The sequence below is a fragment of the Rhodobacter aestuarii genome, from assembly GCF_900156655.1.
GTDB classification, from domain to species: Bacteria; Pseudomonadota; Alphaproteobacteria; order Rhodobacterales; family Rhodobacteraceae; genus Rhodobacter; species Rhodobacter aestuarii.
On record NZ_FTOG01000010.1, the window covers coordinates 1 to 111,012 of the forward strand.

Below are 111,012 nucleotides of genomic sequence, written 5' to 3' on the forward strand. Positions count from 1 at the left end.
GGGCGTCAGCAACGCTCCATCAGCGCGCATAGGCTGACCCAGGAGCGGCACAGGCAGACAGGCCAAGCTGCTCTAGCGGGGCTGATCAGTGGTCCATAGCTCGCAGCTAGGGCTACCTGTGGCGATGCTATGGCGGCGAAGGGCTGGCCGATGACATGAATGAGGCCTAGGCAGCAGAGGCCACCAGCGCGACCAAACCACGTCATTGACGTGATCTATAGCTGATGTGATTGCGGGGTCTCAGAACCCGACGTCGTCGGCTTGGTGTTCATCTGCCGTTGTGACAGAGCCGCCGAGGGCGTCCATCACCTTTTCCATCTCGTCAGCATCTTCGCTGAACTCGTCGACTTCACCATACAGGTATTCCATCATCGAGCGCAGCTTATGGCTTCCAATGGCGCGTTGCAGGGCCTGAGCGGCCAACGCCTCATCCTTCCAAGGCATCCGTTCGAGCGCCTCCGATATCGCCTTGGACAGCCGTTCGATCTCGGCCAGGCGCTCGGCATCGGTCAACTCGGGGCGGTCGTCGATGTCGGGCGCATTATCTCGGCGGTCTTTCCACCAAACGCCGCTTGGGGTCTTGCCCTCGATCTGCATGACCCGCCACCGCTTGCGCATCCGGTCAACGCTGGCTGTGCCGACGCCCGCCGCCTTCGACACTTTCGGCACCGACAGCCGCTTGCCAGGGAGCCGCACCAACTGCCAGGCCGCGTTCATCCGCTCGTCTTTGGTCAGCGGCAGGTTCTCCCGACTGTTGGCCGCTATCGCCGCCAGGAGGGCATCGCTACGGTCCCCATTCAGGATTTTGGCTGGTATCAGCGCGCGGCGGCCCTTCACGCTGGCGTAGGCGTCCAGCCGATGGTGCCCGTCGAGGAGGACCAAGCGGCCCGTGGCCTTGCCCCCGGCGTCAATCTCTTGCCACAGCAATATCGGGTCAAGATCGCCAAGGGTGCGCAGCAACTGGACCAGGGAGCGCAGATGGGTCTGATTGCTGCGGAGGTCGCGCAGGCAAAAAGTCTCGTCGACCGTGATATCCTGCGGCAGGACAAAACGCTCCGGGAGTTCTGCGCCTTCGAGGGCGGCGGCGACAGCGGGCATAAATGCTTGGGAAGTCATGGGTTATTTCCTTGATGGCAACGCCTAGAAACCAGACCCACGTCGAAAAGGCGAGAGGCGAAGGTCATCTTCGATCTGGCAAAGTCGGCCCGATGCCGCCCGACAAGGTGGACTGTAGGCCTGTTGTCGGCGGGCCGCCGCCTGCGAGGTCAGCAGACCCAGTGGCGCTACGGTGCGCTGTGCTGGTCCTAGGGCAAAGTCTTTGGCTGATTGTCTTCGAGGGGACGGGCAATCTGTTAAAGCCACCAGGCACCGCTACGGGAACCGAAAGCGGCCCCGTCTGTCCAGCCTGACGTGTCTTATTTGGACACCCTGCGTCAGTGCTAGGCCGCGTCAGTCGTTTAGATCGTAGTGCGGCAGCGCCCATATCGCCTGCCACATGGCCTTGATCGTGACCTCGCCATAGTCGCTCGCAGCGCGCCCGTCGGAGTGCCCCTGGATGGCGTCACGGACTTCGAGGTCCATTCCCGTGTCACGGCCAACGGTCTTGAAGCGGTGCCGCCAGGCATGGTTCGGCTGGACTTCTGGGTCTGTGATGCCGACAACTTCGCGCACCCATTGGCCCACCTTAGCGCCTGCGCTCTGCGCTCGCTCCACAGGGTCGGCGGCTTTGCCACGAATGGGGGCGGTGGAGTAGAAGATCGGCCCCGCCGGAAGACCTTGCATCATTTTGTGCAGCCCTTGTTCGAGGAGCTGCGGGTGGATGGGTGCAAGCCTATACTTACGCGCCTTGACAGAACCTGCATCGGGCGTGATGCGCAGGCAGAGGACGCCATGCTCTTCGATCAGGTCATTCGTGCGTAGCTGGGCAATCTCGGTGACCCGCGCCCCCGTGAAGGCGCAAATCCAGGGTATCCAGCGGATGGCGCGCTTGTTCTCGGTGGTACGCTGCCCAAGGCTTTCAGGGTCACGCAACGCTGCCCGGAGGATGGCCTTTGCCTCTTCATCGGTGAACCCTTTAGGGCGCGATTTCGTGGGCTTGGAGAAGCGCACCTTGATTGCCTGCGCGGGGTTTTCTTTCAGCTTCCGCTTTTCAACCGCGACCGCGAAGACCAGCTTCGCCACAGCGAGATACTTCTGGCTGACCGTACGGGCACCAATGTTTTCCTTGTGGCGCAGGTGATCACACCAATCAGCGATGTTCTCGGGGGTGATTTCAGCGGCGTTGTCGTGGCCGAGATAAGAAACCAATTTCTCGATCTTCTTGCGGAAGTCGAGGACGGTGCGGGGGCTTTTCCCGTCCGCCAAATGGTCTCTCGCCCATGCTTCAAACAAATCGCTCAATCGGGGGCCTTTGGCGGTCCCTTTGGGAGGTGTCGTCTCGGGCAGGTTCAAGGGAGGAAAGCGGTTCGCCTCCGGGTCGGGGCTGTAATCGCCAGCGGCGCGCTTACGCTGCTGCTCGGCCCATTGCATCCCGGAGCGGTGCAACTCCGCTATCAGGCGGGAGCGGCTGTAGTCGTCAGTGACCAAGCCGTGCGCTTCGAGCAACTTGTCCGCTTCGAGGCCGTACCATTGTTCAAGGCCTTCTGGGGTCGCGGCCTTCTTGTTCTGCAACTCGATAACGCGTTCCCAAATCGTGACTTCACCTGGTTCCTTTTCGAGTGCCGCCATGCTGTCCCTATAGGCTTCACCGCTCAGGGCCACGATTTGGCGATGGGGCAGCGGCTCAGGGCGCTTGCGGAGCCTGTTCCAAGCCTTCGATTGCTCCTGGGCTGCCAGGGCGTGGCGGACTTTCGCCTCCTCCGGGTCTTTCGTTCCGAGGGATTTGCTGACTTCCGTTTTGCCGAAAACCGCCACCAAGTCGGAGGGCGTACGTTGCCGGAAGTAGTAGACACCAGTCTTGGGGTTCTTGTGCGGACGACTCATCGGAAGGACCATTGTGTAGAACCTCGGTGTAGAACCGAATTCAACTTAAGCCCTTGATAGCAGCCAACTTCTTGACATGTAAGAAGAAAATATGGTGCTGCAAGAGAGGATTGAATTTTCGTCGTCTGCTCTCAAAATTTCGCATAACATACCGATATAAAATAGAAAAAGTGCATACGGAGAATTCGCGTTGGTACAGTCCCGTGGTGCAGGCATTGGTACAAAATACCAACGAATCGATACCTGCGTCAGCAGGCGATCACGGTGATTGAAAATGGCACATGGTTATCTAGGAGTTAGCTAGGATGACGTCCGAAGAACTCACCTATGGCACGCCCAAAGAAGTCCGACACCTTGACTGTCCGCACTGTTTTGCTCTCGATTGACCTGTATAGTATTAGTATAAATGAGCGGCTGTGCCCGGTGATCGATAAGGCTTAGGCCGTGGGTGAGACCGAGTTCTTTGTCACGCGTCAGATTATCCGAGCACCTTCACCGGCAGGCTTTCCACGGTCAACTCCGCATTGATACTCTGTCTCTCGACGAGCATTGGCAGGACTGATGCTCTGGCGATCCTGTCCCGCCGAGACGGGCTGGGATCGCCGAGACCTCGTCGAACGAAAAGACCGGCGATCCATTTTCTCGTTTAAACGCCTTAATTCGGCCCAAACTGATTTCTATGTCCGCTTCATCTAAGAGGAGAATTTCACATGAGACTTTCGTCGCTTGCTGTTTTGGCCTTGGTCGGTGTTTCGGCGGCTTGTGGGGTTGTAAACCCCAACACCTACGGTGCGCTTCTGCCCACAAATGAACCGGGGGTCATGCGGCTCAGCTTTGCCGTGTATGGGAACGCTTGGAAATGCGCGGGTATGGTCAATGCCAAGGATGCTCGACATGTGACTAGGCAAACGGTTCCGCTTCAATGCGTCGGCATGGCTCGGTCGGGGACGGCAACGGTGGAAACTGATCCTCGAACACAGTTCTCGAACATTACGTACAAGCTCGACAACGGGATCAGCGGGACGATGCTGTTCGACTAGCTCGGATGACATCCGAAGAAGTCAGCCGCCGCAGAAAAAATCTGGGCTGAATGGCGCGGATGCTCACCTAGGAAAACTCGCTGACGGCAGCAACGACGGCGCCGTCGGCGATGTTCAGCTCTGCGAAGCAAGTTCCCTGTGAGTGATCCTATGGCAGTTAGCGCAAAGACACTGCAGCTCTTCCAAGTTGGTTTGGTGGCCTTCACGCATGTCCTTCACTTGGACGTGCGCGTGATGCACCTCGATACAGGCGTCCCCATTTATTCCGTATACCGCGACCGGGTCCATGTTGCAGCGCTCGCAATAGAGACGGCCGTGTTCCCGGATGAATGCAGCCTTCTTCCTTTCTGACAACCCACGTGCTCGCTCTCGGCGAAAATGCATCACAAGTCTGACGTCGCCTTCCTGCGCCGATCGGTCCGCTTCGTCTAGTGGAATATCGGAAAGCTCTTCGTGCAATTCGTCAGGATTAGGCCCAACAAAGCCTTTTTCGACGATCTCAAATCCTGCTGCTTGGATTATCTGAAAGCAAGGCTGTTTCCATCCCGCTTTGAAATGCTCCGGGAATGTCTCGATGCCGAGCGCTTCCTCCAGCGCGAGCCCGAAAACCTTTTTGGGAGCGAGGAGCGTCCCGTCTTTTGCGACTACATCGTAGTCCTTAGAACCCGAAAAATTCGGGGCGTCTTCGCCGGTCAACAGGCGGGCTACCGCGTTTTCGACATTGTGGATGCTTACCTTTCTCTGTTCTTCCGCCGCCAGCGGCCTCAGACCACGTCTGCGCGTGCGCGCGGTCTCCCATTTCATGAGCACCAAAGCGGACCGCAAGCCCGACTGATCAAGGTTCCGCACACGAATACGCAACGCCTTCGTAGAATTGCCACCTCGCGTACCGGGCGCTTGCCCCCATCGACTTGCTCTCCGTCGGACTAGTGCCACTACAGCTTCGTCCGACATGCCGTTAAGTTCCGCAGCATTCGCTAGCAGACGTTTTTCTTCGGGCTTTTTCCGAGCAACCCTGCTGTCGAGAAATACGGCATCAATCGTGTGCTCGTCCGCGTACAGTCGTTCTATTATAGTCTGGAGGGCTTTCTCATAGTCTGTATTTCGCGCGGCTCGTCCGCCGGTCGCTCCACCCCGGCTTTGCAGGAGGACGTCGGATCCATCGAGTTCGATCTTTGCATCCAAATGCCCCTCCGAGCCAAACTCTGAGATGCAATAGATCATGATGCGCGCTCCCCTAGCGTCCGTGTCGCTTGAAGCCCAGCATGACAGAAATGGCGAACGCTCGGAAGCGGCCCAGTGCGGGCGATCAGCCCTCCCGGGGTCTGCAGACTAAGCGGTCATTCGATCGTGGTGTCTTGATGGGGCAAGGCGCATCGCTGCCCCTTTACCCTGCACAGCGTCGCGCCAAGAAACCGCGACACGGACGGAAGGACCAAGTTACACGTTAATGGGCTAGATCATCCAATCGCTAGACTGCTATGGACCTTGGCCTTTTCAATCGCTACTCATTTAGCAAGACCCGTGAATAAGGTGAGGTAGTCAAGTATGGATACCATATCGATCGAAGTGAAGCGTCTGAAGAATGTTGAGAACGCGTTTTTAGAATTTCCGCTCGTTAAAGGAACGAGTGTGATCGTTGGCGGCAATGGTTCAGGTAAAAGCACTTTACTATTAGCGCTTTCTCAAGCATTCATGCGGGGTTCCCTACGACAGTTGGACGACGATGATTTTGACCAGTCCTCCGAGGTAACGATATCGATCTCTGGTGATAAACGTGTATGGTCGCCTGACCCCCAAAAAGGCTGGTGGGCAAATGATGGCCGAAGGCTTAGAATTAACGGTATGTATGAAGGAAGCCTGTTCTACGGATCAAGGTTTCACGATTCACGCCTCGTGGACAACCTTCTAAAATCCGGCGACTTGAGTAAGGGCGATATTGTTGATGCGGATGACTATGTCAAAGACAAGTTGAGCTACATCCTGCACGGCGCTCTCGGGAAATACGCAAACCTAAAGCGCCTCAAGAACAGGGATATTGCAAAGGGCTTGGGGCTAATAAATACGCCGTATTTCAACGAAATTAATGGGAAGATCGTAAGCCAATATAGAATGAGTTCAGGCGAATGCCTGCTCATTACACTTCTACATTTTGTTTATAACGCCATTGTTCGCCGATCCCTGCCCAAAAATGAGCTAATTCTTGCTTTGATTGACGAAATTGAGGTCGCACTGCACCCAATTGCGGTTTATAGATTTCTCGAGACAATAAATGAACTCGCTGATTTAAGTGAAAACTTGATGGTCATTCTTACCTCTCACTCCCCGGAGGTTATTCGCAGGATTGAGCCAAAACGCATTTACAAAATTGAAAACGACAACGGAAAGGTCTCTGCGGTTAACCCTGCATATCCCAGCTACGTTATCCGTGATGTTTATAAGCATGATGGATTCGATACTTTAATTTTAGTCGAGGATATCCTTGCTAAAATTATAGTTCAGCAGGCAATAGAAAAAAACAACCTCTCAAAAAGCAGATTAATTCATATTGTTCCTGCTGGCGGCTGGGAGAACGTGTTGCGACTGCACAGGGATCTACTCGCAGGAAATGTTCTTGGTCTTGATCGGCAAATATTTAGTGTGATTGATGGCGATGTAAAAGATTTAATTCCTGAGACTTACAAGACGCTGCGCAAGATGTTCCTTCCGGTAGATAGTGTTGAGAAGTTTTTACTTGATGTTTGCGTGAGGGGCGCGAACAAGTCAGCGAAGACAATGATCGGAGACAAGTATTTCACGATCAAATCGATTTCAGAGTTATCTGCGGAGCACGTTAAAGATTACCCAAATGGAACGACATCTGAAAGCAAGAAATTCTACGCCAGATTGCTCAAAGACCTAAAATCAAGAGGAATCTCGGAAGAAGTATTTATCGAAAAACTTGCCACCGATCTACCTTCGGTAATCGACTTCTCAAAGTTCAGGGCCAGTCTGACTTCCGCGTTAGAGAAGGCCAAGCCCTGAGAAAATCTGAACAATAGTGAAACTGTTAGTGGATTAATTGTTTCATATGTTGTCAGATTTTGGTTCGACTACGTTACAGGCAAGGTTCCATGTGCCTCGTGAGCCTAGTGGACCGCTATCAGCTCGTACGATAAGGGCTTGCGAACGGATAGCAAATTCCGCAACCGGCGCGTCGCGAACAGCGGCTGTCGCCGGTTTCCGCAGTTGCAATACTGCAAGGTCACGGGCCGCTTCCCCGCCATAACCGACACTATGCAACGCATTAAATTGCATGTCGCAAATGTAACATTGTGAATGGAGCGCGTTCTGCAACTCGCTAACGGCTACTGCACCGCTTCTCGGCCCCACCCCATAGCCCCCCTTTGGGTCCCTGAGCATGGAAGAACGTGTCCATGTGATGTTTAGCTGGAGAAGCTCGCTGACGCGGACTATCAGACCGTCAGCCTGCGCCGCACATTCGCCACGCTAGATGCGTGCCACATCCCGCCCCGAGCCGTCTTGATGCCGCGCCGATTCAGTTCCGCCGCGATAGCTGCAAGGGTAGCGTGACCCTGAGCTTCCACGTCTTGCAGCACGTCCGCGAGATCGTGGGCGCGCGTCAGCGCGGCTGCCTTCTGTGCCTCACAGGAAGCCCCATTACCCTTGCCTGCACGGCGCAGGGCTTCTGCCCCGTTCGGGTTGCCCAAGACCTGCCCACGGGCCTTAGCGGCTTTCAGCGCGGCTTTGGTGCGTTCGCTGATAGCGCGGGCTTCATCCTGCGCCACAAGGGCGAGAATGCCAATGGTCAGGGGGGTGGCGGTGGGGCTGTCGCAGGCCACGAAGTCCACGCCCGACTCCTGTAAATTTAGAAGGAAAGCGGCATTCCGGCTCAGTCGGTCCAACTTCGCAATCACCAGCTTAGCGCCGGTCACGCGGGCCAACTTGAGGGCGGCTCGCAGTTGCGGGCGGGCGTTGTTCCGGCCCGACTCCACTTCGGTGAACGCGCCGACGATCTGGGCCGCGTTAGCGGCTGCATAGGCGGCAATCGCGGCTTCCTGAGCTTCCAGCCCAAGCCCGCTGCGCCCCTGCCGGTCGGTGGAAACGCGAGTATAGGTGACGATTTTCACAGCGAATCCCTCCAATACAAACTGGCGAAACGCCCGTTAGGTCAGTTTGTATATCGGCTTCACTGCTGCGTCTATCTTGTTCGGCAACTGGAATCATGAACAACCAATTTCCATTGTTGGCGAAGTTTGGTGGCTCGCCTTTAGGCCAAGTGTAGCAATTGCCCGGGGGAAAGTTGCTCTCGCGCGGCTGCGCGGCGACTTAAGGGCACTTGGGAGAGCGAGCTGTGCCTGCCGATCTGGTGCGTACGAGATTACGATAGGTGCGGGGGCGCGGGAAAATAGATCGCGCGCCCGCGCCCGCTGACGCGGGGCGGAGCTAACGACAGGGGTGGGGAAAAACGGAACCGGGCTAAGAAAAGCGGAAGCCTTTACGACAGGCAGGGGAAAGGGGCGAAGCCTTCACGACAGGCACCGGATGAGGTGCAAGTAGAGAATAAGGGGTCTACATTCATGTAAGCCTATGATTTGCAAGGATTTTACGACGGCATCTCAAGGGGTGTTCGAAGGGGAAAATGACGTCAATTTCCTACATCGTCGTAAGTGGTTGTTTTTAGGGGGAAAATGTAGGTAATGTAGATAATGTAGATAAAGTCCATCCTTATACAGGAGAAAAAGAAATATTTTTTACGCTCCCCCGCTAAGGGGCCACTCGAAAAAGCGACCCCCTACTTTTCGCGCTCCGTGCGTGCGTGTGAAAAATATTTTCTTTTTATATATAAGGCCCAGACCCCCCATTCCTCTACATTTGCTACACTGATCCAGAATTTTTAAGCGATTTCAACGCCTTGTGCGGGTGTAGGAAAAAAGCGCCCCAGCACGCCACCCCGATTCGTTTCACTAATCGTTTAAAAACAACAGGTTAACAGGCCAAACGCGCCTCCAAAATGTACTTGAGAAAAATTTCCAACACACACGCCCCTTCCAGCTTTTTATCGTTTAAAACCAGCTATTTGCGCGCATGTAGGCGGTAAATCTGTGCTTACGGTAACGTCGGCGTGAGGTTTCGTGAGCGTTTTTCGTGAGGGAATGTTCGCTGACGCGTTCGCTCATCGCGGCGTTCGAGGCAAGTGCTTTTGAACTGATTGATCCGATAGGTAAGCTTGAATTCGCCTCATGCTTCTACGAATTTTGCAACTTGCTTCAGCGCTTCCAGCTTTTCGGTCAAAAGGTCGCTGCTCCCATATCTGGCTTCCGTAGCGTCTTCCCCGTCGAGCCGCCCCGCGATCAGCCGCCTGATTTCAGGGTCGATCTTCGCGCGCCGCGCCGCATCGGTCCAGCTATGCCTCAGAGCATGAAACCCTTGGCCTTTGGTCTTGATCCCAAGTGGCGCGAGGACTTTGCGAGAGAAGCGCCCACCGTAAATCTCTGTCAGCCGCCCGCGTGAGTCCGGGGTCATTTCGCGCAAGGTCTTTTGGTGGCGCTTGTCGGTGTACTCTTCAAGGAAAAGCATAGCCCCGCCCGCCTGACGGCGGCGCGCGACAAAGTCCAAGAAGCCCCTTTCGATACAGACCGGCGGAACAGGTATAACGCGCAAGGAATGCTCGTTCTTAACTTTCTGCACTTCATCTTCATCGGTGATCCGAAGGGCCGGGATATCGCCGCCGGTTAGAACATCTTCCACGAGCAGTTGCCCAAGTTCTTCCCGGCGCGCGCCTGAATAAGCTGACAGCATAGGAAGCCAGTGGTCGGCGGTGTCCGCGTGAGTGGTCGCGGCAACGTAGGCCAGAATAGCCTTCACTTGTTCGGGAGGGAAGCCCTTGCGCTTTTGCGTGCTTGCCTCTGCGATTTTTCCCTTCGGCTTGTCGATTTTGTATCCAACCCAAGGGTCCACAGTCAGCGCCCCCTTATTCAATGCAAAAGCGGACAGGGCCTTTAGGTGATTGATCAGTCGTTCACGGACCTTGTAGCTTACCCGGTCAAGGTTCCCCTTTTGGGCAGCAGCAACGGCTGTGCGCATGGGCTTCTTGAGCCATTCGCGGGCGACTGGAAGGTCGCGGGCGGCGTCGTCAAACTCTGCTAGATGCGCCCTGCTCAGTTTGGCTAGCGGTTGGTCCCCATGAAATTCGATCCATCGGCGGACGGTGTATCGTACGCTTTCGGCGTTCTGGATGGTGTACTCCTTGGCGCGAATAAAGGCCTCAGCCAGTTCAGCAACCCCCGAAAGGTCGCCGCCCGGCACCTCTACTTTCTCTCCCAACGAGCGCAGCGTCTTGGCCTCGCGCCGTGCAATCCCCTCAAGGGCGGCTGACGCCGCCCGGTGCTCTGCGGCTGCCAGTTCAATTTCCAGCGGGTCGGGCGGAAATTCCTCGGTATCCGTCATGGTGGACAGGTCACCCGCCGCAAGAAAGGCGCGCGCGGTCTGTGTGCTCTGAAAGGCCTCGAGAAGGCCTTCTAGCCCACCAGCGCGGTCATAGAGCGCCCGTTGATCCGGCGGCAGTTCCGCAAGGCGCGCGTTCACGTCCGCACTGCGTGCCGTTTCTTCCACTTGCTCGAGTAGTTGGGCACGGGCACGAATGACTTCATTCGCCGCGACCTTCGGGTCCGCCGTCTTGAGCGTGCCAGTCAGTAGCGCCCGGCCTTTATGCAAGTGGCGGATTTCCGGCGGAATCGAGATATTCAGGTGATAGGTGCCACCGCGTATCTTGGTGCCTGCAACCTTTGCCAATGCCATGCTAGCCCCCGTTGTACCAATGCAGTCTTGGTACAAGAGTTGGTACAGTGCAATGGGCATAAACGCCCGAAAAGGCTAAGTTTTTGATTCCAAGGAAAACAAAATGGTGCTGCAAGAGAGGATTGAACTCTCGACCTCTCCCTTACCAAGGGAGTGCTCTACCACTGAGCTACTGCAGCACCCTTCGGCCTTCATCGACCGTGGCGGCGATGTAGACGACATCGCGAAGGCTTGCAAGCGCAAATTCGCACGCTCTCTCGACACATTTCATTCGGGCGGCTAGAGAAAGGCCATGACAGAGGACACGACCCCAACCCCGCAAGGCAAAAATGCCCGCACAGCCGCCCCGCAAAGCCGTGAAGAAAGGCTTGCGGCGCAATTGCGTGCAAACCTGATGCGGCGCAAAGCACAGGCGCGGCAACGCGACGCGGCGGCGGGTGGTGTGGAAAATGAAGCCGAAAGCGGCTCGGAAGGAAACCAGTAGTGGATAGCATCTTGGTGCGCGGCAACGGGCCGCTGAATGGGCAAATTCCGATTGCCGGGGCAAAGAACGCCTGCCTTGCGCTGATGCCGGCAACGCTTTTGAGCGAAGAGCCGCTGACGCTGACCAATGCGCCACGGCTGTCTGACATTCGCACGATGACGCAGCTTTTGGCCTCGCTCGGGGCCGAGGTGACAGCGCTGCAAGATGGCAAGGTGCTCGCCACCTCCTGCCATGGCGAGATTAACCCGGTCGCCGATTATGACATCGTGCGCAAAATGCGCGCCTCAAACCTTGTGCTCGGGCCGCTTTTGGCGCGACTGGGCCATGCGGTTGTATCCTTGCCCGGGGGCTGTGCGATTGGCGCGCGCCCAATGGATATTCACATTGATGCGCTGACCGCGCTTGGGGCCGAGATTGAACTCAAAGACGGCTACCTGCACGCGCAAGCGAAAGGTGGGCTGAAAGGCGCGGTGCATGAGATGCGCTTTGCCTCTGTCGGCGCGACCGAAAACTTCTTGATGGCGGCGGTTTTGGCCAAGGGTACATCGGTGCTCAAAAACGCCGCGCGCGAGCCTGAAATTGTTGATCTGGCGCAATGCCTACGGGCGATGGGCGCACAGATCGAGGGCGAAGGCACCTCGGACATTGTGATTGAGGGCGTGGACCGGCTGCATGGCGCGACCCATCCGGTGGTGACCGATCGGATCGAACTGGGCACCTATATGCTGGCGCCCGCGATTTGCGGCGGCGAGGTGGAATGTTTGGGCGGGCGAATCGCGCTTGTCGAAAGCTTTTGCGAAAAACTGGATGCCGCCGGGATTTCGGTGGAGGAAACCGCGCGCGGGCTGAAGGTGAAGCGCAAAAACGGGCGGATCAGGGCCGTTGACGTGGTGACCGAACCCTTCCCCGGCTTCCCGACCGATTTGCAAGCGCAGATGATGGCGCTGTTGTGCACTGCCGAGGGGACATCGGTGCTGGAAGAGCGAATCTTTGAGAATCGCTTCATGCATGCCCCCGAATTGATGCGGATGGGCGCGAAGATCGAGGTTCATGGCGGTCATGCCACGGTGCATGGGGTCGAAAAACTTAAAGGCGCACCGGTGATGGCCACCGATCTGCGCGCTTCGGTCTCGCTGATTCTGGCGGGTTTGGCCGCAGAGGGGGAAACCGTGGTGAGCCGCGTCTACCACCTTGATCGCGGCTATGAACGGGTCGAAGACAAGCTTCGCGCCGTGGGGGCGCATATTGAACGGGTGAAAGAGTCATGAGCCGGGATGCACGTTTTGCCGATGGCGGTGAGGCGCCGCTGAACCTGCGCGCCGAAAGTGCCGAGGATTTGGCCGTGATGGCGGCTTTGGTGCAAGATGCGGTGCTGCCTGTGTCTGAAATCCGCTATGAGCCCAAAGCGCGGCGGCTTTCGATGCTGCTCAACCGCTTCCGTTGGGAAGATAAGGCGCGGGCCGAGGCGGAAGGGCGCGCTTATGAGCGGGTTCAGGCGCTGTTTGTGATTTCCGATGTGCTCAAAGTCGCCTCGCAAGGCTTTGACCGGCGCGATTCTGATTTGGTGCTGTCGGTGCTCGATATCGCGTTTGAGCCCGGGGAAGAGGGCGCGGGGCGCGTGGTTTTGGTGCTGGCGGGCGATGGCGCCTTGGCGGCTGAGGTGGAATGTTTGGCGCTTGATCTGCGCGATGTGACCCGGCCTTACGGGGCCGTTTCGGGGCAAGCGCCGCAGCACCCGGAATGATCCGCCCCGCAACAGCGGAAGATTTGCCTGCGATGGCCGCGCTGATTGCGGCAGCGATCCGTGATCTGTGCCACGCCGATCACCACGGCCAGCCAAACCGGATGCGGCCGTGGATTGCCGCGAATGACAGCGCAGCCCTTGCCGCGCGGATCAAAGACCCGGCACAGCGCCTTTTCGTTACGCAAGCGGCGGGGCTGGCGGCGGTTGGTGGGCTCGATTGGCGCGATCAGCCCGAGGGGCGCGGGCGGATTAGCCTATTGTTTGTCGACCCCGCACAGCAGGGCAAGGGCCACGCGCGCACACTTTTGGCGGCTTTGGAGGCGGAGTTGCGGGCGCTTGGCCGCACGGAGGGGCGGCTCACCGCCACCAATACCGCGCGCGGATTTTACCTCTCTCAGGGCTGGACAGCTGACCCGGCGGCCAGTGGTGGCGCGCTTTTGGGGCACGCTTTGCAAAAGGCGCTGGCCTGAGGCGTTTCGCGCGCGTTGAAATCCGGGGGCAAGGATGGGCCAACCCTTGCTCCGCGCCTTGCAACGCTCTATCCCGGAACGGAACAAGGAGCCCGAGATGCCGCATTTTCTTGCCACGACCGACGCCGATTTCGAGACCCGTTTCACCGCCCTTTTGGGGATGAAGCGCGAAGACAGCCCCGATGTCGATGCCACCGTGGCGGCGATTATTGCCGATGTGCGCGACCGTGGTGATGCGGCGGTGATCGACTATACCGCGAAATTTGATCGGCTGGCGCTCAGCCCGCAAACGATGGCTTTTTCCCGCGAAGAAATCACGGCAGAGGTGGCGAAGGTCAGTGCCGAGGAACGCGCGGCGCTTGAACTCGCAGCTGAGCGGATTCGCGCCTATCACCTGCGGCAAATGCCGGTGATGGAAGAGCGCTGGACGGAAGAAAACGGCGCCGAGCTTGGCTGGCGTTGGTCGCCTGTTTCGGCAGCGGGGCTTTACGTGCCGGGCGGTTTGGCCTCCTACCCGTCTTCCGTTTTGATGAATGCGATCCCGGCGAAAGTCGCGGGGGTGGAACGCCTGGTGGTTGTCTGTCCGACGCCCGATGGCGCCGTGAACCCGCTGGTGCTGCTCGCAGCAGAGCTTTCTGGCGTGGATGCGGTTTATCGCATTGGCGGCGCGCAGGCGGTGGCCGCGCTTGCCTATGGCACCGATACGATTGCCCCGGTTGATAAAATCACCGGGCCGGGCAACGCTTTTGTGGCGGCGGCGAAGCGGCGCGTTTTTGGCCGCGTGGGCATTGATATGATCGCGGGTCCGTCGGAAATTTTGGTGATTGCCGATAGCACGGCCAACCCCGATTGGGTGGCGATTGATCTTTTGAGCCAAGCCGAACATGACCAATCCGCCCAAGCGCTGATCCTGACGCCCGATGCGGATTTTGCCCAGGCCGTGACCAAAGCGGTGGAAAAGCGCCTTGAAACGCTGGAGCGGCGCGAGATTGCGGGCCCGTCGTGGCGCGATTTTGGCACCGTTATCGTCACCCGCGATCTGGCCGAGGCGGCAATGCTGTCAAACCGCGTTGCGCCTGAACACCTCGAACTCTGCGTAGAAGACCCCGAGGCGCTTTCGGCGCAAATCACCCATGCCGGCGCGATTTTCTTGGGCACTTGGACGCCCGAAGCGATTGGCGATTACGTTGGCGGGCCGAACCACGTTTTGCCCACCGCCCGCTCGGCGCGGTTCTCCTCGGGCCTGTCGGTGCTGGATTTCCTTAAGCGCACCACTTTGGCGAAAATGACGCCCGAGGCCTTGCGGGCCATCGGCCCGGCGGCGGAGACGCTGGCGATTTCGGAAAGTCTTGAGGCGCACGGGCTATCGGTCCGCGCGCGGCTTGATGCGCTCAATGATGGGGGGGCCTGATGAACCGTATCTCTCGCATCGATCTGGATGATTCCGGCCTGCCTGCGCCGACGCCGCAAATTGAACAAGAACGCCGCGTGGCGATTTTTGACCTGCTCGAAGACAATAGCTGGACGCTGCCGGGGCGCGACGGGCAAACCGCCCCGCCCGGCCCCTACGCACTGACTTTGGCGGTGCGCGATGGGCGGCTTGTCTTTGATACATGCCTTGAAAACGGCGAGAAGGTGACTGAGTTCCACCTCAGCTTTGGTCCGTTCAAGCAGGTGGTGAAGGACTACTTCCAGATTTGTGAAAGCTATTTTGAGGCGGTCAAGAAACTGCCGCCGAGCCAGATCGAAGCGATTGATATGGCGCGCCGGGGCATTCACAACGAAGGGGCGCGGGTGCTGCAAGAGCGCCTTGAGGGCAAAGCCGAGATCGACATCGATACCGCGCGGCGGCTCTTCACCCTTGTCTGCGTTCTGACCCCGGTAAGCTGATGGCCAGCCTTCCCCATTCGGTCCTGTTTTGCTGCGATCACAATGCCACGCGCTCGCCGATGGCCGAAGGGATGATGAAAAAATTCTATGGCCGCGAGGTTTATGTTCAATCGGTGGGGGTGAAGGCGGACCTTGATACAGATGGGTTCGCGATTGCGGTTTGTGCGGAAATTGGCGTGGACTTAGAGCGGCATCAGGCGCGCAGCTTCCATGAATTGCGCGAGATGGGCGATGATCTGAGCGGGTTTGACCTGATCGTCGCGCTCTCGCCCGCCTCCTATCACCAAGCGCTCGATCTAACGCGGTTCTACCACATTGAGGTTGAACACTGGATGATCATGGACCCGACCGGCCTGGGCGAGGGGCGCGACGTGCGGTTGGGCTATTACCGCCAGACTCGCGACCAAATCCGCGATCACATCATTGAACGGTTTGGGGCGCCGCATCCGGCGTAAGCGCCAGCAGCTCGGGCAGATTTTTCTCAATCCAATCGCTCAGCGCAAAGACGCGGGCAGAGATTTCGCGCCCTGCCGGGGTGAGAGTGTAATCCACGCGTGGCGGCACCTCGCCATAATCTTTGCGCAAAATCAGACCGTCGCCTTCAAGCACCTGCAGGGTCTGCGCCAGCATCCGCTCGGAAATGCCATCAATCCGGCGGCGCAATTGCGCAAAGCGCAGTGTTTCCTCGCGCAAAGCAATCAGCACCAGCCCGCCCCAACGCGAGGTTACATGCTGCAAAATCTGCCGCGAGGGGCAGGCGGCGGCGAAAACATCGCCCCGTGAAAAGTTCCGCATCGTCTCTGCACCTTTCCTGTGCATGGGTAAGGCATACTTACATATATGTGGGTACTTACCTTTTGTTAGCTTGCGTGACTATCTGTGGCAAGCAAATGATAAAGGAGATCGTCATGACCATTGCTGTGACCGCCGCCACCGGCCAATTGGGCCAACTTGTTCTTGTTGCACTCAAAGCGCGCGGCGCCGCCCCCGTGGCCCTTGCGCGGAGCCCGGAAAAGGTAACCGGATATGAGGCGCGCACGTTTGATTACAACGCCCCCGATGCCGCCGCCCTTGCCGGGGTTGAGGTACTGGTGCTGATTTCGTCGAATGATTTCAATGACCGTGCCGGCCAACACAAACGCGCCATTGCCGCCGCAAAAGAGGCGGGCGTAACGCGCGTGGTCTATACCTCTGTGCTGAAGGGCGATGCCTCGCCGCTCACGCTTTTGGCGGCAGACCACATCGCGACCGAAGCCGCGCTAAAAGAAAGCGGGCTGCAATACACGCTTCTGCGCAATGGCTGGTATAGCGAAAACCTGACCGGCGCATTGGGGGCGGCCATTGAACATGGAGCAGTGATTGGGGCGGCCGGGGATGGCAAACTCGCCACGGCGGCACGCGCGGATTATGCCGAAGCGGCCGCGGTCGCGGCGCTTGATGCGGCGCATGCGGGCAAAACCTATGAGCTTGCGGGCGATACCGCCTTCACGATGGCGGAATTTGCCGCCGAGGTTGCGGCCCAATCCGGCAAACCGGTCAAATTCGTCAACCTGCCCGAAGCGGAATACGCCAAAGCGCTTGAAGGGTTTGGTGTGCCGACGTCCTTTGCGGAAACGCTCGCGCAATCGGATGAACGGGCGGGCAGTGCTGCGGGCCTCTTTGATGACAGCCACACGCTTTCCAGCCTGATTGGTCGCCCAACGACGCCGATCGCGGAAACGATCCGCGCGGCGCTGGCCTGAAGAGCGACGGCAAGACGGTTTTGAGCACCGTCTTGCCGGTTCTGCGGTTTGACGACACCGGGGCGGCATGCCAATTTGCCCCAAAGTCAGAGAGGTTTCCCAATGCCCCGTGCCGTCGCCCTTGCCACCATTTCCAGCTATTTCGACGCTTTCAATCGCGGCGATACCACCGCGATGGAAGCGCTTGTGACCGAAGATTTTGAGCATCACGTCAACGAGGGTAAAATCCGCCGTGGGGTCGAGAAATTCCGCGAATTTAACGCGCATATGACCCATTGCTACCGGGAAACCCTCACCGATGTGGTGGTGATGGCGAATGATGCAGGCACCCGCGCGGCCGCCGAGTTCGTTGTGAACGGGGCCTATTTGGCAACTGACGAAGGCCTGCCCGAGGCAAAGGGGCAAACCTATGTGCTGCCCGCAGGCACCTTTTTTACCTTGCGCGACGGGCGCATTTCCCGCGTGACCACCTATTACAACTTGGCGGACTGGATCCGTCAGGTCAGCTGATGGAGGTTCGGGTTCTCACTGGCCCCGCTTTGGATGCCGCGCTCGACGATGTCGCGGCGCTGCGCATCGCGGTGTTTCGCGATTGGCCCTATATCTATGATGGCTCGCTCGACTATGAGCGGCGCTATCTGGAAAGCTATCGAAACTCTGAAAACGCGGTGGTTGTGGGGGCCTTTGATGGCGCGCGGCTGGTCGGCGCGGCCACTGGCACGCCGCTCGAAGACCATGCCGATGATTTCGCCGCGCCCTTTGCGGAGACGGGGCTGACGCTTGAAGAAGTGTTTTACTGCGCCGAATCGGTGCTGCTGCCAGACTATCGCGGGCGCGGGTTGGGCCACGCTTTCTTTGACGCGCGCGAGGCGCATGGCCGCGCGCTTGGGCGCAGCTATTCCGCCTTTTGCTCGGTGATCCGGCCCGACGATCATCCGCTCAAACCCGCCACCTACCGCCCGCTCGATGCGTTTTGGCGCAAGCGCGGTTATGCCCCCATGCCGGGCGTTGTGGCGCATTTTCGCTGGACCGATCTGGGCGACAGCACCCAAACTGAAAAGGCGCTGCAATTTTGGGGGAAGCCGCTGTGAGACGCATCACCATTGCTTCTGCGGCTTATCCTCTGGATTGGCTCGCGGATTGGGCCGCTTATGAGGCGAAAATTCGCGCTTGGGTGCAAAGTGCCGCGCTCAAACAGGCCGATTTGCTGGTTTTTCCCGAATATGGCGCGATGGAGCTTGCCTCGCTTGGCGGGGCCGAGGTTGCGGCAGATTTGGAACGCGCGGTCGCCGAAGTCGCGCGCCATCACGATGCGATGGAACGGCTTTTTGAAGGGCTCGCGATCGAATTTGGCCTTTATATCTTGGCTCCCTCTGGCCCGGTGGTCGAGGGGATGGTGCGGCGCAATCGGGCGGCGCTTTTTGGCCCCTCAGGCCGGATTGGGCATCAAGACAAGGCAATCATGACGCGGTTTGAGCGTGAAGATTGGTTCATTGATGCCGGAGTTGAGGGGCTGCGCCTGTTTGACACGGGGCTTGGGCGGATCGCAGTGCTTATCTGTTATGACAGCGAATTTCCGCTGCTCGCGCGCGCGGTTTGCGAGGCGGGGGCAGAGCTTCTTCTGGTGCCAAGCTGCACCGATACGCGCGCGGGCTACCACCGCGTTCGCACCGGCGCACAGGCCCGCGCGCTTGAAAACCAATGCGTCTCGGTCCAGTCGGTGATTGTGGGGCAGGCTGCTTGGTGCCCTGCTGTCGATGAAAATCACGGTGCTGCAGCGCTTTATGCCCCCGCTGACGTGAATTGGTGCGACACGGGCGTGATCGCCGAAGGGGGCTATGACGAACCCGGTTGGGTCACCGCCACGGTTGATCTGGAAGCGGTTGTCAAAGCCCGCACCGACGGCGAGGTGCTGACCTTCCGCCATTGGTCCGAACAGCCTATGCAAGCTGCGCATGTCCACCTTGTCATGGAAAACCCCCGCAAGGCTTGACATTGCGCTTGAATTTTTCCTGATCCGGGCGCATGTATCGCGCGCCCGCGATCGGCGGGTATCCCTAATGGAGTGACCATGGCCAAGGAAGAAATGCTCGAATTCCCCGGCGTCGTGAAGGAACTCCTGCCGAACGCGACGTTCAAGGTCGAGCTGGAAAACGGCCATGAGATCATCGCGCATATGGCAGGCAAGATGCGGAAAAACCGCATCCGTGTTCTGGCTGGCGACCGGGTTCAGGTGGAAATGAACACCTATGACCTGACGAAGGGTCGCATCAACTACCGGTTCAAGTGAAGCTGATCTTAGGATCGGCCAGCCCCCGTCGGCGTGAGCTTCTGGCCCAATTGGGGCTAGAGCCCGCTGCGGTACGTGCCCCCGACATTGATGAAACGCCCGCCAAGGGCGAGCGCCCGCGCGATTATGTAGCGCGGATGGCGCGGGAAAAGGCGGCCATTCTGCCCTGCGCCGCCGATGAGGTGGTGATCTGCGCCGATACCACGGTGACCTGTGGCCGCCGGATCTTGGGCAAACCCGAAAATGAAAAAGAGGCGGCCGAGTTTTTGTGGCTGCTGTCTGGCCGACGCCACCATGTGCTAACGGCTGTTGCCGTGCGTTCCGCGACGGGACTGCGCGAGCGGCTGGTGGATACGGTGGTGAAATTCCGCCCGCTCTCGAATGCCGATGTGAACGGCTATCTTGCCAGCGGCGAATGGCGCGGTAAGGCGGGCGGCTATGCGATCCAAGGGTTGGGCGGCGCCTTTGTGCCGTGGATCCAAGGCTCGTTCAGCGCGGTTGTGGGGCTGCCCTTGGCCGAAACCGCTCTTTTGCTACAATCGGCGGGCATCGCGATGGGAGAAAGCGCATGAAAGGCCGGGTCGTTGTTCTTGGCGAGGTAAAGGGGCTTGAGGCGGCCGCTTTGATGGTCGACGGGCGGCTTGAAGACCTGATCGTCGATGCCTCGGATGCGGTGGCTTTGGCGCCCGGAGCGATCTGTCGCGCCAAGGTTGAGCGGCAGATGAAGGGCCAAGGCGGCGTTTTCGTGCAGCTTCCGGGCAACGAAAAGGGCTTTCTGCGCGATGCCAAGGGGCTTTCGCCGGGGCAAAGCGTTTTGTGCCAAGTCTCGGGCGGGACAGAACCCGGCAAAGCACTGCCGGTCACCTTGCGGCTTTTGTTCAAGGGCCGCTACGGCATTGTCACCCCCGGTGCGCCGGGGCTCAATGTCTCGCGCCGGATCCGCGATGAAGAGACCCGCGACGGGCTTCAAGCGCTGGCAGGCGTGGTGATGGAAGGCTCCGATATGGGGCTGATCTTGCGCTCGGCTTGCGAAGGCACCGAAGAGGGCGAGATCGTCGAAGACCTTGCAGGCTTGCGGGATTTGGCCGAAGCCGTTTTGGGTGATAGCGAAGGCGCGCCGGAGCTTCTGGTGGATGCCCCCGGCCCCCACGAAGAAGCATGGCGCGACTGGGCCGACCCGGTGCCGGATGAAGTGGTCGAAGGGTTTGAGGCCCACGGCGTGCTAGAGGCGATCGACGCGGTTCTCTCGCCGCGCGTAGCGCTGCCGGGTGGCGGGCACATGATGATCGAGCCGACCCGCGCGCTGATTGCCGTGGATATCAATACCGGCAATGACACCTCGCCCGCCGCGAGCCTAAAAGCCAATATCGCCGCCGCGCGGGATTTGCCGCGCCAGTTGCGGCTGCGCGGCCTTGGTGGGCAGGTGGTGGTGGATTTTGCGCCGATGCCGAAAAAAGGCCGTGCCACGCTGGAGCAACAACTCCGCGCCGCCTTCAAGGGCGAAGCGGCGGAAACCAGCTTGGCCGGGTGGACACCGCTCGGCATGTATGAGCTTGTGCGCAAACGCGACCGGGTGGCGCTGGCGACGCTGATCGGTGGCGCGGCATGAGCTGCCCGATCTGCGGCAAAGACGCCGATCCGAAATATCGTCCCTTCTGTTCGAAGCGCTGTGCCGACATTGATTTGGCGCGCTGGCTCAATGGGTCTTATGTGATTCCGGGCCAAGCGCTTGAGGAAGATGACCCCGCGCGGGAGCGTGATCCCGACGACACGGGCGGGCTGCGACACTGATCTGATCGCGCGACGCAAAAATTCGCAAATACCCTCTGGACAGCCCCCGCGCCCTCGTCTAGTAACCCCCCACCAACGCCGGAACGGCCCGGTGCCCAGATAGCTCAGTTGGTAGAGCAGCGGATTGAAAATCCGCGTGTCGCTGGTTCGATTCCGGCTCTGGGCACCACTTAAACCCCCGAAAACAAATAAACTTTTGAAGAAGCCGCTGCAGGTCTATTGCGTAGCCCTCGTTCTGGGCTACATCTGGGCTACATTTCGTGTGCGCTTGATGTGATGCTTCGAGGCGGAGATTCTATGCGTGGGGTTGGCAAGGTGAAGGCCGCAACCCTTCCCTGAAATCCGAGATGAAGCCCGCTCGCGACCGAATGCAGCACCGGAGAAGATCATTGAACGCACAGTCGCTAGCAAACGAAGTCTATCTGAAGGTCGAGGAAGTTGCCGCGCGCTACGGCGTCTCCATTGACACGATTTATCGGTGGAAAAGAAACGGCGACTTCCCGAAAGCGCGAAAAATCGGTCCCGGCGTCACGCGCTGGCGACTGTCTGATCTGATCGAGCACGAAGCGAATATGCAAGCGTGCTTCGCAACGCACCTGAACATTCCTCATAACGAATGATCACTCTGTGAGCGAGGGGCTCGCGCCCCTCCCCAGGGAATGGCTGAGGTCCAGCGTTCCGGCGCCCCATCCCTCATTTAGCGCTCGGTGCGCGCTTTATCCTTTCGCTCCAATCGCGGAAATGCTGGTCCCGTTGTCCCATGCTGTGAGGCAGGTTGTGCCTAGCGGCAGAAGACCCTCACCCTAGGATTGACCTCGCGCCCGCGTCAGGCCGTGCTTGCCATTTGACATAGGATTTCGAACATCACCGAAGTCCCCAGCCACGCGGTCCCGCCCGTTGGGTCGAAAGGCGGTGACACCTCGACAAGATCGGCCCCGATGATGTTGACCCCATCAAGCAATCGGACCACCTGCAGGGCTTGGTAGGAATTCGGCCCACCAATCTCGGGCGTGCCCGTGCCAGGCGCGAAGGCCGGGTCAATGAAGTCGATGTCATAAGACAGGTAGGTGGGCGCCGTGCCGACGATCTCGCGCGCCTCGGCCATGACGTCTTCCACACCGCGCTGGTGAAATTCTTCGATTGGGATCACCCGCACGCCAACGCTGGCGGCAAAGTCGCGGTCCTCGCTGTCATAGGTCGTGCCGCGAATGCCGATTTGCACAACCCGCTTGGGATCGAGCAGATTTTCCTCGATCGCGCGGCGGAAGGGCGTGCCGTGGGTATACATATTGCCGCCGAAATAGCTGTGAAACAGATCGGTGTGGCTGTCGAAATGGATCATGCCAAGCGGTGCCGCTTTGCCGAGTGCGCGCAGGATCGGCAGCGAATTGAGGTGATCACCCCCGGCGGTAAGCGGGCGGATGCCGTGGGCCATGATCCCCTCCATGAACCGGGTGATCCGTGCCATCGCATCATGGATATCGGCCGGGTTGGGGGCAATGTCGCCCAGATCGGCGCAATTTATCGCCTCAAAGGGGCGCACCCCGGTCGCGCCATTTTGCGCGCGGATCATGGTGGAGCAATCGCGCAATTGCCGTGGCCCGTGACGCGGGCCGGGGCGGTTAGTGGTGCCAGAATCCCACGGGCTCCCGATCAGACCGATCTGCACCTCTTTCAGCCGAGGATCATCAAGCGCCACATAGGGCAGCCGCATAAAGGTGGGCACGCCCGCATATCGCGGCAGATCAAAGCCAGAAACCGGATGAAAGAAGGGATGGCTGGGCATGTTCGGCTCCTGTTGCATTATCGGGCTGCCACCGGCGCGTGTGGGGGCGGTGACAGCATTTGTTTGAGACGCTATGCGGGCGAGGAGAATTCCTCCACTGATGAAAGCACCGATAGGATCAAGCCGAGCGGGCAAGTGGCGCGTTTGCCGCCAATGTGCGCCGGGACTGCCCTGAAAGAGCGCAGATGAATGACGCGAACCCTGGGACCAGGTGGGACTGGTTTCGCGTCAGTCTGGTCAGAGATACCCCTCCGACGCCTCATCCCGCGTCCAGAAGTTCACGCAGCTTGCGCACGCGTTCTGGTGTGATCTTCGGATCGCGCCCCGCACTGATCACCCGGATGAACTCGATCCACGCCTTTTCGTTTTCAGAAAGCTGGTCCCACTGTCCCAGTGGTCCCATCGGTGTGATGAAGAGATCGGTCATTTGCCAAAGATGCCCCGCAGGGTGGTCCGCCCTCGCGCGGTCATGCGCGGATCGCCCTTCAACCACCTGATCGACCCCGACCCGGACCAGCTACTCCGTGTATCAATTGCTTACGGTTTCGGTCGTGGGCGTCTCAAGAGCGTTTATCAGATTCTCAGAGGCAAGGATGGTGAGACCGGCGAGTTCACCGTTTCGAAGCGCGACGCACAGTTCGAGGTGCTGAAGTCCGCGCAGGCCGAGGTGCTAGACCTGACAAACTGGCATCAGTTTCTCAGCGCGATCGTCGGTGCGGGTTTCCGTAGCGCCGAGATGATTTCATCAAACAATGCGCTCCTTTATGCCTATGCGTTCTATCTGCTCGGTCGAAAACGCTATGCTGTGCCTGAGCATGTGCTTCAGAAGCTTATCGGGCGATGGTTCTTTGCCACCTCGCTTACCGGGCGATACACGGGGTCTCCGGAAACTGTCATGGATGCCGACTTGGCCCGGCTATGAGACGTGTAAAATCGCCTATTCGCTGCGAACAAGATCAGCCAAAATTGCCGCCGCTCGTGCCAGACGCGCCGCCGATCAGCTGGATGAATACTGGTATCACTTACGCTCGCAGGATGCGGCCTTGCCGGGGATGCATCGGCTCCGTCTTGGCAATGTCGGGGCGTCCACTCAGCCGAGCGCGGCACCTGAGCCCGTGAGCGGCACGGCAAAACTCTCTGAGGCAGTCGGGATCTATCTCCGTCTTAAGGGCAAAGATCGCCCTGTGACCTTCCACAGAGGGGCTGAACGGTCCTGCGGCTACGTCATCGACGTTTGCGGCGACAAGGACCTCATGGCCTACACCAAGGCCGACGCGAACCGTTTCCGCGATTCTTTGATGGAACGTGGTCTGACGGGCAGCAGTATCAGCCGGATCTTCGGGACGGTACGCTCCATTATCAACTTCGTGGCGAGTGAATTGGGTGTCATAATGACCAACCCGTTCGGGAAGGTCTATTTTGACCGCTCGGCGGGCGTGAAGGACCGCAACCCCTTGCCTGATGACGCTTTGCGTAAGGTACAAAGCGAATGCCAACACCTCGACGATGACCTACGCTGGCTGGTTAAGACCGACGCGTCAAAACGAGAACCTCCGTCCGCTCCGTTCCTCTGTGCGCCGATGCCTTGGAGGCTGCGAAGGAAGCGGTCATGCGCCTTGGCTGGATGTATCCTCTAGCGACGAACCTCCCCGCTGATCCCACCGCTGAGCGGCACGGCAAAGCTCGCGGAACTCGCCAAGCGTGCTTGTCACATGCGCGCCCCAGGCGCCGCTTTGTCGCTCCCTCAATTGTCATTCCTGTTTGACATTTGGCGGAGTGGGGGAAATCCTGCCGCCAAATTGGCGCAGGAGGCAGGCATGAAGATCGACGGAACCCATTATCGCACGATCTGGCAAGATGACGCGGGCGTGGTGCAGGTGATTGATCAGCGTTGGCTGCCGCATGAATTGCGCATTGTGCCGCTGAAAACCCGCGCCGATTTTGTTGTGGCGATCCGCGATATGTGGGTGCGGGGCGCGCCGCTGATTGGGGCGGCGGCCGCTTGGGGCGTGGCCGTCGCGATGCAAGAAGACCCGTCCGATGCGGGTCTGACGGAAACTTGGGACGTGCTGCACGAAACTCGCCCGACGGCGATCAACCTGCGTTGGGCTTTGGATGAAATGGAGCGTGTGCTGCGTCCGCTCGCCCCGGCCGAACGTGCCGAAGCCGCCGCCAAGCGCGCCGCAGAGATTTGTGATGAAGATGTGGAGATCAACCGCAATATCGGCCTGCATGGGCTTGAGATCATCAAAGCGATTGCCGCCAAGAAGCCCGGTCAAACCGTCAATATTCTGACCCATTGTAACGCGGGTTGGCTTGCCACGGTCGATTGGGGCACAGCAACCTCGCCCATCTATCACGCGCATGAGGCGGGCATTCCGGTGCATGTGTTTGTGGATGAAACGCGCCCCCGCAACCAAGGCGCGCAACTCACCGCTTGGGAGCTCAATCACCACGGCATTCCGCATTCCTTGGTGGTGGATAACGCCGGTGGCCATTTCATGCAGCATGGCGAGGTGGATATGGTGATTGTGGGCACCGACCGTACCACCGCGCGCGGCGATGTTTGCAACAAGATCGGCACCTATCTGAAGGCGCTTGCGGCCAAGGCGAACGGTGTGCCGTTCTATGTAGCGCTTCCCTCGCCGACGATTGATTGGCGCGTGGATGATGGGGTGAAGGAAATCCCGATCGAAGAGCGCAATCAAGAAGAGGTCACTTTGGTGCAGGGCCGTGGGGCGGATGGTCAGATTGCCTTGGTGCAAATCTCGCCCGATGGCACGCCCGCGCGCAACCCAGCCTTTGATGTGACGCCCGCCGAACTGGTGACAGGGCTCTTGACCGAGCGTGGTCTGTGCCCCGCCGACACCGCCGAGATGGAGAAGATGTTCTCTGATCTGAAATCGGCCATGTTGGCTGGCTGAGCAAGCGATGGCCCGGCAGGCAGCCGGGCCTGATATCCATTTTACGCGGCCAACAGCGCCTCGGCCACGCGGGTCGAGGTGGCGATGTGGCTCACATAGCCGCCCTTGATCGCGGCAAGGCTTGGGGCGACTTTGTCGAGCCCCGGCACCACCAATAGCCCCATCTCCAAGCCCACAAGGCGGGGCAGGGCGATGCCGATCATCCGCGCCTCAACAGGGCCCGCCATCGGTTGCCCCTCGGCATCAATGAAACGCCCGCAAATCACCCCCACCGCGCCGCGTGCGACTTGGGCGTCCAGTTCCTCGGGGCTGGCGAGCCCGCTTTCCACCACGTGGCTTTGCGCGGTGACCGTGCCTGCGGAAAACAGGAGCTTGTTTACGCCTTCCAGCGCATCCAGCTGCCGTTTCAAAATCGGCTCGGCGCGCAATTCGGCCGCCAGTTCTGCGCGGCTCAGGATCGCGGGGGCATGAAGGTTCAGGCACCGCGCCCCAAGTCGTTGCGCGAGCCGGGTCGAGCAGGCTTCTGCCGTGAAGCCATAGGGCGTGGCCATTGACCCCACCAGTTGCAGCACCGTCAAATCTGCAATCGCGCGGGCTTCGACCTGTTCGGCCAGTTCAAAAACGGTCCGCCCCCAAGCCACGCCCAATCTGTCACCGGGGGCCAGCAAATCCGGCAGCCATTGCGCCGCGCCGCGCACCACACGCGCAAAGCTCTCTTCGGCCACGAGCCCGTCATCGGGCACGACCCATGCGCCCGCGAGCCCAAATTTCTCACGCAACTCTAAAGCCAGCCGATGCGTGGTAAAGGCAGGTGCCGCCAAGGTGATACGGATGAGCCCGGTTTCCCGCGCCTCTTGCAGGTAGTTCACCACCGTCGCGCGCGAGATCCCCAGCGCTTCTGCAATCTCCTGCTGGTTGCGGCCATCGTGGTAATACATCCACGCCACCTCAATCACCGCATTCTCGCCGCTGACCCGCCCGAGACTGCGTCGTTTCGCGCCTGCTGCCATGGTCGCCCTCCGGTTTCGCCGTTTGACAAGAATAGGTGACAAAAGTAAAGAAATCCAGCCGATATGCAGGTAAGCGAGGAGGTCCCGATGATCCGCAATCTCTGGAGCGACGAGGCCGCGCGCGCGGCGGGCGAAGGTGATCTGGCGCAGCGGGTTTATAGCTCGCGGCTGATCGGGGCGGACCCGGATTTGGTGCTGCATGGCGGGGGCAATACCTCGGTCAAAACCACGGCGTTGGATTTGTTCGGTGAGCCTGTCGAGGTGCTGCATATCAAAGGCTCGGGCCACGATTTGGCGACGATTGGGGCCGATGGCCTGCCCGCCGTGCGGCTGGCACCGATGCTGGACCTCAAAGCGCGCGACGCGGTGGCCGATGACGCTCTGGTCAAACTGCAACGGTTGAATTTGCTGGACCCGAGCGCGCCGAACCCTTCGGTTGAAATGCTACTGCACGCGTGGATGCCGCATAAATTCGTCGATCACACCCATGCGACGCCCTTCCTAGTGCTGGCGAACCTGCCCGAGGTGGAGGCGGTGCTGCGCGAGCTTTTCGGGGATCGCATCGCGCTGGTGCCCTTTGTGAAGCCCGGGTTTGGGCTCGCCAAAGCGGCGGCGGCGGCTTTTGATGCGAACCCGGAGTGTGAGGGGCTTTTGCTGCACAACCACGGCCATTTCACCTGGGGGCCAGATGCAAAGGCGAGCTATACCCGCGTGATTGAGCATGCCAATATGGTTGAAGCTTGGCTGCAAGATCGTCGTCCCGCGCCGCTCAAACCCGCCGCGGCATTGCCGGTGGCGGAGGTCGCGCCGATGCTGGCCGCCTTGCGCGGGGCGCTGGCTACGTCTTTGCCCGGCGATGCGGCGCTTCCGGTGCTTGATTTGCGCGATGATGAGGATACCCGCGCCTTTTGCGCGCGCCCTGATCTGGAAGAACTGGCCGATCTGGGCGTGGCGACGCCCGACCATGTTATTCGCACCAAGGCAGAGGTTTTGGTGCTGCGCCGCGATGCGCAAACGCCCGAGGCGATGCGCGATGCTGTGGCCGCTTGGGGCGCCCGCTACGGCGCCTATTTCGAGGAAAACAAAGCCCGCTTCGGCGGCCCGGTCGAGATGCTCACGCCGCTGCCGGGGCTGTGCTGGCTTGAAGGCATTGGCGCTGTGGGCGTGGGGATGGATGCCAAAGCCGCGCGGATCGCGGCGGATATTGGCGACCAGTCGCGCCGGGTGAAGGCCGATGGCGCGGCGGCGGGCGGCTTTGCGTCAATCACCCCCGGTGATTTGTTCGACATGGAATATTGGCCGCTGGAACTTGCCAAGCTTGGTACCGCCAAACCCAAACCGCTTGCAGGCCGCGTGGTTTTGGTGACCGGGGGCGCGGGGGCAATTGGCATGGCCACGGCAGAGGCTTTTGCCGCCGAGGGCGCTTCGATCTTCATCGTCGATCGTCCCGGCGAGGTGCTCAATCAAGCGGTGGCGAAACTCGGCCGTGACGCGGGCGGCTATGGTTGTGACATCACTCAGCAAGGGGCCGCTGCCGAGGCCGTTGCCGCCTGTGCCAAGCGCTTTGGCGGGTTGGATATTCTGGTTTCAAACGCCGGAGCGGCGATCAATGGTGATATCGCCACGCTGGATGGTGCCGTGCTGCGCGGAAGTTTTGAACTCAACTTCTTCTCCCATCTGGCATTCGCGCAAGCCGCCATCGCGCTTTATCGCGCGCAAGTTGGCACGCGCGGCTGCCGGGGGGCGGAGCCGGGGCAGATCTTGTTCAACGTCTCGAAGCAGGCGGTGAACCCGGGCAAGGGTTTTGCGGCTTACGGCCTGCCCAAAGCCACGCTGTTCTTCCTGCTCAAGCAACTCACGCTCGAACACGGCGGCGAGGGCATTCGCGTCAATGGTATCAATGCCGACCGCATCCGCTCGGGCCTGCTTACGCCCGATATGATCGCGGCGCGGTCTGCCGCGCGGGGGCTCGACGAGGGCAGCTATATGGCGGGCAACTTGCTCAAGGCCGAGGTTGAGGCGCGCCATGTGGCCGAAGCCTTCGTGATGCTGGCCAAAGCCGAGCGTACGACGGGCCATGTGATGACGGTGGATGGCGGCAATATCGAGGCGTCGCTGCGCTAAGCGCGGCGGCCCTCAGGTTGCGATCAGAAGCTCAATCCCGCGGGCTTCGAATTCTTTGGCGTCTTTGTCGGAAATCCCGTCATCGGTGATGAAGGAATGCACCACCTCAAGCGCGCCCAGACGCGTAAAAGAGCTTTTGTTGATCTTGGTGCTGTCGGCCACAAGATAGACATGAGAGGCTGCGCGGATCATCGCCTCTTTCAATTGCAAATCGGCAAAGCTGGGGTAGGTCAGCCCGGCGTCCAGCGCGACACCTGCGGTTGCCAAGAACAGCTTGCCTGCAAAGATGTTGCGGAAATATTCGACCGATTTATCCCCCGAAAGCGAAAGCGTCGGCGCCTTGAACTGCCCGCCCGGCATATGCACTGCCGTGCCCGGCACAGAACCCAAGATGATCGCGATGTTGAGCGCGTTGGTGATCACCGTCAGGTTGCGCCGCGCCACAAGGCGGGTTGCGACCTCGGTCGTGGTCGTGCCCGCATCCAAAATGATGGTTTCGCCATCGCTTACAAGCCCAGCAGCCAGCGCCCCGATGCGGCGCTTCTTGTCCATATTTTCTTGATGATGCAGCACCAGCCCCTCGGCGGGTGAGGTGGGCGCATTCAAAAAAGCGCCGCCATGTTCGCGGGTGATGAACCCATCCGCTTCGAGCTTTTCCAAATCCTGCCGGATCGTGGCTTCGGAAACCTTGAACGCGGTTGCAAGGTCGCGCACGCGCGCCGATCCCTCTTCCTCGATCCATTCCAGAATACGGCGACGGCGCGGTTCGGACAAAAGGCCCGCCTTGCTTTCATCGCGGATCTGGCTGGGTTTTAGGGGCACGGGATCGCCTGTCGGTTGTGGTCTTTCGGGATATTGGGTCGGTCCATTCCCTTACGCGGGAAGGGCCGACCCGGTCAACGGGGCGCATCAGCGCCCCGTGGCGGCCTCTTGTTGCAGGGCGACGCGCGCTTGCAGCTTGCTTTGCGCTTGGTCGATGACCACAGCAGCGACGATCACCAGCCCTTTGATCACGGTTTGCCAGAAGGAAGAGACCCCCATCATCACCAGACCATCCGCCAAGATCGAGATCACAAAGGCGCCGACAATCGTGCCCGAGATTTTACCGCGCCCACCCGAGAGCGAGGTGCCGCCCAGAACGGCTGCGGCGATGGCGTTAAGTTCGAAGGTTTCACCCGTGGCGGGGTGCGCCGCTTGCAGTTGCGAGGCGATGATCAGCCCCACAAGCGCCGCGCAAAAGCCCGAGAACATATAGACAAAGAGCTTCACCCGGTCGACCTTCACGCCCGAAAGCGCTGCGCCCCGCTCGTTGCCGCCCACCGCGTAGATGTGGCGGCCCAAAGGGGTGCGTTTCGCGATATAGGCCGCGATCAGCCCGACGACGATCAGCATCCAAATCAGGACCGGCAGCCCCAAAAACGTGCCCGCGCCAATCAGCGGGAAGGTGTCAGAGCCATATTCGGCATTGCCCGCCAAGTTCGGGAAGGTGCGCCCGCCCGAGGACAGCAGTGCCGCACCGCGCGCGATATAAAGCGTGCCAAGGGTGGCGATGAAGGGTGCAACGTTGAGCTTTGTGATCAATATCCCATTGATCCAGCCCACAAATATCCCGACACACATCACCAAAAGGGCGATTTCAACGGTGTTGAACTGGATCGACCAGCCAAGGCCGGGGTCGATGCCGTGTAGGATCAACCAGCCAGAGACCATAGCCGTCAGGCCCACGGTGGAGCCGACCGAGAGGTCGATCCCCCCAGTGATGATGACGAAGGTCATGCCAATGGCCAAAAAGGCCGTCAGCGCAGCGTGTTTCGCGACGATCACGGTATTGGCGAGCGACAGGAAGTTCGGCGCCATGATTGCGAAATAGCCAAACACCAGAAGCAACGCCACATAGGTGCGGGCTTGCAAGAACGTCAGCAGGATCGACGAGCCTTGCGCGTCTTTGGTTGCGGGAACGGCAGTCATTCGGCGGCTTCCTTCGAAACTTGCGCATTGGGGGTTGTGGCAGAAATCACCTGTGCGGCATCGGTGCCGGAGGGGAATTCGCCTGTCACACGGCCTTGCGCCATGACAATGATACGGTCGGACAGGGCGAGCACCTCATCAAGGTCAGAGGTGACGAACAAAATGCCCAGACCTTCGGCGGCGAGGCGGCGCATGGTGCGGAACACCTCGGCCTTGGCACCGATGTCGATGCCCCGCGAAGGTTCATCCATCAACAGCACCTTCGGCCCGGTCATCAGCGCTTTGCCGATCACCACCTTTTGTTGGTTGCCGCCCGAAAGCGAAGAGACCGGATTTTCCGGGCTTGCGACCTTGATCGTGAGACGTTTGATGAAGTCGCGCGCGGTTTGCGCCTCTTTTTTCAGATCAAGGTGGAAAAGCTTGGTGAAGACGGGCAGCGAAGACAGCGTCAGGTTTTCCCGGATCGCCATGATCTGGATAAGGCCATCGCGTTTGCGGTCTTCAGGGATCAGCGCGATGCCGCGCGCAATCCGGCCCGGCACGTCGCGTTCGACAAGCGGTTTGCCTTCCACCCAGAACTTGCCGGTGGAATGCGGATGCTGTGCCATCACGCATTCCAAGAACTCAGACCGGCCTGCGCCCATCAGCCCGTAAAGGCCAACAATCTCGCCCGCGCGGATCGAGAGCGACACATGGTCGACCGTGAAACCGCCGCCGATGCGGGGCAGGGTGATCTCTTCGGCGCGGAAAATCTCTGGCCCAAATTCGGTCACTTCGGTGCGGCCATATTCTTTCGACGACGAACCGATCATCGCTTGCACGATCCACGGAATATCCACGCCCTCCATCGAGCGCGCGCCCGTGATCGTGCCGTCGCGCAAAACGGTGATGTAATCGCCGACCCGGATCAGTTCTTCGAGCCGATGCGAGATGTAGACGATGCCAACCCCTTGGGCTTTCAGCTCGTCAATCACCCGGAACAGAACTTCCACTTCCGCCGCAGAAAGCGCCGAGGTGGGTTCATCCAAGATTAGGATTTTTGCTTTCAGCGCCAACGCTTTGGCAATTTCAACAATCTGCTGTTGGCCGATGCGCAGGGTGCCCAAGATCGTATCTGGGGCGATCGGCTGTTCAAGCCGCTCCATCAGCTTGCGGGCTTCCTCGCGTTGCGTTTCAGTGTCGATATCTATGCCCGCGCGGGTGCGCTCATGGCCGATAAAGATGTTTTCCGCCACGCTCAGGTTCGGAAACAGGTTCAGCTCCTGAAACACGATCCCAATGCCTGCGGCGACCGCATCGGCCTTGTCGCGGAAATGCATTTCGCGGCCATTCATGGTGATGACGCCTTCGGTCATCTCTTCCACGCCCGCGATCAGTTTCATCAGCGTCGATTTGCCGGCGCCATTTTCCCCCACAAGCACGTTCACCGCGCCCATGCGCAGATCGAAATCCACGCCTTTCAGCGCGCGGGTGCCGGGGTAAACCTTGACGCCGCCCCGGATCGACAGCCCGATCGGGTGCGCTTCTGTCATGGCATCACCTCAAGCGCCACAGGCGTCACAAGCCATTTGTCTTTGGCGGATTTGAGCGGCACGACACCGGTAAAGCCCACAGTTTTGCCGATCAGATCGCCCTCTGGGATCGTTAGGCTCCCAGAGGCGCGGTCATTGAGCGCGCGGCCCAGTTTCGCAAATTCGATCTGGTCGCGGAACGAGGTGAAATCATAGAGCTTGGGCGCGACATCGCGCAGTGCAGAGCCGCGCACCACCGGGCCAAGCTGCAACACGACATCCGCAGTGCCATCGGCATCGACATCCAGATCAAGCGTGCGCGCGCGGCTGTCAAGCTTGCTCGCCACAACGGTGCCTGTGTCTTTGAGCGCAAAGTTTACCGGCGCGCCCGCGCCTGCGCCCGAAGCGCCATGCTCTGCCGTTGCAGCGGCGAAATCGGCCGCAATCTGGCCGCGCAGCGTGGCAACCGATTGGGCCTTGGCCGCGATATGCGGCAGAAGTTCTGTGTCATAGCTGGAGGCCAATAGGGCCTCGATCCGCGCCGCGTCCCCACTTGCATCGGCGGCGGGGGTGGCATCATTTTCGGCCGTGTCGGGCACGATCTTGCAGCCCGAAAGCGCCATGGCCGAAGCCAGGCACAGGGCCGTCACGGTAACAAATTTCATGGCCTTGGTCCCGGTAGACTCCGGCGCGCCAAGGGGTTGGCGCGCCGGTCATTTCAGCGGATCATTCCGAAAGCGCGAAGGTTTCGAGCTGCGCGGCGTTCTCAGCGTTGATCAGCACGCAGTCCATCAGCTGCTTTTCATCAACCCCGGTCGAGCCGGTTTTCAGATAGGCATCGGCTTGTTCCACCGCCATCTGCGCTTGCGCATAGGCCGGTTGCAGGACGGTCGCCTTGATGCCGCCTTTCATGATCGAGTCGCGCACGTCGTTCGACCCGTCAAAGCCCACCACGATCACATCGGTGCGGCCCGCCGCTTCCAGTGCGGCCCAAGCGCCCATCGCCATGGTGTCGTTGCCCGAGATCACGCCCTTAATTTCCGGGTGCGCTTGCAGCATCGATTCCATCACGGTGAAGGCTTCGGTTTGCGACCAGTTCGCGGTTTGCTGGGCGACCAGTTCAAGATCGGGATATTGGTCGATCACGTCATGGTAGCCTTGCGAGCGGATCCCGGCATTGGTGTCGGATTCCTTGCCCAGAAGCTCGGCATATTTGCCCGCTTCGCCCATCAGCGCCACAAACTCTTCGCCGCCGAGTTGCGCACCTTGGTAGTTGTTCGACACGATCTGGCTGACAGCGATGCCCGAAGCGGTGATTTCGCGGTCAATCAGGAACGACGGAATGCCCGCATCAGCCGCTTTTTGCACGGCGGCCACGGTGGCATCGGCGCCAGCGTTGTCGAGGATGATAGCCTTCACACCGGCGGCAATCGCGCTGTCGAACAGTTCCGATTGTTTGTTGGCATCGTCGTCATGCACCAAAACCATGGTGTCATAGCCAAGTTCCACTGCTTTCGCCGCCGCGCCATCGGCTTCGGCTTTGAAGAACGGGTTGTCGTGGCTGGGCGTGATGATGGCGATCGTGTCAGCAGCAGCGGCAAAGCTCGGCATCAGACCGGTCATGGCGACGGCCATAGCCGACACCAGAAGGCGTCTTTTCAAGTTCATGGGTTCCTCCTTGTCGTCGCACCCCCTCATGGGGCGACTCCCCGAGGCTGATCCTGCGCCTTGCTCTCGTTTGTCGTCAAGTATTTTCGGATAATCGCGCTTTCTTGCGGTTTTCTGACGGTAACGTGAATGCTTGGCTTTGAATGTTTGCCCTAATGCAGCACTGCGGCGTGAAATGCTGCAAATGCAGCCGATTCGAGGTGCTGCAAATGCGGTGCGGTGCCGCGAGCTATGCTTGCTTTTTATCTCCGACTCGGCGTAAAACGAAGAAATCGAAAGTAATCGAAAGTAACCCGCGAATATCTACGGGTTCCCGCGAATGTCGGCCGCGAGGCCAGGAGGAGAGACATGAGCCTGAACATCCACCGCAAGGTGACCTTTGGCGTTGTCATTGGCAGCCGCGCCTTTTTTAGTCCCGCGCCCTGCAAAGATGCGCGCGACGAAGTGCTGGCGCAGCTTGAAAAAATCGGTGTGAACGCGGTGATTTTGCCGTTTGAGGCCACCGCGAACGGGGCCGTTCAGTCGATTGCGGATGCCGAGCTTTATGCGCGCCATTTCAAAGCGCACCGTGACGAGATCGACGGTCTGGTGATTTGTTTGCCAAACTTTGGCGACGAGATTGCCGTGGCCGAACTGGTCAACCGCGCCAAGCTGAATGTGCCGATCTTGTTGCAAGCCTCGAATGACGAGATCGACAAGGTCGATGTGCATTCGCGCCGCGATGCGTTTTGCGGCAAGCTCTCGGTGTCGAACAACTTTTGGCAATATGGCGTGCCCTTTACCGAAACCACGACCCACACCTGCGATGTGGGCGGGGCGGAGTTTGGGGCGGATTTGGAGCGTTTCGCCCGTGTGTGCCGCACCGTGCGCGGCCTGCGCAACGCGCGCATCGGCGCGATTGGCGCGCGCACCAGCCCGTTCCAAACCATGCGGTTTTCCGAAAAGCTTTTGCAAGCAAGCGGCATGACCGTTGTGACTGCCGACCTTTCCGAACTGCTGGCGGCGGCGGGCGCGATTGCCGATGACGATGCCGATCTGGCGGTGAAGCTTGAGAAGCTGAAAAGCTACGGCAAAATCTCGGCCCATATCCAGCAAAGCCAAATCGTCAAACAGGCGAAATGGACGCTCGCCGTGAACCGCTGGATCGCGGAAAACGGCTGCGATGCCTCGGCCATTCAGTGCTGGCGGAGCTTGCAAGACAATTTCGGCTGCGCGACCTGCGTGACCATGTCGATGATGGGCGAGGAATTGATGCCCTCGGCCTGCGAGGTCGATGTGATCGGCGCCGTTTCCATGTATGCGCTGGCGCTGGCCTCTGGTCAGCCATCCGCGCTTCTCGATTGGAACAATAACTACGGCTATGAGCCCGATAAATGCGTTTGCACGCATTGCGGCAACTACCCGAAAAGCTTCTTGGGCACGACGCCGGAGATTGGCGAGTTGGACGTTTTGGGCGAAAGCCTTGGTCGGTCCAATTGCTTTGGCGCGGTCAAAGGCAAGGTGCAGCCCGGCCCGATGACCTATTTCCGGCTCTCGACCGATGACCGCAACGGCACGCTAAAATGCTATCTGGGCGAGGGGGATTTCACCGCAGATCCGTTTGGCATGGATGGCGGCATTGCCGTCGCGCAGGTGCCGCAGTTGCGCAAACTGATGAAATTCGCCAGCCATAACGGCTTTGAACATCACGTCGCGATGGTGCGTGGCCATGTGGCCGATGTGCTCAACGAGGCCGTGGTGCGCTACCTCGGCTGGCCGATCTATCACCACGGGGGCGAACCAGAGCCGCAGCTCTTCATCCCCCACCGTTTCTGACGAGGATACCATGACCCCGAAACCCGAAACCGTGGAGCTGATCCGCGAGAAAGCGCTGTGGATGCGCCGGACCGCGTTTGGCATGGTCCACAAAGCGCAGCTTGGGCATCCGGGCGGCGATTTCTCTGCCATCGACATTCTGGCAACGCTGTACTTTGGCGTGATGCGCTACGACAGCGCCCGCCCGCAATGGGAAGACCGCGACCGTTTCGTGATGTCGAAAGGCCATGCCACGGGGGCGCTTTACACGGCGCTTTGCGCGGCGGGCTATTTCCCGGAAAGCTGGCTGCAAACCTATATGCAGCCGCGCTCGATGCTGAACGGCCACCCGAACCGCAACTATCTGCCCGGCGTGGAAACCAACACTGGCCCCTTGGGGCATGGTTTCCCGGTGGCGACCGGCATTGCGATTGCGGGCCAGTTGACGGGCGCGGAGTATCGCACCTTCGTGCTGACCGGGGATGGCGAGCAGCAAGAGGGCTCGAACTGGGAAGCGGCGATGACCGCGAGTTTCCGCAAGCTCGAAAACCTGACGCTGATCATTGACCGCAACCGTCTGCAACAGGGCCAATCGACCGAGGTGACCTCGGGCATGGATCCGATGGATGACAAATACCGTGCCTTTGGCTTTGAGGTCGCGATGGTGGATGGCCATGACGTTGGCGCGCTGCTTGAGGTGCTGTCCGCGAGCCCCAAAGGTCGTGGCAAGCCGCTGTGTGTGATTGCGAATACCGTTAAGGGCAAAGGGGTCTCCTTCATGGAGAACCAAGCGAAATGGCACCATGCCGTGCCTGATGATGCGCTTTATGCCCAAGCGATGAAGGAGTTGGTGTGATGGCCCATGATGGACCCGTGAGCGCTGGCCTGCATGATTGCCGCAATGCTTGGGTGGAAACACTGGAAGCTTTGGCCGCCGAAGACGAACGCATCGTGGCGGTGGTGAACGATTCCACCGGCTCGTCGAAACTGGGCGGGTTTCAAAAGAAATTCCCCGATCGGCTGATCAATGTCGGCATTGCCGAGCAGTTGATGGTTGGCGTGGGGGCCGGGCTTGCCAATGGCGGGCGTATTCCCTTTGTTTCGGCGGCCTCTTGCTTCCTGACCGGGCGTTCGCTTGAGCAGGTGAAGGCCGATGTGGCTTATGCCAATTTCAACGTCAAACTTGTGGGCCAATCCTCCGGCGTGGCCTATGGCGAGTTGGGCGCAACGCACCATTCGATCGAAGACTTTGCTTGGTTGCGCCCGCTCACCAATATCACCGTGATCGCCCCCGCCGACGCATGGGAAACGGCGGAGGCGGTGAAATGGGCCGCCGCGCATGAGGGGCCGGTCTATCTGCGGCTTTCGCGGATGCCAGTGCCGAACCTTGATGTGCCTGGGCGCGTGTTCACGGCCGGTAAGGCCGAACTGGTCCGCTCGGGCAGCGATGTGACGGTGATTGCTTGCGGTACCACGGTGCATCTGGCGGCGGAAGCGGCGGATAAACTGGCGGATAAAGGGCTTTCGGTGAGGGTTCTGAACATGGCGACGATCAACCCGCTGGATGAGGCGGCGGTGCTTGCCGCTGCACGCGAAACCGGGGCGATTGTCACGGTCGAAGAAGCCTCGGTCCGGGGCGGTTTGGGCGGGGCTGTGGCCGAACTGACGGCAGGCGAATGCCCGGTGCCGGTTGAGCGGCTCGGCTTCCCGGGCTTTGTGCCCACAGGCTCGACCGAATGGCTGTTTGAGGAGTTTGGCCTTTCCGTGCCGGGCATCAGCGCCGCAGTGCGTAAGGTGCTTGACCGGGTAAAACGCTAAGAAATCGCGCGGCCCCCCCCCGCGCGCTGACCTCGGGGTAGCATTCTCCTCCCTCGCTGCCTCAAGGCCGAAGTCGCCGCCCGCCTCCCTCCCGGGGCGGGCGGTGCTCCTTTTGGGGGTTATTCGGGGCGGATCACGCCCTTTTTCAAGATCAAGCAGCCATAAAGCCGGGTCTCGCCCGTCGCGACAATGGCAAAGGCTTTTTTCGAGCGATCATAGAAATCGAACCGCTCAACCCGGCCCAGTTTCGCCTCCGGCCCTTCATGCTTGGCCAAAATCTCACGGAAATCGGCAAAAATCGGTTGTTCGGCATCGGGGTCGCCGACCACTTCCATATGGAAGGCCGCCTCGGGCACAAAGTCATCGAGCGGCATCACCGACAAAATCGCATCCATCACCCGCGTGGCCGTAAGCCCCGGCAGACGGATCAGTTCTTGCGCGCAGCTTTCCGCCGGAAAGTTGGCATCCACAATGACGATCTCGTCGCCGTGGCCCATCGCACGCAGCGTATAAAGCAGGTCTGCCGTCAGGATCGGGTCGATGTTCTTGAGCATGGTTCTTCCTCGCTTTCGGGCGCCGCAACGGGGCCGCCCAAGGCGATGAAAGACCCGTGGGAGGGCGATTGCAAGGGCTAGCGGGTCAGCGCTGCGTAAAGCATCGGGAGCCGCTCAGGGAGCCGTTCGACCTTTTCCAATACCTGCACATTTTGCGCCCCGAAAATGCGGCCTGCATAGGCATCTGCGCCGGGGTCGAGCGTGAGGCAAAAGGGCGTCACGCCCTCGCGTCGCGCCGCCTCGACCGCCGCGCGGGAATCGGCGCGCAAGTAATGCGGGTCGCGCACGTCAATGTCAGAAGGGGCGCCATCGGTCAGCACCAGCATCAGCTTTCGCGCGGCTTTCACGCGGGAAAGTTCCGCCGTCGCGTGCCGGATCGCGGTGCCCATGCGGGTGGAAAGCCTGCCCTCAGCCCCCATGATCCGCGCTTTGGGCCCGGTGCCCCAAGGCGTTTCGAAATCCTTGAGCCGGGTGTAGAACACATTCTCTCGCCCATCCGACTGAAAGCCATGGATCGCAAATCGGTCGCCCACCCGGTCGATTGCTTGCGACAGGATCAGACAGGCCGATTGGGTCAGGCTCAACACCGTTTCACCGCCCGGCGCCGGGTCATTGGTAGATTCCGAAAGATCGAGCAGCACCAAAACGGCTGTGTCGCGGGTTTTGCGGATCACCCGCATCATCACGCGTGGGTCAGGTTCGCGCCCCATGCGGATATCGCGCACCGCGCGGACTGCGGCCTCAAGGTCGATCTCATCGCCATCTTCCAGCTTGCGGATGCGCTGCGTGCCTTGCGGGCGCATAGCCTCCATCAAATGCCTTAATCGGTCTGAGGTCTTGCGATGCGCCTCCAAAATCGCCTCCGCCGCAGCCGCGTCGCCCGCTTTGGGGCGCATCTCGCGCAGGGTCGCCCAAGCCGGGCGGGCCATTTGCAGGCGGTGGTCAAACTCTTCATAGAGCACCGGCGGCGCGAGCGCGGGCTTGCCCTCGCGCGCATTGAAACTGGTACCGTCATCGTCAAAGAACTCGGCCGATTGCACCCAAATTTCTTGCGCATCCTCGCCTGCGGTCTCGACCTCCACCTCATTCACCATCTCGCAGACCGAGACATAGCGGCGCGTTTGCGCGGGGGCGGTAAGAACCTCCCAGTCGATTTCCTCAAATTCCCAAAGCACCCGGTTGTCGCAGCGATAAGGGCACGATGGCTGATCACGATGCGCGGAATAGGGCTGGTTGCGGAGCCGATTGGCAAGCGTCAGGCCAAGCGCCCGCGTGGCCTCGGGCTCGTGCAAATCCAGCGCGCTGAACTGCGCCAGAACACAGGCGGAAAGGTCGTCTTCTGCGGTGCCCGTCAGCAGCACGCGGGCAATGCGATCAAAGACCCCGGCAATGCCGCTCGCGGTTTGGCTGTGAAACCGCGCCCAAAGCCCGCGCAGATTTGGGAAGCGGCGGATTGCCAGCGCTTCGGCGCGGGCGTCTTCAATCAACCCGATGCAGGCAAGGTCCAGCGCGCCCAGCCCTTCGGCCAAAATCGGTGCGCGTAAAACGGCCAAATGTGCCGCCAGATGCGCGACTTGCGCGCGGTAGAGATCAAGCCCCGGTTCGCCGTGCCAATCATCCAAAGCATCGGGGAGATGCAGCATATGGCTTTCGGCAAAGGGGCGCAGCCCAGCACGGGTTTCAAAATCGCCCGCCGTGGGCACAAGCACGAAATCGCGCCCCCAAAGTGCCCGCAAATACATGCCCAAGCGCCGCTGCACATCAACCAGCAGAACGCCTTTGCGCTCGGATTGCAGCACCGATTTGGAGGCGTCCGAGCCGAGTGCGAAATAAGCCTCTAGCGCGGGGGTATCGGTGCGATGCGCCTCGATCCCCCAGTCGGCCCAGCGGCGCAGGCCGCCAAGCGTGAGCACATCGAACAGCTCGCCCAGATGGTCAAGCATCGGGCGGATCGCGCGCGGCGCGCGGGCCAGCACATGTTCCAAGAACCGTAAGTAAGCCAGAAACAGCCCCGCATCGGCGAGCCGCTTTGCCGCCAAGGGCGCGGTTTCCAAGATCCGCTCGATCACCGCGCCAGAGGTGCGGGAGGCAAAGCCAAGGCAGGCGGTGGTGGTTTCGGCCAGAACATCCTCGCCCAGATCGCGCGCCACTTGCGGCATGGCAGTGGCGTAGGCCGCAATCGGCCCCGCACCGCGCCCCATTCGGTTGAGCGCATCTATCCCGCGCAACCATGTATCAAGCCCGCGCGGTGAAAGCCGCCGCCGTGCCTCGGGCAGCATTTGATCGAGGGCCTTCGCCGCCGGGTCCGGCAGGGAGAAGGGAAGGCCTGCATGATCGGCAGGAAGGCCCTCAAAGCCCAAAGCGGGCTTTTCAGAAGAAGGTGGCAACGGCTGCATCAAGTGCATCGCGCATATCCATATCGTCGGTGATCGGGCGGGTGATTGCCATCGTGCAGGCGGCCACCGGGGCCACGCCTTGGGCGATCAATTGCCCCGCATGCACGAGCATCCGGGTCGAGACGCCCTCATCCAGCCCGTGGCCTTTGAGGTTGCGCGCGCGGGCCCCGATCTCGACCAGTTTCTGGGCGGTGTCTTCACTCACCCCCGCCTCATGGGCGACAATCTCCACCTCTGCCGCAGCTTCGGGCCATGCAAAGTCGAGCGCACCAAAGCGTTGCTTGGTGGATTGCTTGAGGTCTTTCATCAGCGATTGGTAGCCGGGGTTATAGCTGATCACGAGATGAAAATCTGGATGCGCTTTGAGCAATTCGCCCTTCTTTTCAAGCGGCAGCACGCGGCGGCCATCGGTGAGGGGGTGGATCGCAACGGTCGTGTCTTGCCGGGCCTCGACCACCTCATCAAGATAGCAAATCGCACCATGTCGCGCAGCAAAGGCGAGCGGGCCATCTTGCCAGCGGGTGCCATTGGCATCGAGCAAGAACCGCCCGACAAGGTCCGAGGCGGTCATGTCTTCGTTGCACGCCACGGTGACAAGCGGCTTGCCCAAGCGCCATGCCATATGTTCGACAAAGCGGGTTTTGCCGCAGCCAGTAGGGCCTTTAAGCATCACCGGCATCCGCGCAGCGTACGCGGCCTGAAACAGCGCAACCTCATCTGCGACCGGGCGATACCACGGCTCTGCCGCAACCAGATGGTCTTCGATCATATCCTTCATCGCATCCTCCCCAGAAATGCGACCCGCCGGGGCAGGCGGGCCGCGAGGTGCCGGGCGTCACACGGCGGCGCCGCGATAGACGACCATATTGGCACCTTGGCTTTGGGTGAAATTGTCATAGCCGATCAACCGGACATGATGGCCGGGGTTGGCATCGTGGCAGGCTTTCAACTCTGCCAAGATCGCATCAACATCGCTTTCGCCAAACATCGGCAGCTTCCACATATACCAGTAGGTGGCGCCCGCAAATTCGGGCTCGGTATGCTCAATCGCCGGGTTCCAGCCGTGTTTTACAATCCACTCCACCTGCTTGCGAATTTCGCCGTCATCCATCGGCGGCAGGTAGGAAAAGGTGCCCATCTTGCGGCTTTCGGGCGTGGAAAGGCGGGAGGGATAGTCTTGAACGGTGCTCATTTCGGGGTGTCCTTTTTGAGGAAGGGGGAGCGATCAGCGGTGCTGCACGTCGAGCTTGTCGACGGTGTCGAACTCGAACTTGATCTCTTTCCACGTCTCCATTGCCACTTTCAGTTCGGGGCTGTGCTGGGCGGCTTTGGTCAGAATGTCTTTGCCTTCCTTCTCAAGTTGACGCCCCTCGTTACGCGCCTGCACGCAGGCCTCCAGCGCCACGCGGTTTGCCGCCGCGCCTGCCGCATTGCCCCAAGGGTGGCCGAGCGTGCCGCCCCCGAATTGCAAGACCGAGTCATTGCCAAAGATCGAAACCAGCGCGGGCATGTGCCAGACATGGATGCCCCCCGAGGCGACCGGGAAGACGCCGGGCATCGAGCCCCAATCTTGATCGAAGAAAATCCCCCGTTCGCGGTCTTCCGCCACGAAGCGGTCGCGCAGAAGGTCGATCCAACCGAGCGTGGCAGCACGGTCGCCCTCAAGCTTGCCGACCACGGTGCCCGAGTGTAGGTGATCGCCGCCCAAAAGGCGGAGCAGTTTCGCCAGCACCCGGAAATTGATGCCGTGGTTCGGGTTGCGGTCAATCACGGCATGCATGGCGCGGTGGACGTGCAACAGCATCCCGTTTTCGCGGCACCATTTGGACAGCGAATTATGCGCGGCCCAGCCAAGCGTGATGTAATCCGACATGATGATCGGCGTGCCAAGTTCCTTGGCAAATTCGGCGCGCTTGAACATATCTTCCACCGTCGGCGCGGTGACATTCATGTAATGGCCCTTGCGCTCGCCGGTCTCGGCTTCGGATTTGGTGATCGCTTCTTGGCAAAACAGGAACCGATCACGCCAGCGCATGAAGGGTTGCGAATTGACGTTCTCGTCGTCTTTCGTGAAGTCGAGCCCGCCGCGCAGGCATTCATAAACGGCGCGGCCATAGTTCTTGGCGGAGAGGCCAAGCTTGGGTTTGATCGTGCAGCCCAAAAGCGGGCGGCCATATTTGTCCATCTTGTCGCGTTCAACCTGAATGCCATGCGGCGGGCCGAAACAGGTTTTCACGAACCAGATCGGGAAGCGCACATCTTCCAGCCGCAGCGAGCGCACCGCTTTGAACCCAAAGACATTGCCCACAAGCGAGGTGAAGACGTTGACGACCGAGCCTTCCTCGAACAGGTCTGCCGGGTAGGCGATGAAGGCGTAAAAGGCTTCGTCATGGCCGGGCACGTCTTCCACCCGATAGGCGCGGCCTTTGTAATGATCGAGATCGGTCAGAAGGTCGGTCCAGACCGTGGTCCAAGTCCCGGTGGAGCTTTCCGCGGCGACGGCTGCTGCGGCCTCTTCACGGCTCACGCCCGCTTGCGGGATCACTTTGAACACCGCCAGAACGTCGGTGTCTTTCACCGTGTAATTCGGCTCCCAATAGGTGGCGCGGTAGTCTTTTACCCCGGCGTCATAGGTCTTTCTGGGCTGGGCATTCATTGGCGGGTCTCCTCCCCATGCGTTGGCTTGGGAGGAAGCTAGCGGCTTGCGAGACTAGGTAAAAATGAATAGTTTTTAGGTATAGACTTTAGAAAAGGCTATTCATGCGAGCGAGTTTACGGCAATTGCAGATCTTTGCGGCGGTGGCGCGGGAGCTTTCCTACACCCGCGCGGCGGAGGCTTTGCACCTGACCCAGCCCGCCGTTTTCACCCAAGTGCGCACGCTGGAAGAGCAAATCGGCGCGGCGCTGATCGAGCGGATCGGCAAGCGGCTTTACCTTACGCAGGCGGGGGAGGTGGTGCTGGCTTCCGCGCGCGAGATTTTGGGAGAGATCGACCGGATGGAGGCCCGCTTGGCCGAGGTGCAAGGGCTTTCCTCCGGCTCCTTGCGGCTCGCGGCTGTCTCCACTGCGCAATATGATGCGCCCACGCTTTTGGGCATCTTTTGCAAAAACCATCCGGGGATTGAGGTTGCGCTGAAGGTCGGCAACCGGGGCGAATTGCTCGCGCGCTTCGCCGCGAATGAAGACGATCTTTACATCCTTGGCACCCCGCCCGAGGAGGTGGAGGCAGAGCATTTCGCCTTCGCGCAAAACCCGTTGGTGCTGCTGGCGCCGCCCGATCACCCGCTGGCAACAGCGCGTGCCATCGCGCCCGAGATGCTCGCCGAAGCCCCTTTTGTGATGCGTGAAAAGGGATCGGGCACGCGGATCGCGACCGAACGCTTCTTTGCCGCGCAGGGGCTTTCGCCGAAAGTGCGATTGGAACTTGGCGCCAATGCCGCGATCCGGCAGGCGGTGCGGGCGGGGCTCGGCATCGCGGTTTTGTCCCGCGCGACGGTGGAGGTAGAACTGGAACTTGGGCGGCTCGTGGCGCTCGATGTTATTGGTTTTCCACTCAAACGTGCATGGCATGTGGCATGGCCGCGGGGCAAACGGCTTTCCCCGGCGGCGCAGGCCTTTTTGGATCAGCTCCGCGCCACAGCAGGGGCCTAATCCGCCGCAACCTTTGGTTGACAGTTTTGTCTTGTCACATGCTGCTTTCTGAATAACACTTGACCTGCGGGAGGGGAGCCCGCTTAGGGAGGGAGGCCATCAGTTATGACGGCCCATTTTATCACCGCTGCCTGTTTTCGGCAGACGGGCTATTCTGGTAACCATCCGCTGGCCATTCCGCGCGTTGGAACGGTGGAGCGACTTTGCGAGGCGCTGGGCTGGTTTGGGCGCGGCCATGCGCCGCTTGAATGCTTGCCCGCCAGCCGGGCCGAGATTGCCCGGTTCCATCAACCCGATTATCTAGACGCGATCCAGCGGTCCGAGGCGGCTGGCCATGCCAGCAGCGAAGATCGCGCGCGCTATCACATTGGCACTTTGGAAAACCCCGTTTTCGAGGGGCTTTGGCATCGTGCGGCGGTGTCTGTGGGGGGCGCGATGCTGGCGGCACGGCTTGCGCATCAAGGCGCGGTGGCCTTTCATCCCGGCGGCGGCACGCATCATGGGCTGCGCGGACGCGCGAGCGGCTTTTGCTTCCTCAATGATCCGGTTTTTGCAATCTTGACGCTTCTCGATCTTGGTCGTTCGCGCGTCCTTTATGTCGATTTTGATGCCCACCATGGCGATGGCGTGGAACTGGCCTTTGCCAAAGATCCGCGCGTGATGACGCTTTCCCTGCATGAGGCGGGTCGCTGGCCCTTTACCGGCGGGGCCGAAGATCAGGGGGAAACGCTTCGCAATTTGCCGCTTCCGCCGCGGCTCAATGACACCGAATTCGACTGTGTTTTGGAAAAGGCTGTGCTGCCTGCCGCGCGCGACTTTGCTCCCGATGCGGTGGTGGTGACGGTGGGGGCGGATGCGCTTTTGGGTGACCCGCTTTCGTCGCTTGCTATTACCAACACCCGGCTTTGGGCCGCGACCGATGCAGTTTGTGCCTTGGCTTCGGCGCGGGTGGTTTTGGGCGGGGGGGGCTATAACCCTTGGACGCTGGGGCGCGCTTGGGCAGGGCTTTGGGCACGGCTTTCGGGGCAAGACATTCCTGCGCAACTGCCCAAAGCGGCGCGCAGCGTTTTAGAAAGTCTCGATTGCGATTTGGTCGAGCCTGAAGACCGCGCAGCGGTTTGGTTTGAACGCATCGCCGACCCGGAAAACCCCGGCCCGATCCGGCCGGAGGTCGAGGCGCTTGTTGCCGCCACCTGCGGCTTTTCCGCGACGATAGGAAGGAGGCTTCCATGCGTGACTGGATAGAGCGTTTGGGCGATATTGAGCCGCTGGAAGATGCGGTATTCGACGCTGGTTTGGTGGCCGAAATGCAGGCGCATGCCGCGCGCACACGCGCCCGACCCGTGCGCTTTTCCACGCCCACATTCAAGGAATATGACAGCCAAGAGATCAAAGGCTGTGGCAAGAACGCTTTCCCGGCCTTTTCGATCACGGGCGGCGCCTGCGCGCTTGATTGCGATCACTGTAAGGCGAAGATCCTTGAACCAATGATCCCGGCCACAAAGCCCGAGGAATTGGATCGCAAAGTCCGCGATCTGGTGATGTTGCAAGGTTTGCAGGGGTTTTTGCTCTCCGGCGGTTCGAACCGGCGCAATGAAATTCGCTATGATAAATTCTATCCGGTGATCGAGGGGCTGAAACGCGATTTCCCTGAGATGCGGATCGCCATCCATACCGCGCTGACCGATGTGGCGGGCGCCAAAAGGATGGAGGCGGCGGGCGTCGATACGGCGATGATGGATGTGATCGGCGCGCAAGAAACGATTGAGCAGGTCTATCATCTTCAGCGCCCGGTGGAGGATTTTGAGGCAACGCTTGCCGCGCTCAGCGCCACGAAAATGGAAATCTCGCCCCATATCGTGATTGGGCTGCATTACGGGCAACTTTTGGGCGAAGAGCGCGCGCTGGAGATGGTTGCGCGCTATCCAACGAAGGCGCTTGTTTTGGTGGTGGTGATGCCGTTTTACGCAACGCCCGGCACCTTCGCCACCGTTCCCGCCGATGATGTGGGGCGCATCTTTTTGCGCGCGCGGCAGGTGCTGCCGGATCGCGATGTGCTTTTGGGCTGCGCGCGCCCTGCGGGGATGCATAAGCGTATCACCGATGCCTATGCGGTGATGGCGGGGCTGGATGGCATTGCCTTCCCGGCGGAGGGTGCGGTGGCGGTGGCCGATATGATTGGGCGACCTTGGGAGCAAGCCCATGCTTGCTGTTCGATCAAGCTCGGGCAGGGGGAAAGTCTGCGTGCGGGGTGCGCGGCATGAGTGTGGATGTGCTGATTGTCGGGCTTGGCCCGGCGGGGGCATCTGCCGCAGCGGCGGCGGCACAGGCGGGGGCGCGGGTGCTGGCGGTAGATAAACGCGCCACACCGGGCCAGCCCGTGCAATGCGCTGAATTCGTGCCTGCGGCGCTCGCTTTGGAAACCCCCGCCGTGCGCGCTGCTGCGGTGCAAGAAATCGCCGCGATGGAGACGTATTTGACCGATGACCCGCTGCGCAGCGCGGGCTTTTCGGGCGTGATGATCGACCGCGCGCGCTTTGATGCGGCTCTGGTCGCGCAAGCCCTTAAGGCGGGCGCGGAACTTGTCTCTGGCTGTGCGCTTGTGGCGTTTACGGAGGATGGCGCTGCGCTTTTGGCCGATGGGCGCCGTTTTACTCCCCGTGTGGTGATCGGTGCCGATGGTCCGCGCTCAGCCGTCGGGCGGGCCGTTGGGTTGGTGAACCGCGATTTGTGCGAGGCGCGGCAAATCACCGTACCGCTGCGGGTCGCCCATGATGCGACCGATATTTTCCTCGCGCCCGAGATTGTCGGCGGCTATGGCTGGCTTTTTCCGCGCGGAGATGAGGCGAACCTTGGTCTTGGCGTGGCAGCACAGGCGCGCGGGAGCCTTAAGCCCCTGCTTGAGCAACTCCATCAAGAACTGATCGCCGAAGGTCGTGTGGGCACTCAGGCGCGCCGCTTGATCGGGGGCACAATACCCGTGGGGGGCTTGGTTGGCCCGGTTGCGCGGCGTGGTGCGGCAACTGTTTTGCTGGCGGGCGATGCGGCGGGTCTGACCCATCCGATTACCGGCGCGGGGATCGCAACAGCGGTTCTTTCGGGCCGGATGGCGGGCGAGGCTGCTGCGCAAATGGCCGCCGGGAAGGCTGCGGCAGAGACGGATTATGCTGAGGAAATCGAAGATCTGTTTGGCCCCTCGCTTACACTTGCGGTGCGCCGCCGCGCCGAATTGATGGCGCATTACGCGGCGGGCCGCCGCCCCGATGTGGCTGCTTTGCGCCGCGCGTGGATTGCTTGGCCCGAATACCGCACAGACCCCACCCGCGTGGAGGAGCTCGCATGAGTTGCACGAAATCCGAAACCCCAGCCCAAGGCGTTGCCAGCGGCTTTAATGCGCCCGAAATTATGTTTCCGCGCGCCCCGGCGCCGACACCTGCTGGCATGAAAAACGGTGGTGCGGTGAAACAGGCGGGCCACGCGCCGCAGGGGCTTTACCGCCCAGATTATCGGGTGATGACGCCTGCCATGCGCTCGCCCGACTACGTGCAAATGTCGACCGCCGCCGCGATCACACTCGGGCTGGTGGAGGGGCAGATGTATAATTGTTCCTGCACGCGCTGTTTGAACCTGCTTTTGACCTATCCCGAGGGATGCCGGGCCAATTGCGCCTATTGCGGGCTCGCGCGCCACCGCGAGGCCGAGCGCAATTATGCGGACCGCAACTTTATCCGCGTGGATTGGCCCGCCGTGCCGATGGCCGAGGTGGTGGACCGGATCGCGGCAGATGTCGAGAATACGCCCTTCCAACGCATGTGCATTTCCATGATCACGCATCCGAACTCAGATGCCGATACCGTAACGGTGCTGAAGACATGGACCGACCGGATCGACCCGGATCAAATCCCAATCTCGATCCTGTCGAACCCGACAACGATGACGCGTGAAGATGTTGTGCGGTTGCGGGATATGGGATCGGATATTTTTACCGTGGCGCTTGATGCTGCGACGCCGATGATCTTTGACCGCACGCGCGGCAAAGGCGTGCAATCGCCGCATTCTTGGGCGGGCTATTGGGAGGCGCTTGACTGGGCGCGCGATGTGTTCGGCCCGCAAAAGTTCGGCGCGCATCTGATCGTTGGCATGGGCGAGACCGAGGCCGAGATGCTGGCCGTGGTGCAGCGCTTGGTCGATATGGGCGGGCACAGCCATATGTTTAGCTTCTACCCCGAACAGGGCAGCTTGATGGACCATCTGCCTGCCACCCCGCGCGACCAATGGCGGCGTGTGCAACTGGGGCGCTATCTGATCGACTATTATGGGGTGCGGGTGGAACAGATGCGGTTTGATCATCTGGGTCGGGTGGCGGATTTTGGGCTGCCGCAATCGGAATTGGATGCGATCATTGATGCCGGGATCGCCTTTCGCACCTCCGGTTGCCCGGGCAAGTTTGCCGAAGATATTTCCGCCTGCGATCGGCCCTATGGCGACAGCCCGCCCTCGGACATCGCGTCTTACCCCTTTGCGCTGCGTCCGGTGGATATCAAACGGGTGCGCAGCCAGTTGAATATGGCGCGGGCCAACGAGAGCTATGAGCCGGGAGAGGAGTTCGAATATGACTAAGCCTTTCCGCGTGATTGATACGGGGGTGCGGCCGGGCCGTGCGCAGATCGCTTTTGATCAGGCACTGATCGAGGCGCATAAGGCGGGCACCATCCCCGATACGATCCGTTTTTTGACCTTTCCGCCCACGGTTTTGGTGGGGCGGCATCAGGCGATTGGGCAGGAGTTGAACTTGCCCGCTTGCCGCGCCGCGGGGGTCGGGATTGGGCGGCGCGTCACGGGCGGCGGCGCGCTTTATTTGGATGAAGGCCAGTTTGGTTGGGAATTGGTGTTTCACAAGCAAACCCTTGGCTTGCCCAGCTTGGGCGATGTGGCGCGTGAATTGTGCGAGGCAGCGGCTGAGGGGCTGCAAAGCCTAGGAATTGCCGCACGCTACCGCCCGCGCAATGACATTGAGGTGGAGGGGCGGAAGATCTCGGGCACCGGTGGGTTCTTCGACGGCGACACGATCTTTTATCAGGGCACGATCTTGCGCGATATGGATGGGGCGAAGATGGCGGGGCTGTTGAACATCCCCGCCGCCAAGCTCGCACGCCATGGGGCGCAAGCCGGGGCACAGCGGATCGTGACAATGACCGAACTGTTCAACGGTGCTCCGCCGCCCGAAGCCGAGGTGAAAGAGGCGCTCGTCGCGGCTTTTGCTAAGCGGCTTGGCATTGCGCCCTCTTGGGGGGCGATCACCGCTGAGGAAGAGGCACTGGCGCAAAAGTTCCATGACGAAGAGATCGGCACAGATGAGTTCGTCTACGGCATTGATGATCCGACCCGCGTGGCGGATGTGCTTTCGGGGACGCATGCCGGGGCGGGGGGCACAATTACCGCGCATCTGCGGCTTGAAGGCCCCGCGCATGACCGCATCCGCGAGGTGCTGTTCACGGGCGATTTCTTTGTTGCCCCGCCGCGGATCGTGCCGGATTTGGAGGCGTCTTTGCGCGGGGTCGAACTTGCTGACGTGGAAAGCACCGTGGCGCAGTTTTTTGAAAACGCGCGAGCGGCGCTGATGTCCGCCCCCGGCAGCGATTTTGCGCGTGCGGTGCGCGTGGCGGCGGCGATGCGTCACGAACCCGCAGGCTAAAGCCTCGGGTCTGGCAGGGCGAGGCGCAAAAAGGCCTTTGCCGCTTCTGTCAGGTGGCGTTCGGGGTGCATCAGCAGCCGGAAGTTGCGCGCGGCGGGCGGGGCCTCTAGCCGCACCAGCCGCCCATCGGCCAGTTCAGCCTCCACCGCGAGCCGCGAAATGAGCGTGGCGCCGCCACCTGCGATCACCGCTGAGCGCACCGCTTCATTTGAGGGGAATTCAAGCTTGCCACCGGGATTGGGCACGCCCATTTCGACCAACGCTTCATCCATCCGCGCGCGGGTGCCAGAGCCTTCTTCGCGCATGATCCATGGGCCAGCGGCAAGAACGTCTTGGCTTGGGGCGCTTGCCGCCCAAGGGTGGCCGGGGGCAACGACCAGATACAGCTCATCTTCACCGAAGGGTTCATCGCTGAGGCCGGGGTGGGCGGCGCCGCCTTCGATAAAACCGAAATCGGCGGAAAGGGCGGCGACCTCATGGCCCACGGTTTCGGAATTGGCAGTCACCAGATCAAGCGCAATGCCGGGATAGGCCGCGTGAAAGCGCACAACGAGCGGCGGCAGCCAATAGGTGGCAAGGGTTTGGCTTGCGGCAATGCGCAGGCTGCCCCGTGCAAGCCCGGCAAGATCATCCAGCACCCGTTCGGCGGCGGCGGCGCGTGCAAGCACGGCACGCGCTTCGGGGACGAAAAGCTTGCCCGCATCCGTCAGTTTGATGCCGCGCCCGACCCGGTCAAAGAGCTTGGTGCCGTGGCGGGCTTCCAGTGCAGAAACGGCGGCAGAAACCGCCGATTGCGTCAGGTGCAAAGCTTCTGCGGCGCGGGTCACATGCTCGCGTTCTGCCACCGCCAGAAAGATGCGCAATTGCTCAAGGGTCATGGCCCGAAGTTAAAAGAGCGAAGCGCCCATGACCAGTACGAAGGTCACACCGGCAATGAAGAGCGAAGCCACAAGGCCAAGCGCGAGCGGGCGCACCCCTTTGGCGCGCAGCCGGCCAACATCGGTTTGCAGCCCCATTGCGGCAAGCCCCATCGCCAACAGCACCTGCGTGACTGGGCCAGAAGCTTTGGTGACGAACTCGGGCACATAACCGGTGGAGGCCAGCCCAACCATGGCGATGAAGCCGATCACGAACCACGGAAACGGCGCGCGGCCAGAACTGCCCACGTGGCGCGCCATGATCAGGATCAGCGGTGCCAAAAGGGCAACCCGGGTCAGTTTGGCGATGGTGGCAAAAGCGGTCGCTTCCGGCCCGCCTTGCGCACCGGCGGCAACCACCTGCGCCACTTCGTGGATCGAGGCGCCTGCCCAAAGCCCATAATTATGCGCGCTCATCGACTGGCCGACCACCGGGTAAAGCACCATCGCGAGCGTGCCGAAAATGGTGACCGAGGCGATGGCATAGGCCACATCTTCATCGCTTTCGCGCCCAACGGCATTTGCCGCAAGCACGGCAGACGCCCCACAGATCGAGGTGCCGGTGGCGATCAACCGCGTGAGCCCGGCTTCCACGCCCAGCCAGCGCCCGGCGGCCAGCGTGAAGAAATAGGTGGCAAAAAGCCCAATCAAGATCGTCGCAAGCCCCATGCCGCCGACCGATAGCACTTGCCCCAGCGTGAGTTGCAGACCCAGCGTCACAATGCCAGCGCGCAAGAGCCGCCGCAGCGAAAAGGCAAGCCCCGGCACAGCGCCTGCGGGCAAGCCGTAGGTGTTGCGCACGACAACGCCGATGACGATGGCGATGATCAGCGGGCTGAACATGGAAACCCCCGGCAGGATGCGCACGGCAAAGGCTGCCGCCACGATTGCCGCCACCAAGGAGACCCCGGGCCAGATCGAAATGCGTGGCTCGGCGGCCGGAACGGCGGTGGCAGTCATGGCGGCTCCTTCGGGCTTGGCATCCGTGAGGGTGTTCAGATGCAAATAGCTTGATACGATTCCGTCATTCATAAAAGCGAAATGATATTATTGAACTAATCGAAAAAAATGAACGAATGCGCCGCGCGTTGACTTGTGTGGTTTTCCTGCTCTGATCGAGGCAAAGGGGAGGATGCGATGAAAACGATCTGGGTGATCCAGCATACGCAGGCCGAATACCTTGGCCTGATCGAAGACCATCTGGAGGGGCGGAACCTGCGGTTTCGCTATTTTCGCCCCTTTGTGGCCGGGGGCAGCTTGCCCGAGGGCACCGCCGCCGATGGGTTGATCCTCTTGGGGGCGGGGCCCTATGGCGTCGTTTCCGGGCATATCCTGCCCTCGCTTGGGCCCGAGTTGCGCTTGGCGCAGGCGTTTTTGCAGGCAGGCAAGCCCGTGGTGGGGTTTGGGCTGGGGGCGCTGATTCTGGCTGTGGCGGGGGGCGGCGGTGCCGAGGAAGCGCCGTTGCGATTCGAGGTTGCGGACGCAGAAATCACAGGGCTTGGGCCTGCCGCGCCGCAGCGAATGCCCTTGGCCTGCTATTTGCGCGATCGCCCTGTTTTGGGCCCCGGTATGGCCCCGGTGATGGCCGGATCGGAGGGTGAAATGCTGGGCTTCACGGTTGGGGAAAACAGCCTTGGCCTGCTTGGCCATCCGGGGATGAAACGCGGCATGGCAGAAGATCTGATCATGGAATTTTCCGAAACGCCCGAGGCCACGGTGGAGGCGCTTGACGCGCTGGGCATGGCACAGCGCGAAATTGCCGAAAGCTTGGGTCCGTTCATGGTCGCGCTGATCGCGCAAACTGGCTGGATGTCGCCTTCTGCAACGCAGCGTTGAAAAAATCTTTTGACATTCCAAAAATTACATCTGACGATTTAAGCATTCGAACGGTGTTGGGAGTGCTGTTCGAATACTCCGATAAAATGTGGTCACGGTCGTTTGGGAGGGCGCCTTGGCGAGCAAGCTTATCATACTCATGGTCAATACAGATCCCCGCAATGGCGAGGAATTGGGGGCCCCGTTCTTTCAAGCCACGGTCGCCGCGGCAATGGATTACGAGGTCGATGTGGTGTGCACCGCCACGGCAGGGCGTTTGATGAAAAAGGGCGTGGCAGAAGGGCTTGTGGTCAAGGAAGGCTCGCCCAAAACGGTCTATGATTTCATCAAAGATGCGCATGAGGCAGGGGCCAAATTCTGGTGCTGTTCGCCCAATCTTGATCTCTTTGACATGACCCCCGAAGACCTGATCCCGGAATGTTCTGGGATCGTTGGCGGGGCCAAGGTGATCGAAGATATCATGGAAGATGACGACGCCAAGGTGCTGACTTACTAAGATTTTCTTGCGCTTTGTAAGAGGATTGCGCCAGCCTGGGGAGGGGCCAGCCATGAATGCGCATACCAAGACGACACAACCTCAGATTGCAGACCCGGTCTCGGAAAAGCCGGTCGTGGCCTATGAAGAACTCGAAGAAATCTTCGACGATATTCGGGGCCATCCGCTTTACGATCACGAGATTCACGGCTGTCTGAATTGTGGGATTTGCACCGCCACCTGCCCCTCGGCGCAGTATTATGATTATTCGCCGCGCGAGATTGTTCAGCTGCTTTGGACCGAAAATCTCGAGGGCATTTACGACGCGATGCATGAGAAAATTTGGGCCTGCGCGCAATGCTATACCTGTGCCGCGCGCTGCCCGTTTGAAAACTCGCCCGGTGGGCTGGTGATGATCATGCGCGAAGTGGCGATCAAACATGAATTGCCCTCGGTGAAAGAGGTGCTGCGGCCATTTTCGCGCGTTCTGCTCAAGGTTGTGTCGACCGGTAACCAGTTGGCGCCGAACATGATTACCCGGGAAGCCTTTCCCGATTGGGGGCCGAATGTCGCGAAGGTCGATGCGCCGCTGATGGTGCTGCGCAAGGCGATCCCGATGCCGACGATGCACACGCTCGACACAGCTTGGGAGGTGAACCTGCGCACCTCGGTCGAGCTTTATACGATTTGGGAGGCGACCGGGGTGCTCAAGCAGCTCGAACAGGTCGATGAGAACCTCTTCGACGTGGTCTCTGACGTGATGGAGGAGAAGCGCGACGAATGGGAGGAATGGCTCGAAGAGCAAGAAGAGGACGATGACGACGATTGAGCGTCGCCGCCACGCCCGTGGCGAAATGAGGCCCGCAGCTTTTGGGAGGAGTGCGGCAGATGGCCAACGAGACCGAGGGGAAAGGCGCCTATAATGGCTTTGGCGCCGATTGGGCCCCCACCAACTTGACCGAAAACGAGGCGCAGCGCGCCACCGATTGGGTCACACAAAAGATCGACAAGCGCTTCCTTCTGACCGGCAAAGACCGCAAAGAAGATGTGCGCGATATCATGTGGCAGCTTGAAAAAGAGGGTGAAATCGTCGTGCATCGGGTGGGGGATCATCACGCCCCCGAAATGGCGAAAACGCTTTACGGCTGGGACAAGAAGATCCCGACGACGAACCTTTGGCACCACAAGTCCTGCGGCCAATGCGGCAATATTCCGGGCTATCCTTCCTCGGTGCTGTGGATCATGAACCAACTTGATCTGACGTACCTTGATGAGACGGATCAGACCTCTTGCACGGCATGGAATTACCACGGCTCGGGCATCGGCAATGTGGTTTCGCTGGCCGCCGTGTTCTTACGTAACATGCATCAGGCCTATGTGTCGGCGAAGGCGCAGGGGCTCCCAGAAGGCACCTATTACCCACTCATCCACTGCGGAACATCCTTCGGAAACTACAAAGAAATCAGGGGCTTTTTGCTGCATTCGGCAGAGCTGCGCGAAGAGGTCAAAAAGATCCTCGGCAAGCTGGGGCGGCTGGTGGATGGAAAGCTTCTGATCCCGGAAGAGATCGTCCATTACTCGGAATGGCTGCACGTCATGCGCCACCGGATCAAAGAGCGCCAGCAGATCGACGTGTCGAACATCCGCACCACGGTGCACCCGGCCTGCCATGTCTATAAAATGGTGCCGGAAGACGTGATCTATGACGATACGGTGATGAATGGTGACCGGGTCGCGGTGACGACGGGGCTTTTGAATAGCCTTGGCACGCAGGTGATCGACTATTCCACGTGGTATGATTGCTGCGGATTTGGTTTCCGCCACATCATCGGCGAGCGTGAGTTTACCCGCTCCTATGCGATTGATCGCAAAATCAAGGTGGCGGTCGAAGAGGCGCGGTCAGATGTGATGATCGGCCATGACACCGGCTGCATCACCACGCTCGATAAAAACCAGTGGATCGGCAAGGCGGTGGACAAGGTCTATGCGCTGCCGGTGATGGCCGATTGCCAGTTTGCGGCGCTGACGATGGGCGCGCATCCCTACAAACTTGCCCAACTCCATTGGCACGCAAGCCCGTTCGAGGGGCTGCTCGAGAAAATGGGGATCGACTGGGAAAAGGCGAAGGCCGAGTTCGAGAGCTATCTCGAAGAGGTGAAAGAGGGCCGGATTGAGACGCTTTATGACCCCAAGCGCGCGATCACCTCAGGCCCCGGCTACGTCAAACCCCCGAAAAGCCTGCCCGAAAAAACCGAACAGGGAGCGTGAAGTATGAGTGAGAAACCCATCCTGATCGTGGGCGGTGGCCCGGCGGGGCTTTCGGCGGCCCATGCGGTTGCGGCCTCGGGTCGGCAAGCGGTGATTGTGGAAAAGGCCGACCGTCTGGGCGGCGCGCCGATCTTGCAAGGCTATGCGAAACTCGTGCCGAGCCATGAATGGGCGAAAGATGCCATCGGCGGCATGGTCACGCGGGTGCAGCAAAACGCGAAGGTCACCGTGCACACCGGCGCGCAGGTGCAAAGCTTTGCGGGCGATCCGGGGAGCTTCGTTGCGACGCTGAAAGACGGCACGAAGATCGAGGCCGATGCGGCGATCTTGGCCACCGGCTTCACGCATTTCGACAGCCTCAACAAGCCGGAATGGGGCTTTGGCACTTACCCGGATGTGGTGACCACGGTGCAGGTGGAGCAGATGATTTCCTCGGGCAAGGGCATCCGCTGCCCGTCCGATGGCCGTGTGCCCGACCGGGTGGCGATCTTGCTGTGCGTCGGCTCGCGCGACCGGCAGATTGGCCGCGAATGGTGCTCGAAAATCTGCTGCACAGTTTCGGCCAATATGGCGATGGAAATTCGCGAACTGAGCCCCAAAACCAACGTCTATATCTATTACATGGATATCCGCACCTTCGGGCTCTACGAGGGCGAGTTCTACTGGAAGAGCCAAGAAGAAGCGCGGGTCAAGTACATCAAGGCGCGGATCGCCGAGGTGACTTCGGACGGCAAGCGGCTTGTCGTGAAGGGCGAGGATACGCTGGTCAAGCGCCCGATCACCATTCCCTTCGACATGGTGGTGCACGCGATCGGTATGGACCCGAATGTCGATAACATGACCCTCGGCTCGGTCTTCGGCGTCAACCTCAACCAATATGGCTATATCGGCAAGGCGGCAGCCTACACCACCACCGGCCAAACCTCGCGCCCCGGTGTTTATGTGTGTGGTGCGGCCTCTGGCCCGGAAACGATTGACGATTCCATTGCGCAAGGCCAAGCGGCGGCGATTGCCGCGCTGTCGCGCCAAGGCGTGGGCATGGCACAGGCGGCAGAGTGATGTTTGGCCGTAATCGCAAACAGGCGGTGCTTGCCAAAGGCCCGGTGCTGGACCTTTCAGGGGATCGTTTGCGCCGCGCCTTCACCAATTTGGGCGAGTCCGCGCAGCCGACCGGCGGGGTCAGCCGCTATATCACGGCACTGCATCTGAAATCGGCGCTTTTCAAAGAGCTGTTGGGGCAGTCTGCCACCGGGATCACCGAGACCGAATTCCTTGATTTGGCGGCCTTTATCGCGCCGGTGCGCCGTCGCATTGGTCCGGCGATTGCGCGGATCGGTATCGAAGAAATGGCCGCGCGGATTGAGGTGCTGTTGCACGGCGGTGGCACGGTGGAGGAGCGGCTGGCCCATTTCATGGCGAGCTTCCCGGATGGCAAGGAAATGCGTTGGGTGCGCGACCTTGGGGCGGAGCTTTTGCATTTCACCCAGCCCTCGGTCCCGCTGATGACGCGCTGGATCTGGGATGCGCGCGTTTCCACCGGAGTATTGCGTGAGATTTGGCATGCCGAAGACGTCGATGCCGCAGAAATCACCGCGCCCGATGATCTGGCGACCTTCACCACCTTGCGTGCCGAGATTGACGGTTTTCTGGAAGGCGAAGGCGTCTACCGTGACCGGCTTTGGATGACCGATCTGCTGATGGCGCATATCTATGCGGGCTATATCAATGATCGCGGCGGGCAATATCTGCGCAATGATTTCACGCAAGAAGGCGATCCGATGCTGCACACGCGCCGGATGCTGGGTCTTGATGCTGTGGATACCAAGACCGGGCGCACTCGACTGCGGTTGATTGATGGCTCCGCCCATGAATTTGGCGGTTCGCTTTCCGCCCGTCTCGACCTGACCACCGCCGAAGACGCTCCGGAGGCTGCTGATGCCCATTCATGAAAAGACCCTGATCCGGCCCGAGAACCTGGTGACCAATGATGAGTTGGTGATTGATGGCGTCGATGTCTCGGGCCATTGGTCCACCTTCATCAAGCCGCGCACGATCACCGATTATAACGAGGCGATGCAGGAGGAAATCGCGGCGCTGCCGGGGGGCGAGAACATCCACCGCTGCTGGCAATGCGGCTCTTGCACCAATTCCTGCACGATGAATGCGGTCAACCCCGAGTTCAACCCGCGCTACTGGATTTACCTGATCCGGCAGGGGCTTGAGGAAGAACTGCTGCGCGACAAGGACATCATCTGGCAATGCGTGTCGTGCAACAAATGCACCTATGCCTGCCCGCGCGATGTGGTGCCCGAAGCGGTGATGAAAGCCACTGCGCATTGGCTGGAGTTGAAGGGCCATACCAGCGAAAGCCCGTCTTCGGTGTTCGACCGGGGCTTTACCGACAATGTGCTGAAGTCCGGCAAGATCGAGGAAGGCCATGTGCTGCGCATCTTCTTTTGGCGCACCGGGCAGCCGCTCGCGCCGCCGTGGCTGCGGGACCTGATCGCTGGCTTGGTGAAGAAATTCCCGGTCTTTTACTTGTTCAACCTGCTGAAAACGGCGGTGTTCCGGCCCAAAACGCGTGGCTGGGGCAAAACCGGCGTGGCGATTGAGGACTATGTGCGCGAACGCCATGCCGAACAGGCGCAGGCGCTTGGGCTTTCGGGCAAGGGGGGGCACTGATGGCCAAAGATCTCAAGGAAAAGGATCTCAAACAGGTGGCCTATTATCCGGGCTGCGCGCTTGAGGGGACGGGGCACGCCTATAACCGTTCTACCAAGGCGGTGGGCAAGGCGCTTGGGCTTGAACTCGTTGAGGTGAAAGACTGGAACTGCTGCGGCGCGATGGAGGTAAAAAACATCGACCCGCAGGTGCAAACCTACCTTTCGGCGCGCAATCTGACGAAGACCGAAGAGATGGGCTTTAATGTGGTGATGGCGCCCTGCAACGGCTGCTATCACAACCTCAAAAAGGCCGAATACGATCTGGCGCAGAACCCACAGGCGGTGGAGGCGAACGAGCGTATCTCCGCCAAGGCGGGGCACCATGCCTATAGGCCCGGCGGCGTTGAAACGATCCACGCGCTGGATTGGCTTAAACGTGCGGTGGGCGAGGAAGAATTGGCGCGCCGCACCGCAGGCAAGCTCAAGGGCATGAAGGTCGCGAATTACTATGGCTGCATGTACACGCGCCCGCGCCACATCTTCCCCGAGAAAGATCAGGGCGAAGGTAGCGAGTCGACTTACGCGCCGCATTTCATGGATGATCTCTTGGCCTCTGCAGGCGCAGAGAACGTAGATTTTCCTCTGAAAACGGCCTGCTGCGGCGGCGCGCATGCAATGTCGGATGCCGATACCTCAACCCAATTGGTGCTCAATATCCTGACGACGGCGGAGGCCTGCGGGGCCGAAGTCATCGCTACCGAATGCCCGACCTGTCACACCAGTTTGGAAATCCATCAACTGCGTGCCGAGAAGCTTTTGGGCCGCAAGACCAATGTTAAAATCCTCTATTTCACGCAGCTTTTGGGCATGGCGCTAGGCCTTTCGCAGCGCAAGGTGGGGGTGGCCGAGAATATGGCCGATCCGCGCGCCTATTTGCGGGAAAAGGGGCTGAAGTGATGGACACGGTTTTCCCCGAAATTCTGGCCGAAATCGACGCGGGGCTTGAGGGGCGCGCTGAACTACCCTCGCCTGACGCGCTTTTAAAACGGGCTGAAGAGATTTTGGAAGCCTGGCTCGCGGCGCGTGGCGAAGTGCCCGAAGCGGGGGAGGTGGAGGGCTTTCGGCTGCTGGCGCTACACCGGCAGGGCTGCAAGGGCACACCCAGTTTTAACGCCTGTCGTGAGACCTGCCGCGAAATAGTATTTCGCAGAAACGTCACACTGGAATACGGTGAAGATACGGTCACCGCCCATCGATTGGAGGCGATGGTGGTGAAGCATTTGGCCCTCTTCGTCGGTGGTAAGCTTGAGCAGACGGGGCTGGGCGAATTTTGTTGTTCGTCACGTCCGTTGCATGCGGGCGTGGCCTGAGGAGGAAAAACACATGCCCATCGTGCGCGGATGTAACCTGCCCGACGAGCTTTTCTATGATGTGCCCAACAACCTTTGGTATCGTGCCGAGTCCGACGGCACCTATACCGTTGGGATGACGATGATCGCCACGGCCATGGCCGGGGCGCTGGTGGCCTTTACGGCCAAAAAGGTCGGCAAGACGATTGATGCGGGCAAATCGGTCGCCACGGTTGAAAGCGGCAAATGGGTCGGCCCGGCAAAAATCGGGTTCCGCTCTGAAATTGTCGCCGTGAACGACGAACTGACCGGCAGCCCCAAGCTTGCCAATACCGACACTTATGGTGCGGGCTGGATGGTGCGGGTGAAGCCCGAAGACCCGGCCGCCGCTGCGGCGGTTTTGGTGCCGGGGTCAGAGGTCGCCGGGCCCTATGAGGCCAAGATGGAAGCCGATAACTTTGCCGGCTGCGCGGCCTGATTGATGTGAGTGTTTCCTCTCGGGCATGGGCTCGGGAGGATGTGAAACGGGGCAGGGAGGCCCCGACCACCGGCCGACTTTGGCGGCGGGACGGGTGATGATTGCCCATGCTCAAGGGAGGGAGCATGACGGATACAGAAACCAAATCCATGTCGATCATTGTCACCAAGGGCACGCTCGACTGGGGCTACCCGCCGTTCATTCTGGCCACGACCGCGGCCGCGATGGGGCTAGAGGTGACGATGTTCTTCACCTTTTACGGGCTGACATTGCTCAAGAAAAAGCTCGACCTAAAGATCAACCCGCTGGGCAATGCGGCGATGGAAATGCCCATGGGCGGCATGCATATGGCGATGCCCAACATCGTGGCTGCGATGCCCGGCGCGACCGCGCTTACCACCACGATGATGAAGGATATGCTCAAGAAAAAGGGCGTCGCCTCGATCGAGGAGCTGCGCGAAATGGCGGTGGAGGCGGATGTGAAGATCATCGCCTGCCAGATGACCATGGACCTTTTTGAATACAAGAAAAGCGACATGATCGACGGGCTCGAACTGGGTGGCGCGGCCACTTGGGTCGATGCCGCGACGCGCTGCGACATCAATCTTTACATCTGAGGGAGGAACAGATGATGGCTGATCAGGTGCTTGATGCAAAAGGGCTCAATTGCCCTTTGCCAATCTTGCGGGCGAAAAAGGCGATCAAGGACATGACCGCCGGGCAGGTTCTTGAAATTCAGGCAACCGACCCCGGCGCGGTGAAGGATTTTGAAGCCTTCTGCCGCACCACCGGCAATGAAATGGTGGACCATCACATGGATGGCGGCACCTATGTGTTCAACATCCGGGTCAATTGAGCTTTAGCGAAACAGCACCACCGGCACGCGGCAGGCGCGCATCGTGGCGGTGGTGGTTGACCCGATGAAGAGCGAACGAATGCGGGAATGGCCATAGGCGCCCATCACCAGCATGTCGTAGTTCTCTTCATCGACCATGCGCCCCAGCACGGCCTCAGGTTGGCCTTGGGTCAACGTGGTTTCGGCCACAATCCCCGCGGCGGCGAGCATGGCTTGCGCATCGCTGAGCCGCTTTTTGACGGCAGGTGAGTCGATGTCCACCGCGACCAGATGCACCGTCAGCCCGGTGTAAAGTGGGCTGCGGGCAATATGGTCCACCGCCTTGAGCGCGGAGACCCCGCCATCATGGGCGACCAAAATCCGCTCAATCGGCTTGAAGGCGCGGTTGGCTACCAGCACCGGCCCCCGGCAAGACCGCGAAATCCGCTCGAGGTTGGCGCCCAAATGCTCCATCGCCTGATCGGCCTCTTCGCCGCGCTTGCCAAGAACGATGCCGCGCGCCTCAGGCTCATAGTCCCCAACGATTGAGACAAGATCGCCTTGCCGCAATTCGGTGGTCACATCTTGAATGCCCGCTGCTTCCAGCAAAGTCTTGGCATCTTCCAAAAGCGCGCGGCCTTGGACGCCCATCAACCGGGCGCGCTGCGCATCGAGCGCGGCGAGTTCATCCATCACGCCAGAGCGGCGGCCAAGCGGCGCGGGGGCGCCCACATCGGGCGGGATGACGCCATTGGAGCGCAGCACATGCACCACCACAACGGGCGCGCCAGTGCGCTTTGCGATCCATGCCGCGTGGTCGCAGACGCTGGTGGCGTAAATCGACCCATCGACGAATGCGATGACCTTGCCGCTCATGCGCCCTCCCTCGGCGATCTGGCCTTTCCGGGGCCTTGAATAATTGGCGCTTATACCCGTTTGGCACCCCTCACAAGGATGCGCGCATAGGTTTAGAAATCAAGCGAGGCGTCGCTCGTTTCTTCGGCGAAATAGTCGTGGTTTTGCTGCAAAATCCGGTCGATTTGTTCTTTGATCCGGCTCAGGTGGGAGCGCATCGCCGCCGCCGCCGCTTCGGGCTCGCGGCCGCGCAGCGCGGCCAGAATCGCCACATGGTCTTCCCAAGCGGTGCGTGAGGCAAAGGACAGTGAAAGCATCCGCACCCGGTCCATGTGGCCCTTGTTTTCCGAGATCAATTCCCACGTAAACGCCAGATTCGCCCGCGCACAAATCTCGTGGTGAAATGCATCGTCCAGCAGATGAAATCCGTTGCGATCATCCGCCTTGATCGCCACGTCTTGCTTTTCAATGATCTCCGCCAAGGTATCCAGATCCGCCTCGCTCAGCCGGGGGGCGGCGGTGCGGATCGTCTCGACCTCAAGTGCGGTTCGGATGAAGCGCGCGCGCATCACCGCGGCGCCAGAAATCAGCGTGACCGTGGTCGCGCGTTGGGGGCGAATGAGCAAAAAACCAAGCTTTGACAAACGATAAAACGCATCGCGCACAGGTTGGCGCGACACGCCCATCGCTTTGGCGACCTCAATTTCAGAGATCTTGGCACCGGGTTTGAGTTCCAGCGACAAAACCTGTCGGTGCAGCTCTGCATAGACCTGATCGGCCACGGTTGTGGGGGCAAAATCGAGTTTCGGAAGTTGCAAAGCGTTGGTCATGTCCATCCTCATTGACGGCGCGGTTATACTAGCATATTAGTTTATATCAGTGGCACAGTCCACTGTCGGAATAACAAGAGAATGGGGGATGAACCATGGCTCTGCTGGACGCTGACCGCCTGTTTCCGGTTGAAGAACGGGTGCGGGGCATGGCCCGGGCGCTTTACGACACCGTCAAAGATGCGCCGATTATCTCTCCCCATGGTCACACTGATCCCCGTTGGTTTGCTGAAAACGCAGCCTTTCCGGACCCCGCCCAACTGTTTGTGACACCGGACCATTACGTGTTCCGCATGTTGCACAGCCAAGGCGTGAAACTGGAAAGCCTTGGCGTGCCGCGTGCCGATGGTGGCCCGGTGGAAACCGATGGCCGCACAATCTGGCGCCGCTTTGCCGAGCATTTCCACCTGCTGCGCGCAACGCCTTCGCGGATTTGGCTCGACCACGCTTTTGAAACCGTTTTCGGCCTTGATCAGCGGCTCAGCGCTGCGACCGCCGATATGTATTACGACCACATCGCCGAGTGCCTCGCCAAGCCCGAGTTCAGGCCGCGCGCGCTGTTCGAGCGGTTCAAGATCGACGTGATCGCGACCACCGAAAGCCCGCTGGATGACCTGAAATGGCACCGGATGATCCGCGAAAGCGGCTGGACGGGGCGGGTGATCACCGCCTATCGCCCTGACCCGGTGGTTGATCCGGACTTCGGTGGCTTTGTGCAAAACGTCGAACAGTTTTGCGCGATGGCGGGCGAAGATCCGGGCTCTTACGCGGGCTACTTGGCCGCGCACCGCAACCGGCGTGCCTATTTCAAGGAATTCGGCGCGACCTCCACAGACCACGGCCACCCGACAGCCACCACTCACAACTTTGGCCCGCAAGAAGCTGCTGCGCTTTATGACCGGGTTATGTCGGGGCAGGCCGATGCCGCGGAGCGCGAGGCGTTCCGCGGACAGATGCTCACCGAAATGGCGAAGATGTCGCTCGATGACGGGTTGGTGATGCAAATCCACCCCGGCGCCTTCCGCAACCATTCCGGTCCGGTGCTGGATCGTTTCGGCCGCGATAAGGGCTATGACATCCCCTCGCGCACCGATTACGTCACCGCGCTCAAGCCGCTGTTGGATGCGGTGGGCGAAGAGCCGAACCTGACGGTGATCTTGTTCACGCTCGATGAAACCACCTATGCGCGCGAATTGGCGCCGCTGGCGGGCGTTTACCCCTGCCTGCGTCTGGGGCCGCCGTGGTGGTTCCATGACAGCTACGAGGGCATGTGGCGCTTCCGCCAAATGACCACCGAGACTGCGGGTCTTTATAACACCGTCGGTTTCAACGACGACACCCGCGCCTTTTGCTCGATCCCGGCCCGTCATGACGTGTCGCGCCGGGTCGACTCTGCCTTCCTCGCCACGCTGGTCGCCACGGGGCGGCTTGCGGAGGATGAGGCCTTTGAGGTCGCTCAAGACCTCGCTCACCGGCTTGCGCGGCAGGCCTATCGGCTCTGAGAGCCACTCATGGGAGGAGACAATCCATGAAACATCTCACCACCCTTGCAACCCTTCTGGCTGGCGTGGCTTTCGCCGGGGCCGCGACGGCCTGCGAAACCACCTTCCGTTCGTCGGATACGCACCCGGAGGGCTACCCCACCGTTGCGGCCGTTGAATATATGGGCAAGCTGCTGGAAGAGCGCACCGATGGTCGGCTGTGCATCGAGGTTTATCACTCCGCCCAGCTGGGCGAAGAGAAAGACAGCATCGAACAAACTCAGTTCGGTGTGATCGATATGAACCGCGTTAGCCTTGGGCCGTTCAACAACATCATCGAAGAAACGCAAGTTCCTTCGCTGCCCTATATCTTCCGTTCGGTGGACCATATGCACACCGTGATGGACGGCGACATCGGCCAGCAAATTCTGGACGCTTTCACGCCCCACGATCTGATCGGTTTGGCCTTCTACGATGGCGGCTCGCGCAGCTTCTACAACAGCCAAAAGCCGATCAAAACGATGGCCGACCTTGAAGGCATGAAGTTCCGCGTCATGCAATCGGACCTGTTTGTCGACATGGTCAGCGCGGTGGGCGCCAACGCGACCCCGATGCCCTATGGCGAGGTTTACAGCTCGATCCAAACCGGCGTGATCGACGGGGCCGAAAACAACTGGCCGTCCTATGACAGCTCGGGTCACTTCGAAGTTGCCAAATACTACACGCTCGACCAGCACTTGATCGTGCCGGAAGTGCTGGTGATGTCGAAAGTGACTTGGGATGGGCTGAGCGCCGAAGACCAAGCCGCCGTGCGTCAAGCCGCGCGGGATTCGGTTCCGGAAATGCGTCGCCTGTGGGCCGAGCAAGAAGCCCAGTCGGAGGCCAAGCTCGAAGCCGCTGGTGTCGAAGTCATCACCGATATCGACAAAACCCCGTTCATCGAAGCGATGGAACCGGTTTACGCGAAATACGTGACCTCGGACGTGCTCAAAGACCTCGTCGCGCGCATTCAAGCGACCGAGTGATCTAACTGCTTGCGCCGCGCGAGGGGGGCCTCGCGCGGCGTTTCTCTAGTAGCCGGGAGGGGTCGGTGAAAAATTTCATGCTTATGGTCGCACGCGTGACCGGGCTGTTGGGTACGATTGCGCTGTGGATTGCTGGCACGGGCGTCGTGATCATGACTGCCTTTATCGCGATGCAGGTCTTCTTCCGCTATGTCTTGAACTCGTCGCTGCCGTGGACAGAACCGGCGGCGGTGATGATCATGGGGTGGTTTATCTTTCTGGGGGCCGCGGTCGGTATCCGGGAAGGCTATCACCTCAGCTTCGACGTGGTGCTTTATTTCGTGCCCGAGAAGGTGAAGCTCGCGCTCTACACGATTTCGGACATCGTGGTGGGTGCATTCGCCGTAGGCATGGTGAAATACGGTTGGGAGCTGGCCGAGCGCACCGCGCATAACAAGTTGCCGAGCCTTGGTATTTCCGGCGCTTTCGACTTTTTGCCGATCGTTGTGGGCGGCTGTTTGCTGGTGCTTTTCTGCATTGAGCGGATCGCACGCCGCGCGGCTGGTCTGCCCACGTCGCGCTTCGGGGATGACCACGAAGACGAGACCCCCAAATCCACCAAAGCAGAGGCCTAAGCCATGGAACTTTGGATCCTTTTTGGCACCTTCGTGTCACTTCTGCTGATCGGCACCCCGGTCGCCTTTTGCCTTGGTGCAGCGTCCTTTGCGACGGTTGTCTATCTGGGCTTGCCGCCGGTGGTGGTGTTCCAACGGTTGAACTCTGGCGTCTCTGTTTACGCGCTGATGGCCATTCCCTTCTTCATCTACGCGGGCGATCTGATGGTGCGCGGCGATATCGCGCGGCGTCTTGTGGCGCTTGCGGGCGCGCTTGTTGGCCATTTGCGTGGCGGCCTTGGGCAGGTGAACATCATGGCTTCGGTCATGTTCGGGGGCGTGTCTGGCTCTGCCGCTGCTGACGCTTCGGCTGTGGGTGGTCTGATGGTCCCGCAGATGAAAGAGCGCGGCTATGGTACCGACTATGCGGTGAACATCACCGTTGTGGCCTCGATCATCGCGCTGATGCTGCCGCCCAGCCACAATATGATCATCTATTCGATCTCGGCGGGTGGGAAAATCTCGATTGCGGACCTCTTCACCGCGGGCATCGTGCCGGGCATCACGCTCGCGCTCTCGCTCATGGTTGCGGCCTATTTCGTGGCCAAAAAACGCGGCTATCCGACCGAGCCTTTCCCGGGATGGCACATGATGGGCCGGATCTTCGCCAATGCGGTGCCGGGCCTGATCTTGGTGGCGATCATCTTTGGCGGGGTGCGTTCGGGCATCTTTACCGCGTCGGAAAGCTCCAACATCGCCGTGGTCTACGCGATCTTTGTGACCGCGCTGGTCTACCGCACGCTGAGCTTTTCGGAGTTCGTTGCCGCGACCAAAGCCGCCGTGCGCACCACTGCGATGGTGTTGATGGTGATCGGTTGTGCGGCCGCCTTTGGTTGGTTGCTGGCGTTCTTGAAAGTCCCCACCGCCCTTGTTGGCGCGTTGCAAGACTTCTCGAACAACCCGATCGTGATCTTGCTTTTGATCAACGTCGTGCTGCTGATCCTTGGCACCTTCATGGATATGTCGCCGCTGATCGTGATCTGCACGCCGATCTTCTTGCCGGTGGCGCAGGCATTCGGGATCGACCCGGTGCATTTCGGCGTGATCTTGGTGCTTAACCTCGGCATCGGCCTGTGCACACCGCCGGTGGGGGCCGTGCTCTTTGTTGGCTGTGCAGTGGGCAAGGTCTCGATCTGGTCGGTGGTCCGCTCGATCTGGCCCTTCTACATCGCCGCTTTTGGCACGCTGATGCTGGTCACTTATGTTCCGGCGCTCTCGCTCTGGCTGCCGAGTGTGTTCCACTAAGGAGGCTTTGATGAAAAGCTACCCCGTTATCGAAACCGGACCTGGCGCATCGCGCCAGGTTCTGACCGAAACGCCTGATCTGATGGTGGTGCGCTTCGCCTTTGAGGCGGGCGGCGAGGGGCTCTTGCATTCGCACCCCCATGTGCAAACCACCTATTGCCAATCGGGCCGCTTCCGCTTCGAGCTTTCGGGCGAGCGGTTTGAGGTCGGTCCGGGCGATGCGTTTTCCATCCCATCGGGCGCAGTGCATGGCTGCCTGTGCCTTGAGCCGGGCGTGCTGATCGACAGCTTTGCGCCCCGCCGCGACGATTTTCTGTGAAAGGAGACACCATGCTGCGCGTTGAAACCCGTCACGCCGTGCATCAAGATCACGCGAAAACCCTCGATACTGCGGGGCTGCGTCAGCATTTCCTGGCAGAAAACCTGTTTGTTACGGGCGAGATTCGCTTGGTCTATACCCATTATGATCGCTTCGTTTTGGGGGGCGCTGTGCCGGGTGCGGGCACGTTGGTGCTTGATAAGGTCGAGGAAACCCGCACCCCTTCGTTCCTTGATCGGCGCGAGATGGGCATCGTCAACATTGGCGACACGGGCACCGTCACGGCGGCGGGTGAAAGCTACACGATGGAGCGCGGCGACGTGCTCTACCTTGGCATGGGCACCGGGCCGGTGAGCTTTTCGGGCGCGGGGCGGTTTTACATCACCTCGGCCCCGGCGCATCGCACCTGCCCGTCGCGGCTCATTCGCTTGGCCGATGCCAAAGAGGTCCGTCTTGGCGACACTGCCACCGCCAACAAGCGGGTGATCAACCAATTCATCCATCCGCTGGTGATGGAAAGCTGCCAACTGGTGCTGGGTTATACCACGCTTCTGGATGGCTCGGTCTGGAACACCATGCCCGCCCACACCCATGATCGCCGGATGGAGGCTTACCTCTACTGGAACATGGATGAAAAAGCCCGCGTGATGCATTTGATGGGCGAGCCCACCGAGACGCGGCACTTGTTCGTGGCCAATGAAGAGGCCGCGATCTCGCCGCCGTGGTCGATCCACTCAGGGGCGGGCACCGGGCCCTATACCTTCATCTGGGCGATGGCGGGCGACAATGTCGATTACACTGATATGGACTTCATCCAGCCGGAGGAGTTGCGGTGAACCCGTTTTCGCTAGAAGGCCGCCGCGCGCTTGTGACCGGCGCCAATACCGGGATTGGGCAGGCGATTGCGGTTTCGCTCGCCGCCCAAGGCGCGCGGGTCACCTGCGTTGGTCGGCGCGATTGTTATGAAACGGTTGCGTTGATTGAGAAGGCGGGGGGCAAAGCAGAGTCCCTTTTGCTTGATCTCGCCAATCCGATGGCGGGGCAGGGCGTGTTCGCGGGCGAAGGCTATTCGATCCTTGTGAACAACGCGGGGATCATCCGCCGTGATGACAGCCTGTCCTTCACCGAGGCCGATTGGGATGCGGTGATGGATGTGAACCTGAAGGCGGTGTTCTTCACCATCCAAGCCTTCGCCGAAGCGGCACTCGAGCAAGACAATACGCCCGCGGCTGTGGTCAACATCGCGTCGCTTTTGAGCTTCCAAGGCGGCATTCGCGTGCCGTCTTACACTGCGGCCAAACATGGCGTTGCCGGGATTACCAAGATCTTGGCCAATGAATGGGCGGCCAAGGGGATCAACGTCAACGCGATCGCTCCCGGCTACATTGCCACCAACAACACCGCGGCGCTGCGCGCTGATCCGGTGCGCAACAAAGCGATCTTGGATCGTATTCCGGCGGGCCGTTGGGGCGCGTCCGAAGATATTGGCGGCACCGCCGCTTTCCTGTGTTCTCCCGCCGCGCGCTACATCCACGGCGCGGTGCTCAATGTCGATGGAGGCTGGCTTGCCCGCTGACACTTCCCCCCGTTTGGACCGCACCCAGCCCGCCCCGAAAGTGGGCATCGTGCATCTTGGCCTTGGCGCCTTTTTCCGTGCGCATGGCGCCATTTTCACCGAAGAGGCAATCGCCGCTTCGGGGGGCGATTGGGGCATTCTGGGCGTGTCGTTGCAAAGCGCGGGCACGCGGGATGCGCTGGCGCCGCAATCGGGCACCTATATCGCGCTTGAGCTTGCGCCCGAGGGGGTGAAGCCGCGCCATGTGCAGGTGGTGACCGATGTTCTGGTCGCACCGGAAAACCCCGAGGCGGTGCTGGCCGCTATGGCGGACCCGGCGGTGAAGATCGTTTCGCTCACCGTGACCGAAAAGGGCTACTGCCACGAGCCCTCGACCGGGGCGCTGAACCTTGCCCATCCCGATATTGTGCATGATATCGCCAATGCGCTGCCGCGTTCGGCGCCGGGCTATATTGTGCGCGCACTGCAACGCCGGCAGGCGGCGGGTGTGGCGCCGTTTACAGCGATGACCTGTGACAACCTTCCCAATAACGGCAAGGTGCTGTGCGGTGTGGTGCTGGCGCTCGCGCGCGAGATTGACCCGGCCTTGGCCGATTGGATCGAGGCGGAGGGCCGCTTCCCGGCAACGATGGTGGACCGGATCGTCCCCGCCACGAAGCCCGAAGATATTGCACAAGTGACGGATCTCATTGGCTGCCATGATGCGGCTCCGGTGATGCATGAACCCTTCCGCCAGTGGGTGATTGAGGACACGTTTGTGAACGATGAGCGGCCCGATTGGGGCGCTGTGGGCGCGCAAATGGTTGCCGATGTTACGCCCTACGAGCATATGAAGCTGCGTATGCTCAACGGCACGCATTCTTCACTGGCTTATCTGGGCTATCTGGCGGGCCATGAGACCATTGCCGAAGTGATGGCCGATGAGGTCTTTGCGCGGTTTGTCAAAAAGCTATGGATGGATGAAATCATCCCGGCGTTGACGCCGCCCCCCGGTGAAAGCCTTGAAGCCTATGCCGAGGCGCTGGCCGCGCGTTACGCCAACCCTGCGATCCGGCACCGGACGTGGCAAATCGCGATGGATGGTAGCCAAAAACTGCCGCAGCGCATTTTGGGCACTTTGGCGGAAGACATTGTCGTCGGGCGCAAGGCGCCGGGTCTCGTGCTCGCGGTGGCGGCATGGATGCGCTACGTCGGCGGCGTCGATGAAACGGGCGCACCGATTGAGGTGAAAGACCCGCTGGCGGCGCAGTTGCGCACGCTTTCGGACAGCAGCGCGTCCCCGGCTGGCAAAGTGGCGGCGCTTTTGGGGCTGCGCGAGGTGTTTTCGCATGAGATGGCCGAAATGCTGCAAATGCCGGTGACCGAAGCCTATGGGCGGTTGCTTGAAGTGGGTGCGCGTAAGGCGATTGAGGAGGTGCTCTGATGGAAGAATGCTGGCGTTGGTACGGACCTGACTTCGACCGCCTCACCTTGCCTGAAATCGCGCAAACGGGCGCCACGGGCATTGTGCATGCGCTTCATGAAATCCCCTATGGTGAGGTCTGGTCGCGCGAAGCGATCGCCGCGCGCAAGGGCCAGATTGAGGCTGCGGGCTTTCGTTGGTCGGTCGTGGAGAGCCTGCCGATCCATGAACGGATCAAACGCGATGACGGTGATCTGAGCGCGCTTTTTGCCAACTACCGGCAGTCGATGGCGAACCTTGCCGCCGAGGGCATTGAGGTGATCTGCTACAACTTCATGCCGGTGCTGGATTGGACCCGGACCGATCTGCAAGCGCCCTTGGCGCGTGGCGGGACGTGTTTGCGGTTCGAGGCTTACCGGATGGCGGCCTTTGAAATCCATATGCTGGGCCGCGCAGGCGCGGAGAATGACTATTCCCCCGAGGTCTGCGCGCGGGCGAAAGCGTGGTTCGAGGCGAGCACCGAAGCGGATCGCAATGCGCTTTTGCATGCGATCATGTCGGGCCTGCCCGGGGCCTTTGACCGCTATGATATTGACGGTCTGCGGGGCCAATTGGCACTGTATGACGGCATTGGTCGCGAAGAAATCCGCCGGAACTACAAGCGCTTCTTGGAAGAGGTGATCCCGACAGCGGAAGAGCTTGGTATTCGGATGTGCGTGCACCCCGATGACCCGCCGCGCGATATTTTGGGCCTGCCGCGTGTGGTCTCGAATGCCGAAGACATTGCGTGGATCTTGCAAGCGGTTGAAAGCGTGGCGAACGGGCTGACACTGTGCACCGGCTCGCTGGGCGCAAACCCGGCCAATGACCCGGCAGCGATTGCGGCACAATTCGCCGCGCGCATTCACTTTGCCCATCTGCGCAATGTGAAAAAAGACCCCGATGGCAGCTTTGAAGAAGCAGCGCATCTGGGCGGCGACACCGATATGGTTGCCGTGGTGAAAGCGCTTTTGGCCGAAGAAACGCGCCGCGTGGCCGAGGGCCGCTCCGATGCGGTCATTCCGATGCGCCCCGATCATGGGCAGGAACTGCTGTCCGACATCGGGCGCGGCACCTTCCCGGGCTATCCGCTGATTGGGCGGATGCGCGGCTTGGCCGAATTGCGCGGTGTGATGGCGGCTTTGGCCCATGGCTGAGGTGTTGATCCTCAACCCCGCTGATACGGTGGCGGTGCTGACCGCCCGCGCGGCGGCGGGGGCGGACCCGCTTGGTCTTGGGGCGGGCCTTCCCGCGCCCTTGGCAGCGGGGCACAAAATCGCGCGGGTTGCGATGGCGCCGGGCGATGCGGTGGTGAAATTTGGCCAGATCATTGGTTTGGCCACCGAAGCCATTGCGGCGGGCGCGCATGTACACAGCCACAATTGCGCCTTCAGCGACCATGATCGCGCCTATGCGGTGGGCGCAGATTTGGCGCAGGCGGAGGCGGCTGTTCCCGCGATGGAGCCGCGCAGCTTCATGGGCTATCAGCGCGGCGATGGCCGGGTTGGCACGCGCAATATGGTGGCGCTCTGCGCGACGGTGAACTGCTCGGCCACTGTCATTCGCCATGCCGCGCAAGAGCTGATCGCCGAAGGCGCGCTGAAAGACTTCCCCAATGTCGATGGTATCGCCGCTTTTGCGCATGGTACGGGCTGCGGCATGGCTGCGACCGGGCGCGGGGCGGATAACCTAGAGCGCGTGCTTTGGGGAACCGCCACCCATCCCAATGTGGGGGCGACGATCTTTGTGGGTCTGGGCTGCGAGGTGATGCAGGTCGCGCGGATGCAAGCACGCTTTGGCGATGCCGGCGCAGAGCGGTTTCACGGCCTGACGATCCAAGAAATGGGCGGCACCCGTGTCACGATTGAGAAGATCAAAGCCGAGGTGCGCCGCCTGCTGCCGCAGGTGAACGCGATCACGCGTCAGCCTTGCCCGGTTTCGGCCCTGACGATTGGCCTGCAATGCGGCGGGTCGGATGGCTTTTCGGGCATCACCGCAAACCCGGCACTTGGAGTGGCCTCTGACATGATCGTGGCGCAGGGCGGCACGGTGATCTTATCAGAAACGCCCGAGATTCACGGGGCCGAACAGCTTTTGCTACGCCGCACGACGGCTGATGTGGCTGACAAGCTCACCGGCTGTTTGGCGTGGTGGGAAGACTATTCCGCCCAAGGCGGCGGGTCGATGGACAACAACCCCTCTCCGGGCAACAAGCAAGGTGGTATCACCACGATCTTGGAAAAGTCGCTTGGTGCTGTCGCCAAGGCGGGCTCCACCCCCTTGCGCGCCTATTATGACTATGCCGAACAGGTTACGGCCAAGGGCCTCGTCTATATGGATACGCCCGGCTATGATCCGGTTTCTGCCACCGGGCAGATTGCGGGCGGGGCGCAGTTGATTGTGTTCACCACCGGGCGCGGCTCTGCCTTTGGCTCAAAACCCGCTCCCACAATCAAGATTGCCACCTCGGATCGGCTGTTTGCGGCTATGCCCGAAGATATGGATCTGAACGCCGGCGATGTGCTTGCGGGGGTAACTTTGGCCGAGAAGGGCGCGCAAATCTTTGAAGAGATCTTGCGCGTGGCCTCGGGCGGTGTGACGAAATCTGAGGCCCAAGGCCTTGGTGATAATGAATTCCTGCCGTGGCAGGTTGGCGCGGTAATGTGAGGACCCCATGAAGATTGCCTGTGTTGGCGAAGCGATGATCGAGTTGAACCCGGATCGCGCGGGGGCCCAAATCGGCTATGCGGGTGACACGCTCAACACCGCGATCTACCTCGCACGCGGGTTCCCGCAGGCGCAGGTTGAGTTTGTGACGGTGCTGGGCAGTGACGCGATGTCGGCGCGGATGGAGGCGTTTATTCGCTCCGAAGGGGTGGGAACGTCTTGCATCACCCATCACGCCGACCGTCTGCCGGGTGTCTATGTGATTGCCACCGACGCGGCTGGGGAGCGCAGCTTTAGCTATTGGCGCAACCAATCCGCCGCGCGCACGCTTTTTGAAGATGGGTTCGCCCAGCTTGAAGGCATGGATGTGATCTATCTCAGCGCCATCACGCTTGCGATCTTGCCGCCCGATGTGCGTGCGCATCTGATCGAGCATTTGGCGCAGCATCAGGCGACGGTGGTGTTTGACAGCAACTACCGCCCGCGTCTGTGGGAAAACGAGACGACCGCCCGCAAGACAATCTCGGCAGCTTGGGAAGTCACCGATATCGCGCTGCCCTCGGTCGATGACGAGATGGCGCTTGGTGGCGAGAGCGATCCGGTTGAAGTGCTCAAACGGTTCCGCGCGGCGGGGTTCACCGAAGGCGCGCTCAAATGCGGCGCGGCCGGGGCCATGCCTTTTGATGCTACTGTGACCGCGCCGCCCTATGCGCCTGCGCCGCGTGTGGTGGATACCACCGCCGCCGGCGACAGTTTCAACGGCGCCTATCTGGCGGCGGTGCTTCAGGGCGCTTCTGAGGCCGAGGCTTTGGGGCGCGCGCATCTGCAAGCCTGTGCGGTGATTGCACAACCGGGCGCGATCATCCCGCGCTAAGGGCGGCTTGGCGGTGCGATGTTCTGCATCGCATCGGTGCAAAATGATGCATCATTTGATGATTTGATGTGATTTAGGCCCGCTTGAGCGGGCCTCTTTCATTTGGGTGCGGGGGCAATGCTAGACCGATGCGCCCACCCTCCTTAGGCAGAGGCAGTGCTTCCAGCCTTGAGGATGATATGGATCTGAGCCTTTCCCACGAGCAAAAACTTCTTGTGCAAACTGTGCGCGATTTCATTGCCGAAGAGCTTGCGCCGCTTGAGGCGGAGGTCGAGGAAAACGGCGCTTTGGCGCAGGAAAAGGCTGATACGATCTTTGCGAAAAGCCGCGACCTTGGGCTTTATGCGATGAACATCCCCGAAGAATTTGGCGGCGGCGGTCTCAGCGCTTTTGACACGATGCTGGTCGAGGAACAGTTTGGCCGCACCACCGATATTTTGGTGCGCCGCGCCTTTGGCAACGTGTATGAAGTGCTGCTCGCCTGCCAAGGCGAACAGATCGAGCGTTGGCTGACCCCGACCGTGCGGGGGGGGCGCGTCTGCTCCATCGCCATCACCGAACCCGGTGCGGGCTCTGACGCAGCTTCCATCCGCACCAAAGCGGTGGAAAACGGGCAGGGGGGCTGGAAGCTTTCGGGCTCCAAACACTTCATTTCGGATGGCTTTGTGTCGGACTTTTTCGTTGTCTCTGCGGTCACAGACCCAGACAAAGGCGCGAAGGGTATCTCTTTGTTCTTGGTTGATAAAGGCGCGCCGGGGCTGACCATTGGGCGCGATCAGCCAATGATGGGGCTGCGCGGCACGTCCCATGTAGAACTCAGCTTTGATGAGGTGCCGCTGAAGCCCATCCATATGCTGGGCGAGCGCGGCATGGGGTTCCGCATGGCGCTTGGGGTTTTGGGCCGGGTGCGGCTGGCGCAGGTGGGCGCGCGCTCGATTGGCAAGGCCACCAAAGTGCTGGATCTGATGATCGACTACGCGCGTGAACGGAAGCAATTCGGCCATGCGATTGGCGAGTTCCAACTCGTGGCGCAGATGCTGGCCGACAGCGCGATGGAGATCAACGCGGCGCGTTTGGCGCTGTGGCAAACCGCTGTGGAGATTGACGAGGGTAAAGACCCGCGCACGCGCATCAGCCTTGTGAAGGTGCAAGCGGCAGAAACGCTAGGCAGGGTGGTTGACCGCGCGGTGCAGGTCTTTGGCGGGATGGGCTTTTGCAAAGACCTGCCGATTGAGCGCTATTACCGCGATGCCCGCATCTACCGGATTTTTGACGGCACCTCGGAAATTCACCGCACCGTTATGGGGCGCTCTTTGATGAAGGGTGAGCCGGGCCTTTACGACCCGTTTGCATGATGCATCAATGAGCGTAGGAAACGATCAGGCGCTGCCCTTTTACAGAAGGTGCAGCGCCTCTTCGGCTTCAATCTCGCGCAGCTGCGCGAGCATCCGCACCGGAGCATTGGCCGCGCCCATGCCCGTATAGCCGCGCCGTTCCACCACCTCAAAGAAGAAGCCGTTGATCGCGCGGGTATAAAGCTGCAGGTAGGTGCCGCGCTCATCGCGGTCATACATCAAATTGCCCTCGCGCAGGCGGGCGATGAAATCGGGCGCAAGGTCGAAGCGCAGCGCCAAATCTTCATAGTAATTTGCCGGCACGCTTAGCAGGTCTTGCGGTTCCATTTTCGCGGCTAGGCCAAAGATTTCGTCGCTTGCAAGCGCGATATGATGGAAGGGCGCAAAGCCCGATTTGCCAAGGAAGCGCTGCGTCGTGGTGCCCGCGCCAAAGCTCGCGTTGAGTGACATGCGGAAAGCGGCGCTGTCGTTGACGAGCGTGCGCGAATGCACCGTTCCATGCGGGTCAAGCACGTCGCGCAGCTCGTGCGCGCGTAAATCAAAGGTGGCGCGGTAGAACAGAAGCCCCGACAGGAACAGGTTCGGCTGCAGCGCTTGCGCGACATGGTCGATATGGGTAAGCCCATCGCCCGGTTTCGCCCCCGTCGCGGTGAATTCAGAGCCCGGGGTGAACGCCTCGGGCTGCAAGAACAGCACCGATCCGCCGGGGCCGCGCAGCCGCGCCAGCCCATAGGGCTCGGCCAGTTCCACCGCCTCGCCATGAAAGCGCCCGATCCGGTCGAGCATCAGCGGCATATCGTTGACGACAAGGCCGACCCCAGAAACAGAGGCGCCCTGCACAAGATAGATCGAATGCGCAAGGCCGCGCGCTGCAGTGTTCAGCGCAAGGGTGATTTGCCCCTGTCGCCACAGGCTGACGGCCCCGTTTTCATGGGTTTTGGCAAAGCCAAGCGCGGTGAACAGGCGGATGAAATCGTCGGCATCCTCACCTTGCGCGGTGAACTCGACAAGCCCCGGGGCCTGCACGTCCGAACGCGGATGCGCCCCGCGGGCATGGGTTTCTTCGAGCAGGTGAAAGGCCCGCATCGCATCTTCGGCAATCCGCGTGGCGGGCAAAGAGCGGATCTGGTCGTTGAAGGTCTCAATCGAGAGCGGGCCTTCGAAGCCTTGCACCACAAGCTGGCTGTAAAGCGCGGCGACGGGCAGCGTGCCTTGCCCCGGAAACAGCCGAAAAGAGGCGGCAATCAGCGCCGGGTCAATGCGGGTGGTGGGCGTGTCGGCGAGGTGAACCAAAAAGATGTCCTTCGGTTCAATCTCGCGCAGGGTGGCCAGCGCATCTTCCAGCGAGCCACTGGCCGAGGCGAACAGGTGCACTGTGCCGATCACAAGGCCGAAATTGGCGCGCCCCACGGCCTTCACAGCCTCATAAGCGGCGGTGACGGAGGTGATCTGGCGCGACGAGGCCAGCGCCTCATAGCCCACTTTCAGCCCGCGCGACGCGGCCATATCGGCCAAAAGGCGCAAATCTTCTAGCGCACCAGCGGCATTGCTGTCGGCGCGGGTATTGGCGCACAGGATCAGCATTTCCGCGCCGATCCGCTGCGCAAGGTCGAGGAACTTTTCCGCCCGTGCCAAAGCCTCGGTCCGCGCGGCGCCTGTCAGCCCCTCAAAGTCGCGCAAAGATTGCAGCGACAGGATTTTGATCCCAGCTTCGCGCGCGAAGGGGCCGATATCGTCGGGCGTGCCCTCAAAGCCGATGATGTCTTCGCGGAAAAGCTCAATCGCGTCGAAGCCATTTTCGGCGGCGGCGGTGATCTTATCTTCAAGCTGGCCGGAGAAGGAAATCGAGGAGATCGCGCGCATCAGGGCCTCCGGGCGGTGCAGTGATCTGCAAGCGGTTGTTATTCTTGATCTGGGGGCCGTTGCTGGCCCGGTTCGGCGCCAGTTTAGTCGAAGCCGGGCGGCAGGTGCAAACCGCAAATGGGGAGGGAGCGCTTTGCCCTGCCGCCCGCCTTATTCCCTGCCCGCTGGCCCACGTGGCAGGGTCCAGGGCCGCCGGGGTAGGGGCGGCCCGTGGTTCTGGTTTAGTCGGTGGTCACGTGACCCACGCCGCCCTCGGGCGAGTAGATGTCAAGGATGTTCCAATGACCCGAGGTGGGGGTGGGGTTGTTGATCATCGCGACATCAATCACCGTGGGCTTGCCCGAGGCAATCGCGGCCTCTAGTGCCGGTTTGAACTCGGCGGCGGAGGCCACACGCACACCTTCCACGCCATAGGCGCGGGCGATGGCGGCGTAATCGGGCGTTTGCTCCAGCGGGCTTTCGGCCTTTTGGAAGGTGGTGCCGTAGGTCAGATCATAATGCGCCTTTTGCAGCCCCGCGATGGTGCCAAAGGCGTTGTTGTTCATCACCACCCAAATCACGGCGAGCCCCTCAGCCGCAGCCGTCGCCAGAACGGCGGGGTTCTGGCCAAAGCCCCCATCCCCCACAAGCGAGATCACCACGCGATCAGGGGCCGCCACTTTGGCGCCCACAGCGGCGGGCGGGCCAAAGCCCATCGTCGCAAAACCACCCGGGATCAGGATCGAGCCGGGGGTGTAGATGTCAAACTGCTGCGCGACGCCGTTTTTGTTCCAACCCACATCCGAGGTCAGGATTGCGTCGCGCGGCATCGCGGCGCGCAGATCGGCCAAGATGCGCTCTGGCATCATCGGGAAGGCGTCTGAGGTTTGCATCGCTGTGTTCGAGGCTTTGAACTCGGCGCGGAACTTCGCGATTTCGGCGACCAGTTCGGGGCGTTGCACGCCTTCGGGGCACATCTCTTTGGCGACCCGCACCAGCACTTTCAGCGCGGCTTTCAAGTCTGCCACCGCGCCAATGTCGACCGGGTAATTGCGCCCGATTTCTTGCGGCTCGATGTCGATATGGATCAGGCTGGTTTTGCCCGGCCCAATGTCGAACGTATATTCCGGATACCACGAGGAACTATCGGCTTCCTTGAAGCGGCTGCCAAGCGCCAAGAGCCAATCCGCCCCAAGCGTTTGCGCATTGGTGAAGCTTGTGCCCCAAAAGCCGGTCATCCCCAGCACCAGCGGATGATCATCTGGCAGGCAGCCTTTGCCCATCAGCGAATGGGCGACGGGCAATTGCAGATGGTCAACCAGCGCTTTGAGCTCATCCCACGCTTTCGCCAGCGCGACGCCGCCGCCGGCGTAGATCACCGGGCGCTCTGCGGAAAGCAGTTTGCCGACAATCTCCCGCGCGGTTTCGTCATCGAGCGAGGGTTTGCGCAGTTCTTTGGCATTGGCCGAGAGCCGATCCCACAGCGCATTCGGAACCTGCGCCGAGAAGTAATCCATCGGCACGTTCACAAGCACAGGGCCGGGTTGGCCGGATTCCGCCAAAGCGAAGGCTTTTTCCATGATTTCGGGCAGCAGTTCGGGGGTATCGACCCGCCAAGCGCGTTTCACGAAGGGGCGGTAAATCTCATACTGGCTGCCATCGGCGTGCAGGTTCACCTCTTGGTGCGGGTGCTTGCCGTAGTAATAAGACGGGATATCGCCCGCGATCACCACCATCGGGATGCAATCAAGCGCGGCATTCGCCACTCCGGTGGCCGCATTGGTCAGGCCCGGGGAAAGGTGGCTCAGCACGACCGAGGCTTTTCCGGTTACCCGCGCATAACCATCGGCGGCGTGGCTCGCGATTTGCTCATGGCGCACGTTCACAAACTCAATGCCGCTTTCCGCCATCGCCGCCAAAACGGCGATATTGGTGTGCCCGCACAGGCCAAAGACGTGTTTCACGCCCCGGCCTTCAAGGTAGCGGCAAAGCTGGTTCGAGATCAGGTCTTTGCCCGGTTCGATATGCGTCGTGACCATTCTTACATGACCTCGGTGTTGTAGAATTCGCCAAAGAGCTCTTCGTCCGAGGGGCGGTCCATCGGGATCGGGCGCGCGACCCACGTCACGTTCATGTAGTGCTTGAGCGAGACGTTCTCGTTGGTGATGTTGCCGCCCCAGATGCCGCAGCCAAGCGACGAGGTCATTGGCATGCCGTTTTCAAACGAACCCGCATTGGCCTTGGATTGCGGCTGGCGCACCATCACGCGGCTGACCGGCGCGTTTTCGGCGTGGCGCAGGATATGCTCTTCGTTGAAGGAATAAATCCCGCAGCTATGGCCCTTGCCGCCCACGTCATAGATCGCGCGGACTTTGGCGAGCGCATCGTCAAAGTCGGCGGCTTTATAAAGCGCCATCGTGACCGAGAGTTTCTCGCCCGAGAATTTATGCTCTTTGCCGATCTCGTCTTGTTCGACCATCAGGAACTTGCGGTCTTCGGGGATGGTGAAGCCCGCAAATTCGGCAATCCGCTGCGCGGCAATCGCCACGGTTTCAATGCGGCGGGAGCCGTCTTCTTTCCACAGTGCTTTCGCCAGAAGCTCTTTTTCTTCGGCGGTGCACAGATAACCACCTTCGCGGATCAGCGCGGCTTTCATTGCGTCATAAACAGCGGAATGGATGACCAAGTTGCCATCGGCCGAACAGCCCGAGCCGAAATCCGAGGTTTTCGAGATGCGCGAGTTCATCGCCGCTTCATCAATATCGGCGTCGGCATCAATCACCATCGTCGCATTGCCCGCGCCCACGCCATAAGCCGGTTTGCCCGAGGAATAGGCCGCCTGCACCATCGGCTTGCCGCCCGTCGCCATCGTCAGATCGCAATGGGCCATCAGGTAATCGGTCATCGGGATCGAGGGGTTCTCGACACATTGGAAAATGTCGCGCGGCGCGCCCAGTTTGGCGAGCGTTTCGCGCATCACGCGCACCATCTCAAAGGTGGTTTTCTTGGCCCGCGGGTGGGGCGAAAAGATCACCGCGTCTTTGCATTTGATCGCATAAATGCCGGTCACCGGGGGGGTGAGCTCGGGGTTGGTGGTCGGAATGAGCGAGGCAATGACGCCTGCGGGCTTGGCAATTTTGGTCAAGCCTTTTGCGGTGTCTTCTTCGATCACGCCAACCGATTTGCCGCGCAAAGCATCGCGCAACACGCCCAAGATTTTGAAGCGTTTGCCCGCGCGGCCCGCACGGTCGCCAATGCCGCTTTCATCCACGCCCATCTGGGCAATGCGCAAGAAGGTGGTTTCGTTGCCGCAGTTCCAGCCAAGCGCACGGGCCAGACGGTCCACCTGCTCTTGATCGTAGTCTTTGATTTCTTCCATCGCGGCACGCGCGCGGGCGATCATCGCATCGGCGGTCGCCATTTCTTCTTGGGTGAGTTCACGGGCCATATTGGGTCTCCTGAGTGGCTGGCGCTCAAGCGGCGCTGACGGTGGCGGCTTCGCCATCGTCGAAAAAGCGTTTCGCGGCCATAAGCGCGCGGCGGGCGTGTTCGGTGGGGCCAAGAACGGCCATGCGCTCGGCATTGGGCAGTTCAATGGCAATATCGGCCTCGGGGAAGGTGGCGGCGATCATCGCGAAAGGAATGACCCCCTCGCCCGGATAAAGCCGCGCATCGCGGGCGATATGGATCATTTCGGCCTTGGATAAGGCCATGTGATGGGTGTCATTCACATGCAGGAAATTGACCCATTTCTTCGGCACGCGGGCAAGATCGGCAAGCTTCCCGCCGGTGAAATAGTGATAGAGCGTGTCGATCAAAAGACCTTGGTTCGGCGCGCGCGTCAGCGTCAGCACCTCTTGCGCATCTTCAATGCAGCACAGCCGCGAAAAGGCCGGGTATTCAAGGTTCACCGTCAACCCATATTGCGACCCAAGGGCGCAAATCTCGCCAAAGCGCTCGACGATAAATGGCAGGTCGTTGCGGACATCCGTCCAAGCCGAGGAAATGGCTTGGGTGCAGCCCAATTCGGCAGCGGCGGCAAAGGCGCGCTCATAGTCAGCGGCGGGCGTTTCGCGCAGGATGCGCGCCAGTTCCACGTCATAGGCTTTCAGCCCGCGCGCCTGCAATTCCGCCTTGGTTTCGCGGATCATTTGTGCGTCGCACGGGTCGCAATCGGGCTCACCCGCCACGCCCATGTGAATGAGCCGGAAGCTCGCCGCATCATAGCCCGCGTCGGCCGCCACAGTGACCAGCTCGCGCGGGGTGAGGCCCGGAACCGTTAGATATTCAAGGGCATAGATACGGCTCATGCGGCATTCTCCTGCGCTTCACCGGGTTGGAAAATATGGCCCATGCGGCCGGGCAGGGGGCGGTCAAGCTGTGCTTCGGCGCGGGCCACGGCGCTGCGCAAGGCGCGCCAGTTGATGCCGCTTTCAAAGCCCATTTCTTCCAGCGCAAAGGCCACATCTTCGGTGGAAATGTTGCCAGCGGCTTTCGGGATGAACGGGCAGCCACCAAGGCCACCAAGCGCAGTGTCAAAGACCCGCACGCCCGCTTGCAGACCCGCCAGCATATTCGCCATGCCAAGCCCGCGCGTGTCATGCAGATGAAGCGACAGCGCCACTTCAGGGGCAATGGCGTCGCGCACACGGGTGCACAGGTCGGCCACCTGCACCGGATTGGCGAGGCCTGCCGTATCGGCCAAGTTGATTTCGCTGACTCCAAGCGCGGACCATTGCTTGGCAATGGAAATCACCACCTCGGGGTCGATCTTGCCTTCAAAGCCGCAGCCAAGGGCCGATTGAATGCCTGCGCGCACGGCAATGCCATCGGTAAGCGCTGCTTCAATCACCGGCGCCATCGCGGCGCGGCCTTCATCGACGCTGCGGTTGGTGTTCTTCCGGCTATGCGTTTCTGAGGCAGAGACCGAAAGCGACAGATGCTTCAGCCCCACCGCCTGCGCGCGTTTGAGCCCCGCGCCATTGAGCACGAGCGCGGTGTAGGTCACGCCCTCGGCTTCGGGCAGTACCGCGCAAAGCTCATCGGTATTGGCCATCGTCGGCACCCATTTTGGATGCACAAAGCTGCCCACTTGGATGCGCTTCACCCCGGCGGCCATCAGATCGCGCACATAGGCCAGCTTTTCTTCAACCGAGAAAACCCGCGCCTCGTTTTGCAAGCCGTCGCGCAGGAATTCGTCTTCAATGAGCACGCTGTTCGATAAGGTCATGGTCTTTCCCGCTCCCGTTCGGGGTCGGCGCGACCATAAGGCTCGCATTACATAACAACAAATATCCGTATTTGCCTTGATGCGTATGCGATGTTAATTTCTGTGCGCGTGATAGGGAGGTCCCATGCTGACATTGCGGCAAATTGAGGTGATCCGGGCCATCTTGATTACCGGAACGGTCAAGGGCGCGGCGGATTTGCTGGGCGTGTCTGCGCCGGGCATCAGCCGGGTGATGAAGCACACCGAAAGCCAATTGGGGCTGCGACTTTTTTCGCGCGCGCATGGGCGTTTCGCGCCAACCGAAGAGGCGCGGGGGATCTTTTCTCAGATCAACGAGGTCTTCGCCAAGGTGGAGAACCTGCAAAGCTCGATTGATATGCTCAAGCGCGGCGAAAGCCGGGTGTTTGCTTTTGCCTCTGTGCCCTCGATTGCGCAGCGCGTCCTGCCCTATGCCGTGCGGCGGCTGCGCGAACGCTACCCCGATCTGCGCATGACCATCGACCAAACGAAGATCGAAGAGAGCATCGACTATCTTTTGCTGCGCAAGGGCGAGTTGGTAGCCAATAGCTTCAAGATCGACCATCCGGGGCTGACCTGCCTGCCTTTGGGCACCGGGCGGGTGGTGGCTTTGGTGCCCGAAGGGCATGAACTGGCCGAGGAGCCACGTGTTTCGATCCATGATCTGGCGAAAAACCCGATGATCGGGATTTCCCCGTCGGACCCCTATGGGGCGATTGTTGCGCGGCCTTTGAAAGATGCGGGGCTGCCGGTGGATTTCATCATCGAGGCACGCTTCGGCCAAACCGTGCAAGCCTTGGTGCGCCAAGCGGTGGGGGTGGCGTTGATTGACGAATTCTCGGTTGCCGATCAGAACCTAGAAGGGCTCAAGGTGATCGCGCTGAAGGAACCCACCACCTTCCGCACCTATGCGGTGGTGAACAGCGAAACTCCGCGTTCGATCTTTGCCGAAGAGCTGATTGAACTTTTGCGCGCGGAAATGCGGGCCGTGACCACGGTGGGTTAAAACTTCCGCGACGGCGGGCTGGACGGCGCGGTTTTGATGCCTCATCTTGCCCGCATGAGCGATCACGACAAGCAAAAGCCCCGCATTTCCGATATTGCCCTTTTGGCAGGGGTGGGCACCGCCACCGTTGACCGGGTGCTGAACGGCCGCCCAGGGGTGCGGAGCGCCACGGTTGAAAAGGTGCGTGCGGCAGAGCGGGAATTGGCGGCGTCGGGCGCGCGGCCAAAGCTGATGCAGCCCGCGCCGGCTGGGCTCGCGCTGCGCGCTTTCCTTGGCGGGCCGCCGGGGTTTGCCAATGACAATTTGGGCCGATGCCTGCGCGCAACCGCGCGCCAAAAAGGGGTGGCGCTGCGGCTCGATTTTGTCAAACGCACCGATGTAGTCACTTTGGCCGAGGCCTTGTTGGCCTGTTTGGGCGATGGCACCGGGGGGGTTATCGTGCAGCCGGTCGAGCATCCACTGGTGCGTGACGCGATTGGCAAATTGATCGCTGCGGGCGTTCCCGTGGTCAGCGTGCTGACAACTTTGCCGGGGCTGACGGGCCTGCCCTATATCGGGCTTGATAACCGCGCGGCGGGTCGCCTAGCCGGACAAATTTTGGGCAATATGATGGGAAAGAAAGGGAAAATCGCCTATTTCTTTTCGGAAGCGATCTACCGCAGCCATGAAGAGCGCGAGGCGGGCCTGCGCTCGATCTTGCGCGAAGACTTTCCTGCCATTGAGGTGGTCGAAACGCTTTCGACCAATGACACGCCCGAAGAATGCTTCCGCCTGGCCACAACGCTTTTGAAGCGTTTTCCTGCGCTGGAGGGGATTGTAAACTTTGCGGCGGGCAACCGCGGGATTGAGCGCGCGCTGTCTGATGCCGGGCGCGGGCAAGATCTGTGCTTTGTCACATTTAACCTCACAGCGCTGTCGAGGGCCGCGCTAATCGAGGGGCGGATGGCGGCGGTGATCCATCAAGATATGGAGGTGATTGCGTCGCGCGCTGTGGCGGCTGTCATCGCGCAGCATCGCGGCACGGCCCCCGATCTACGCCCGATTCCGGCAGAACTGATCTTGCGCGAGAATATCCGCGATCTTGATGGTGAATGATGCATCAATTGATGTTCTGAGGCGGAAAACAGACGCGCTGCCGCTTGTTCGGGCCTCGGCTTGGCTCGGAACGCTTGGGAAGGCGCAGGCGGCCCTATAGCTAGGGCGCAAGAAAAGGAGCCTGCGATGACCAACCCCACCGCGCCGCTGCCCCTTCAGGGCATTAAGGTGATTGATTACAGCCACTTCCTTGCCGGGCCGTTCCTGTCGCGCCAATTGGCGGCGCTGGGTGCTGATGTGATCAAGGTGGAGCGGCCGCGTGCGGGCGATGCGGGGCGCGCTTCGCCCACGCAGCGCGAGGGCGTTTCGGGGTATTTCCTGCAACAGAACATGGGCAAGCGGGGCCTATGCCTTGATCTGCGCCAGCCGCAAGCGGTGGAATTGATGAAGCGCCTTGCCGCCACGGCTGATGTCTTCGTCGAAAACTACCGCCCCGGCGCGCTGAAAAAGCTCGGGCTGGGCTATGAGGAGCTCTCTGAACTGAACCCGCGGCTGATTTATGCCTCTGTCTCCGCCTTTGGGCATTCTGGGCCTTTGTCGGAACGCCCCGGCTTTGGGCTGATTGCCGAGGCGATGTCGGGCGCGATGTCGATTGTGGGCACCGAAGGCGCACCGCCGCCGCTGTTCCGGATGCCTTTGGCCGATATGTATACCGGCAGCCATGGGGCGACCGCCGTTTTGGCGGCGATCATCAGCCGGATGCAAACCGGGCGTGGCCAGCATGTCGATCTTGCGCTTTATGACTGCATGGTCTCGATGCATGACTACGCGCTGCAAGGCTATCTGATGTCAGACGGCGCAGAAATGCCCAAGCGCACTGGCGATAACCTCCCCGATTCCACGGTTTACGGCTGTTTCTCGGCGCCCGATGGCGATCTGGTGATCGCCGCGCAGGTCGATGATACGTGGTTGAAGCTTGCGCATCTGATTGGGGGTGAGGCGCTTGCCGCCGATGTCCGCTTCCACGGTGCGGCCAATCGCAATGACCACAATGCCGAGGCGATTGTGCTGGTGCGGGCATGGTGTGCCGCGCAATCCAGCCGCGCCGCCGCCCTTGCCGCGTTGGATGCGGCTGGTGTGCCTGCGGCCCCCATTCAAACCATTGCCGAAGTGGCAAATGACCCGCAGGTGGCCGCGCGCAATATGGTGCTGGAACAAGATCACCCGAAACTGGGCAAGGTGAAAGTGCCGAACCTGCCGTTCAAATTCTCGGGCCTTGATCTCGGCACGCCGGTCGCCGCGCCGGGGCTGGGCGAACACAACCGGGATTTGGCACTTGAGCTTGGCTTCTCCGATGCCGAGGTCGATGCGATGCTGGAAAGCGGGGCGCTTTACACCAGCGCCGACTGACGGGGGGTTAGACCCCCATCAGCGTGATCAGCGCCGTCAGCGTGATGAAAGAGACCGCGGTGGTGAAAATCACCGCGCTTGCCGCAAGTTGCGGGCGACCATAGTTGAGCCCGAACAGCGCAAAGCTCGACATCATCGGCACGGCAGCGGTCAAAATGCCCGCCTTGGCCATGGTGGGCTCGACCCCGAAACCAAACATCAAAGCGGCGGTGACGGTCGGGAAGACAATCAGCTTGATGGGGATCAGTCGCAGCGCGCCGCCCGCAATTGCGCTGGCTTTCAAATCCGCGACCGCCGCGCCAATCACCAAAAGCGCCACCGGAGCCGCGACGGGCCCTAACATCTCAAATGTGCGGATAAGCGGTTCGGGCAGTGGCAACCCCGTTGCCCCAAAGGCAAGCCCCGCGACCGAGGCGATCAGAAGCGGGTTGCGCGCCGTGGTGCGCAGTAAGCTCTTGGCACTGATGCGCCCGCCCGCCGTGTCGAGGTAGCCAATCGCCAGCGGCAAAACGACCAAGTTTTCGACCAGCAGGTTCAGCGCAAAGACCCGCAGCGCGAGTTCATGGCCGAAGACCATGGTGACGACGGGCAACCCAAAATAGGCCGAGTTCGAGACCGAGGCGCCCATCGCTTCCAGCCCCGCCTCTGTCCGGCCATTGCCAAGCGCTTTGGAAAGCGCAAGCGTTCCGCCCCACATGATGACCGAGGCCAGCGCATAGGCCGCTAAGAAGCCGGGGCGGATCGTTTCGTGCAAAGGCGCGCTGGACAGCGCGTAAAACAGCATCGCCGGGATGAAGACCCGCAATACCAGCCGCCCCAGAGAGCCCATTTCGGCGCCCGCGACCCAATTTGTGCGCACCACCACATAGCCCGCTGCCACCAGCAGATAGACGGGCAGCAGCAGAGCAAGGACGGTCAGCATGGGCTTATTTCGACAAAAGTGAGCAGGCGCGGCGCACGCAAAGTTCGTAGCCTTCAACGCCAAAGCCCGCCATTACGCCATCGGCGCGGCCCGATACAAAGCTGTGGTGGCGGAAGCTTTCGCGCTTATGCACGTTCGAGATGTGGCATTCGAACACCAGCCCGTCATAGGCGTTGAGCGCATCCAAAATGGCGACCGAGGTATGGGTGAACGCGCCGGGGTTGATGACGATCGCGGCGGCTTCTTCCCGGGCGCGTTGGATCGTGTCGATGATCACGCCTTCATGGTTTGATTGAAACAGCTCAATCTGAAAGCCAAGGCTTGTCGCAAGCGCACGGCAGCGGGTTTCCACGTCGTCCAGCGTGTCTGCGCCGTAAATCTCGGGCTGGCGCTTGCCGAGCAGGTTCAGGTTGGGGCCGTTCAGGATGAAGATGGTCTTCGACAATTTTGCCTCCCGTCAAAGGTTCGGCGAACCCTAACTTGCGGCGCGCGCGGGTTCTATTGCAATTGCGAAATTCATCCCTGTGTTGATGTTAATTTTTTGCTCGAAAAATGCGCTTAAATGCATGTGTATGCTTTGAAAATCATGGTTCGGGGGAGGGGTGCGGGCTAGATTGGCGCATCTTTCGCGCCCCGACTCGTCGCGCTTTCGCGATGCTCGGCCCAACGGAACCGGACTTCATGACGCAACAACCTTCGCCGCGCACTTTGCGCCTCGGCCTGATTGGCGGCAACATCACTGCCACCCGTTCGCCCGCGCTGCATGTGACCTGTGGGCTCTCGCTCAACCGCAATGTGACCTATGACCTGATCATCCCGGCAGAGCGCGGCAAAGGCTTTTCTGAGGTGTTGGCCGATTGCGCGGCGCAAGGCTTTGATGGGGTGAATGTCACCTATCCGTTCAAAGAAGAGGCTGCCGCCCAAGTGCAACCGGGCGACCCTGTGGTGGCGGCGATGGGCGCGGCCAACACGGTCAAATTCACGCCGATGGGGCCTTTGGCGTTCAATACCGATCATTCGGGCTTCAAGGCCGCTTACCACGCCACTTTCGGCGCGGTGCTGCCGGGGCGTGTGCTGCTGCTGGGCACCGGCGGCGTGGGCCGTGCGGTGGCTTTTGGGCTGGCCGACCTGCACGCGACCGAACTTGTGCTGGTCGATATGGACCCGGCCAAGGTCGAAAGCTTGGCGGCAGCCCTCGCCAGCCATGCGCCTTTGATGAAAGTGACCGCAGGCAGGGCGGAAAACGCGGCGGAGCTGTCCGGTTTTGATGGGGTGGTGAACTGTACGCCGCTTGGCATGGTGGGGCGTGAGGGTTCACCCCTGCCCGAAGGCGTGACCGGCGCGCCGCGTTGGGCCTTTGATGCGGTTTACACGCCGATCAACACGCAGTTCCGCGCGCAGGTGGAGGCGCTCGGGGCAGAGTTCCTCTCGGGCTATGAGCTTTACTTCCACCAAGGGATTGATGCGTTCGAGATTTTCTCAGACCAGCACGTTGCCGCGCCCGCATGGGTGCGTGAGATCATTCAACGCGGCAGCTAAGCGCCTCAGTGCCTTGAAAACACCGCCCCGAACCGACCTTTAGGGCAGGTTCGGGCGCTTTGCGCCAATTCGGGTTTGCCGGATTGGCCCTTATGCTGCATGCTGGACCAAGCATTTTTACGATGGGGTCCGTTTCATGACAGTCGACCTGCGTCAATCGGATCGGCTCGGGCGTCTGAAAACTGCGCTCGGTGACGATGTTTTGGTTTTGCTCCGTTTCGAGGGCACCGACTATTTGAATGATCTGTTCGAGTATCGCGTGGAAGCGCTCTCGACCGATGCCGATATCAACTTCGATGATCTGATTGGCACGCATGCCACGGTGGAAATCGAAAACGGCGACGAGGACCGACCCTTCGATGGGATCGTGACGCGTGCGCGCTGGATTGGCCCAGGCGAAGGCGGGCACCGCTATGAGATGGTGCTGCGTCCGCGTGTTTGGTTGGCGAGCCTCCGGCGCAACCAGCGGATCTTCCACAATATGACCGTCGTCGACATTCTTGGCGAATTGCTGGGCGATTATGGCGGTCTCGATGTTATGGTGATGCGCAACTATCCCGAACTCGAATATACCGTGCAATATCGGGAGAGTGATCTGGCCTTTGCGCGGCGCCAGATGGAGCGCTTCGGGATCAGCTTTCATTTCCTCCACGAAGTCGGCAATCACCGCATGGTGCTGACCGATGATCCAAGCGCCCATGAAACGATTGGCACGCGCGCCTATGTTGGCTTTGACGCGCATCACCAATCTGATGAAGAACATTTCTGGAGTTGGGAAACCGAGCGGAACCTGACCACAGGCGCGATCAAGCTCACGGATTACGAGTTCAAAAAGCCCAATCAGGCGATGGAAGTCGTGCAGCAGGGCGATGCGCAATATGCCGAAGGCTCGATTGAAAGCTTTGACTACCCCGGCGATTATCTGAGCCAAGGCGATGGGCGGGCGATGGTGCGGCTGGGCCTAGACCGTGCACGCGGCGGCGATGCCCGCGTGCGCGCCTCGGGCGATGTGGTGACGCTTGCGGGTGGGCTCCGGGTGACGCTTGGGAGCGAGCAAGGCAGCAATGGGAAGGTGCCGGGGCAGGGGGATAGCTACATCTGCCTGTCGGCGCATCATCGTTTTGTCGGCGAAGGCTATGCCACGTGCGGCGCAGATGCTGACGAGGTCGCCTTCCGGGGGGCTTATGTGCTGATCCCCGAAAAAAGCCCGCTGGCACCGCCTTTGCGCAGCCCTATTCCCTCGGTGCAGGGGCCACAAACCGCGAAAGTGGTGGGCGAAGGAGAGATTGACTGCGACGAGCATGGCCGGATTTTGGTGCAGTTTCACTGGGATCTGGACGGTGCATATTCGATGCGCTGCCGGGTCAGCCAAAATTGGGCGGGCGCGGGCTGGGGGGGGATGATCATTCCGCGCATCGGCATGGAAGTGGTGGTCGAATTCCTTGAAGGTGACCCGGATAAGCCGCTGGTCACGGGCTGCGTTTATAACGGGTCAAACACGCCGCCCTATGATCTGCCCGGCAAGAAAACCGTCAGCACGTGGAAATCCAACACCCATAAAGGCAGTGGGTATAACGAGTTCCGCTTTGAAGATGAGGCGGGCAGTGAAGAGGTCTTTATGCATGCGCAAAAAGACCACAACACGGTGATCGAGAACGACGAAACCCACCAGATCGGCCATGACCGGGCGAAGACGGTTGGCAATGATCAGTCCGAGCAGATCGGCCATGATAAGTCGAGCACGGTGGGCAACGATAAGACAATTACTGTCGCAAACAATCATACTGAGTCCATCGGCCACGACATGGTTTTAACGGTCGGGAACAACACGACCACGACCGTCGGCGCAAGTGCGACCACAACGATTGGGGCGGCTTCATCGCTTACGATTGGGGCGGATTCGGCGACAACTATCGGGGCCGGTTCGACCTATGTCGTGAGCAATGATGCGATTGAATCGATTGGGTCGTCACATAGTGTCAGCATCGGCAAAAGCGCGAGCGAAACCGTTGGCAAAAGTAAGACGGTGGTGGTTGGCGATGAATTGGCGCTGATCGTCGGCAAAAGCCAATTGATCATGAAAAAAGACGGCACGATCACGCTGACGGGCAAGAACATCACCGTCACGGGGTCGGGCAATGCCACCATTACGGCCAAGGGCAAGATGGTGCTGAAGGCCAGTTCGACCGTGACGGTCAAAGGATCGAAAGTGCTGCAAAACTAGAGGGCAGGGCCCGATTTTCGGAGACAGGATTTGAGACCAAAAGGCAGTTCAGCGCGGGTGTTAAGAGCCGATCTGGCGTGCTGCGGTGGTGCCGGGGCGTGGAGCATGGGCCATGCAGATTGATGCTTCACCGGGGTTGGTGACGGGCTTCACCCTTGGGCTTGACCCTGACGGGCGCGAAAATGTCGTGGTGGTGATCAAGCGGACCTATGCTTTCCCTTCTGCGCCGGATCGGCCCTGCACATTGGCTGACGTGCCCGAAGGGCTGGCCACGGCGGACACGTTTTGGGGCGCGCCCGGCTTTTCTTCCCCGCGTGACGAATCCGATTTTGCGCCGCGTAAGCCCTATTGCGATGTGCTGGTTGAGGCCGTGGCCCATGCGCCGGGGGGGCGGCTGGCACGGCGCGTGCCAACCGGGCTGCGTCTTGGGAACCTGAGCAAACAGATTGACGTGGTCGGGGACCGGGTTTGGCAAGAGGCGGGGGCAAGGCCCACGATCTCTGAGGCGACGCCCTTCAACTTGATGCCCATCACCTATGACCGGGCTTTTGGCGGAGTGGATGCGCTTGATCCGGAAGATGATCCGCCCCCAGCTTACGCGAAAAACCCGGTCGGGCGTGGCTGGCATCAGCCCGGCAATCGCGGCCTGCTCGATGGTCAGCCGTTGCCCAATACCGAACAACCGGGCCGCCCTGTCACCTTGCCGTGGGAGCATCACGCGCCGATGAGTTACGGCCCGCTTGGGCGCGGCTGGCCCGAGCGTCTTCGCCACGGCGGCACCTATGACCAAAACTGGATCGACAATGTCTTTCCGTTTTTGCCCGCCGATTTCGACCCGCGCTACCACCAAGCCGCGCCGCCTGATCAACAGATGCCTGCGCCAATCGGCGGCGAATTGGTCGAGCTTCATAACCTCACGCCAGAGGGTTACACGGCCTTTCCTCTTCCGAGCGCTGACATGCCAGTGCTGTTCGTGCGCGCCCGCGCGCCAGATGTCAGCACGCAGGCGATGCTGGATACGGTGGTGATCCGCCCTGCCGCGCGGCAGTTTAGCCTGACTTGGCGGGCATCGCTGCCGCTTACGCGCGATATTTTTGAAGTGCCGTCTTGCATCGTTGGGCCGCGCAGCCGCAGCTATTGGCGCGCCCGTGCTTTGGGCAAGGCTTACTATCCTTCGCTCGGGGCCTTGGTCGCGCAGAAAACCGCGGAGGAGGTCGAATGAGCGGGCTGGCGCTTTTGGGCTGCGGAATGTGCAGCGCGATTGGGCTGAACGCGCCTGCCGCCTGTGCCGCCTTCCGCGCGCGGCTCGATAATTTTACCGAGACACGGTTCATTTCGCAGGGGGGCGATTGGCTGCTCGGTGCGCAGGTGCCGCTACAGCAGCCTTTGCGCGGCACGGCGCGGTTGGTGGACCTAATCGCGGGGCCGATCCGGGAGTGCTTTGCACAGGCGCGTAGTCCCGCCGCTGAAATTCCAATCCTTCTTTGTCTTTCTGAAACCCGGCGTCCCGGCCGCCGTCCGGGCTTTGACGAGGCTTTGCTCGAGGGGCTGATCGCGGCGCTTGATCTGCCTGGCCCGGAAATGTTGCGCCCTTACGCGTTTGGGCAGGTTGGCGGAGCCGTTGCTCTACGCGATGCTCGTGCGCTGATTGCCTCGGGCACGCCCGAGGTGATTGTCGCCGGGGTGGATAGCCTGCTCGAGGCGGGCGCCTTGAGGCACTACGATCATGCGGGCCGGGTGCTGAGCGAGAATAATCCGACCGGGTTTATGCCGGGCGAGGCGGGGGCTGCCGTGCTGCTTGGCGCGACAGGTGGGCCTTTGGTGCGCGGGATTGGTTTCGGAGTGGAAGAGGCCACGCTGGATTCCGGTCAACCTTTGCGGGCCGAGGGGATGGTCACCGCGATGCGGCAGGCGCTTGGGGAGGCGGGGCTGGACTACGGCCAGATTTCCTATCGCATCAATGATCTAACCGGCGAACAATATTATTTCCGCGAGGCGACCTTGGCGCAAACGCGTTTGTGGCGAGGCAAAGGGGACCCGGAGCAAGTGTGGACGCTCGCCGATGGCATGGGCCACACCGGCGCCGCCGTGGTGCCGAGCGGCCTAGCGGTGGCGCTTACGGCGGCACGCAAGGGCTATGCGCCGGGGCCAATCGCGCTTTACCATGGGGCCGATGACAGCGGCCGACGCGCCGCCATTGTGATCGAAGCGGCTTAGCGGGGGGAGGGAGGACATGAGCAACAATGTCTTTGCCAATGGACGCGAGCTTTCGTGCAAGGCGGGGTCTGGCAAGTCCATCTGCGCTTTCCCAGACGTTTGCATGACGCCTCCGGAATGCCCCGCGACGCCGCCCGGTGTTCCCGTGCCTTATCCGAATACGGGCATGACCACCGACACAACGCAGGGCAGCCGCACGGTGAAGATCTCGAAAAAGGAGGTCATGCTCAAGAACCGCAGCTATTTCAAGAAATCGACGGGGGATGAGGCGGGCTCTGCCGCCAAGAAGGGCGTGGTTTCCTCGGTCAATCGCGGAAAAGTCTATTTCACCTCGTGGTCGATGGATGTGAAGATCGAGGGGGAAAACGCGGTACGCCACCTTGATATGACGACGCACAACCACGGCTCGCCTCCAAATACGCCGCCTTGGATGTTTTTGGATTCCATGAGTGCTCCGGGCAGGGTGGATAAAGATCATCCCTGTAAAGATGACATCAAAGACGCAAAGAAAGCCTGTAAGAAGGCAAAAAAGTATAAAACAAAGACAGGGCTGCCACGGTTGGATTGCTCTGAGGCCCCGGATTGCGCAAAGAAAATGGCCTGCATTCTCGTCCCTAAAAAGAAAGATAAAGCCATGTGCTGTGCGCCCAATAACACGGGGCACCATATGATCGAGGATCATTGGGTAAAGGGAAATTCAAATTTTCCGATGGCGCAGAAATCTGCGCAGCCGAACGGGTACAAGGAAGCCCCTTGTGTTTGTGTAAACAATGGTCGGACCAAGAAAGAACATGGGATATTCCATAGTGTCCAAGGGGTTTATGAAGAATCCTTCATGAAAGGGGGAAAGCGATACAAGGCAGATAAACCCAATGGTGGTTGGAACTACGGTGCAGCACGGCGCGCTACGTTGATTGCACATGCGCATGCTTTCGGACGCAATTGCACGCGTGGATGTCTCGAATCCCAGTTGGATGATTTTTATGGCGCGGATCGCGATCGGCCTTTGAATAAACCGCACAAGCAGGCAATCGAAAAGGCCACGCGACCCGATTACGAGAAAAAACATGGAGGACGGCCGAAGAAATGAGCGATGATTCTGGGGAAAAGGCAGAATATCATTTCACTGGCGGGCGTATCGATGATGATGGTCAGTCACTGGTGCTGACTGCGGTGCGTGACGATATCGAGGAGGCGCTGGAAAAGCGCATGTACCTATTCTTCTATTACACTGGAGAATGGACAAAGTCCTACGTTGACAATCTGATCGCCGATATCCGCAGTTTTGATACGGAAGACGGGCCAACCCTGATCTCTGTCGCCCCTGACGGTGAAGTGATCAGGTCTATTCCAGAAGATGCGGATTACGCTCAAGTGGACCCAACCGACAATGGCCCTAATGATCTACGGGCTATTAAGGGTTTGTCGAAGTTAGGAAATACGCTGCTGTGTTATGGAATGCGGCGTCAGGTCTATCGCTCTGATCTGCGTGCGATGAGATGGGTGCGTGCCGACACAGGGGTTTTCGTGACCGAGAATGAGGATGAGGTCGCGGGTTTTCTGGGGCTCGATGGTACTTGGCCGGATAATTTGGTTGCGGTTGGGATGCAGGGGGATCTTTGGACCAAGCGCAAGAAATGGGTTCGGCGCGAGGTGCCTACCAACGTCAATTTAACTGGCGTGAAAATGCTCGAAGATGGTCGTGCAGTCGTATGTGGCGGTGCCGGTGTTGTTTTGATCGGGCGCGATGATACCTGGGACATCGTGCCAAATGACGCGACCGAAGCGAATTTTTGGGACATAGCGGAATTTAAGGGCAAGCTGTATCTTGCCGCAGAAACTGGAGGGCTATTCACCATCGAAGACGGTGCGGTGGTCGCGGTCGACCTGCCGAAAGGGATGATTGAAGATGTTTCGGCATTAGACGCCAATGCTGGCAAACTCCTGTTAATTGGGGACCAGCAGGTCGTCTGGTTCGACGGCGAATCTTGGACAGATCTTGAAGCACCGATCATCTGAGATGTTTCGCGGGACAAGGAGAGTTTAGATGACCAAACACAAACCAATTCCGGCCCCCGCCACGTCGGATGTGCCGGCACAGCCTAGCACCATCCACCTTGCGCAACTGGCTGCGTTTGAGGCGGATGGAACGCCATGTATCATATGTGAAGGGGTGCCACACCCACGCCCTGCGCTCGCACTTGTCTCGTTGGGGATCGGCGATGTCGGGTGTCGGGTTGCAGTGTCGTTTAGTCTCGCGGGGGGCTCGGGAGGGCTGCAACCGGTGATCCTCGGAAAAATCGTGGCTCCGCCCGTACCTTCGCCCACCCCCCTCCCCAACCTCAGTGGCCCCCCGGTCTCGGCCGAGGTTGATGGCCGCGAAGAACGGCTTGAGATCATGGGCGAACGCGAGATTGTTTTGCGCTGTGGCAAGGCTTCCATCACGCTCACCCGTGCGGGCAAGATCGTGTTGCGGGGCACCTATATTTGCAGCCGCTCTTCGGGGATGAACCGGATCAAGGGCGGTTCCGTGCAGCTCAATTGACCATGGCCGCGCATATCCCGCTGATGGTTGAAGTTCATGCCGAGGAAGTGGCGATCCACTGGCTGCGGCGTGACTTGGCGGTTGATGCGCCGCATTATGACCGGAAATTCCTCTCCCGCCTTGATGAACGGATTGAGGCCAATCTGGACGGCCTGCGTGTGGCGGCGGCTGCGGGGCTTGAAACTGCACAGGCGGCTTTTGACGCGAACCAAGAGCCGGGAGAGGCGTTTGCGCTGGCCGTGTGCGCCTTTGAAACGGGCGATGAGGCCGCCATCGCGCAAGTGGTGGATGCCGTGGCAATCGACGGCACAGGGGCGTTGCGCCGTGCAGTTGCCTCGGCCGCGGGTTGGCTGGGTTCGGAGCAGATGGGGGCCCATATTCCACCGCTTTTGGAAGATATGCGCGCCACAGTGCGGGCGTTGGGGCTTGCCATTGCATCGGTGCAGCGCGGCGCAATCGAGGTGCCGCTTGAAACGCTCCTGCAAGACCCGGTGCCAATGGTGCGTGCACAGGCGGCCAAATTGGCCGGGGTGACGGGGCGTAGCGATCTTGTGCCGCTTATTCGCCCCAGCAAGGATTTCGCGCCAGAGGTGGCGTTTGAACTGATCCGCGCGGCGGTCTTGTTGGGCGAGCGCGGGCGCCCGCTTGATGCGCTGCGGAGCCTTGCGGTTGGGCCCGGTGCGCGCACGCGAACTGCGTTGGAATTGGCGGTGCTCGCAAGTCCCATGGACGCTACGCAAAACTGGCTTGCAGGTCTGGGCCCCGAGGGGGCCGAAACCGTGGCGTTGGCGATTGGCTTGATGGGCCTGCCCGCACAGGTGCCGTGGCTCATTGAGGCGATGCGTGACCCAAAATTGGCGCGCCGCGCCGGCGAAAGCTTGAGCCTGATCACGGGCGTAGATTTGGCAGCACTGGATCTGGAGGGAAGCGCTCCAGAAGACTTCGATGAGGGGCCCAATGATGACCCCGAAGACGAGATGGTTGCGCTTGATCCGGACGAGGATCTGCCTTGGCCAGAGCCCGATCTGGTGGCCGAATGGTGGGCGGGGGAAAGCGGGCGCTATGCCGCCGATGGCCGCTATTTTCTGGGCCAACCCGTTTCAGAGGCGGGCTTGGGGGAGGCTTTTGCGAAGGGAACGCAGCGCCACCGGCGCATTGCGGCGCTGGCGCAAGTTTTGGCCAAGCCTGGGTCCGTGCTTCCGAATTGGCGGGCACGTGAAGCTTTGGTGCTTGGCTGATTGGCTCTATTCCGCTGACGTGGCGGTATTGCCCAAGAGCATCCGGCGTGGCGCTGGCGGGCTTGTAATCCCGCGCGCCGCCAAACTGGCGCGGGCAAGTTGCGTGAACCGCCGCCCGACAGCCCATTGTGCCGCCGGGACGGTGCGCAAAAGCGCGCGGTAGGTGTAGAACCCATCCGACATGCCAACGATCCCTTGAAGATCGACATCGCCACGCAGATCGGCCCCAAGATCGGAGGCTTTGAGTTGAGCAAAAGCCTCTTGCAAGGCGTCATGCACCGCCGCCACATCGTCCTCAGCGGCAATCGCGAATTCCGCGACATGGGCCGAGAAATCGCGGGTCATGTTCGACACGGTCGTGACCGAGGAAAACGGCACAATATGCAGTGTGCCATCTAGCGCACGCAGCCGGATGGATCGGATCGACACCCGCTCAACCCCGCCCGAAAGCCCGGCCACTTCCACGACATCGCCTTCGTTCACGGCGTTTTCGATCTGGATGAAAATGCCGGTGATGATGTCTTGCACCAGTTTTTGTGCACCAAAGCCGACGGCAATGCCGACAACGCCAGCCCCGGCGAGGAGCGGTGCCACATCAAGCCCAAGCTGGGAGAGCGCCAGCATCACCGAGTTAATCACCACTGCGAGGCCAAAAGCATTGCGGAAAAGGCGCAACAGCGTGCGGCGGCGGTTATATTCACGCCGTCCGGGAAGGGCGGCCATCAGCCAGCGGTCAAAGAGATTGGAAACCGCAAACCATAGCGCGGTGGCGCCTGCCAAAACCAAAAACGCAGAGGCCACGCGCCAAAAGGCTCCTTTTACCGCGGCACTGCTGACCAAGGCGAAGAGGTCAATCACCCCCCAACCCGCCAGAAGGGCAACAACGGCAAAGGCCATCAGCCCCGCACTTGCAACTGCGCCAAGCGCTTGCAGCAAGGGTGTGGTGGCTGGGGGCGTTTCTGGCAGGGTTTGAAACGCGCCGTTTTGCGCGGCCATCATCGCGGAAAGACCGCTTCTGTCCCAAAGCTCAAGCGCTGCCGCCACAAGGATCAGGGCGACAACCGTGCCGCCAAGCCCGGCCAGCACGATCTGCCCCGCCAAAGCGGGCATGGTGATGGCGACGAGCCATGCGTAAAGTGCAGCCACGCGCGCGGGCCAAGCCCATAGCCCGGGGGAGCGGGTGAGAAGCGCTGCGGCGCTGCGCGACAGATCTGGGGTGGCTGGCGCGGCCGGGTCAGGTCGCAGGTCGGTGGCACGATGCGCGCAGGCGGCTTTGACAACGCGCTGAATGCCCCAAAGCGCCGCCATCAGCGCGAGCGTTGCCACCAACACGCGGGTTGGCCGCAAGACGGCAAGGCCCGCAATTTCGCGCAGGCCCGGCGCGACAAACATCATCCCCTGCACGGTGATCCCAATTGGCACCACCGCGCTTTGATAGATCGCGCGTTGAAGCGGTGGGGCGACCCAAGACAGACTGCGCCCGCTTTCGGCTTCGGGGCTGGCGACAAGGGCGAGCACGATCCGGCTCAGCCCAAACAGCGCAAAGGCAGACAGATAGAGCGTTTGCAGGATGAAAAGCTGCCCTGTTAGGGCTGAAAGCCAGCTCGCTACGGTCAGGCCCACCGCCCAAGCCACGCCAAGGTTCACAAGCCGAAAGAGCGTGGCGACCAGTGTGCCTTGCACCTTCGCAAGCGTTCCGCGCTGGGCAATAGGGCGCTTGCGCCAGCGCGCAAAGAGGGCGCTGAGCGCAAGCGAGGTGCCCACGGTCACCACAATACTGGCGAGAAGCGAGGCCAGTTCTGCCCCGGCAAGGCCATTCCAAATCCGCGTGGTCAGTTCGCTAAGGGAATCTGCACTGGAAATCCGCGATAATTCGCGCGCGAGTGCTGTCATCTGTTCGCGCAGGGTCGCGGCAAGGTCATGGCCAAAGCCGGTGCCGATATCAAGCGCTTGGGAGGCGAGTGGCGCCGATGTGACCGGCGCCTCCTCCACGACAGGGGGTGCGACCTCCGGCGTGGTCGGTGTCGCGGCGCTCTCCGTTGTTTTGTCTGAAGATGCTGCGGCCTCAACTTCGGTGCTTTGTGTCGGAACGGCGGGCTCTGCCGTATTTTGGGCCAAGGCGGGCAGCGCCAGTGTCACGATCAGCGCAAGGCTGCTTATGGCAGGCAGGGTGCGCAATGTCTTCATTCTTGGCCCTCTTTTCGCAAGTTTTTCATATTGCGGCGGTTCTGCGCGCCGCTTCTATCAGCATGGCCAAGCAATTGGGCTCCGTCAGCCCCTTTCCCTGCGGCAAACCACCCCGCATGCCAGCCAAGGTCTCAATTCTAAACGCGCCGCATCGCAGCAAGTTCCGTGTTTTCTCGGGAATGCCCGGATCTAGGGATCGTTTTGTGCGTCTGTGCGTTTCTCCTTGGGAGGCGCGGCGATCTGTGCGGCAGCGCAAAAAGAAGGAGATGCAGATGCAATTAGGAATGATCGGTCTGGGCCGGATGGGGGCCAATATGGTGCGCCGCTTGCAGGCCAAAGGGCAGGACTGCGTTGTCTATGACCTTGATGCGAGCGCTGTTGAAAAACTGGTGGCCGAGGGTGCAGCTGGCGCCGAAAGCATGGCTGATCTGGTCGCGCAGCTGACCCCGCCGCGGGCGATTTGGCTGATGCTGCCAGCTGCGATCACGGGGCAGGTGGCGCGCGAACTGGCGGGCCTCATGGAGCGGGGCGATGTGGTGATTGATGGTGGCAATTCCTTTTACCGCGATGCTGTCGATCTGGCCGCAGAACTGGCCCCGCAAGGGATTGAGGTGATTGATACCGGCACCAGTGGCGGCGTTTGGGGGCTGGAGCGGGGCTATTGTTTGATGATTGGCGGGCCAAAAGGGGCTGTTGAGCGGCTCGACCCGATTTTTGCGGCCCTCGCGCCGGGCGATGAAACAGGGCAGGCGCATGACCCAGCCATCGGCACTGCGCCGCTCGGCTATTTGCATTGTGGGCCGACCGGGGCGGGGCATTTCGTGAAAATGGTCCACAATGGCATCGAATATGGCGTGATGGCCGCCTATGCCGAGGGGCTGAATGTTCTGGCAGCGGCCAATGATGGGGCTGCGAGCCGGGAAGCGGATGCCGAAACATCGCCGCTTTCTAACCCGGAATACTACCGCTTTGATATTGATCTGGCGGCGGTCACCGAGGTGTGGCGGCATTCGAGCGTGATCGGGTCTTGGCTTTTGGATCTGACCGCGCAGGCGCTCAAACACGAACCAAAGCTTGAATGCTTCGCGGGGCATGTATCGGATTCGGGCGAAGGGCGCTGGACGGTGCAGGCGGCGGTGGAAACTGGCGTTCCGGTGCCGGTTCTGTCATCGGCGCTGTTTTCGCGCTTTGCCTCGCGCGGCGAGGATGAATTCGCCAATAAGGTGCTCTCGGCGATGCGCTACGCCTTTGGCGGGCATTTGGAGAAAACCGGCGCACAGTAGCGCGCCGGTTTTGGTGTTGCGGCTTACTCGGCCAGACCTTCGGCCGCGAGCCAGCGCTCGGCATCCAGCGCGGCCATGCAGCCCATGCCTGCCGAGGTCACGGCTTGGCGATAGACATGGTCGGTCAAATCGCCCGCCGCAAACACACCGGCGATCGAGGTGCGGGTGGTGCCCGGCTCCACTTTCACATAGCCGCCGTGATGCAACTCTAGCTGGTCTTTCACCAGTTCAGACGCCGGGGCATGGCCAATCGCCACAAAGAAGCCGTCGCAAGCGATCTCGCTTTCGGCTCCGGTTTTGACGTTTTTCACCCGGCACCCGGTGACGCCCAAGGGCGCCTCGTTGCCCATCACTTCTTCGACGACGCTGTCCCAGACCACTTCGATCTTGGGGTTCTTCATCAGGCGCTCGATCAGGATCTTTTCTGCACGGAAGCTGTCGCGGCGGTGGATCACCGTCACTTTGGTGGCGAAATTGGTCAAGAACATCGCCTCTTCCACAGCGGCATTGCCGCCGCCAACGACGACCACCTCTTTGCCGCGATAGAAGAACCCGTCACAGGTCGCACAGGCGGAAACGCCAAAGCCTTGGAACTTTTGTTCGGAGGGAAGGCCCAGCCAGCGCGCCTGCGCCCCGGTCGCCAGAATCACCGAATCGGCGACATATTCCGTGCCCGAATCGCCCACAGCGGTGAACGGACGGTTGCCCAGATCAAGCGAGGTGATCAGATCGGAAATCACCTCAGCCCCCATCGCGCGGGCATGTTCTTCCATCTGCATCATCAGATCGGGGCCTTGCACCTCGGTGCGGCCGGGCCAGTTTTCCACTTCGGTGGTGATGGTCAGCTGCCCGCCGGGCTGCATCCCTTGCACCAAAACCGGGTTCAGCATCGCGCGCGAGGCATAGACCGCTGCGGTATATCCTGCAGGGCCGGAGCCAATGATCAGCACCTTCGTCCGCTTCGTCTCGCCCATGATCCGCTCCTTTGTTTGTCTGCGCTCATATAAGCGGCAGGCGCCCTTTGTGAAAGCCCCCGGGGGTTTGCGATGTGGTTTGCGGGGCCGCAAGTGCCGATTGCGCTTGCGCCTGCGCGCGCGAAACAATATTGCGCCCAAAGGCGCCACTCGATAAGGTTCGCACAACCAAGGAGGGAAACCATGGGCACGAGCAAGCTCGACGAGATCGACCGGAAGATTCTGGCCGAGCTTCAGGCTGATGGGCGCATGACCAACGTGGAACTGGCCAAAAGGGTGGGGATTTCTGCGCCGCCGTGTTTGCGCCGGGTCCGGACCTTGGAAGAGGCAGGCTACATTCGCGGCTATCATGCCGATGTGAACCCGCGCGAATTGGGTTTTGAAGTGCAGGTCTTTGCAATGGTGCGGCTGCACAGCCAAGCCGAAGCGGATCTGAGCGCCTTTGAAGCGCGCTGTCGGGCTTGGCCCTTGGTACGCGAGTGCCACATGCTCAACGGCGAGATCGATTTTGTGCTGAAATGCGCGGCTCCCGATCTAAGCACCTTCCAAAACTTCCTGACCGGTGAATTGACTGCGGCCGACAATGTGGCGAGCGTGAAAACCTCGCTGGTGATCCGCTGCGCCAAAGATGAGCCGGGCGTGCCCTTTGACGTGCTTGAAGAGCGGTTGGCCAAGCTGGCGTAAGCCGCTTTCATCTCGGGATATCTGAACAAAGACGAAGGGCCCCGCTTTGGAGGCCCTTTTCATTTGGCTTTCAAACTTCGCCCGCGCGGACCATGTCGATCATCGCTTGGCCTTTTTGCGCGTCTTCCAGCATCCACGGATAGGGCGCTCCGTCGCGGATATGGGCGACGAAGGCTTCCACCTGCAGCACATATTGGTTCACACCGGGAAAGCGATGGGTCTCGGTGGTGGTTTTCGTGTGCAAATGCACCTGCGCCTCGCCAAAGACATTGGCGTTGAAGGGCGCGGTCAGCGTGATGCGCCCGCTCTCGCCTTGGAACGTTACCTCTTGGCGCGCAAAAAGGCGCGTTGCGGTGAGCGCGGCATAGCTGAACTGGCCACCAGGCCCCGCCATTTCCCCCCGCACTTGGGTGAAGGTATCGACCCCGTTTTCGCGTTTGATGAGTGCACTCATTTCCACAGGTTCTGCGCGGGCGGCAAAGCGCACCGAGGAATAAGCATATACCCCGATATCCGGGATCGAGCCGCCGCCGACATCGGCGCGGTTGCGGATGTTGTTCGGGTCTGGGTTGTCATAGGTGAAAGCGACATCGGCATGGCGCAATTGCCCGATCCGCCCTTCATCAAGCCAGCGCCGCACCAACTGCCATTGGGGATGGTGCACGATCATATAGGCTTCGGTCGCGAATTTGCCCGATGCATCGCGCGCGGCGATCAGCCGGTCGATCTCTGCCGCGGTCATCGCGAGCGGCTTTTCAATCAACACGTGTTTGCCTGCCGCGAGCGCCTTGAGGCCCCATTCGATATGCAGCGTGTTGGGCAGCGGAATATAGACCGCCTCAATGCTGGGGTCAGCGAGCAGCGCATCGTAGTTGCTATGAACCGCCAGTCCCGGTGCGAAGGCTTCAAATCGGGCGGCTTTTTCCGGCGAAGAGGTGGCAAGGGCCGCAAGCCGCGCGCCTTTGGCGGCGTGGATCGCGGGCCCCATATGTTCGGCGGCAAAATTCGCCGCGCCAAGAATGCCCCAATTCATCGGCTCCATCGCGCCCTCCTGTCTTCATGTTTCCCGAAAGCTAGGCCGGGGCATGGGGGCGGCAAGGGCGCTTAGTCGCTGAGCGGCATGCCCTTTTCTTTGGCGAGCGCTTTCATCCGGCCTTGCAGCTTTTCAAAGGCGCGCACTTCAATCTGGCGGATGCGTTCGCGGCTAACCTCATATTGGCCAGAAAGTTCTTCCAGCGTCACCGGGTCGTCACGCAGCCGCCGCGCCATCAAGATATCACGCTCGCGCTCGTTGAGCACATCCATCGCCGCAACGAGCATCGCGCGGCGCGCCTCTAGCTCATCAGCTTCGGCATAGGCTTCGGCTTGGTCGGCGGTTTCATCCTCCAGCCAATCTTGCCATTGCGTCGCGCTTTCGCCATCGGACGAGCCGATTTGCGCATTGAGCGAGGCATCCGAACCAGCCAAGCGGCGGTTCATCTCCACCACATCGGCTTCGGTGACGTTCAGGTCTTTGGCGATTTGGGCGACTGTATCGGGGCGCAGATCGCCATCTTCCAGCGCGCCAATTTTGGATTTGGCCTTGCGCAGGTTGAAAAACAGCTTCTTTTGCGCGGAGGTGGTGCCAAGTTTCACCAAGCTCCAAGACCGCAGGATATATTCCTGAATCGCGGCGCGGATCCACCACATCGCATAGGTGGCGAGCCGGAAGCCGCGCTCCGGATCAAAGCGCTTCACGGCCTGCATCAGGCCCACATTGGCCTCAGAAATCACTTCCGCCTGCGGCAGACCATAGCCGCGGTATCCCATCGCGATTTTTGCCGCGAGCCGCAAATGCGAGGTCACAAGCTTATGGGCAGAAGCGGAATCTTGGTGGTCAACCCAAGCTTTTGCCAGCATGTATTCCTCTTCCGGTTCCAGAAGCGGAAACTTCCGGATCTCCTGCAAATAGCGGTTCAGACCCTGTTCTGGACTGGGGGCTGGCAGGTTGGCATAGGTGCTCATGCGTGCTCATTCCTCCTTCGGCCCCGATAAATGGGGCGAGACGGCCCGCCTTTCAAGGGCTTGCGGCTGCGGGGCCTTCTTTACAGGAACCTGAACGGAGCATGAACCCGTTTCCGCCGCATCGCAAGCTTCGTTGACGCAACTGTGAGCCTAGCGGGCCTGGGCCCCCGCGCGCAAAATGGCCTGCAAGGCTTCAAAATCAGCGGGCAGGGGGGAGGTGAAGCTGAGTTCTTCACCCGTCACCGGATGGGTGAAGCCCAGCGTGGCCGCATGCAGCGCTTGGCGCGGGAAACTGGCCACGGCTTGCGCTGCCGCCTCGCCAATGATCCGCACCGGCAGTTTGCGCTTGCCGCCATAGGTCGGGTCGCCCACCAGCCCGTGGCCTACATGGGACATATGCACCCGAATTTGATGCGTGCGCCCGGTTTCCAGCCAGCAATCCACCAGCGACGCGACGCCGGCAAACTCTTCCACCACCCGCGCGCGGGTCACCGCATGACGCCCGCCGGAGAAAAGTACTGCTTGGCGTTGCCGATCCGTCGGGTGGCGCGCAAGTTGCGAGGTGATCTTGAGGATATTTCCGCCCTCGAAACTCACGCCACGAATCCCGCGCAGGCGCGGATCGGCGGCAGAAGGCACGCCGTAAACCAGCGCGCTATATTGGCGGTGCACCGTGTGCTTTTCAAATTGTGCGGCCAGCCCATGATGCGCGCGGTCGGATTTTGCGACCACCAACAGGCCAGAGGTGTCTTTGTCGATCCGGTGCACAATGCCGGGCCGCGCCTCGCCGCCAATGCCGGAAAGATTGCCGCCAAAATGGTGCAAAAGCGCATTGACCAAGGTGCCATCTTCGGAGCCCGGTGCCGGATGCACCACCATGCCCGCGGGTTTGTCGATCACGATCAGATCGTCATCTTCCCAAAGCACGGTGAGCGGAATGTCTTGCGCGACCGTTTCCACCGCGCGTGGGGGCTCTAATGCGATCGTGTAGACCTCGCCGGGGACGACCTTGGCTTTGATCTCAGTCACCGGAGTGCCATCGCGGGTCACCGCGCCTTCCGCGATCAGCTTGGCAAGACGCGAGCGCGAGAGTGCGGCTTCTTCTGGCACAAGGGCCGCCAATGCCTTATCAAGCCGGTCGGCGGGGTTTTCGCCGATTTCGATGTGCAGGAGCTGCGACGCGATGTCCGACATGATGCCTTCCGATCCGGCCCCGCCGCCCGAGGTGAGGTTTCTGAAATTGCTAACCACCACCTTGGCGGGTGTGATGATCGTGGGCCTTGTAACGATCATCGGGCTGCTTGTCACGCGGCTGCCGAAAGGGCCGGTCTTGCCAGAGCTTCCCGCGCGGATTGCCTTGCCCGAGGGCGTGAAGGCCGAGACGGTGACCTTTGGCAAAGGCTTCACCGTGGTGGTGAGCGACACGGGGCGAGTGCTTGTCTATCGCCCCGATGGCGCCTTGGTACAGGACGTGCCGCTGCAATAACGGCTTTCGCCTTTGCCAAAAGAAAAGCGCCTCACGCATAGTGCGGAGGCGCTTTTATGTTTGGCTTTGCCGCCCGGCAGCGGCGCGCTTGATTTACTTCGCTTCGAGCGCGTCGAGGCGGGCTTTGAGCGCTTCGTTTTCTTCGCGGGCTTTGATCGCCATCGCTTTGACCGCGTCAAACTCTTCGCGGGTCACAAAATCGCGCTCGGCCAGCCAGCGGTCCATCCAGCTTTTCATCGCGGTTTCGGCTTCGGTCTTGGCACCTTGCGCCACACCCATCGCATTGGTCATCAGCTTCGACATTTCGTCGAAAATCTTGTTCGGAGCTTCCATCGCGTTTCCCTTCTGCACCCCGGGACTTGGCCCGACTTGCCCCCTATATGGTCTGCGCGGCGCGCCAAGACAAGGTTGACTTCGCCGCAAGCTGCGGGCCTTTTGGCGGCGCGGCAGATGAGATGAGGCCCCGATGGCGATCCCTTTCCCCGAGATATCCCCCAATGCCTTTGTGATCCCCGGAGTAGACCTGCCCATTCGCTGGTATGCTTTGGCCTACATTGCGGGGCTATTGGCGGGCTGGCGGATCATCGTCGCGCTTATGAAGAGGCCAAAGCTCTGGGGCGGGCGCATACCGATGCCGCCCGAAAAGGTTGAAGACCTGCTCACCGCGGTGATTCTGGGCGTGATCTTGGGGGGACGGCTTGGCTATGTGCTCTTTTACGACCTGCCGACCTATGTGGCCGATCCTTTGGCGGTGTTCCGGGTATGGGAAGGCGGGATGGCCTTTCACGGCGGGTTTTTGGGTGTTGTGGTGGCTGGCATCTGGTTTTGCCGTCGTCATGGCTACCCGGCGCTGTCGGTGGGCGATGCTTTTGCGCTGGTGGCTCCCATCGGGCTTTTGTTTGGGCGCGTGGCCAATTTCATCAAGCCAGAGCTTTGGGGGCGGCCGACCGATGCGGCTTTGGGCGTGATTTTCCCCGGGCAAGCGGCGCAAACCTGTATGGGCTGGGCGGGGCAGGTGGATGGCTTTTGTGCTCGCCATCCCTCACAGCTTTATGAAGCGGGGCTTGAGGGGCTCGTTTTGGGCGCCGTGCTGTGGGGGTTGATGGCGCGCGGCGCGCTGCAACGACCGGGGCTGCTTATGGGCGTGTTCTTGATGGGCTATGGGCTGGCGCGCGCTTTTGTCGAGCTGTTCCGCCAGCCTGATGTGCAATTCACCTCGCCGACCAACCCGATTGGCTATGCGCTCCAATTTGGTGAGTTCGGACTGACGATGGGGCAGATCTTGTCGATCCCGATGGTGCTCGTCGGGCTCGCCTTCGTGCTGATTGCGCGGGTCAAGGCATGACACCACTGGGCGAACTTTTGGCGCGGCGCATCGCGGTAACAGGGCCGATCGGGCTTGATAGCTATATGGCCGACTGCCTGATGCACCCAGACCACGGCTATTACGCCACGCGCGACCCGTTTGGGCGGGCGGGGGATTTCATTACAGCCCCCGAAATCAGCCAGATGTTTGGGGAAATGTTGGGGCTTTGCCTTGCGCAGGCGTGGCTGGATCAGGGGCGGCCTGCTCCGTTTATATTAGCCGAATGTGGCCCCGGGCGCGGCACGCTGATGGCCGATGTGTTGCGCACGATCCGCACGGTTCCGGGGATGCAGGAGGCCGCGCAGGTGCATCTGATCGAGGCGTCATCCACGCTTCGTGAACTACAGTGCGCCAAAATTGCGCCGCAAGACGTTGTTTTTCATGAGAGTATCTCAAGCCTGCCCGAGGCGCCGCTGTTCCTCTTGGCGAACGAGTTTTTTGATGCCCTGCCAATCCGCCAATTTATCCGGCAAGGGCCGGGTTGGGCCGAGCGGCAGGTCGGGCTGCAAGGCGATGTTCTCGTGCCGGGCCTTGCACCGCCTGCGCCTTTGGAAGCCTTGCAACATCGGCTGCAAGACACGCGCGAGGAAGATGTGGTCGAGATTTGCCCCGCCGCTGCGCCGATTGCCGGGGAAATTGCGACGCGGATTGCCGCGCATGGTGGCGTGGCGCTGATTGTCGATTACGGCCATTGGCACAGCCTTGGCGATACCTTTCAGGCGGTCAAAGACCATGCTCCTTGCGACCCGTTCGCCGCGCCCGGTGAAGCTGATTTGACCGCGCATGTGGATTTTGAGCCTTTGGCGCAGGCAGCGCGTGCCGCTGGCGCCTCGGCCAGTGCCATGACCGCCCAAGGCGTGCTTTTGGAACGGCTTGGGATCACCGCACGGGCCGAGGCGCTTGCCCGCAAACTGGACGGCGCGGCCTTGCAGGCCCATATTGCTGCGCATCGGCGCTTGACCCATCCCGAAGAAATGGGTCAGGTGTTCCAAAGCCTTGCCATCTTCCCCGCAACCGCCCCGCTGCCGCCGGGCTTCGACGCTGCTTGAGCTCTTATCATGCCCACCACGCTCGAATTCCTGACTGCTCCGGCCCTTTCGGGCACACGCCACGGGTTCTTTACCCGCAAGGGCGGTGCCTCGTCTGGGGTGTTTTCTGGGCTCAATTGCGGGCATGGCTCAAGCGATCAGACCGAGGCGGTGGCACTGAATCGGTCTCGTGTCGCTGACGCGATGGGTGTTGCGCCTGCCGCTATGGTCGGTGTTTGGCAGGTGCATTCCGCCGATGTGGTTGCCGTGGATGCGCCGCTTACGGAAAAGGTTGAGGCCGATGGCATTGTGACCGCCACGCCGGGGCTATTGCTGACGGTGCTGACCGCCGATTGCCAACCGGTGCTTTTTGCAGATCGGCAAGCCGGTGTGATTGGGGCCACCCATGCGGGTTGGCGCGGCAGCCTTGAGGGTATTTTGGAAGAAACCCTTGCCGCGATGGAGCGCCTTGGGGCGAAGCGCGCCAATATCACCGCTGTCATTGGGCCGTGCATCTCGCAGCGCGCCTATGAGGTTGGGCACGACTTCATGGAAAACTTCTTGGTCGAGGATGCCGAGAATGCGCGTTTCTTTGCCGGTGGCCCGCAAGGCAAGCCGATGTTCGATTTGCCCGCCTATAGCCTTGCGCGGTTACGCGCTGCGGGTGTCGGCTCGGCGGAATGGATTGGGCGCTGCACCTATTCGGAACCAGATCGGTTTTATTCCTACCGCCGCACGACTCACGCGGGAGAGGCTGATTACGGGCGGCTGATCTCAACGATCCGGCTCTGACCCCTGAGACTGCTCTGCGCCTTTGGGGCGCGAATGTGCTCTCGTTTACCAAAGCCTTGCCACAATTGTGGCGCTGATCGCGCGGATGCGGTGCAAAGGGCCTTGTTTTGCGCGCTCTGGTAACAATCGACGCGCCACAATTTCGGGCAATGTCAGATTAACTTTTTTGCTTAAGGGTCAAAACCTCGCCGCAAAGGGGAGCGATACCTTGGGGACCGGCTAGAAGACCCAAGATGCCTGAGGCAGGAGAGATAAGATGACCGCCAAGACCAATCGCCGCTGGATGCGCACCGCCCTTGAGGGCAGCGTGAAATGTGATGTGGTGATGCCCTGGCAACGTGGCGCGCAACGCAGCGAAATGCTGGCGCGCCGGGATGGCCCGCAGGCCGCCCAAGGCATGCGCAAAGACCAGATGCGTTGGCGCGCGAAAGCCGCCAGCTGAGAACTTCCCCGACCCTTTCGCCCCTGTGGGGCGGGCTGCCCTTTGGGTGGCCATTGCAGGGGCCGGGGGCTGCCACCCCCGGCCAAGGCATGTGCGCAAGGCGCGTGATTCGCGCCAATTGCGGCAAAATCTGGGCACTGTTGCCCACATCGGTGACAGTCCGCGCCACGCCGCGCGGATTGGGTTACCGCCCTTTATCAATTCTTCACGAAATTTGACCTGCGCGCGAGAGCAGCGCATTTTCGGTTTGTCTTTCTGCATCCGGTGGGGGCCGCGCAGATATGACCAGACCGAAAGGCTGTGCCATGTCATATTCCCACCGGGTGGGTACGGGGCAGGTGTCCCCCGTGCTGCGACCCCAATCACAAATGCCCGCAGGCCAGCCGCGCAAGGGGTTGCCCACGGGGAAGACGCTGCGTGCGATGCCGCTGACGCGCCGTTATGAGGCGATGTGGCTCGGGGCTGAGGGCGAAATCCTCGACAGCACCCGCCTTGCGCCAGCCATGCCACTTTTTGAAGAGGCGTTCTCGGCCCTTGCGCGCGGGGCGGTGCTGGCCACCACACAAGGGCCTGTCGCGGTCGAAGATTTGGTGCCGGGCATGCAGGTCATGACCGCCGAAGGGGCGGAGGAAATCGTGACTTGGGTGGGCTCCATGGTGATTTACCCGGGCCGTGACGGGGCTGATGGGGGCGCAGAGCCTGTCACCCTGACACGGGTCACCGCCGAGGCATTGGGGGCCGGGCGTCCGATGCAGGATGTGGTGCTTGGCCCGCGCGCGCGCCTTTGCCTGCATGATGCGCGGCTGCGCCGTGTCGCGGGCTATGACGCGGCCTATGTGCCGGCCCGCGCCTTTGTTGACGGGGTGAGCGTGATCGAGGTGACCCCGGTCGCACCGGTCACTGTCTATCATGTCGTGTTGCAGCGGCATGGCTCGCTCAAAGTGGCGGGGCTGGAGGTAGAGGCTTTCCATCCCGGCGAGGGTGTGGAGCGCATGATCGACCCGCGAATGCTGTCGCTTTTCGCGGCGCAATTCCCGCAAATGCCCGATCTTTCCGGCTTCGGCCCGCAGGCGCATCCGCGGCTTACCCGGTTTGAGGTGGAAAGCCTTTGGGACTGATCGCGCAGCTTTAAAAAAACCGGCGCTCTTGCGGGCGCCGGTTTTGCGTGGGTCGCGTGGCTTAATGCGCCATCAAGATCGGCACTTCGGCCTGTTCGAGCATATTGCGGGTCGCGCCACCCAAAATCGCCTCGCGGAACCGCGAATGGCCATAGGCCCCCATCACCACCATCTGTGCCGAGGTATCGCGCACATGACGGTTGATCACATCAGAAATGCGCGGCAGCGTTTTCGCCAAAACCGAGACCTCGACCTTGACGCCGTGACGCGCCAGCCATTGGCTGAGCTGCCCGCCCGGGTCCGAACGTTCCGGCCCATGCGCGGGTGGGTCAATCACCGTGATGTCGACAAGCTGTGCCGATTTCAAAAGCGGCAGCGCCTTGCGGATCGCGTTCATCGCCTCGTTCGATTGGTTCCACGCCACCACAACCCGGCGCGCGTTCAGGCTGACCACTTGCCCATCAGGCACGATCAGTGCGGGGGATTGGCCTTCGAAAAGCGCGGCTTCCACCGCGGCCTCCAATTCCTGCCCGCGGCCCTCGCCATAGGGATGGCCCATCACGACCAAGTCGGCGAAGCGCGCGCGCAGCCCAACCACCGTTGCAATCGCGCCGATTTGGGCCACCACAGCCTCGGTGCTCCAGCGAATATCTTCGCTAGAAAGGCGCTCATTGATCGCTTTTTCGGTCTCGCGGGCCTCTTCTTGCGCCCGATCGAGAACTTCTTGCTGCACAAACGCCGTTGCTCCGGCATAATAGTAGCCAGTTTGGGTGCGATCGACGCCCAAACACAACACTTCCAGATGTGCATCTTCGGCACGGGCCACCGCGACTGCCGAGTCGATTTGTCCATGCGCTTGTGAGACATCCGTCACAATCGTCAAAACCGTCTTGTAGGCCATCTACTGCCCCCTGAATGCGGATTTATCAGCAATCTCTAACGATTCGAACGGGTTTGCACATTGACGAGGATCAAGGCAGACCCTTTACAGGAGGTGGGCGCGCTGTCATGGTGCGGCGAAAGAACGCACCACCTTGTCAAGAAATTGATCAAGATCAAGGCGGGTGGCATACCCTGAAATCACAAGAGACAAGTCGAGAAACTTCTGCCCCGACCGACTCGGGATGGGACAGAAGAACAACAAGAC

111 protein-coding genes and 2 tRNA genes are annotated in these 111,012 nt (G+C 60.7%); 75 read left to right on the forward strand and 38 right to left on the reverse strand.

The genetic code is table 11. The annotated features are described in order from the left end of the window. Nucleotides 1-240: 240 nt before the first annotated feature. Both BW967_RS14120 and BW967_RS14125 read right to left on the reverse strand, forming a co-directional pair. Nucleotides 241-1,116, reverse strand: coding sequence for a ParB/RepB/Spo0J family partition protein (locus BW967_RS14120; RefSeq protein ID WP_108188645.1), 876 nt, complete (start codon nucleotides 1,114-1,116; stop codon nucleotides 241-243). 333 nt (nucleotides 1,117-1,449) lie between these two features. Then, nucleotides 1,450-2,994, reverse strand: coding sequence for a DUF6538 domain-containing protein (locus BW967_RS14125; RefSeq protein WP_076485750.1), 1,545 nt, complete (start codon nucleotides 2,992-2,994; stop codon nucleotides 1,450-1,452). A gap of 698 nt (nucleotides 2,995-3,692) precedes the next feature. Here BW967_RS14125 and BW967_RS14130 point away from each other — a divergent pair. Continuing rightward, entirely contained in the window at nucleotides 3,693-4,022 is a 330-nt protein-coding gene (locus BW967_RS14130; protein ID WP_076485751.1) for a hypothetical protein, read from the forward strand. A 114-nt stretch (nucleotides 4,023-4,136) separates the two neighbouring features. Here BW967_RS14130 and BW967_RS14135 read toward each other — a convergent pair whose 3' ends face one another. Beyond that, nucleotides 4,137-5,246, reverse strand: coding sequence for an HNH endonuclease (locus BW967_RS14135; RefSeq protein WP_076485752.1), 1,110 nt, complete (start codon nucleotides 5,244-5,246; stop codon nucleotides 4,137-4,139). Nucleotides 5,247-5,570: 324 nt separating this feature from the next. Here BW967_RS14135 and BW967_RS14140 point away from each other — a divergent pair, with 324 nt between their 5' ends. Next, on the forward strand, nucleotides 5,571-7,046 hold the full coding sequence (locus BW967_RS14140) for an ATP-dependent nuclease (RefSeq protein ID WP_076485753.1): 1,476 nt from the start codon (nucleotides 5,571-5,573) through the stop codon (nucleotides 7,044-7,046). 431 nt (nucleotides 7,047-7,477) lie between these two features. Here the strand turns inward: BW967_RS14140 and BW967_RS14145 are convergent, their stop codons facing one another. The 3 genes from BW967_RS14145 to BW967_RS14155 form a co-directional block, all read right to left on the reverse strand. Beyond that, nucleotides 7,478-8,152: a recombinase family protein gene (locus BW967_RS14145; protein ID WP_076485754.1), complete on the reverse strand. Its 675-nt coding sequence runs from the start codon at nucleotides 8,150-8,152 to the stop codon at nucleotides 7,478-7,480. A gap of 1,111 nt (nucleotides 8,153-9,263) precedes the next feature. Then, a complete protein-coding gene (locus BW967_RS14150; protein WP_139327843.1) occupies nucleotides 9,264-10,823 on the reverse strand; it encodes a site-specific integrase in 1,560 nt (519 codons plus the stop codon). 104 nt (nucleotides 10,824-10,927) lie between these two features. Further along, a tRNA-Thr gene (locus tag BW967_RS14155) sits at nucleotides 10,928-11,002 on the reverse strand. A gap of 113 nt (nucleotides 11,003-11,115) precedes the next feature. Here BW967_RS14155 and BW967_RS14160 point away from each other — a divergent pair. From BW967_RS14160 to BW967_RS14190, 7 genes are all read left to right on the forward strand, one after another. After that, on the forward strand, nucleotides 11,116-11,307 hold the full coding sequence (locus BW967_RS14160; protein ID WP_076485756.1) for a hypothetical protein: 192 nt from the start codon (nucleotides 11,116-11,118) through the stop codon (nucleotides 11,305-11,307). Next, nucleotides 11,307-12,575 (forward strand): UDP-N-acetylglucosamine 1-carboxyvinyltransferase, encoded by a 1,269-nt coding sequence (gene murA, locus BW967_RS14165; RefSeq protein ID WP_076485757.1) that lies wholly within the window; start codon nucleotides 11,307-11,309, stop codon nucleotides 12,573-12,575. The genes BW967_RS14160 and murA overlap by 1 nt, the downstream gene beginning before the upstream one ends. Beyond that, nucleotides 12,572-13,051: a DUF2948 family protein gene (locus tag BW967_RS14170; protein WP_076485758.1), complete on the forward strand. Its 480-nt coding sequence runs from the start codon at nucleotides 12,572-12,574 to the stop codon at nucleotides 13,049-13,051. The genes murA and BW967_RS14170 overlap by 4 nt, the downstream gene beginning before the upstream one ends. Next, nucleotides 13,048-13,521, forward strand: coding sequence for a GNAT family N-acetyltransferase (locus tag BW967_RS14175; RefSeq protein ID WP_083952269.1), 474 nt, complete (start codon nucleotides 13,048-13,050; stop codon nucleotides 13,519-13,521). Before BW967_RS14170 ends, BW967_RS14175 begins: the two co-directional genes overlap by 4 nt. Nucleotides 13,522-13,618: 97 nt before the next feature. Then, entirely contained in the window at nucleotides 13,619-14,932 is a 1,314-nt protein-coding gene (gene hisD, locus BW967_RS14180; RefSeq protein WP_076485886.1) for a histidinol dehydrogenase, read from the forward strand. Then, complete coding sequence (locus BW967_RS14185; RefSeq protein ID WP_076485759.1) at nucleotides 14,932-15,411, forward strand: UPF0262 family protein; 480 nt, start codon at nucleotides 14,932-14,934, stop codon at nucleotides 15,409-15,411. The genes hisD and BW967_RS14185 overlap by 1 nt, the downstream gene beginning before the upstream one ends. Then, nucleotides 15,411-15,866, forward strand: a complete 456-nt coding sequence (locus BW967_RS14190; protein WP_076485760.1) for an arsenate-mycothiol transferase ArsC — start codon at nucleotides 15,411-15,413, stop codon at nucleotides 15,864-15,866. The genes BW967_RS14185 and BW967_RS14190 overlap by 1 nt, the downstream gene beginning before the upstream one ends. Here the strand turns inward: BW967_RS14190 and BW967_RS14195 are convergent. Next, nucleotides 15,832-16,206 (reverse strand): winged helix-turn-helix transcriptional regulator, encoded by a 375-nt coding sequence (locus tag BW967_RS14195; RefSeq protein WP_108188644.1) that lies wholly within the window; start codon nucleotides 16,204-16,206, stop codon nucleotides 15,832-15,834. The genes BW967_RS14190 and BW967_RS14195 overlap by 35 nt on opposite strands. Nucleotides 16,207-16,319: 113 nt before the next feature. Here BW967_RS14195 and BW967_RS14200 point away from each other — a divergent pair, with 113 nt between their 5' ends. From BW967_RS14200 to BW967_RS14245, 10 genes are all read left to right on the forward strand, one after another. Further along, nucleotides 16,320-17,153, forward strand: a complete 834-nt coding sequence (locus BW967_RS14200) for an NAD(P)H-binding protein (protein ID WP_076485762.1) — start codon at nucleotides 16,320-16,322, stop codon at nucleotides 17,151-17,153. A 102-nt stretch (nucleotides 17,154-17,255) separates the two neighbouring features. Further along, nucleotides 17,256-17,663, forward strand: a complete 408-nt coding sequence (locus tag BW967_RS14205; protein ID WP_076485763.1) for a ketosteroid isomerase-related protein — start codon at nucleotides 17,256-17,258, stop codon at nucleotides 17,661-17,663. Then, on the forward strand, nucleotides 17,663-18,244 hold the full coding sequence (locus BW967_RS14210) for a GNAT family N-acetyltransferase (RefSeq protein ID WP_076485764.1): 582 nt from the start codon (nucleotides 17,663-17,665) through the stop codon (nucleotides 18,242-18,244). Before BW967_RS14205 ends, BW967_RS14210 begins: the two co-directional genes overlap by 1 nt. A gap of 5 nt (nucleotides 18,245-18,249) precedes the next feature. Next, nucleotides 18,250-19,146, forward strand: coding sequence for a carbon-nitrogen hydrolase family protein (locus BW967_RS14215; protein ID WP_076485887.1), 897 nt, complete (start codon nucleotides 18,250-18,252; stop codon nucleotides 19,144-19,146). 78 nt (nucleotides 19,147-19,224) lie between these two features. Next, nucleotides 19,225-19,443 (forward strand): translation initiation factor IF-1, encoded by a 219-nt coding sequence (infA, locus tag BW967_RS14220; protein ID WP_055212580.1) that lies wholly within the window; start codon nucleotides 19,225-19,227, stop codon nucleotides 19,441-19,443. Next, nucleotides 19,440-20,015, forward strand: a complete 576-nt coding sequence (locus tag BW967_RS14225; RefSeq protein WP_076485765.1) for a Maf family protein — start codon at nucleotides 19,440-19,442, stop codon at nucleotides 20,013-20,015. Before infA ends, BW967_RS14225 begins: the two co-directional genes overlap by 4 nt. After that, a complete protein-coding gene (locus tag BW967_RS14230) occupies nucleotides 20,012-21,052 on the forward strand; it encodes a ribonuclease E/G (protein WP_076485766.1) in 1,041 nt (346 codons plus the stop codon). The genes BW967_RS14225 and BW967_RS14230 overlap by 4 nt, the downstream gene beginning before the upstream one ends. Next, nucleotides 21,049-21,234 (forward strand): DNA gyrase inhibitor YacG, encoded by a 186-nt coding sequence (locus BW967_RS14235; RefSeq protein ID WP_076485767.1) that lies wholly within the window; start codon nucleotides 21,049-21,051, stop codon nucleotides 21,232-21,234. The genes BW967_RS14230 and BW967_RS14235 overlap by 4 nt, the downstream gene beginning before the upstream one ends. A 93-nt stretch (nucleotides 21,235-21,327) precedes the next feature. After that, a tRNA-Phe gene (locus BW967_RS14240) sits at nucleotides 21,328-21,403 on the forward strand. Nucleotides 21,404-21,623: 220 nt separating this feature from the next. Beyond that, nucleotides 21,624-21,854, forward strand: coding sequence for a helix-turn-helix transcriptional regulator (locus tag BW967_RS14245; RefSeq protein WP_245826557.1), 231 nt, complete (start codon nucleotides 21,624-21,626; stop codon nucleotides 21,852-21,854). Nucleotides 21,855-22,060: 206 nt separating this feature from the next. Here BW967_RS14245 and speB read toward each other — a convergent pair whose 3' ends face one another. Together speB and BW967_RS18750 are read right to left on the reverse strand one after the other, a co-directional pair. Further along, a complete protein-coding gene (gene speB / locus BW967_RS14250; protein ID WP_076485768.1) occupies nucleotides 22,061-23,020 on the reverse strand; it encodes an agmatinase in 960 nt (319 codons plus the stop codon). Between the two features lie 259 nt (nucleotides 23,021-23,279). Then, nucleotides 23,280-23,447, reverse strand: a complete 168-nt coding sequence (locus BW967_RS18750; RefSeq protein WP_170952586.1) for a helix-turn-helix domain-containing protein — start codon at nucleotides 23,445-23,447, stop codon at nucleotides 23,280-23,282. Nucleotides 23,448-23,489: 42 nt separating this feature from the next. Here BW967_RS18750 and BW967_RS14255 point away from each other — a divergent pair, with 42 nt between their 5' ends. From BW967_RS14255 to mtnA, 3 genes are all read left to right on the forward strand, one after another. Then, the gene (locus BW967_RS14255) at nucleotides 23,490-23,942 is read left to right on the forward strand and encodes a hypothetical protein (protein WP_217696385.1); all 453 of its coding nucleotides are present in this window, start codon (nucleotides 23,490-23,492) and stop codon (nucleotides 23,940-23,942) included. Further along, the gene (locus BW967_RS14260) at nucleotides 23,920-24,657 is read left to right on the forward strand and encodes a DUF6538 domain-containing protein (protein WP_076485769.1); all 738 of its coding nucleotides are present in this window, start codon (nucleotides 23,920-23,922) and stop codon (nucleotides 24,655-24,657) included. Before BW967_RS14255 ends, BW967_RS14260 begins: the two co-directional genes overlap by 23 nt. Before the next feature lie 180 nt (nucleotides 24,658-24,837). After that, nucleotides 24,838-25,944, forward strand: coding sequence for an S-methyl-5-thioribose-1-phosphate isomerase (gene mtnA, locus BW967_RS14265; RefSeq protein WP_076485770.1), 1,107 nt, complete (start codon nucleotides 24,838-24,840; stop codon nucleotides 25,942-25,944). Between the two features lie 41 nt (nucleotides 25,945-25,985). Here mtnA and BW967_RS14270 read toward each other — a convergent pair whose 3' ends face one another. Further along, entirely contained in the window at nucleotides 25,986-26,954 is a 969-nt protein-coding gene (locus BW967_RS14270) for a sugar-binding transcriptional regulator (RefSeq protein WP_076485771.1), read from the reverse strand. 87 nt (nucleotides 26,955-27,041) lie between these two features. Between BW967_RS14270 and BW967_RS14275 the strand changes: the two genes are divergently transcribed. Beyond that, nucleotides 27,042-29,078, forward strand: a complete 2,037-nt coding sequence (locus BW967_RS14275) for a bifunctional aldolase/short-chain dehydrogenase (protein WP_175610461.1) — start codon at nucleotides 27,042-27,044, stop codon at nucleotides 29,076-29,078. A 12-nt stretch (nucleotides 29,079-29,090) separates the two neighbouring features. On the opposite strand, the gene BW967_RS14280 is transcribed toward BW967_RS14275, so the two are convergent. The 5 genes from BW967_RS14280 to BW967_RS14300 all read right to left on the reverse strand — a co-directional run bounded on the left by BW967_RS14280 (nucleotide 29,091) and on the right by BW967_RS14300 (nucleotide 34,225). Next, the gene (locus BW967_RS14280; RefSeq protein ID WP_217696386.1) at nucleotides 29,091-29,900 is read right to left on the reverse strand and encodes a DeoR/GlpR family DNA-binding transcription regulator; all 810 of its coding nucleotides are present in this window, start codon (nucleotides 29,898-29,900) and stop codon (nucleotides 29,091-29,093) included. 87 nt (nucleotides 29,901-29,987) lie between these two features. Further along, nucleotides 29,988-31,046, reverse strand: coding sequence for an ABC transporter permease (locus BW967_RS14285; protein WP_076485772.1), 1,059 nt, complete (start codon nucleotides 31,044-31,046; stop codon nucleotides 29,988-29,990). Beyond that, the gene (locus BW967_RS14290; RefSeq protein ID WP_076485773.1) at nucleotides 31,043-32,578 is read right to left on the reverse strand and encodes a sugar ABC transporter ATP-binding protein; all 1,536 of its coding nucleotides are present in this window, start codon (nucleotides 32,576-32,578) and stop codon (nucleotides 31,043-31,045) included. The genes BW967_RS14285 and BW967_RS14290 overlap by 4 nt, the downstream gene beginning before the upstream one ends. Further along, complete coding sequence (locus tag BW967_RS14295; protein WP_076485774.1) at nucleotides 32,575-33,222, reverse strand: DUF2291 family protein; 648 nt, start codon at nucleotides 33,220-33,222, stop codon at nucleotides 32,575-32,577. Before BW967_RS14295 ends, BW967_RS14290 begins: the two co-directional genes overlap by 4 nt. Nucleotides 33,223-33,283: 61 nt before the next feature. Then, a complete protein-coding gene (locus BW967_RS14300; RefSeq protein WP_076485775.1) occupies nucleotides 33,284-34,225 on the reverse strand; it encodes a D-ribose ABC transporter substrate-binding protein in 942 nt (313 codons plus the stop codon). Nucleotides 34,226-34,573: 348 nt separating this feature from the next. On the opposite strand from BW967_RS14300, the gene BW967_RS14305 reads away from it, so the two are divergent. From BW967_RS14305 to BW967_RS14315, 3 genes are read left to right on the forward strand one after another with little or no spacing between them, the layout of a single operon-like run. Continuing rightward, nucleotides 34,574-36,040, forward strand: a complete 1,467-nt coding sequence (locus BW967_RS14305) for an L-fucose/L-arabinose isomerase family protein (protein ID WP_076485776.1) — start codon at nucleotides 34,574-34,576, stop codon at nucleotides 36,038-36,040. A gap of 10 nt (nucleotides 36,041-36,050) precedes the next feature. Then, nucleotides 36,051-36,875, forward strand: coding sequence for a transketolase (locus BW967_RS14310; RefSeq protein WP_076485777.1), 825 nt, complete (start codon nucleotides 36,051-36,053; stop codon nucleotides 36,873-36,875). Further along, nucleotides 36,875-37,837 carry a transketolase family protein gene (locus tag BW967_RS14315; RefSeq protein ID WP_076485778.1) on the forward strand — a complete coding sequence of 321 codons (963 nt, stop codon included), beginning with the start codon at nucleotides 36,875-36,877 and terminating at the stop codon, nucleotides 37,835-37,837. The genes BW967_RS14310 and BW967_RS14315 overlap by 1 nt, the downstream gene beginning before the upstream one ends. A 119-nt stretch (nucleotides 37,838-37,956) precedes the next feature. On the opposite strand, the gene BW967_RS14320 is transcribed toward BW967_RS14315, so the two are convergent. The 5 genes from BW967_RS14320 to BW967_RS14340 form a co-directional block, all read right to left on the reverse strand. After that, complete coding sequence (locus BW967_RS14320) at nucleotides 37,957-38,391, reverse strand: RbsD/FucU family protein (RefSeq protein ID WP_076485779.1); 435 nt, start codon at nucleotides 38,389-38,391, stop codon at nucleotides 37,957-37,959. Nucleotides 38,392-38,468: 77 nt separating this feature from the next. Beyond that, nucleotides 38,469-40,796, reverse strand: coding sequence for a nitric oxide reductase activation protein NorD (locus BW967_RS14325; protein WP_245826558.1), 2,328 nt, complete (start codon nucleotides 40,794-40,796; stop codon nucleotides 38,469-38,471). After that, nucleotides 40,762-41,565: a CbbQ/NirQ/NorQ/GpvN family protein gene (locus tag BW967_RS14330; protein WP_076485781.1), complete on the reverse strand. Its 804-nt coding sequence runs from the start codon at nucleotides 41,563-41,565 to the stop codon at nucleotides 40,762-40,764. The genes BW967_RS14325 and BW967_RS14330 overlap by 35 nt, the downstream gene beginning before the upstream one ends. Nucleotides 41,566-41,622: 57 nt before the next feature. Continuing rightward, the gene (locus BW967_RS14335) at nucleotides 41,623-41,979 is read right to left on the reverse strand and encodes a ribulose bisphosphate carboxylase small subunit (RefSeq protein ID WP_076485782.1); all 357 of its coding nucleotides are present in this window, start codon (nucleotides 41,977-41,979) and stop codon (nucleotides 41,623-41,625) included. 33 nt (nucleotides 41,980-42,012) lie between these two features. Next, complete coding sequence (locus BW967_RS14340) at nucleotides 42,013-43,443, reverse strand: form I ribulose bisphosphate carboxylase large subunit (RefSeq protein ID WP_076485783.1); 1,431 nt, start codon at nucleotides 43,441-43,443, stop codon at nucleotides 42,013-42,015. Nucleotides 43,444-43,547: 104 nt separating this feature from the next. Here BW967_RS14340 and BW967_RS14345 point away from each other — a divergent pair, with 104 nt between their 5' ends. The 6 genes from BW967_RS14345 (at nucleotide 43,548) to BW967_RS14370 (ending at nucleotide 50,133) form a co-directional block, all read left to right on the forward strand. Continuing rightward, the gene (locus tag BW967_RS14345; RefSeq protein WP_076485784.1) at nucleotides 43,548-44,438 is read left to right on the forward strand and encodes a LysR family transcriptional regulator; all 891 of its coding nucleotides are present in this window, start codon (nucleotides 43,548-43,550) and stop codon (nucleotides 44,436-44,438) included. Nucleotides 44,439-44,543: 105 nt separating this feature from the next. Continuing rightward, complete coding sequence (locus tag BW967_RS14350) at nucleotides 44,544-45,683, forward strand: acetoin utilization protein AcuC (RefSeq protein ID WP_076485785.1); 1,140 nt, start codon at nucleotides 44,544-44,546, stop codon at nucleotides 45,681-45,683. Further along, nucleotides 45,668-46,702 (forward strand): radical SAM protein, encoded by a 1,035-nt coding sequence (locus tag BW967_RS14355; protein ID WP_076485786.1) that lies wholly within the window; start codon nucleotides 45,668-45,670, stop codon nucleotides 46,700-46,702. Before BW967_RS14350 ends, BW967_RS14355 begins: the two co-directional genes overlap by 16 nt. Beyond that, the gene (locus BW967_RS14360; RefSeq protein ID WP_076485787.1) at nucleotides 46,699-47,781 is read left to right on the forward strand and encodes a geranylgeranyl reductase family protein; all 1,083 of its coding nucleotides are present in this window, start codon (nucleotides 46,699-46,701) and stop codon (nucleotides 47,779-47,781) included. The genes BW967_RS14355 and BW967_RS14360 overlap by 4 nt, the downstream gene beginning before the upstream one ends. Further along, nucleotides 47,778-49,058: a radical SAM protein gene (locus BW967_RS14365; protein ID WP_175610462.1), complete on the forward strand. Its 1,281-nt coding sequence runs from the start codon at nucleotides 47,778-47,780 to the stop codon at nucleotides 49,056-49,058. The genes BW967_RS14360 and BW967_RS14365 overlap by 4 nt, the downstream gene beginning before the upstream one ends. After that, nucleotides 49,051-50,133 carry a lipoate--protein ligase family protein gene (locus BW967_RS14370; RefSeq protein ID WP_083952271.1) on the forward strand — a complete coding sequence of 361 codons (1,083 nt, stop codon included), beginning with the start codon at nucleotides 49,051-49,053 and terminating at the stop codon, nucleotides 50,131-50,133. The genes BW967_RS14365 and BW967_RS14370 overlap by 8 nt, the downstream gene beginning before the upstream one ends. Here the strand turns inward: BW967_RS14370 and BW967_RS14375 are convergent. Further along, nucleotides 50,130-51,011, reverse strand: a complete 882-nt coding sequence (locus BW967_RS14375; protein WP_076485789.1) for a LysR family transcriptional regulator — start codon at nucleotides 51,009-51,011, stop codon at nucleotides 50,130-50,132. The genes BW967_RS14370 and BW967_RS14375 overlap by 4 nt on opposite strands. A gap of 9 nt (nucleotides 51,012-51,020) precedes the next feature. Further along, nucleotides 51,021-52,010 (reverse strand): YeiH family protein, encoded by a 990-nt coding sequence (locus tag BW967_RS14380; RefSeq protein WP_076485790.1) that lies wholly within the window; start codon nucleotides 52,008-52,010, stop codon nucleotides 51,021-51,023. Nucleotides 52,011-52,187: 177 nt separating this feature from the next. Here BW967_RS14380 and BW967_RS14385 point away from each other — a divergent pair, with 177 nt between their 5' ends. The 12 genes from BW967_RS14385 to BW967_RS14440 all read left to right on the forward strand — a co-directional run bounded on the left by BW967_RS14385 (nucleotide 52,188) and on the right by BW967_RS14440 (nucleotide 60,975). After that, entirely contained in the window at nucleotides 52,188-52,886 is a 699-nt protein-coding gene (locus BW967_RS14385; RefSeq protein ID WP_076485791.1) for a type 1 glutamine amidotransferase family protein, read from the forward strand. A 115-nt stretch (nucleotides 52,887-53,001) separates the two neighbouring features. Next, on the forward strand, nucleotides 53,002-53,382 hold the full coding sequence (locus BW967_RS14390) for a DsrE family protein (protein WP_076485792.1): 381 nt from the start codon (nucleotides 53,002-53,004) through the stop codon (nucleotides 53,380-53,382). Nucleotides 53,383-53,434: 52 nt separating this feature from the next. Beyond that, complete coding sequence (locus BW967_RS14395) at nucleotides 53,435-54,190, forward strand: 4Fe-4S dicluster domain-containing protein (protein ID WP_083952272.1); 756 nt, start codon at nucleotides 53,435-53,437, stop codon at nucleotides 54,188-54,190. A 59-nt stretch (nucleotides 54,191-54,249) separates the two neighbouring features. Next, a complete protein-coding gene (locus BW967_RS14400; protein WP_076485793.1) occupies nucleotides 54,250-55,629 on the forward strand; it encodes a heterodisulfide reductase-related iron-sulfur binding cluster in 1,380 nt (459 codons plus the stop codon). Between the two features lie 3 nt (nucleotides 55,630-55,632). Next, nucleotides 55,633-56,688: an FAD-dependent oxidoreductase gene (locus tag BW967_RS14405; protein ID WP_076485794.1), complete on the forward strand. Its 1,056-nt coding sequence runs from the start codon at nucleotides 55,633-55,635 to the stop codon at nucleotides 56,686-56,688. Beyond that, a complete protein-coding gene (locus BW967_RS14410; protein ID WP_076485795.1) occupies nucleotides 56,688-57,578 on the forward strand; it encodes a hypothetical protein in 891 nt (296 codons plus the stop codon). The genes BW967_RS14405 and BW967_RS14410 overlap by 1 nt, the downstream gene beginning before the upstream one ends. Next, complete coding sequence (locus BW967_RS14415) at nucleotides 57,565-58,311, forward strand: 4Fe-4S dicluster domain-containing protein (protein WP_076485796.1); 747 nt, start codon at nucleotides 57,565-57,567, stop codon at nucleotides 58,309-58,311. The genes BW967_RS14410 and BW967_RS14415 overlap by 14 nt, the downstream gene beginning before the upstream one ends. Continuing rightward, a complete protein-coding gene (locus tag BW967_RS14420) occupies nucleotides 58,311-59,249 on the forward strand; it encodes a CoB--CoM heterodisulfide reductase iron-sulfur subunit B family protein (protein WP_076485797.1) in 939 nt (312 codons plus the stop codon). Before BW967_RS14415 ends, BW967_RS14420 begins: the two co-directional genes overlap by 1 nt. Further along, nucleotides 59,249-59,662, forward strand: a complete 414-nt coding sequence (locus tag BW967_RS14425) for a hypothetical protein (protein WP_076485798.1) — start codon at nucleotides 59,249-59,251, stop codon at nucleotides 59,660-59,662. Before BW967_RS14420 ends, BW967_RS14425 begins: the two co-directional genes overlap by 1 nt. 13 nt (nucleotides 59,663-59,675) lie before the next feature. Next, a complete protein-coding gene (locus BW967_RS14430) occupies nucleotides 59,676-60,119 on the forward strand; it encodes a biotin/lipoyl attachment domain-containing protein (RefSeq protein ID WP_076485799.1) in 444 nt (147 codons plus the stop codon). Nucleotides 60,120-60,244: 125 nt separating this feature from the next. Then, entirely contained in the window at nucleotides 60,245-60,736 is a 492-nt protein-coding gene (dsrE2, locus tag BW967_RS14435; RefSeq protein ID WP_076485800.1) for a sulfur carrier protein DsrE2, read from the forward strand. An 11-nt stretch (nucleotides 60,737-60,747) separates the two neighbouring features. Further along, complete coding sequence (locus BW967_RS14440; protein WP_217696388.1) at nucleotides 60,748-60,975, forward strand: sulfurtransferase TusA family protein; 228 nt, start codon at nucleotides 60,748-60,750, stop codon at nucleotides 60,973-60,975. A gap of 3 nt (nucleotides 60,976-60,978) precedes the next feature. Here the strand turns inward: BW967_RS14440 and BW967_RS14445 are convergent, their stop codons facing one another. Together BW967_RS14445 and BW967_RS14450 are read right to left on the reverse strand one after the other, a co-directional pair. Then, complete coding sequence (locus tag BW967_RS14445) at nucleotides 60,979-61,830, reverse strand: universal stress protein (RefSeq protein ID WP_076485801.1); 852 nt, start codon at nucleotides 61,828-61,830, stop codon at nucleotides 60,979-60,981. A 92-nt stretch (nucleotides 61,831-61,922) separates the two neighbouring features. Then, a complete protein-coding gene (locus tag BW967_RS14450) occupies nucleotides 61,923-62,639 on the reverse strand; it encodes a GntR family transcriptional regulator (RefSeq protein WP_076485802.1) in 717 nt (238 codons plus the stop codon). Nucleotides 62,640-62,734: 95 nt separating this feature from the next. Here BW967_RS14450 and uxaC point away from each other — a divergent pair, with 95 nt between their 5' ends. The 12 genes from uxaC (at nucleotide 62,735) to BW967_RS14510 (ending at nucleotide 75,275) form a co-directional block, all read left to right on the forward strand. Then, nucleotides 62,735-64,141 carry a glucuronate isomerase gene (gene uxaC, locus BW967_RS14455; RefSeq protein ID WP_076485803.1) on the forward strand — a complete coding sequence of 469 codons (1,407 nt, stop codon included), beginning with the start codon at nucleotides 62,735-62,737 and terminating at the stop codon, nucleotides 64,139-64,141. 26 nt (nucleotides 64,142-64,167) lie between these two features. Then, nucleotides 64,168-65,145 (forward strand): TRAP transporter substrate-binding protein, encoded by a 978-nt coding sequence (locus BW967_RS14460; RefSeq protein ID WP_076485804.1) that lies wholly within the window; start codon nucleotides 64,168-64,170, stop codon nucleotides 65,143-65,145. Between the two features lie 65 nt (nucleotides 65,146-65,210). Next, complete coding sequence (locus BW967_RS14465) at nucleotides 65,211-65,759, forward strand: TRAP transporter small permease (RefSeq protein WP_076485805.1); 549 nt, start codon at nucleotides 65,211-65,213, stop codon at nucleotides 65,757-65,759. Between the two features lie 3 nt (nucleotides 65,760-65,762). Then, nucleotides 65,763-67,043 carry a TRAP transporter large permease gene (locus BW967_RS14470; protein ID WP_076485806.1) on the forward strand — a complete coding sequence of 427 codons (1,281 nt, stop codon included), beginning with the start codon at nucleotides 65,763-65,765 and terminating at the stop codon, nucleotides 67,041-67,043. Between the two features lie 10 nt (nucleotides 67,044-67,053). Continuing rightward, nucleotides 67,054-67,362, forward strand: a complete 309-nt coding sequence (locus BW967_RS14475; protein ID WP_076485807.1) for a cupin domain-containing protein — start codon at nucleotides 67,054-67,056, stop codon at nucleotides 67,360-67,362. 11 nt (nucleotides 67,363-67,373) lie between these two features. Beyond that, entirely contained in the window at nucleotides 67,374-68,198 is an 825-nt protein-coding gene (gene kduI, locus BW967_RS14480) for a 5-dehydro-4-deoxy-D-glucuronate isomerase (RefSeq protein ID WP_076485808.1), read from the forward strand. After that, on the forward strand, nucleotides 68,195-68,938 hold the full coding sequence (kduD, locus tag BW967_RS14485) for a 2-dehydro-3-deoxy-D-gluconate 5-dehydrogenase KduD (protein ID WP_076485809.1): 744 nt from the start codon (nucleotides 68,195-68,197) through the stop codon (nucleotides 68,936-68,938). Before kduI ends, kduD begins: the two co-directional genes overlap by 4 nt. Next, entirely contained in the window at nucleotides 68,928-70,361 is a 1,434-nt protein-coding gene (locus BW967_RS14490) for a mannitol dehydrogenase family protein (RefSeq protein WP_373455193.1), read from the forward strand. The genes kduD and BW967_RS14490 overlap by 11 nt, the downstream gene beginning before the upstream one ends. Beyond that, on the forward strand, nucleotides 70,361-71,536 hold the full coding sequence (gene uxuA, locus BW967_RS14495) for a mannonate dehydratase (RefSeq protein WP_076485810.1): 1,176 nt from the start codon (nucleotides 70,361-70,363) through the stop codon (nucleotides 71,534-71,536). The genes BW967_RS14490 and uxuA overlap by 1 nt, the downstream gene beginning before the upstream one ends. Further along, nucleotides 71,529-73,046: a UxaA family hydrolase gene (locus tag BW967_RS14500; protein ID WP_076485811.1), complete on the forward strand. Its 1,518-nt coding sequence runs from the start codon at nucleotides 71,529-71,531 to the stop codon at nucleotides 73,044-73,046. Before uxuA ends, BW967_RS14500 begins: the two co-directional genes overlap by 8 nt. Before the next feature lie 7 nt (nucleotides 73,047-73,053). Further along, nucleotides 73,054-73,920, forward strand: a complete 867-nt coding sequence (locus tag BW967_RS14505; protein ID WP_076485812.1) for a sugar kinase — start codon at nucleotides 73,054-73,056, stop codon at nucleotides 73,918-73,920. Nucleotides 73,921-74,099: 179 nt separating this feature from the next. After that, the gene (locus BW967_RS14510) at nucleotides 74,100-75,275 is read left to right on the forward strand and encodes an acyl-CoA dehydrogenase family protein (RefSeq protein WP_076485813.1); all 1,176 of its coding nucleotides are present in this window, start codon (nucleotides 74,100-74,102) and stop codon (nucleotides 75,273-75,275) included. 39 nt (nucleotides 75,276-75,314) lie between these two features. Here BW967_RS14510 and BW967_RS14515 read toward each other — a convergent pair whose 3' ends face one another. The 5 genes from BW967_RS14515 to BW967_RS14535 all read right to left on the reverse strand — a co-directional run bounded on the left by BW967_RS14515 (nucleotide 75,315) and on the right by BW967_RS14535 (nucleotide 82,347). Further along, nucleotides 75,315-77,138 (reverse strand): sugar phosphate isomerase/epimerase and 4-hydroxyphenylpyruvate domain-containing protein, encoded by a 1,824-nt coding sequence (locus BW967_RS14515; RefSeq protein WP_076485814.1) that lies wholly within the window; start codon nucleotides 77,136-77,138, stop codon nucleotides 75,315-75,317. Nucleotides 77,139-77,359: 221 nt separating this feature from the next. Then, complete coding sequence (locus tag BW967_RS14520; protein WP_076485815.1) at nucleotides 77,360-79,156, reverse strand: thiamine pyrophosphate-binding protein; 1,797 nt, start codon at nucleotides 79,154-79,156, stop codon at nucleotides 77,360-77,362. A 2-nt stretch (nucleotides 79,157-79,158) separates the two neighbouring features. Further along, nucleotides 79,159-80,565 (reverse strand): aldehyde dehydrogenase family protein, encoded by a 1,407-nt coding sequence (locus tag BW967_RS14525; protein ID WP_076485816.1) that lies wholly within the window; start codon nucleotides 80,563-80,565, stop codon nucleotides 79,159-79,161. Between the two features lie 25 nt (nucleotides 80,566-80,590). Then, nucleotides 80,591-81,427 (reverse strand): sugar phosphate isomerase/epimerase family protein, encoded by an 837-nt coding sequence (locus BW967_RS14530; protein WP_076485817.1) that lies wholly within the window; start codon nucleotides 81,425-81,427, stop codon nucleotides 80,591-80,593. Further along, nucleotides 81,424-82,347: a hydroxymethylglutaryl-CoA lyase gene (locus BW967_RS14535; RefSeq protein WP_076485818.1), complete on the reverse strand. Its 924-nt coding sequence runs from the start codon at nucleotides 82,345-82,347 to the stop codon at nucleotides 81,424-81,426. The genes BW967_RS14530 and BW967_RS14535 overlap by 4 nt, the downstream gene beginning before the upstream one ends. A gap of 124 nt (nucleotides 82,348-82,471) precedes the next feature. On the opposite strand from BW967_RS14535, the gene BW967_RS14540 reads away from it, so the two are divergent. The 3 genes from BW967_RS14540 (at nucleotide 82,472) to BW967_RS14550 (ending at nucleotide 85,816) form a co-directional block, all read left to right on the forward strand. Further along, on the forward strand, nucleotides 82,472-83,371 hold the full coding sequence (locus BW967_RS14540) for a LysR family transcriptional regulator (RefSeq protein ID WP_076485819.1): 900 nt from the start codon (nucleotides 82,472-82,474) through the stop codon (nucleotides 83,369-83,371). 36 nt (nucleotides 83,372-83,407) lie between these two features. After that, the gene (locus BW967_RS14545; protein WP_083952274.1) at nucleotides 83,408-84,466 is read left to right on the forward strand and encodes a LacI family DNA-binding transcriptional regulator; all 1,059 of its coding nucleotides are present in this window, start codon (nucleotides 83,408-83,410) and stop codon (nucleotides 84,464-84,466) included. A gap of 126 nt (nucleotides 84,467-84,592) precedes the next feature. Continuing rightward, complete coding sequence (locus tag BW967_RS14550; protein ID WP_076485820.1) at nucleotides 84,593-85,816, forward strand: CaiB/BaiF CoA transferase family protein; 1,224 nt, start codon at nucleotides 84,593-84,595, stop codon at nucleotides 85,814-85,816. A 7-nt stretch (nucleotides 85,817-85,823) separates the two neighbouring features. Here BW967_RS14550 and BW967_RS14555 read toward each other — a convergent pair whose 3' ends face one another. Continuing rightward, a complete protein-coding gene (locus BW967_RS14555) occupies nucleotides 85,824-86,738 on the reverse strand; it encodes an AEC family transporter (RefSeq protein WP_076485821.1) in 915 nt (304 codons plus the stop codon). Between the two features lie 4 nt (nucleotides 86,739-86,742). Next, nucleotides 86,743-87,183, reverse strand: coding sequence for a type II 3-dehydroquinate dehydratase (gene aroQ / locus BW967_RS14560; RefSeq protein WP_076485822.1), 441 nt, complete (start codon nucleotides 87,181-87,183; stop codon nucleotides 86,743-86,745). A 236-nt stretch (nucleotides 87,184-87,419) separates the two neighbouring features. Here aroQ and BW967_RS14565 point away from each other — a divergent pair, with 236 nt between their 5' ends. From BW967_RS14565 to BW967_RS14600, 8 genes are all read left to right on the forward strand, one after another. Next, the gene (locus BW967_RS14565) at nucleotides 87,420-88,277 is read left to right on the forward strand and encodes a shikimate dehydrogenase family protein (protein ID WP_076485823.1); all 858 of its coding nucleotides are present in this window, start codon (nucleotides 87,420-87,422) and stop codon (nucleotides 88,275-88,277) included. A gap of 136 nt (nucleotides 88,278-88,413) precedes the next feature. Further along, on the forward strand, nucleotides 88,414-90,501 hold the full coding sequence (locus tag BW967_RS14570) for a type VI secretion system Vgr family protein (protein WP_076485824.1): 2,088 nt from the start codon (nucleotides 88,414-88,416) through the stop codon (nucleotides 90,499-90,501). Nucleotides 90,502-90,613: 112 nt separating this feature from the next. Then, nucleotides 90,614-91,723: a DUF2169 family type VI secretion system accessory protein gene (locus tag BW967_RS14575; RefSeq protein ID WP_076485825.1), complete on the forward strand. Its 1,110-nt coding sequence runs from the start codon at nucleotides 90,614-90,616 to the stop codon at nucleotides 91,721-91,723. Next, a complete protein-coding gene (locus BW967_RS14580; RefSeq protein ID WP_076485826.1) occupies nucleotides 91,720-92,718 on the forward strand; it encodes a hypothetical protein in 999 nt (332 codons plus the stop codon). The genes BW967_RS14575 and BW967_RS14580 overlap by 4 nt, the downstream gene beginning before the upstream one ends. 16 nt (nucleotides 92,719-92,734) lie before the next feature. Beyond that, nucleotides 92,735-93,808 carry a PAAR-like domain-containing protein gene (locus BW967_RS14585; RefSeq protein WP_076485827.1) on the forward strand — a complete coding sequence of 358 codons (1,074 nt, stop codon included), beginning with the start codon at nucleotides 92,735-92,737 and terminating at the stop codon, nucleotides 93,806-93,808. Then, complete coding sequence (locus BW967_RS14590; RefSeq protein ID WP_076485828.1) at nucleotides 93,805-94,737, forward strand: hypothetical protein; 933 nt, start codon at nucleotides 93,805-93,807, stop codon at nucleotides 94,735-94,737. Before BW967_RS14585 ends, BW967_RS14590 begins: the two co-directional genes overlap by 4 nt. 265 nt (nucleotides 94,738-95,002) lie before the next feature. Beyond that, a complete protein-coding gene (locus BW967_RS18405) occupies nucleotides 95,003-95,263 on the forward strand; it encodes a hypothetical protein (RefSeq protein WP_083952275.1) in 261 nt (86 codons plus the stop codon). Between the two features lie 2 nt (nucleotides 95,264-95,265). Then, nucleotides 95,266-96,501 (forward strand): TIGR02270 family protein, encoded by a 1,236-nt coding sequence (locus BW967_RS14600; protein WP_076485830.1) that lies wholly within the window; start codon nucleotides 95,266-95,268, stop codon nucleotides 96,499-96,501. Between the two features lie 6 nt (nucleotides 96,502-96,507). Here the strand turns inward: BW967_RS14600 and BW967_RS14605 are convergent, their stop codons facing one another. Beyond that, nucleotides 96,508-98,688 (reverse strand): mechanosensitive ion channel domain-containing protein, encoded by a 2,181-nt coding sequence (locus BW967_RS14605; RefSeq protein ID WP_076485831.1) that lies wholly within the window; start codon nucleotides 98,686-98,688, stop codon nucleotides 96,508-96,510. 272 nt (nucleotides 98,689-98,960) lie between these two features. Here BW967_RS14605 and gnd point away from each other — a divergent pair, with 272 nt between their 5' ends. Continuing rightward, complete coding sequence (gene gnd, locus BW967_RS14610) at nucleotides 98,961-99,971, forward strand: phosphogluconate dehydrogenase (NAD(+)-dependent, decarboxylating) (protein WP_076485896.1); 1,011 nt, start codon at nucleotides 98,961-98,963, stop codon at nucleotides 99,969-99,971. A 23-nt stretch (nucleotides 99,972-99,994) separates the two neighbouring features. On the opposite strand, the gene trxB is transcribed toward gnd, so the two are convergent. Continuing rightward, nucleotides 99,995-100,945 (reverse strand): thioredoxin-disulfide reductase, encoded by a 951-nt coding sequence (trxB, locus tag BW967_RS14615; RefSeq protein ID WP_076485832.1) that lies wholly within the window; start codon nucleotides 100,943-100,945, stop codon nucleotides 99,995-99,997. Between the two features lie 183 nt (nucleotides 100,946-101,128). Here trxB and BW967_RS14620 point away from each other — a divergent pair, with 183 nt between their 5' ends. Next, nucleotides 101,129-101,629 carry an Lrp/AsnC family transcriptional regulator gene (locus BW967_RS14620; protein ID WP_076485833.1) on the forward strand — a complete coding sequence of 167 codons (501 nt, stop codon included), beginning with the start codon at nucleotides 101,129-101,131 and terminating at the stop codon, nucleotides 101,627-101,629. A gap of 70 nt (nucleotides 101,630-101,699) precedes the next feature. On the opposite strand, the gene BW967_RS14625 is transcribed toward BW967_RS14620, so the two are convergent. The 3 genes from BW967_RS14625 to BW967_RS14635 form a co-directional block, all read right to left on the reverse strand. After that, on the reverse strand, nucleotides 101,700-102,671 hold the full coding sequence (locus tag BW967_RS14625) for a Gfo/Idh/MocA family protein (RefSeq protein ID WP_076485834.1): 972 nt from the start codon (nucleotides 102,669-102,671) through the stop codon (nucleotides 101,700-101,702). 62 nt (nucleotides 102,672-102,733) lie between these two features. Continuing rightward, nucleotides 102,734-103,633: an RNA polymerase sigma factor RpoH gene (rpoH, locus tag BW967_RS14630; RefSeq protein WP_076485835.1), complete on the reverse strand. Its 900-nt coding sequence runs from the start codon at nucleotides 103,631-103,633 to the stop codon at nucleotides 102,734-102,736. A 150-nt stretch (nucleotides 103,634-103,783) separates the two neighbouring features. Further along, nucleotides 103,784-104,827 (reverse strand): RluA family pseudouridine synthase, encoded by a 1,044-nt coding sequence (locus BW967_RS14635; RefSeq protein ID WP_076485836.1) that lies wholly within the window; start codon nucleotides 104,825-104,827, stop codon nucleotides 103,784-103,786. On the opposite strand from BW967_RS14635, the gene BW967_RS14640 reads away from it, so the two are divergent. Continuing rightward, nucleotides 104,817-105,119: a DUF6476 family protein gene (locus BW967_RS14640; protein ID WP_076485897.1), complete on the forward strand. Its 303-nt coding sequence runs from the start codon at nucleotides 104,817-104,819 to the stop codon at nucleotides 105,117-105,119. The two genes, BW967_RS14635 and BW967_RS14640, sit on opposite strands and share 11 nt — an antisense overlap. Nucleotides 105,120-105,212: 93 nt before the next feature. On the opposite strand, the gene BW967_RS14645 is transcribed toward BW967_RS14640, so the two are convergent. Then, complete coding sequence (locus BW967_RS14645) at nucleotides 105,213-105,452, reverse strand: accessory factor UbiK family protein (protein ID WP_076485837.1); 240 nt, start codon at nucleotides 105,450-105,452, stop codon at nucleotides 105,213-105,215. 133 nt (nucleotides 105,453-105,585) lie between these two features. On the opposite strand from BW967_RS14645, the gene lgt reads away from it, so the two are divergent. The 5 genes from lgt (at nucleotide 105,586) to BW967_RS14670 (ending at nucleotide 109,865) form a co-directional block, all read left to right on the forward strand. Continuing rightward, entirely contained in the window at nucleotides 105,586-106,464 is an 879-nt protein-coding gene (lgt, locus tag BW967_RS14650) for a prolipoprotein diacylglyceryl transferase (RefSeq protein ID WP_076485838.1), read from the forward strand. Further along, nucleotides 106,461-107,534 (forward strand): class I SAM-dependent methyltransferase, encoded by a 1,074-nt coding sequence (locus BW967_RS14655; protein ID WP_076485839.1) that lies wholly within the window; start codon nucleotides 106,461-106,463, stop codon nucleotides 107,532-107,534. Before lgt ends, BW967_RS14655 begins: the two co-directional genes overlap by 4 nt. Before the next feature lie 9 nt (nucleotides 107,535-107,543). Further along, nucleotides 107,544-108,305: a peptidoglycan editing factor PgeF gene (pgeF, locus tag BW967_RS14660; protein ID WP_076485840.1), complete on the forward strand. Its 762-nt coding sequence runs from the start codon at nucleotides 107,544-107,546 to the stop codon at nucleotides 108,303-108,305. Nucleotides 108,306-108,561: 256 nt separating this feature from the next. Then, nucleotides 108,562-108,747, forward strand: a complete 186-nt coding sequence (locus BW967_RS14665; RefSeq protein WP_076485841.1) for a hypothetical protein — start codon at nucleotides 108,562-108,564, stop codon at nucleotides 108,745-108,747. Between the two features lie 347 nt (nucleotides 108,748-109,094). Beyond that, nucleotides 109,095-109,865, forward strand: a complete 771-nt coding sequence (locus tag BW967_RS14670; protein ID WP_175610463.1) for a Hint domain-containing protein — start codon at nucleotides 109,095-109,097, stop codon at nucleotides 109,863-109,865. 61 nt (nucleotides 109,866-109,926) lie between these two features. On the opposite strand, the gene BW967_RS14675 is transcribed toward BW967_RS14670, so the two are convergent. Further along, nucleotides 109,927-110,766: a universal stress protein gene (locus tag BW967_RS14675; RefSeq protein WP_076485843.1), complete on the reverse strand. Its 840-nt coding sequence runs from the start codon at nucleotides 110,764-110,766 to the stop codon at nucleotides 109,927-109,929. Nucleotides 110,767-111,012 lie beyond the last annotated feature (246 nt).

Excerpts from the sequence above, each read along its gene's own strand:
- BW967_RS14170 (WP_076485758.1), top strand. The coding sequence starts at position 12,572 with ATGAGCCGGGATGCACGTTTTGCCGATGGCGGTGAGGCGCCGCTGAAC.
- BW967_RS14305 (WP_076485776.1), top strand. The coding sequence starts at position 34,574 with ATGAGCCTGAACATCCACCGCAAGGTGACCTTTGGCGTTGTCATTGGC.
- lgt (WP_076485838.1), top strand. The coding sequence starts at position 105,586 with ATGGCGATCCCTTTCCCCGAGATATCCCCCAATGCCTTTGTGATCCCC.
- BW967_RS14275 (WP_175610461.1), top strand. The coding sequence starts at position 27,042 with ATGATCCGCAATCTCTGGAGCGACGAGGCCGCGCGCGCGGCGGGCGAA.
- BW967_RS14335 (WP_076485782.1), bottom strand. The coding sequence starts at position 41,979 with ATGAGCACCGTTCAAGACTATCCCTCCCGCCTTTCCACGCCCGAAAGC.
- BW967_RS14510 (WP_076485813.1), top strand. The coding sequence starts at position 74,100 with ATGGATCTGAGCCTTTCCCACGAGCAAAAACTTCTTGTGCAAACTGTG.
- BW967_RS14665 (WP_076485841.1), top strand. The coding sequence starts at position 108,562 with ATGACCGCCAAGACCAATCGCCGCTGGATGCGCACCGCCCTTGAGGGC.
- dsrE2 (WP_076485800.1), top strand. The coding sequence starts at position 60,245 with ATGACGGATACAGAAACCAAATCCATGTCGATCATTGTCACCAAGGGC.
- BW967_RS14140 (WP_076485753.1), top strand. The coding sequence starts at position 5,571 with ATGGATACCATATCGATCGAAGTGAAGCGTCTGAAGAATGTTGAGAAC.
- BW967_RS14450 (WP_076485802.1), bottom strand. The coding sequence starts at position 62,639 with ATGACCAACGCTTTGCAACTTCCGAAACTCGATTTTGCCCCCACAACC.
- BW967_RS14580 (WP_076485826.1), top strand. The coding sequence starts at position 91,720 with ATGAGCGGGCTGGCGCTTTTGGGCTGCGGAATGTGCAGCGCGATTGGG.
- BW967_RS14620 (WP_076485833.1), top strand. The coding sequence starts at position 101,129 with ATGGGCACGAGCAAGCTCGACGAGATCGACCGGAAGATTCTGGCCGAG.
- BW967_RS14355 (WP_076485786.1), top strand. The coding sequence starts at position 45,668 with ATGCGTGACTGGATAGAGCGTTTGGGCGATATTGAGCCGCTGGAAGAT.
- BW967_RS14575 (WP_076485825.1), top strand. The coding sequence starts at position 90,614 with ATGCAGATTGATGCTTCACCGGGGTTGGTGACGGGCTTCACCCTTGGG.
- BW967_RS14300 (WP_076485775.1), bottom strand. The coding sequence starts at position 34,225 with ATGAACTTGAAAAGACGCCTTCTGGTGTCGGCTATGGCCGTCGCCATG.
- BW967_RS14200 (WP_076485762.1), top strand. The coding sequence starts at position 16,320 with ATGACCATTGCTGTGACCGCCGCCACCGGCCAATTGGGCCAACTTGTT.
- BW967_RS14295 (WP_076485774.1), bottom strand. The coding sequence starts at position 33,222 with ATGAAATTTGTTACCGTGACGGCCCTGTGCCTGGCTTCGGCCATGGCG.
- BW967_RS14445 (WP_076485801.1), bottom strand. The coding sequence starts at position 61,830 with ATGAGCGGCAAGGTCATCGCATTCGTCGATGGGTCGATTTACGCCACC.
- BW967_RS14550 (WP_076485820.1), top strand. The coding sequence starts at position 84,593 with ATGACCAACCCCACCGCGCCGCTGCCCCTTCAGGGCATTAAGGTGATT.
- BW967_RS14350 (WP_076485785.1), top strand. The coding sequence starts at position 44,544 with ATGACGGCCCATTTTATCACCGCTGCCTGTTTTCGGCAGACGGGCTAT.
- BW967_RS14160 (WP_076485756.1), top strand. The coding sequence starts at position 11,116 with ATGACAGAGGACACGACCCCAACCCCGCAAGGCAAAAATGCCCGCACA.
- BW967_RS14205 (WP_076485763.1), top strand. The coding sequence starts at position 17,256 with ATGCCCCGTGCCGTCGCCCTTGCCACCATTTCCAGCTATTTCGACGCT.
- BW967_RS14255 (WP_217696385.1), top strand. The coding sequence starts at position 23,490 with ATGCGCGGATCGCCCTTCAACCACCTGATCGACCCCGACCCGGACCAG.
- BW967_RS14330 (WP_076485781.1), bottom strand. The coding sequence starts at position 41,565 with ATGAAGGATATGATCGAAGACCATCTGGTTGCGGCAGAGCCGTGGTAT.
- BW967_RS14190 (WP_076485760.1), top strand. The coding sequence starts at position 15,411 with ATGGCCAGCCTTCCCCATTCGGTCCTGTTTTGCTGCGATCACAATGCC.
- BW967_RS14505 (WP_076485812.1), top strand. The coding sequence starts at position 73,054 with ATGAAGATTGCCTGTGTTGGCGAAGCGATGATCGAGTTGAACCCGGAT.
- BW967_RS14440 (WP_217696388.1), top strand. The coding sequence starts at position 60,748 with ATGATGGCTGATCAGGTGCTTGATGCAAAAGGGCTCAATTGCCCTTTG.
- hisD (WP_076485886.1), top strand. The coding sequence starts at position 13,619 with ATGCCGCATTTTCTTGCCACGACCGACGCCGATTTCGAGACCCGTTTC.
- BW967_RS14600 (WP_076485830.1), top strand. The coding sequence starts at position 95,266 with ATGGCCGCGCATATCCCGCTGATGGTTGAAGTTCATGCCGAGGAAGTG.
- BW967_RS14235 (WP_076485767.1), top strand. The coding sequence starts at position 21,049 with ATGAGCTGCCCGATCTGCGGCAAAGACGCCGATCCGAAATATCGTCCC.
- BW967_RS14430 (WP_076485799.1), top strand. The coding sequence starts at position 59,676 with ATGCCCATCGTGCGCGGATGTAACCTGCCCGACGAGCTTTTCTATGAT.
- BW967_RS14400 (WP_076485793.1), top strand. The coding sequence starts at position 54,250 with ATGGCCAACGAGACCGAGGGGAAAGGCGCCTATAATGGCTTTGGCGCC.
- BW967_RS14545 (WP_083952274.1), top strand. The coding sequence starts at position 83,408 with ATGCCTCATCTTGCCCGCATGAGCGATCACGACAAGCAAAAGCCCCGC.
- BW967_RS14310 (WP_076485777.1), top strand. The coding sequence starts at position 36,051 with ATGACCCCGAAACCCGAAACCGTGGAGCTGATCCGCGAGAAAGCGCTG.
- BW967_RS14130 (WP_076485751.1), top strand. The coding sequence starts at position 3,693 with ATGAGACTTTCGTCGCTTGCTGTTTTGGCCTTGGTCGGTGTTTCGGCG.
- BW967_RS14345 (WP_076485784.1), top strand. The coding sequence starts at position 43,548 with ATGCGAGCGAGTTTACGGCAATTGCAGATCTTTGCGGCGGTGGCGCGG.
- pgeF (WP_076485840.1), top strand. The coding sequence starts at position 107,544 with ATGCCCACCACGCTCGAATTCCTGACTGCTCCGGCCCTTTCGGGCACA.
- BW967_RS14515 (WP_076485814.1), bottom strand. The coding sequence starts at position 77,138 with ATGCGCGCGATCTCCTCGATTTCCTTCTCCGGCCAGCTTGAAGATAAG.
- BW967_RS14625 (WP_076485834.1), bottom strand. The coding sequence starts at position 102,671 with ATGGAGCCGATGAATTGGGGCATTCTTGGCGCGGCGAATTTTGCCGCC.
- infA (WP_055212580.1), top strand. The coding sequence starts at position 19,225 with ATGGCCAAGGAAGAAATGCTCGAATTCCCCGGCGTCGTGAAGGAACTC.
- BW967_RS14120 (WP_108188645.1), bottom strand. The coding sequence starts at position 1,116 with ATGACTTCCCAAGCATTTATGCCCGCTGTCGCCGCCGCCCTCGAAGGC.
- BW967_RS14385 (WP_076485791.1), top strand. The coding sequence starts at position 52,188 with ATGAAAACGATCTGGGTGATCCAGCATACGCAGGCCGAATACCTTGGC.
- gnd (WP_076485896.1), top strand. The coding sequence starts at position 98,961 with ATGCAATTAGGAATGATCGGTCTGGGCCGGATGGGGGCCAATATGGTG.
- BW967_RS14675 (WP_076485843.1), bottom strand. The coding sequence starts at position 110,766 with ATGGCCTACAAGACGGTTTTGACGATTGTGACGGATGTCTCACAAGCG.
- BW967_RS14525 (WP_076485816.1), bottom strand. The coding sequence starts at position 80,565 with ATGGCCCGTGAACTCACCCAAGAAGAAATGGCGACCGCCGATGCGATG.
- speB (WP_076485768.1), bottom strand. The coding sequence starts at position 23,020 with ATGCCCAGCCATCCCTTCTTTCATCCGGTTTCTGGCTTTGATCTGCCG.
- BW967_RS14565 (WP_076485823.1), top strand. The coding sequence starts at position 87,420 with ATGACGCAACAACCTTCGCCGCGCACTTTGCGCCTCGGCCTGATTGGC.
- BW967_RS14370 (WP_083952271.1), top strand. The coding sequence starts at position 49,051 with ATGACTAAGCCTTTCCGCGTGATTGATACGGGGGTGCGGCCGGGCCGT.
- BW967_RS14270 (WP_076485771.1), bottom strand. The coding sequence starts at position 26,954 with ATGGCAGCAGGCGCGAAACGACGCAGTCTCGGGCGGGTCAGCGGCGAG.
- BW967_RS14530 (WP_076485817.1), bottom strand. The coding sequence starts at position 81,427 with ATGAGCCGTATCTATGCCCTTGAATATCTAACGGTTCCGGGCCTCACC.
- BW967_RS14640 (WP_076485897.1), top strand. The coding sequence starts at position 104,817 with ATGTCCGACATGATGCCTTCCGATCCGGCCCCGCCGCCCGAGGTGAGG.
- BW967_RS14415 (WP_076485796.1), top strand. The coding sequence starts at position 57,565 with ATGCCCATTCATGAAAAGACCCTGATCCGGCCCGAGAACCTGGTGACC.
- BW967_RS14230 (WP_076485766.1), top strand. The coding sequence starts at position 20,012 with ATGAAAGGCCGGGTCGTTGTTCTTGGCGAGGTAAAGGGGCTTGAGGCG.
- BW967_RS14290 (WP_076485773.1), bottom strand. The coding sequence starts at position 32,578 with ATGACAGAAGCGCACCCGATCGGGCTGTCGATCCGGGGCGGCGTCAAG.
- BW967_RS14195 (WP_108188644.1), bottom strand. The coding sequence starts at position 16,206 with ATGCGGAACTTTTCACGGGGCGATGTTTTCGCCGCCGCCTGCCCCTCG.
- BW967_RS14395 (WP_083952272.1), top strand. The coding sequence starts at position 53,435 with ATGAATGCGCATACCAAGACGACACAACCTCAGATTGCAGACCCGGTC.
- BW967_RS14210 (WP_076485764.1), top strand. The coding sequence starts at position 17,663 with ATGGAGGTTCGGGTTCTCACTGGCCCCGCTTTGGATGCCGCGCTCGAC.
- BW967_RS14470 (WP_076485806.1), top strand. The coding sequence starts at position 65,763 with ATGGAACTTTGGATCCTTTTTGGCACCTTCGTGTCACTTCTGCTGATC.
- BW967_RS14375 (WP_076485789.1), bottom strand. The coding sequence starts at position 51,011 with ATGACCCTTGAGCAATTGCGCATCTTTCTGGCGGTGGCAGAACGCGAG.
- BW967_RS14520 (WP_076485815.1), bottom strand. The coding sequence starts at position 79,156 with ATGGTCACGACGCATATCGAACCGGGCAAAGACCTGATCTCGAACCAG.
- BW967_RS14590 (WP_076485828.1), top strand. The coding sequence starts at position 93,805 with ATGAGCGATGATTCTGGGGAAAAGGCAGAATATCATTTCACTGGCGGG.
- BW967_RS14175 (WP_083952269.1), top strand. The coding sequence starts at position 13,048 with ATGATCCGCCCCGCAACAGCGGAAGATTTGCCTGCGATGGCCGCGCTG.
- BW967_RS14605 (WP_076485831.1), bottom strand. The coding sequence starts at position 98,688 with ATGAAGACATTGCGCACCCTGCCTGCCATAAGCAGCCTTGCGCTGATC.
- rpoH (WP_076485835.1), bottom strand. The coding sequence starts at position 103,633 with ATGAGCACCTATGCCAACCTGCCAGCCCCCAGTCCAGAACAGGGTCTG.
- BW967_RS14325 (WP_245826558.1), bottom strand. The coding sequence starts at position 40,796 with ATGCACTTGATGCAGCCGTTGCCACCTTCTTCTGAAAAGCCCGCTTTG.
- BW967_RS14555 (WP_076485821.1), bottom strand. The coding sequence starts at position 86,738 with ATGCTGACCGTCCTTGCTCTGCTGCTGCCCGTCTATCTGCTGGTGGCA.
- BW967_RS14320 (WP_076485779.1), bottom strand. The coding sequence starts at position 38,391 with ATGCTCAAGAACATCGACCCGATCCTGACGGCAGACCTGCTTTATACG.
- BW967_RS14645 (WP_076485837.1), bottom strand. The coding sequence starts at position 105,452 with ATGGAAGCTCCGAACAAGATTTTCGACGAAATGTCGAAGCTGATGACC.
- BW967_RS14425 (WP_076485798.1), top strand. The coding sequence starts at position 59,249 with ATGGACACGGTTTTCCCCGAAATTCTGGCCGAAATCGACGCGGGGCTT.
- BW967_RS14535 (WP_076485818.1), bottom strand. The coding sequence starts at position 82,347 with ATGACCTTATCGAACAGCGTGCTCATTGAAGACGAATTCCTGCGCGAC.
- BW967_RS14125 (WP_076485750.1), bottom strand. The coding sequence starts at position 2,994 with ATGGTCCTTCCGATGAGTCGTCCGCACAAGAACCCCAAGACTGGTGTC.
- BW967_RS14185 (WP_076485759.1), top strand. The coding sequence starts at position 14,932 with ATGAACCGTATCTCTCGCATCGATCTGGATGATTCCGGCCTGCCTGCG.
- BW967_RS14635 (WP_076485836.1), bottom strand. The coding sequence starts at position 104,827 with ATGTCGGACATCGCGTCGCAGCTCCTGCACATCGAAATCGGCGAAAAC.
- BW967_RS14570 (WP_076485824.1), top strand. The coding sequence starts at position 88,414 with ATGACAGTCGACCTGCGTCAATCGGATCGGCTCGGGCGTCTGAAAACT.
- BW967_RS14655 (WP_076485839.1), top strand. The coding sequence starts at position 106,461 with ATGACACCACTGGGCGAACTTTTGGCGCGGCGCATCGCGGTAACAGGG.
- BW967_RS14460 (WP_076485804.1), top strand. The coding sequence starts at position 64,168 with ATGAAACATCTCACCACCCTTGCAACCCTTCTGGCTGGCGTGGCTTTC.
- BW967_RS14500 (WP_076485811.1), top strand. The coding sequence starts at position 71,529 with ATGGCTGAGGTGTTGATCCTCAACCCCGCTGATACGGTGGCGGTGCTG.
- BW967_RS14365 (WP_175610462.1), top strand. The coding sequence starts at position 47,778 with ATGAGTTGCACGAAATCCGAAACCCCAGCCCAAGGCGTTGCCAGCGGC.
- BW967_RS14315 (WP_076485778.1), top strand. The coding sequence starts at position 36,875 with ATGGCCCATGATGGACCCGTGAGCGCTGGCCTGCATGATTGCCGCAAT.
- BW967_RS14475 (WP_076485807.1), top strand. The coding sequence starts at position 67,054 with ATGAAAAGCTACCCCGTTATCGAAACCGGACCTGGCGCATCGCGCCAG.
- BW967_RS14540 (WP_076485819.1), top strand. The coding sequence starts at position 82,472 with ATGCTGACATTGCGGCAAATTGAGGTGATCCGGGCCATCTTGATTACC.
- BW967_RS14585 (WP_076485827.1), top strand. The coding sequence starts at position 92,735 with ATGAGCAACAATGTCTTTGCCAATGGACGCGAGCTTTCGTGCAAGGCG.
- BW967_RS14380 (WP_076485790.1), bottom strand. The coding sequence starts at position 52,010 with ATGACTGCCACCGCCGTTCCGGCCGCCGAGCCACGCATTTCGATCTGG.
- BW967_RS18750 (WP_170952586.1), bottom strand. The coding sequence starts at position 23,447 with ATGACCGATCTCTTCATCACACCGATGGGACCACTGGGACAGTGGGAC.
- BW967_RS14135 (WP_076485752.1), bottom strand. The coding sequence starts at position 5,246 with ATGATCTATTGCATCTCAGAGTTTGGCTCGGAGGGGCATTTGGATGCA.
- BW967_RS14360 (WP_076485787.1), top strand. The coding sequence starts at position 46,699 with ATGAGTGTGGATGTGCTGATTGTCGGGCTTGGCCCGGCGGGGGCATCT.
- trxB (WP_076485832.1), bottom strand. The coding sequence starts at position 100,945 with ATGGGCGAGACGAAGCGGACGAAGGTGCTGATCATTGGCTCCGGCCCT.
- uxuA (WP_076485810.1), top strand. The coding sequence starts at position 70,361 with ATGGAAGAATGCTGGCGTTGGTACGGACCTGACTTCGACCGCCTCACC.
- kduI (WP_076485808.1), top strand. The coding sequence starts at position 67,374 with ATGCTGCGCGTTGAAACCCGTCACGCCGTGCATCAAGATCACGCGAAA.
- BW967_RS14340 (WP_076485783.1), bottom strand. The coding sequence starts at position 43,443 with ATGAATGCCCAGCCCAGAAAGACCTATGACGCCGGGGTAAAAGACTAC.
- uxaC (WP_076485803.1), top strand. The coding sequence starts at position 62,735 with ATGGCTCTGCTGGACGCTGACCGCCTGTTTCCGGTTGAAGAACGGGTG.
- BW967_RS14285 (WP_076485772.1), bottom strand. The coding sequence starts at position 31,046 with ATGACTGCCGTTCCCGCAACCAAAGACGCGCAAGGCTCGTCGATCCTG.
- BW967_RS14420 (WP_076485797.1), top strand. The coding sequence starts at position 58,311 with ATGGCCAAAGATCTCAAGGAAAAGGATCTCAAACAGGTGGCCTATTAT.
- mtnA (WP_076485770.1), top strand. The coding sequence starts at position 24,838 with ATGAAGATCGACGGAACCCATTATCGCACGATCTGGCAAGATGACGCG.
- BW967_RS14260 (WP_076485769.1), top strand. The coding sequence starts at position 23,920 with ATGCCGACTTGGCCCGGCTATGAGACGTGTAAAATCGCCTATTCGCTG.
- BW967_RS14150 (WP_139327843.1), bottom strand. The coding sequence starts at position 10,823 with ATGGCATTGGCAAAGGTTGCAGGCACCAAGATACGCGGTGGCACCTAT.
- BW967_RS14405 (WP_076485794.1), top strand. The coding sequence starts at position 55,633 with ATGAGTGAGAAACCCATCCTGATCGTGGGCGGTGGCCCGGCGGGGCTT.
- BW967_RS14410 (WP_076485795.1), top strand. The coding sequence starts at position 56,688 with ATGTTTGGCCGTAATCGCAAACAGGCGGTGCTTGCCAAAGGCCCGGTG.